Origin of the sequence: Bacillus sp. LBA3-1-1.1, assembly GCF_040676495.1 — a bacterium.
Taxonomy (GTDB): Bacteria; Bacillota; Bacilli; order Bacillales; family Bacillaceae_G; genus Bacillus_A; species Bacillus_A nitratireducens.
Genome location: NZ_JBEGIB010000024.1, coordinates 115,343 through 230,685, shown reverse-complemented (window position 1 = coordinate 230,685; position 115,343 = coordinate 115,343). Strand labels below are relative to the sequence as shown.

Sequence of the window (115,343 nt, the reverse complement as noted above, 5' to 3'; positions counted from 1 at the left end):
TAATTTATTTATATTTTCCACGTAGAATCCCTCACTTTTATAGCTTAGTGGAACTTAATGTTTAGTATATCTTTAAATATGGTATTACGAAACAAATGAAATGTAAATGTTGACCTGTATGAATAATATATATATAATTACAAGTAGTTATTAAAACTACATGTAATTATATGAGGGGTGTTTATATGAATGCTTATGTAAGAGAACCGGTTAATGCATTTACTCACTTAGGAGGAGCTGTATTATCATTTATTGCATTATTAGCTATGATTGTGAAAGTTTCTGTTAAGATGCCATCTTTTGCTGCAATTACAGCTGTTATTTTATTTGGTATCGGGATGATGGTCCTTTATATGGCGTCAGCTGTGTATCATAGTGTCGTAGCCAGTGAACGTGTTATTTATTTCTTTAGGAAGCTAGATCATTCTATGATTTTTATATTAATTGCAGGTACATATGCACCCTTTTGCTTAATTACATTAAATTCGGCAAATGGTTTACTATTATTTTGTTTAGTTTATGCAACGGCAATTTGTGGTATTGTTTTTAAAATGTTTTGGTTTAATTGTCCAAGATGGTTATCGACAGCAATTTATCTTCTGATGGGTTGGTTAATTGTTCTATTCTTTGCACCGCTAGCTGAGAATTTAAGTACAGGAGGTATTATTTTCTTAGTACTTGGAGGCATTTTTTATACAATTGGTGGGTTTATTTACGGTGCGAAGCCAAAATGGTTGGAGTTTAAATATATGGGACACCATGAAATTTTTCATGTTTTTGTATTGTTAGGTAGTCTTGCTCATTTTCTAAGTGTATATTGTTACGTAATTTGATCAAAAAACGCCACGCGATGTCTGTTATGTGGCGTTTTTTTTATTACCTGATTGGAATCGTGTATTGTATAAAATAAGTATGGGATAAAATGTAAGTTTCTGTGTTCGCATAATAAACATTGGATAAGAAATATGTGATATACTTTGAGAAGTTTATAATGAATGAAATATGGAGGACTATAATTATGGCAATACTTGTAACAGGTGGAGCAGGATATATTGGTAGTCATACATGCGTAGAATTACTAAATAACGGTTACGAAATTATAGTAGTAGATAATCTTTCGAATAGCTCAGTAGAGTCTATAAATCGAGTGAAAGAGATAACAGGAAAACAGTTTAAGTTTTATAAAGAAGATATTTTAAATCGCGAAGCATTGGATATGATTTTTGAAGAAAATACAATTGAAGCTGTTATTCACTTTGCAGGCTTTAAGGCCGTAGGAGAATCAGTAGCAATTCCGTTAACGTATTATCATAACAACATTACAAGCACATTAGTGCTATGTGAAGTGATGCAGAAGCATGATGTGAAGAAGATGATCTTCAGTTCGTCTGCAACAGTGTATGGTATCCCAGAAACATCACCAATTACGGAGGAGTTTCCATTAAGTGCAACAAATCCATATGGTCAAACAAAATTAATGATTGAACAAATTATGCGTGATGTAGCATTTGCGGATGCAGGATGGAGCATTGCATTACTTCGTTACTTCAACCCATTTGGCGCGCATGAAAGTGGGCGTATTGGAGAAGATCCAAATGGAATTCCAAATAATTTAATGCCATATGTAACACAAGTAGCGGTAGGGAAGTTAAAGGAATTAAGTGTATTTGGAAATGACTACCCAACAAAAGATGGCACGGGTGTCCGTGATTATATTCATGTTGTAGACTTAGCAAATGGCCATGTGAAGGCGCTTGAAAAGGTACTTGGCACTACTGGGATAGATGCATACAATCTCGGTACAGGTACTGGTTATAGTGTATTAGAAATGGTTGAAGCATTTGAAAAAGTTTCAGGCAAGGAAGTTCCTTATAAAATTACGGAACGTCGTCCAGGTGATGTTGCAGTATGTTTTGCAGATGCATCAAAAGCGAAGCGTGAATTAGGATGGGAAGCACTACGCGGGTTAGAAGAGATGTGTGCAGACTCTTGGAGATGGCAATCAAATAACAAAAATGGCTATCTAGAAGTTTAATAAACAGATAAAAAATGACCTTTTTGCGGGAGCAAAAGGTCATTTTTATTTATTTCCATTAAGTTTATTAGCAAATTTAGTAAAGAAAGTTCGTCGTTTTATAGGAGCGTTTGACTGACAAAATGTATTATCCTATTAATTTTTTATAGAAATAAAAAACGTAATATTGAAAAGAATTCCAATACTTGTATCATGGTCAGAGTACGTTTATAATCAAGGAATCCTATTTAATGTTCTGATAGGGTTATTTATTATTGAAAGCGTTTTAAATTCCGACCCTTTTTAAGGTAGGAAGTCTGACTTATTTAGATTAAAAATTATGTATGTAGTTTTAAATAGGAAGAAAAATAATAAAGGATCACTTTATATTGTGGGGAGGTTAAAAGTGTGAAAGGGAAAGACTTTCACACGAATATATATGGGTTACGTAGGATTATTACTTTCAGGTGCAGCTTTATTTTTAAATAGTCTTGTTATATTGGGCAAAGTAGAGATGAAAAGCGCAGGTGTCTTTAATTTATTTGTAGGGGCATTACAAATTATTATACCGTTTTATTTAATTATGATTTCTGATCAAAGTAATTGGACGGTATATTCATATGCAGCTACCTTTTTATTTGGTTTAACTTATTTATATGTAGGCGTTACTTTTATTAAAGGAATGGATAGTAGTGGACTAGGCTGGTTCTGTATTTGGGTAGCAATTATTGCCCTATTCTATATGGTCGTTTCATTTGTTCAATTCCACGATGTTGTTAATGCGTTAACATGGTTTATGTGGGCATTACTTTGGTATTTATTCTTTGTGTTAAATGCGCAAAAAAAGAATATCAATCAATATCTTGGCAGAATTGCATTTGTACAATCATGGGTAACATTGACGTTGCCTTCACTCTTTTATTTTATGGGAGTATGGGGAGAAGGCTTCGTATATGAACTATGGGTTTATGTATCAGTAATTTCTATTTTATATTGCTGCTATTGTATTTTTAAATATCGAGTACGTTAAAGTATCGTATGTAAGAAAGCATGGAATCTTGATAATGATTCCATGCTTTTTGTTTATATGTAGGTTTATAATTAAGGTAGTATTTTACAAAATAGGGGATGATGAAAGTGAAAAAAGTGTTGGTTCTAGGGGGAACAAGGTTTTTTGGTAAGCAGTTAGTAGAAGCGCTTTTACAAGAGGGGCACGATATAACAATTGCAACACGAGGATTTACGGAGGATCCTTTTGGGGATACGGTAAAAAGAATTGTAGTAGATAGAGAAGACGAAAAGTTATTGGAAGAGCGCTTGGAAGGTAAATGCTATGATGTTGTATACGATAATTTATGCTATAGCTCGAATGCTGCGGAAGTTATATGTAAAGTATTACATGGTAGGGTGAAAAAATATGTTATGACATCCTCAATGGCGGTTTATGAGCCTACATTAAACTTGCAAGAAGAAGACTTTAATCCGTATACATATTCAATTACGTATGGAGATAGAGGGGACTTCACTTATGGTGAGGGGAAGAGATTGGCGGAAGCAGTGTTGTTTCAAAGAGCAACATTCCCTGTCGTTGCGGTACGATTTCCCGTCGTTATTGGAGAAAATGATTATACGAAGAGATTACAGTTTTACGTTGAAAATGTTGTGAAACAAGAACCTATTGTCGTGGATCGTTTAGAAGGGAAATTGTTGTTCATACATGAAAAAGAAGCTGGAGAGTTTTTAGCATGGTGCGGAATGGGAAACATAGAAGGACCAATTAATGCTTGTAGCAACGGGGTAGTTTCTACTGGAGAAGTTATTCATTTCATAGAAGAAAACACGGGAATAAAAGCACTTATTCAAGAAGTAGGAGATAATATAGCACCTTATAATGAAGTGACTAATTGTACGTTACATAATGGAAAGGCTCGTGAATTGGGATTTTCATTCCGAGAATTAAATGCAGAAATAAAAAATGTTTTACAGCATTACATAGATAGATTGAAGTAATTATAAATCCCCCGGTGGCAATCCGGGGGATTTAGGAGGATTTCAACAATACTGGTTTAACATTACCAAATTTACCTTACACGCATGATGAATGGCAGGCATCATCAATATATGGATCTAGTTCACCATAGCCTTATGAAAGATTGGGTAATTGAAAAAACATGCAATTACCGATTTTTCACCCAAAAAGTTGGTTGAGGTAAAAATAATTTCCTTAAGTCAAAAATACACTTGTTTTTTTCGGAAGTCAACAATAATTCTAGAAATCTTCTGACAAATATTACGATAAAAGTAACACTTCCACTTTCGTTTGTGACTCTTATCCTTTTTGCTTATACTGTAAAGTAGTAGCGTCTTGTTGAGATAGAGGGAGATTGTTTATGAGTAAAACGAAACAATTAATAGAGGAAGCAAGTAACTTTATTACTATTTGCTATAAGGAACTTAATAAAGAGCAATTAATAAAAGAGCGTATGGAAGAAATTTTAATAGAGATAGAAAAGACGGGCACGTATGAGCATACATTTGAAGAGCTTGTTCATGGATCACGGATGGCATGGCGTAATAGTAATAGATGCATTGGGAGATTGTTTTGGAGTAAGATGCACATATTAGATGCGCGTGAAGTAAATGATGAAGAAGGTGTATATAATGCATTAATTCATCATATTAAATACGCGACGAATGATGGGAAAGTTAAACCGACAATTACGATTTTTAAGCAATATCAAGGTGAAGAGAATAATATAAGACTTTATAATCATCAATTGATTCGATATGCAGGATACAAAACGGAAATGGGAGTAATCGGTGACTCTCACTCTGTCGCATTTACTGATTTATGCCAAGGTCTTGGGTGGCAAGGAGAAGGCACAAACTTTGACGTATTACCGCTTGTATTTTCTGTTGATGGAAAAGAGCCTGTATATAAAGAAATTCCTAAAAAAGAAGTGAAAGAGGTACCAATTGAACATCCAGAATACCCAATTTCATCACTAGAAGTAAAATGGTATGGGGTACCAATGATTTCAGATATGCGTTTAGAGATTGGCGGTATTTCTTATACAGCAGCCCCATTTAATGGGTGGTATATGGGGACTGAAATTGGCGCTCGTAATTTAGCGGATCATGACCGTTATAATTTGCTTCCAGCGGTTGCAGAGATGATGAATTTAGATACTTCTAGAAATAGTACGTTATGGAAAGACAAAGCGTTGATTGAGTTGAATATAGCTGTTTTACATTCTTTCAAAAAGCAAGGAATTAGCATTGTAGATCACCATACAGCAGCCCAGCAATTTCAGCAGTTTGAGAAGCAAGAAGTTGCTTGTGGACGGGTTGTAACTGGCAACTGGGTATGGTTAATTCCTCCATTATCACCTGCTACAACACATATTTATCATAAACCGTATCCGAATGAAATTTTGAAGCCGAATTTCTTTCATAAATAATATTTAGTATAGGGGTTTTTTCTGCAAAATATAATTTTTTTAATTACTGTTACGTAGCAAATGGAAGCCTTTACTATCGGTTATTTTTGGAAGGGGATTTTTGAACCAAGGAGTTCCTTATGTTATAATCAAATTTCTGTTTCGAAGACCTTATAGAAATATAAGGTCTTTTGTTTTGCTTTTTTATGTAATAGGAATAGAAATTTTCTTTTAAATAAGGGATTTAGCATATTTTTAGGGACAACATAAGTGTGTAGAAAATCGATTAATTATTATGCTTATATAATCATTGTGTTTTGGGTGTAAACGATAAAACATAATAAAGTTGTTTTTTTAGATTGCTGAGGAAGGAGGAAGTGTAAATGAGGATGAAGAGTCGAAAAACGGATTGGCCTGTATTTCTTATTAGTGGTGGCTCACTTTTATTATTTGTAATAGCAGTTTTTTTTAATAAAAGTTACGTAGAGAGAGTCATTAATAGCAGTTTTGCAGCTTCAATTAAATATTTTGGTGCCTTTTGGCAGGTTTTATTAATTGGTACATTTGTTGTGGCAATGTGTGTGGCGTTCTCGAAATATGGGAGAGTTAAACTTGGGGGGCTAGAAAAACCTGAGATTAGTACGACAAAATGGCTCGCTATTATTATGTCTACATTACTTGCCGGAGGTGGCGTTTTTTGGGCAGCAGCAGAGCCGATGTACCATTTGATGACGGTGCCACCAATACATGAAGGTATAACTGCTGGAACGAAAGAAGCGGTAATGCCTGCTTTAGCACAAAGTTATATGCACTGGGGTTTCCTGGCTTGGACGATTTTAGGTACAATTAGTGCGGTAGTTATGATGTACGGACATTATCATAAAGGTATGCCGTTAAAACCTCGAACGCTTTTATATCCTATTTTTGGAGAGAAATTGCGAAAGAGTTGGCTTGGAACAATGATCGATGTGTTTGCAATTATTGCGGTAGCTGCAGGGACAATTGGTCCAATTGGATTTTTAGGACTACAGGCAAGTTATGGATTACAAGCATTGTTTAACATTCCTGATGTGTTTACTACTCAATTAGCAATTATTGTTTGTGTAGTAGCTGTTTCTACTGTATCTGCGGTAACAGGAATTGATAAAGGGATTCAAATTATAAGTAATTTAAATGTTAGATTAGCAGTTTTATTAATGGTATTCGTATTACTGTTTGGACCAGGTGGATTTATTATCGATTCATTTGTTTCTTCGTTTGGATTTTATATAAATGAATTTATTCCAATGAGCACATATCGTGGGGATACAGGTTGGTTAGGATCGTGGACAATCTTTTTCTGGGGATGGTTTATTGGATATGGACCGATGATGGCAATTTTAGTGAGCCGAATTTCAAGAGGAAGAACAATCCGAGAAATCATCGTTGCAATTGGAATTATTGCACCTATTATTACAACGTTTTGGTTTACTATCCTAGGGGGATCAGGTGTGTTTTATGAGTTAATGAATCCTGGTTCTATCTCGAACGCATTAAGTGAATCTGGTATGCCAGCGGCTATGATTGCAATTACAGAGCAACTGCCACTCTCCAATATTATTGGACCTGCATTTCTTTTATTAACAATTTTATTTGTAGTGACAACAGGAGATTCAATGGCCTATTCGATTTCAATGGCAGTGACTGGAGATGGAGATCCTAGAATTAGCTTGCGAGTTTTTTGGTCTCTTATTATGGGCGCAGTTGCAGCAATTCTTTTATATATGGGTGAGGGAAGTATTAATGCACTACAATCCTTTATTGTAGTGACGGCTGTTCCTGTATCACTTCTATTATTCCCAATGCTATGGTTAGCTCCTAAAGTTGCAGGGGAATTAGCATTGAAACAAGGTATTGTAAAAGAGCAAGATAAAACTGCTTTCTTATTCCAGAAGGCTAGTAAATCAAAATAAATAATAAACAAAATGATTGTATGTTTTACTTTATAATAAAGCAGATTATTTTATATAAAAAGAGGAAGCATTTCATTTGAGATGCTTCCTCTTTACTATTTATCTAACTACTTTTCTTGAAGGGGCTAGTACTTTAACAATCATTTTGTACAGTTTCAATCTAGTCTAATACTTTATCTTTCGTCTCTGGGACACATAATAGCATCGTAACTAAACCGATTGGATAGATAATGAAGATAAGAGATAATGCGCTCATTAAATTACCGCCTGCAGCAAGTAATCCGATAATAACAGGTCCAAATCCAGCTAAACCACGTCCTGTACCGAAAATAAAGTTTTCTGCTGTAGAGCGAGCTTCAGCAGGATAGTTTTCAGCTAAAATTGCTCCGAATCCTCCCATCATTCCATTTGCAAAGAATCCAAGCAATGCACTTCCCCATAACAATAATATTGAGTCTGTGAATAAGAAGAAGTAAATGAGACAGTATATAGTACCACCGACATAATAGATTGTAAAAGTTTTACGGCGACCAATTTTATCGGCTAGAATACCAAAAGTTGCAATTCCGATTAGCATGCCGATCGTAGAGATGAACATCCAACCGCTCGCTTTTGCTAATGTGTAGTTATATTTATTCGCTAAAATAGTTGGCATCCATGTGAAGATTCCATAATATCCGAAGTTCTGGATGAATGACATAATAATAAGACCAATTGTTGTTATCGTTACTTTTTTATTTGCAAATAACTTTCGAAGTGGGAACTTTTTCATTTGCTTTAGCTGTTCTGCCTCAGTAGTTGTTAGATTACCTTCAGCTTCTTTTTGTAACAATTCTTTTTTGTATCGTTGTTTTTGTTCCCATATTTTCGGTTCACTTAAACTTTTGCGGACGTAAACAGCTAGTAGGGCTGGAATGAGTCCAAATAAGAAAACAGCTCTCCATCCGAAATGCGGGACGATAAATGCTGGAAGGAGTGAAGCGACTAGTACGCCAAATTGCCATCCAAGTGCAACAACGGATGTCGCCTTAGCGCGCATTTCTTTAGACCATGTTTCAGTTACGATGGCCATCCCAATACCGAATTCACCACCAACTCCCATTCCAACTAAAAAGCGAAGAATTAATAATTGCCAATAATCTGTTGCGAAATAAATAAGTGCTGTTGCGAGTGAAAATAGTAAGATTGTGAAGGCCATCGTACGGATACGCCCAAATAAATCAGCGATAAATCCAAATAAATAAGACCCGATTAGCATTCCTATTGTGGTGGCTAATGTTAAGTTTCCACCTTCAACAGGGCTTAAATGAAATTCTTTTAAAATGTAGACGAGTACGAAAGATAAGAGCAACATGTCTAAACCTTCTGCTGCATATCCTAGCGCAGAACCAAATAATGTTTTATATCTTTTCTCTTTCGTCTCCTCTGCTGTTGATTGTACATCAGTAGTGACGTTCATCATTACTCCTCCTTATTTTCTTCTACAGTCGCTATGGAAGAATAACAAAAGGCCTTCTCACCTGATATGATGAGAAGGCCAAAAAAGCATACGTATCCCTAAAAAAGACCATACGTATAGTATATCCCGACTTCCTTCTCAACCTCACGGGGTTGGGTTAAAGGACTGTATTATATTACTTTATTTTTAGCACTCTTCTGTTAGATTGTCAAATAAAGAGGGAATTGTTATGTGTAAAATATTTCAAAAGATATTTCATTCTTCTTGACGCACGCTTCATTATTTTCCCATAATAAAACTAACTCATATAAAAAGGAATGAATCACAGATGCTAAATTTAGTACTTATGATGATTGAACGTGTCGGACTTATTGTTATTTTAGGATTTTTACTTTCTCATATTAAAACGTTCAGGCGCCTTCTGCATAGGCAAGATGGGTATGTAGATAAGCTTAAGCTTATTTGTATTTTTTCAGTGTTTACAATTGTAAGCAATTACACGGGAATTGAAATTGCAGGGAATACAATTATGAATGAAAATTGGCTACAAGGTGTTTCGTCATCGAGTACAATTGCGAATACACGTATTATGGGTGTTGGAATTAGTGGATTGCTCGGTGGTCCTATCGTCGGAATTGGGGTAGGATCGATTGCTGGTATTCACCGTTATATGCTTGGCGGGACGACAGCGCTAAGTTGTGCAATCTCATCAATTTTAGCTGGCGTTATAACGGGTTATATTGGATACATTTTTAAAAAATATAATCGTACAATTACACCTAAATTTTCAGCGATTTTAAGTGTTTTTATCGTTTCTTTAGAAATGGTTATGATTCTATTAATTGTAGAGGATGGAATTAGTATTGTGAAAACAATTGCGATACCGATGATCCTTGTGAATAGTTTCGGGAGTTTTATTTTACTTTCTATGATACAAGCCATTTTACGTCAGGAAGAGAATGCAAAAGCTCTGCAAACACATAAAGTATTACGAATTGCCGATAAGACATTACCATATTTCCGCCAAGGCTTAACAGAAGAATCGTGTAAGCATGTGGCACAAATTATTCACCGCTTTACAGGAACAGATGCGGTATCCTTAACAGATACGGAGAAAATATTAGCTCATGTTGGATTAGCATCAGATCACCATATTCCTTCACATAGTTTAATAACTGGTTTATCGAAAGAAGTGTTGAACACAGGAAAAATAATGAAAGCGAAATCGCGTGAGGTTATTAATTGTCAACATGAAGGCTGCCCTTTGCAAGCGGCAGTTGTTATTCCATTAACTTCACATGGGAATACGATAGGAACATTAAAGCTTTATTTTAAAAACTCTAATCAATTAAGTCGTGTTGAAGAAGAGCTAGCGGAAGGGCTGGCGAAAATCTTCTCTACACAGCTTGAGTTAGGTGAAGCTGAGTTACAAAGTAAGTTATTGCAAGATGCTGAGATAAAAGCGCTGCAAGCGCAAATCAATCCGCATTTTTTATTTAATGCAATTAATACAGTATCAGCTCTATGCCGAACGGATGTAGAGAAAGCGAGAAAATTATTATTGCAGCTTAGCGTTTATTTTCGCTGTAATTTGCAAGGGGCACGCCAATTACTTATTCCAGTAGAACAAGAGTTGAATCATGTACATGCATATTTATCGTTAGAACAAGCGAGATTTCCGAACAAGTATGAAGTGAAGATGTACATTGAAGAAGCACTAAAGGTAACTTTAGTTCCACCATTTGTGCTTCAGCTATTAGTTGAAAATGCACTACGCCATGCTTTTCCGAAAAAGCAGCCAGTGTGCCAGGTTGAGGTACATGTGTTTGAAAAGGAGGGGATGGTTCACTTTGAAGTGAAGGATAATGGACAAGGGATTGAGAGTGAACGTCTAGAGCAATTAGGAAAAATGGTAGTTCCATCAAAGAAAGGGACTGGAACAGCTTTATATAATATTAATGAGCGACTTATCGGGTTATTTGGGAAAGAGACAATGCTTCAAATTGAAAGTGAATTAGAGCAAGGGACAAAGATCCTCTTTGTAATCCCGAAAAAAGTAGGGGAGGAACAACGGAGTGTTAAAAGTATTAGTAGTTGATGATGAAATGTTAGCGCGCGATGAATTGAAATATTTATTAGAGCAAACGAAAGAAGTAGAGATAATAGGTGAGGCGGATTGTGTAGAGGATGCATTAGAAGAATTAATGAAAAACAAACCAGATATTGTTTTTCTAGATATTCAATTATCTGATGATAACGGATTTGAAATCGCAAATATATTAAAGAAGATGAAAAATCCCCCTGCAATTGTATTTGCTACTGCATACGATCAATACGCGCTGCAAGCGTTTGAGGTAGATGCGTTAGATTACATTTTAAAGCCATTTGATGAAGAACGCATCGTACAGACATTAAAGAAATATAAAAAACAAAAGCAAATAAAATTAGAAACAAAGCAAGATGTAAAGAGTGTAGATGTAACGACCGAGATGCATAAATTAGCATTACCAATTGAGGAATCAATTGTACTTATTAATATTGAAGATATTGTTTATGTAGGGCTTGTAGATGGGAAAGTAGCTGTAAAAACAATGAAAGAAACATATGTAACACATGATACACTTGTGATTTTGGAAAAGAAATTACCACAAACCATTTTTATGCGTGTTCACCGTAGTTTTATTACTAATATTAATCATATTTCTGAGATACAGCCGTGGTTTAATTCCACTTATAACTTAATTATGAAAGAGGGGTCTAAAGTCCCAGTTAGTCGTACATATGCAAAAGAACTCAAAAAGCTGCTTCGTATTTAAGAAGCAGCTTTTTGTATTTCATCTTCCTATATTTGTAACTAATTTTGTATATTTGACGTTCTGTTATGTAAACGCTTACAGTTTTGTTTGTATCTTATACAATAAAGGTACCAAATCGAAAGAGGTGGCCAAAATGAGTACGAAAAAAGTATATAGTTTCTTATCACAAGCATTCATATTTTCAGCTATTATGTTAGTTTCTAATATTATTGCAACACATTTACCAATTCCGATGCCTTCATCGGTAATCGGGTTAGTTGTTTTATTTAGCCTATTATGTTTAAAAGTTATTAAATTGGAACAAGTTGAATCACTCGGAACAGCTTTAACAGGTATTATCGGATTTCTTTTCGTCCCATCAGGTATTTCAGTTATTAATTCTCTCGGTGTAATGAGCCAATATTTCGTACAAATCTTAACTGTAATCGTTGTTGCAACAATTATTTTACTCGCTGTAACAGGATTATTTGCACAATTTATTTTAGGAAAAGACGACAAAGAAATAGAAGATACGAAAGAGTTGAAAGTAGTAAATAAAGGAAGAAAACACGGAAAAGTTGCGTAACCAATTTAGTATATATTGTTAGGAGGGAATGAACATGGCAAGCACAATGACTCCATATTTCGGAATCGTCGTTTCATTAATAGCATACGGAATCGGAACATTATTATTTAAGCATTCAAAAGGATTCTTCTTATTCACACCATTATTCGTAGCGATGGTATTAGGGATTGTCTTTCTAAAAGTAGGTAACTTTACTTTTGAAGAATATAATACTGGCGGAAAAATGATTAGCTTTTTCTTAGAACCAGCAACAATCGCGTTTGCAATTCCATTATATAAACAAGTTGATAAGTTAAAAAAATATTGGTGGCAAATTTTATCGGCTATCGTGGTTGGATCTATTTGTTCAGTTGTTGTCGTGTTCATTGTCGCAAAAGCAATTGGTTTAGATACAGCTGTTATGAACTCAATGTTGCCGCAGGCAGCAACAACAGCAATTGCATTACCAATATCTGAAAGTATAGGTGGTATTCCAGCAATTACATCATTTGCAGTTATTTTTAACGCAGTTATTGTATATGCATTAGGAGCTTTATTCTTAAAAACGTTTAGAGTTAAACATCCGATTGCTAAAGGTTTAGCGCTTGGAACAGCAGGGCATGCGTTAGGGATTGCAGTAGGTATCGAAATGGGTGAAGTAGAAGCAGCTATGGCAAGTATTGCCGTGACAGTAGTTGGTGTTGTAACAGTAGTTGTCATTCCGATGTTTATGCCATTCATTGGGTAATATAACTTACTTAAAAAATTATAAAAGCAAGCTATTTGTAGGACAGATTTCTACTGATAGCTTGCTTTTTATGTTACAGTAGTGGTAAGACCTATTGAAGAATAAAAGTTTCTTTAAATCTTCATTAATACTGTGCATAATGCGTTTTGAAATAGGTCATTGTATTGTAAAATAAGAAGTAACATAATATATAGCACAATTAACGGGTGGTTAGGCTGGAAGATAAATTGCTCGCAATGGCTTTAATATTAAAGGATAATTATAAGTAGAGAATAGAGAGAGATTTACTTGTTAATGTTTTACTTTATAGGACAGGAGAGAGTACTCGTCGATTATGCAAATAAAAAACCTGTTTCAAAGCAAAGGATTTCAGAGGTTAATCGTATTAGTATTACTTGCTCTCATATTGTATGGGATGCAAAGTATGTTAAATTTAATTTTAATTACGTTTATGTTGACGTATTTAATGGATCGATTCCAAAAGTTTATTTCTCGTAAATTAGATCATTTCATGCCAATTAATCGAAAAATTATTATAGCGCTTTTATATGTAATGTTAGTGGCGGGAATTGCCATTACGCTATTTAAATATTTACCGGTATTAACAATACAAATTTCACAATTGATTTATCAATTTAATGTATTTTTAAGAAATCCACCTGATAGTGAATTAATTAAGTATGCAGTTAATGCTGTTAATCATATGGAGCTTTCTAAATATGTGGGGCAAGGCGTAGACATTTTGTATAAATCTATTACGAATGTTGGGAAATTTGGCCTTCAAGTTTTACTTTCTGTAATTTTAAGCTTATTTTTCTTACTTGAAAAAGCTCGTATCGTTGCTTTTACTTCGAAATTTAAAGAAAGTCGACTTGCAATTTTCTATAACGAAATAGAGTATTTCGGAAAGAAATTTGCACGTTCATTCGGAAAAGTAATCGAAGCACAATTTTTAATCGCAATTGTTAACTGTGTTTTATCTGTTATCGCATTATGGATATTAGGATTCCCGCAATTACTAGGTTTAGCGTTAATGATTTTCTTGCTTGGTTTAATTCCAGTCGCAGGCGTTATCATTTCGTTATTCCCACTTTGTATGATTGCTTACAATATCGGCGGTATTATGTACGTTGTTTATATCTTAGTTATCGTAACAGTGATTCACGCGCTTGAAAGTTACGTATTAAATCCGAAGTTTATGTCGCAAAAAACAAACTTACCGATTTTCTATACATTTATGGTATTAATCTTCTCAGAACACTTCTTAGGTGTATGGGGATTAATTATCGGTATTCCAATCTTCATTTTCTTATTAGATGTCTTAGATGTGACAAGTGATGAAAGTGAGAAAGATATTTCTAAAAAATAAAGTAAAGAAAAAGCATCGATATTCGATGCTTTTTCTTTTATAACATCATGTTCCTTATGCCATACTGTAAGAAGAACATAGAATAGGGGTGAAAGAATGGCTGTAAATGAAAAGGTAGAGTTAGCTACATTTGCTGGAGGATGCTTCTGGTGTATGGTTTCGCCATTTGAAGAAATGGAAGGGATTATAAAGGTTGTTTCTGGTTATACAGGTGGTCATAAAGAGGATCCAACGTATAAAGAAGTATGTTCGGAAACGACAGGACATTATGAGGCAGTACAAATTACATTTGATGCAAATAAAATGCCGTATGAAGAGTTATTAAATATATATTGGAGACAAATTGATCCGACTGATATCGGTGGACAATTCCACGATCGTGGACAGTCTTACGAAACGGTGATTTTTTATCATAATGAAGAACAACATAAAAAAGCAGAGATTTCAAAAGAAGAGCTTGCAAAGAGCGGACGCTTTTCAAAGCCGATTGCGACAAAAATATTACCAGCTATTACGTTTTATCCTGCTGAAGAATATCACCAAGGATATCATAAGAAAAACACATTCCGTTATGAGTTATATCGTAAGGGTTCAGGGCGAGATGCTTTTATTAAACAACATTGGCCAAAAAATAATGCTCATTTAAAAGAAAAACTAAATGAGATGCAATTTTATGTAACACAGGAAAATGGAACTGAGCCACCCTTTCAAAATGAATATTGGAATCATAAAGAAGAAGGACTTTATGTAGATATCGTCTCAGGTGAACCGCTATTTACTTCTTTAGATAAATTTGATAGTGGATGTGGATGGCCTAGTTTTACAAAGCCAGTTATGTCAGCTAGTGTGAAAGAAAAAATGGATGTTAGTCATAATATGACGCGTACGGAAGTGAGAAGTAAAGAAGGAGATTCACATCTTGGGCATGTATTTCCAGACGGTCCAGGACCAAATGGTCTTCGTTACTGTATTAATTCAGCGGCGCTACGCTTTATTCAAAAAGAAGAGTTAGAAAAAGAAGGATATGGTGATTTTCTAATCCTTTTCGGAAATAAAAAATAACCTCGCAGTTAGCGAGGTTATTTTTTTATTTTACTTTTTTCTTTTTAAATTTGCTTAGTGCTTCATAAACGATTGGAACAATAAGAAGTGTTAATAACGTTGAACTTGTTAATCCACCAATTACTGTTACACCAAGTCCTTTAGAAATTAAGCCGCTACCTTCAAATCCTAATGCAAGCGGGATAAGAGCCCCGATTGTTGCAATTGCAGTCATTAAAATAGGGCGAAGGCGTGTAGCACCCGCTTCTAATAAAGCTTCACGCGTTGATAGACCTTCATTTTCCTTATGAATAACGCGGTCGATAAGTACGATAGCGTTTGTTACAACGATACCGATTAACATAAGCGCACCAATCATTGCAGAGACACTTAACGTTTCACCAGAGATTAATAAGGCAACAAGAGCTCCGATAATTGTAAATGGTAGCGAGAATAAAATTGCGAATGGCGCAAGAGCACCGCCAAATGTAACGACAAGAACGAAGTATACAATGGCAATCGCAGCTAACATCGCTAAGCCAAGTTGCTTGAATGATTCTTCAATATCTTTTGAAACGCCGCCCATAGAAACATCTACGCCAGAAGGAAGATCCATTTTATCTACTTCTTTTTGAACAGAGGCAGATGCTTTTGAAACGTCATCAGATGTTAATTTCGCACTTACTTCTGCATAAACACGACCGTCGCGGTGTTTCACTGTATTCGAAGTTTCCCCTTCTTTTACAGTCATCACATCTTTCACAGCCACTTCATTACCAAGTGGTGTTGTAAGTTTTCGGTTTGTTAAGTCATCGATTGTTTCATAATTTTGTTTTTCAGCTTCTACATATACATTGACATCTTTACCGTCTTTTTTAATTGTTGTCAGAACAGGGCGATCATGTTGATTAGAAAGTCCCATTCCAATTTGCGCAGCCGTTAGACCCATTTTACTTAGTTTTTCCTGGTCTGCGACTAAAGTGTATTCTGCATATGTTTTTGCAATACTAGAGTCTACATCTTTTAAGTCTTTATTTTTCTTCATGATATTTTGAATATCTTTTACGACAGGTTTAATGTCTTCCGAGTTATCTCCGTAAACGTATAGTTTAATTTCATTACTACCGCCACTCGCTCCGAAATCTTGGTTTTTCCATTCACCTTTTCCAGACATCTTTTGTAAATCTTTTACGACTTGTTCTTTCTCTTTTTCGAAGTTTTTCGTGTCGTTATCATATTGTACGAAGAACATTGCTTGATTTGATTGACCAGGACTCATTGGGTTTTCGCCACCTAATGAGAACTGAATTGTTTTCACGTCTTTATTATCTTGGAAGTGCTTCTCAGCTTTCGTTGCAATTTTTTCAACGTCTTCTAACGTTTGCCCTGGTTCAGGATTGTACGTTGTAATGATCATTTTTTCTTCTTCAGATGGTAAGAAACTTACACCGATAATCGGCACAAGTGCAAGGCTACCTACTAATAGAAGGACAGCAATACTTGATGTGATGATTTTATGATTTAAAGCCCATTCAAGTATACGTTTATAACCGTTTGCTAATTTACTTGGTTTTTCTTCGTGATGTACTTCTTTTTCCCTCATGCTCTCTTTTTTAAATAAAGAGTGAGCTAGCATCGGTACGATTGTAACTGCTACTAGTAACGATGCTAATAATGCGAAGACGATAGTTAAGGCGAATGGTAAGAACATTTCACCAATCATACCTTTTACTAGTCCAAGCGGTAAGAATACAGCAATTGTTACAATGGTAGAAGACATAATTGGGATAAACATTTCTTTCGTAGCTTCACGAATTAAATCTTTCCCGCGCAGTTTCTCTTCTGATAACGACATACGTCGGTAAATATTTTCAATAACAACAATGGAATCATCGACGACGCGTCCGATAGCGACTGTCATTGCTCCGAGTGTCATAATGTTAAGCGTAATATCCATTTGTTTTATGACTAATACAGCAATCAATAAAGAAAGTGGGATGGAAACGACAGAGATTAATGTTGTTCGGATATTTCGTAAGAACAGCATAATAATAACAATCGCAAAGATAGCACCAAAAATGGCTTTGCTCAGCATTGTTTCTACTGATTTCTCAATCGGTGCACCTTGGTCGAATGTTGAAATAATCTCTAAGTCTTTATATTTTTTCTCAAGGTCTGTTACTTTATCTTTCACTGCATTTACAACATCAACTGTATTCGCGTCAGCAGCTTTCACAATTTGAATTCCAATGGCTTCTTTTCCATTTGTTCGAGAAATAGATTCTGCTTTTCCGACTTCTTTAATGTCAGCAATTTCGTCTAATGTAACTGTCGGAATTCCGTTCATAGCGGCTGGATTCATTTGCGGCGTTTGTGCACCGGCTCCAGCATTTTGATTACCTTGAGCGCTAGGTGCTGAAGGTACAGCTGGGATTTTTAGCTCTTTTAATGCTTTAATTGTTGTAATATTTCCATCTACAATAACTGATTTTTCCGTGTCTTTAAATGTATATAAGCCAAGTGGTAAAGATACATCCGATCCTTTAATCACATTTTTTACAGTATCTTCACTTAAACCTAATTCTTTCATCTTATCTTTCTTGAAAACAAGTTGTACTTCATCTACTTGTTGACCTGAAATTTGAACAGATGCAACACCATCAAGTCCTTTTAATCCTGGAACAACATTTTTTTCTACATTTTCTGTTAACGTAGCTAAAGATTCATTTTTACTTGCTACACTTAACGAAATAACAGGAAAAGCATTAAAGTTTACTCGTGAAACTTTCGGATCTTTTACGCCTTCAGGAAGTTTCACATTCGCGAGAGATTCTTTAATTTCTGTTTCGGCCTTTTCCATATTTTTATCAAAATCATACTCTACTTGAATAGAAGATGCGTTTTGAAAAGATGATGAACTAACAACGTTTACACCGCTTAAATTTTGCAGTTGCTCTTCCATCGGTTTTGAAACTTTGTCAGCTACTTCTTCTGGTGTAGCACCAGGATAAACCGTAGTTACTGTTACAACAGGTGTTGTAATATCAGGAATTGTTTCCAGCTTCATATTGAGTCCAGAATAAATCCCAGCAATCGTAACAATAATGGTTAGTAGCCAAACCGCGAACTTGTTTTTTAACGAAAAATTGATGATTTTGTTCATGTTTGCGCTCCCTTTTTATTTTATTGACCAACTGGTCAGTCTAATACATAATATAACTGACTGATTGGTCAGTCGTCAATGAAAAGAGATGGTATAATAAAGTGAAACTATAACCAGAGGGCTTTTACGGTCACCTAAAATTCTTTGCTTCCACAGAATTTTGAAGTGGTTGTCTCACCGTCCATAAATAGCGGGATAAAATTGAATTTATAATATGATGCGAGATTAAATTTAGGAGAGAAGATATGAAAGAAAAAGAGCGTTTAATTATAGAATCGGCTATGAAGTTATTTGCGACTAAGGGTGTGAATGCAACGCCAGTACAGGAAATTGTCACAGCTTGTGGTATATCAAAAGGGGCTTTTTATTTATATTTTAAATCGAAAGATGAGTTGTTATTAGCGACACTTCGATATTATTATGACAAAATCCAAAAGAAAATGCTGGATATTGATAGAGAATCTTTATTGCCACGTGAAAAATTTGAAAAACAATTGTGTTGCCAGTTTACTGATGTACGGAAGCATAAGGAATTTATTATTATGCACGCGAGAGAAAATGCTATTCCATTTAATAAAGAAGTAGAAGAATTTATGATGCGGATGAAATTAGAGTCTCATGCATTTTATCAAAATAGCTTACTGTCCATTTATGGTGAGAAGGTTATTCCATATTTGCTAGATTTAGTAATTATGGTAGAAGGGATATGCCGTGGGTATTTAGAATTAATTATTTTAAATGCGCCAGAAGTTGATTTGTCCTATGTCTCAGCTTTTATTTTAAATAGGATAGACAATTTAGTAGAAGGGCTTCTAGAATCTTCGGAGGAACCTGTTTTAAATGAAGAAAAGATTGGGGAGCTTTTTTGTAGCTCAGAGCTTATTAAAGAACAGGTGAAAGAGCACTTTTTAAATGAAATTATTATATTAAAACGAGCATTAGCAGACCAACTGGAAAATGATGAGGTTTTAGTCACTTTAGATGTTTTAGAATCAGAAATGAGAGTTCAAAATCCTAGGATTCCAGTGATTCGAGGGATGTTAGCGAATTTGGAAGCATATAATGATTTGAAGGATTTTAGAGTAAGGTTAGCTCGATATTATAATATCGAGTTGAAATAATGAAATGTTAGTTGAATCTTTTCCTCGTACTGGCCTGAAGCTAGTGAAAGTTCCATTATTATAAAAAAATCCGTTCCTAAGTACTTTCTAGGAACGGATTTTATTTTACAATTATAATGAAATAATTTAAGGCTTAATTATTTTGTTCTGCCCACTCTTCAACATTCCAAGTTTTTGTGATCCAGCCTTCATAAAATTCTGGTTCGTGACATACAAGAAGGATTGTCCCTTTATATGCTTTCAGAGCTTTTTGAAGTTCTTCCTTTGCTGTAACATCAAGATGGTTTGTTGGCTCATCGAATAGGATCCAGTTACTTTCTTCACCCATTAGCTTACATAAACGAACTTTTGCTTGTTCGCCACCACTTAATTGATTTAGCGGGCGAGAGATATGCTCATTTTTTAATCCGCATTTCGCTAACATTGCACGAATTTGATGTTGGTCCATGCTAGGGAATGTGTTCCAAACATCATCAATTGGTGTTATATTATCTGCTTTTACTTCTTGCTCAAAGTATGCAGGCTCTAAGAAGTCACCAAGACTCGTTTTACCGCTTAAAGGTTTAATTTTTCCTAAAATTGTTTTTAGTAATGTTGATTTACCGACACCATTACATCCAACAATGGCAATTTTTTCACCGCGTTCAATTGTCATTGTTAGTTTTGGTAGTAATGGGTGTGTATATCCGATTTCTACATTTTCACCTTCAAAGACGAAACGGCTACTTGCACGACATTCTTTAAATGAGAATTCGGGCTTAATTGCTGTTTCAGGACGATCAATACGCTCCATGCGATCAAGTTGTTTTTGACGACTCTTTGCACGACCTGTCGTTGAATAACGAGCCTTGTTCTTCGCAATAAAGTCTTCTTGCTTTTTAATAAACTCTTTCTGTTTTTCATAAGCATTTATATGTTGATTTTTATTAATTTCTGCTAGTTCTAGGAATTTTTCATATGTCGCTGTATAACGCGTCATTTTTGTAAATTCTAGATGGAAAATAACATCGACACATTTATTCATAAATTCCGTATCATGGGAAATTAATAGGAATGCATGTGGGTATTCCTTTAAATAAGTTGTTAACCAATGAATATGTTCAACATCTAAATAGTTAGTAGGCTCATCTAATAGTAATACTTCTGGTTGTTCAAGTAATAATTTTGCTAGTAATACCTTTGTACGTTGCCCACCACTTAATGCAGCAACATCACGGTCTAAACCGATTGCATCAATTCCAAGACCACGTGCCGCTTCTTCAATTTTAATATCTAATAAATAGAAACCACCTGCTTCGAGGGCATCTTGTATTTCCGCCATCTCTTCAAGAAGTTCCTCTAATTCTTCTGGTGTTGCAGTTCCCATTTTTTCTGCAACTTCATTTAAAGCTTTTTCTTTTTCAAATAAAGGTAAAAATGCGTCAGCTAATACATCACGAATTGTGCGACCAGGTGTTAAAATTGTATGCTGGTCTAAGTAACTGTAATTTGTACCAGGTGTCCATTCTACACGGCCCTCATCATGGATAAGTTGCCCAGTAATAATATTCATAAATGTTGATTTACCTACACCGTTTGCACCGACTAATCCAACATGTTCTCCTGCTAGTAAACGCATGGATACATCTTTAAATAATGTTCGATCACCAAATGTGTGTCCTAATTTTTCGACTGTTAATAAGCTCATAGTGTCCCCCGTCCATTTCAAAATAGTGTCTTGAATCATGATACTAAATTCTTGAGTATAATGCTATCCTTTCAAAATGTATATTTTTTCAAGATTAACATTGCATTGTTTCTGGGAAAATATAGAGTGTAATTGAAAGGTGTTTAATTATATTGTGAGATATGAAAAATATCGTCGAGAAGAGCTGGTGCTATGAAGGATCAAAAGAAACTATTTTATATGTCGAGGGTAATAAAAAAGCCAAGTTCTTTTTCATAAAGATGAAAAAGAACTTGGCCTTTATGCTATTTTCTTACCTAGCTTTTTATTTATAAATCCTAAAATCAACCCGCGTATTTGAGGGTCAATGGCAAGACCGATAATACCGTACAATATACCAGTAAGTGTTAAAGCTATTAGTGGCGGTAAGTTAATTAATGCTGTGCGGTATATTGCGTAACTGATTATAAACGCTAGTGCATTGAATATTATTCCTTTGAATAGTAATGAAAAACCTTTACGAACGAATAAAGTAAATCCGATTAATAATGTAATCTCGGTAATGATCGCAGCTGCCGCAGCTCCCATCATTCCAAATTGGCTGCCTAATGCGATGTAACTTATGATAGCGACAGCTAATCCAATTCCCATCGTTGTCGCACGCTTCCACTGTTGACCAATAGTTGTTAAATTATCAGCAAGTGGATAGTTGATAGATTGTAAAATAACCATAAAGGCTAAGATTGCAAGAGCATCACCAGCTGGTGCATATTCTTCGCCTAATAAAGTAACAATCCAAAAACTTGGATCGGCGATAAATGGAATCGAGATTCCCATCCCTAAGAAAGACATAAGTTTTAATTCGAACTGAGATAGTTTTCTATGTTCATCAATATTATTTTCATTTCCAAATGCAAATAACTTTGGATAAAAGGCCGCTGCAATTACACCAGGTATTTGATAAAGTACAGCAGGTATTTTCGATGCAGCTCCAAAGAATCCAACTTGCTCATTCACTGAAACTTTTTCTAATATAATGGGACCTAACTGCGGTAAAAGCATAATGATAACGCCATTGATTGTGAAAATAAGTAATTGATCTAAGATGCCCTTATCCCAGCCCTTATGAATTGTTGTATAGCGGATTGTCATTATAAAGGCAATGACCCCTGTTACAAGGCTAGATATTCCGTACATGGCAGCGACCATCATAAGTGACCATTTAAATGACATCCCTAGCAGAAGAGCGGCTGCGGCTGTCACACCTTGTAGTACAGAAATAATCGCTGTAAATTGCATACGCTCTGTTACTTGGAAATAAGCCATCCCAACACCTTGTAAAGTGGCTCCAAACATGGTTGGTAGTACGACCCAATATACCATGGCACGTAAGTAAGCATCAGTGTAGAAGAACTGAGCGAAAATAGCGAAGAGCACAGAAATTACGATAGCTAATACTAAACGAATACGTAAATAACTACTTATTAATACGCTAATGTTAGCGTCGCTTCTCGTTCCTTCACGCATAAACGTATGTGTCAAACCTGCATCTGTAAAATAACAAATGACAGCGGAAACTGCTAATGCAACTGTAAACATCCCATACTCATTTGGTGAAACATATCTTGCAAAGAGAATGGTAGCAATAGCTAGTACAAATCGAACGGTGATATTTCCTACAAAGAGGTAGGAGGCGTTTTTAAGGATTTTATTTGTTTTCATGGAAAAAGACCTTTCTATTCTTCAGGACGCGCTTCGTCCTATTTGTAAATTTGATTTGTTTACGGAAAGAATGTTTAGAAGCGTATTTTTTATTTAAGAAAACATAAACTTGATTCGCACAAACCAAAGCATCGCGTATAACTTCTTGCTTCGTTTTCCATTTTTTGAATAAATCTTGCGGCAATATTTATTTATATCGCTTTTGATTAGTTGGACTTGTGATTTATCTAATTTAGAGCTGCCCTTAATGTATATACAAGCGTTATTAATGACTGTATATGGGAATAGGTAGGTTTCAAGAATTTCAAGAAGATCTGTAGAATCATTCACGATTAAGTCTTTTGATTTATTGTGAACCCAATCCTTCATTCGATTAAATACTTCTAATTCTTTTGCTGTTTTTAATTCATAATCTTTATACTTTGAAGAAAGATTTCCTTCTGATAAGATTCGATAATACGTTAAATATTCATCTACATAGCATACGTTTGCTACACTCATTAATTTAAATAGAAATTCTAAATCTTCTCCCCAGCTACATCCTGGTGTGAAACGAATATTATGATCCATCACGATAGATCTTTTGAAAATCCAAGTACTCGTTTGCGCAACAACTTGATGCGTTAAGAAAGCTTTCGTCATATCACCTTTAATAAAGTTTGTCGTGTGCTCAACTTTTTCACCAGTTTCTTCATAAAAGTTCATATAGCCACAATAACAAGCATTCATGTTGTTTTTATGCATGCTTTCAACTTGTTTTTCGATTTTTGTTGGATGCCATAAATCATCGCTATCAAGAAAAGCAACATATTCTCCGCTAGCATTTTCAATTCCAGTATTACGAGCAACAGAAACACCTTGATTTTCTTGAGGGATGTATTTTATTTGTCCTGGATATTTTTTCTCAAGATTTTTTACGATAGAAGCTGATTGGTCTTTACTTCCATCATCTACAATGACAATTTCAATATTTTTATATGTTTGATCTAGTATCGATTGCATCGTCTCTTCAATATATTTCTCTGCATTGTATAAAGGAATAACAACTGAGACGAGTTGGTTTTGTTCCATCATAGAATTTTAACTCCTCAAATTTTTATTATATAAATCTTTTTGTAAAAAGAAGGTTATAAGAACATCTGTATAAGTTTACCGCATATAAAGTTTGTAAATCAACTTTATGTATATAATAATTATTATTAAAAATATAGAAGTCCTACATGGAATTTGGTTATAATGAAAAGATGTATGCGTATATTTTCGTTTAAAACGCAAATGTTTTGTAATAAAAGGGAGGAAACTTTAGAATATTACAAAAGTATATTCGAAGACCTGAGTTAATAATATTGGGCATAATTCTGGTTATTGGCTTGATATTTCGGTTAATGACTTTAAAAACATACGGTAGTGATTTAACACTTGGTAGTGATGATTTAATGTATCAAAAAAATGCTGTCAATTTTTTAGAAACGGGTATGTTGACGTATCATGATCCGACAAAACCAACTGTTCATATTATGCCTGGACAAGTATTTTTATTAGCAGGCATATTCGCCATATTTGGACACGGAAGCCTTGGTGTTTTATGTGCAAAATTAGTTATGATAACTTTTGGTGTCTTAAGTATTTATATGACTTATAAGATTGGTACATATATTTTAAATCCAGCAGTAGGATTAATTGCTGCATTGTTATTAGCATTATACCCTCCTGAAGTGGTAGTAGAGAACTTGACGTTGACAGAAAGTCCGTATCTATTCCTATCATTAGGGCTATTGTATTGGAGTTTGAAATTAGCAGATACGCATTCAATGAAAGATTTTTATATTATTTTATTATTCTACTTTGTTGCACTATATTTCAGGGTACAAATCGCTTTATATCCAATTCTATTATTTGTATATCTTGTAGCAAAACGATATCCATTCCGCCTAATGATAAAGCAAGCTTGTATTAGTGTATTAGTGTATTAGTGTTACTTGTTGTGCTTGGTCCTTGGTGGGCACGTAATTATGTTCAATTTCACAAGTTTATCCCGCTTACAGCAGGTTCAGGTAATCCGTTGCTACTGGGCACATATCAAGGTGAAGGTTATCCACCTGGAAAAAGCATGGAAGAAATTGATGCGGAAATTCTCGCGAAATATCCGGGTATAGAAGCGCATGAATTAATGGCGAAGCAACAAGAAGTAGCGATGGACCGTATTAAGGAATGGTGGCATACAGATAAAAAATCAATGCTGAAAAGTTATTTGATTTTAAAGCCACAAATTTTCTGGGAAAAAGCATATTATTATCCAGCCACTCCAATTAGTATTTTTGATATATCTGCGGAAGACATGAAGAAAATTTATGACCCAATTAAAACAGGCTTCATAATTTGCTCTATCCTAGCATTTGCATTCTGTTGGAGAAGATGGAGAGAGTATTCATTCTTATGGATAAATATTTTATTCCAGACTTTTTTCAATAGTTTATACTTTGCGTATGATCGCTATGCGCTCCCATTGATGCCAATGCTATTTATAATGATAGGTGTAGGTATTGTCGCAACTGTTATGAGGGTTAGCAGACCATTTCTAAAGTAGGTAAATAATTTCATTAAAACTATCAAAAAATTATATTTAAATGGTATATAAAAATGACCTACTTTCTAAAATAGAAAGTAGGTCATTTTTAATTATGCATCATGTAAAGAATCATTTTGTTCTTTATTATTTAATTTTTGTTTTAGCAGCGCATAATCTTGTGTCAATGTTACAAGTTGGTGATGCTGTTTAGAAACCTTACGAGTTAAATCAAAAATTAAAATAAAGCAGAATAAAAGTCCGAACAGGAATAAAACAGATGGTGGGTATTCTACGTGTAATAGTTTCCCAATCCAATTTATAATCTTATCTGTAGAGCTTAAAATCGCCATTGCGATACAAACAAAAATCCAAAGGATGGAATATTTTGTTTCTAAAGTTCCTTTACGTATCGAGTTAATAATCAGGAAAAATAATAATAGGATAAAGATAAATGAAAAGGTAATTATAGGCATGGATTATCAACCTTTCACAATTTTTTGCATCAATATAGCTAAACTTACTTTAATCATGTAATATGCAGATTTCAATGGTGTAATAGACGATTGTCCACCTTGTCTTTCTTGCATATTAACTGATATTTCATTAATGCGAAGATTTTTCTTTTTTAAGTGGATAAGTACTTCTGGTTCTGGATAATCTTTTGGATAATTGTGTGCGAAAATCTGAATTACTTCGCGATTAATAGCACGGTATCCAGATGTTGGATCCATAAATGTTTGTTTCGTTAGTAATTTTAATAAGGCAGTAAAGTAAAATATTCCAATTCGTCTTGAAAGACTTCCCTTGTATGCAGTTTTTTCCGTAAATCGAGACCCTAGCACCATATCGCATTGATTTTCAGCAATAGGTTGGATGATTTTGTATAAATCATCTGGGTTATGTTGTCCATCGGCATCAAATTGAATAGCGATATCATAGTTATTCTCATAAGCATACTTGTATCCAGTCTGTACAGCTGACCCAATTCCTAAATTATAAGGTAGATTTACAAGATGGACCGGGAATGTCGTAACAATTTCAGATGTTTTATCCATTGAACCATCGTTAATCACACAAATATCTAACCCTACAAAGTGTTCTTTTAGTTCTAAAAGTCTTGTTAATGTATCTGCAATCGCTTCTTCTTCGTTATAAGCGGGAATAATAATTAAGGTTTTAGGTATTACAATGGGTACCTCAACAGACATATTGCACCATCCTTTATATATTAATAGGCAGTATCATTTTTAGTAAGCCTTATATACTATAACACTAATAGTCTTGCAAAATAAAGGACAAGTTAGTGGCTCATTGTCAATAAGGATTATGTGTATCTTAACTCAAGGTAAATTTAAAAAAACAGGCAAACATATGGGTATGTTTACCTGTGCTAAGTGCAATTACATATTCCAAGGCTTACTTAAAGTTAACACTTCAGCCATTTCCTTACTTTTCAAACGCCCTTGTTTTCGATTTTCTGCGCGTTCTGATCCAGTTTTGTGCAACCAGTGCTCTTCCTCTGTTTCAGGAATTACTTGTGGTACAGATGAAGGTTTTCCGTCTTTTAATGCGACAAATGTAATGAAACAAGTTGCGGCCATTCTACGCTCGCCTGCTAGTAGATCCTCTGCAATTACTTTTACGAAAACTTCCATTGAAGACTTTCCTGTATAACATACGAATGCTTCATAACAAACAGAGTCTGCTTGGTGAATTGGAGTTAAAAAATCAACGGAATCGATAGATGCTGTTACGCAATGTTTGCGGCTATGTCTCGCAGCTGCAATTGAAGCGATACTATCAATTTCTGCTAATAATTTCCCCCCGAAAAGTGTTTGGTGATTATTTAAATCGTTAGGAAAAACACGTGTTGTTTTAATTGCTTTTGATTCTCGCATGAATTTCTTTTCCATATATTCATCCCCTATTTTCTGTTTTCAATCAGAGTGACATGTGTAAGTGGAGTACCCATATTAGATATTTAATGAAGTAAAGTGTTCCAAGAGGATTATCCCGCAAATAGCAGGCTAATAGTCAGTAGAAGATGAACAAAACCCCCGCGGATTAAAGTTTCACTTTATTGAAATTTCTGTATTTGTATTCATGTAACTGAAAGAAAATTTATCGTATATAAAATGTAGTGTAAAAGAGGATTCGCTTACATTGCAAGTGAAAAAATAATGACTGTGTATTTGTCATAGAAATGCCCTATTAACCTTGTGCCTATTCATGATAGAATCGTTTTGTTATAAATGGAAGTAGAGGTGCAATGGACATATGAATCATATACAAACAAATTTTTCGTCTTTCTTCAGTAAAATAACGATCGGTGCGATGCTCGCATTTTTTGTTTATAGTTGTTGGTCGGCATTTGAAACAAGTAAGCAATTTTTTGGGAGAAGTACAACAAGTATAACGATCGTATTAGTGATTTTTGTTATTCTTATTTTGTTAGTGGCATCGATTTTGCAATATCGTTTTACAGATAAACAATTCCTTATTTTTCTTATAAGCATATCTATAGTTGTAAGACTTATCACAGTTCTATTTGTAGATGGTCCAATAATAGGTGATATGAAAGCTATGTATGAGTCTGCAAAGCAGATTGCAATTGGCAATAATATCGAGAATGTAGCACAGTTACCTTTTATTATTTATGAATCGATCATCATTCGTATATTTGGTGATACGGTATTCGCTTTACAACTATTTAATATTTTATTTTGCACAGGAACTGCATTTTTCATTTATCGCATTGCGTCAATGGTCTTTGGAGAAGAGTGTGGTCGTATTGCGTCTATGTTTTATGCTTTATATATTCCAAATATATTTATGGGCTCTCTATTAACCTCGGAATCGCTCGCAATTTTTTTATTTTATTGTGCTTGCTACATACTTTTATATAGAGGATTAGACCATCCTTATATGTGGGTAATTTCAGCTGTTTTATTTGCATTTAGCAATATGGTTTTTCCGATGGGGTTATTTTTACCTATTTTCATAGCCGCATATGTGCTGTTAATTGAAGTGTTTCAATCAGGGGCGAAACAAAAATTACTATTAAAAATGATAGGACTCCTGATTGTATTTTATAGTACTCATTTTGGTGTGAGTTATGGTATCAAGATGATGGGAATGTCACAGTATACAATTTCTAATGAGACTTATGTTCAAACTGTTTTAATTGGAAAAAGTCAAAGTGAAGAAAAAATATTCAAAAATCAAAGTGTAAAAGAGCATATTGATCAAGAGTTGAAAGAAATTGAAGAAGAAAGATTTAAACCCTTAAAACCGGTTATTAACAAATTTTCAGATGAGGGAACAAACTCTATTCTATTTAAAAGTGAAAAGCTTATATATATAGTGGTGACATTGTTTATGGCCATAGCTTTATTACATTTTCTAATCAAGAAACAACAAAATGAAGGATATATGTTGTTTGTATTATTAATTACTGGCTACATATTGTTAAGGCTCTTTCAAGTAGAGGTGGCATATTATAATGTTATTATGCCAGCTTTGTTTATTGTACAAAGCTTTGGTGTTTATATGAGTTATTTTTATTGCCAAAAAATCTTTTTCAGAAAATAAAAGAATCCATTTCGGATTCTTTTTTTGTATCGATTCGCCTTATCGGTTTAGTTTTAGTTGTAAATTATCCGCTGTTAAGGCCATATTCGAGGAAGCATCTTGAATACTCTTCATTACTTGTGGGATAGTTTCTAATTCATTTTTAATTTTATATATATAATTACTCTATAGTATGTAGAATTGTATATAAATTAAGAGAATTCTATGTGGAATTCTCTTAATGGCCCTTATTAATTTTTGCATGTGTTTTAAAGAAAACTGGGAAATGTACATTATATATTACGGTGACTACACGAATAACGAATGTTATTAATAAACAAACATAGAAAGCTAAGACGTGTGCCCCCATTGCATGTGTAATTAGGAAACTAACTGCTCCTAAAATAGAAGCAATTGCATATATCTCTTTTCGGAATACATACGGGATATCTTGAGCGCAAATGTCGCGTAAAATGCCGCCCCCAATACCTGTAATAACTCCCATTGAAACGACTAAAAATGAGGCGTCAACGTGATGTGACATTGCTGCATTTGCACCAATAGCTGTAAATACACCTAAACCAACAGCATCAGAAAGCATAATAACAACTTGAAGTTTATTGATGCGCTCAAAAAACATACATGTGAATAATGCTGATAGTACACTTACAAAAAAGTAAATGGGTTTTACAAATGCGACAGGAGGCAGGTTACCAATCATAATATCACGAATAATACCGCCGCCGAGCGCAGTAGCTACAGCTAAACAAAGGACACCAAATAAATCTAGATCTTTTTTCAAACCAACTAATGTACCAGAAATGGCAGCGGCGATAATGCCAAGAAACGTAAATATATCGATTAATAACATGGCTTTAATTCCTTCCTCTTAAAGATGTTCCAGAGAAAAAATATACACTAAAGTTTTGGAAATAACAATTACTTTTCGCTACATGTAGAAAAATGGATGAAATAGCTAAAGAAAGCGTTTGAAAATGCTTGATAAGTAGCGATAAAGTAAAGTGAAAAAGTGTGGGAAGATTCATTGCATAGTTTTTTGGTGCGGCTTAGTTAGAGGGATGGTACAATAGGAGAAGTCCACTTTGTACATTTATATAAAATGATAAAAAAATATTTCTGTGCGATCGAAAATAAGTGCATATGTGTTAGATAGTTTTTGTAGGGATAGGGAAGGATAGCTAAAGGACAATGTTTTCGGTTACTAATAATGCTGGATTTGACTAGTTTCGGCATGAAAAATAGTTCTCAATTTAAATATGAGTTATGTTATAATTGCTAGGTATGTTTAAACAGTAGAAAACTATGATTAAAAGATAATGTGAAGATTTTGTATGGAGGTCTTGGAATGTTAGCAAATCAAGCTAGGGTTAGATTTGAGCATTTTTTGCTCTTTTTTATTATTTTACAGCCTGTTTTAGATTTATTAACGTCTCTTAGCATCGTCTTATTAAAGTCAAATGCCACTGTTGGAATTTTGGTCAGATTTCTTATTATGGCTGTTGGTGGTATTTACATTTTAATTCAGGCAAAAGAGAAGGAAAATAGGAAGTTTTTGATTTACTTAATATTATTAGCAGTAGTTTTAGGGATAGGGTTTATTAATAATAAACTAGTTAAGAATCCTATTGTACTTAGTGAAGAAGTTAAGTTTGTTGCGAAGGCATTATATATATATATCATGCTAGGATCATACATTTTAGCTTTAAAATCATTGAAAAAGAAAGTAAATATTAGCGACAAAGTCAGAAATAGTATTGTGTATTCAACATTAATCATTAACGCTATTATGGTTATTTCTATTTCGACATCTACAGACTTTGGTAGTTATCAATGGATGAAGGTTGGTTCCCGAGGCTGGTTCTATGCAGGTAATGAACTAGGGTCAATCTTAGCTATTATTTTCCCTATTGTTGTACTATATTCTATTCAAAAAACAAAGAGCATGAAGCACGTTTTATATTGGATTCCATCGCTTCTAATGATTTACTCTTTAATTCAAGTTGGTACGAAAGTAGGAATGGGCTCAATTGGTGCTACATTAGCGGCAGTAATCGGGATTATTGTACTACAATTATTATTTGATAGAAAAAATCCGAACAAAAGGTCTCTTGTACTTAATGGATTAATTGCTATTGTCCTATTAGCTGGTGTTGTCGGAACGTTTAAAATGACGCCATTAGCACAAAATATGGGTATTCATAACAACTATTTATCAGAACAAAATGTAGCGCAGCAAGATCAAAAAGAAAAAGAAATTAAAGAGAAAATTAAAAAAGAAGAAAAACAACATAAAGTTGAGAAGCCAGAAGAAAAGGCGAAGGTAGAAGCGGAAGTTAAGAAAGAGCTTGAGAAAGAGCAAAAGAAAGAAAATCAAGAAAATCTTATTTTTAGCGGACGTCAAGTATATGAAGAAAGACATAAGCAGTTCTTTAAAGAAGCGCCAACGTCACAAAAACTATTCGGAATGGGTTACGCAGGTAACTTTAAGTATAATGAACAAAAGCAGCCAGATCCGAAGTTAATTGAAATGGACTTCCATGATTGGTTTTATGATTTCGGAATTATTGGTTTTGCGTTAATGATGATTCCATTTATTTATTACGGCTTAAGAATCTTGATAGCATTTGTTACAAGATTTAAGGAAATATTCAATGTGAAATATGGAATGATTTCAGCAAGCTTAGTATTAGCACTAGGTATTGCATACATTGCAGGACATATTTTGACAGCACCAGGAGTAGGGATTTACTTTGTAGTGGTGTTAGCTTATCTAATCGTAGATCTAGAAATTGAATGATAAAAATAAAAGCTAACTTTTGTTAGCTTTTATTTTTTAGTACAGTAAAATAAAGATAGATGGAAATGTAGCGAGGATTTAAAGGAGGAAAAAATATGAGGATATTGCATATGAATGCAGGAGCAGAAGATGGTGGAGGAAAAACACATATTATTTCACTGCTCGATCAGTTTCCGGATGGTGAAGTAGAATTAGCAGTATTTGAAGATGGAATTGTTGCGAAAGAAGCAAGAGAGCTAGGGATAAAAGTTCATGTGTTTTCACAAAAATCTCGCTATGATTTATCCATTTTAAAAAACATAAGTGAATTCATTAATAAAGAAAAATTTGATGTAGTCCATACACACGGTCCTAGGGCAAATTTCTTTGTTTCTTTAATGAAAAAGAAATTCGCGGCAAAATGGGTAACGACAATTCATAGTGATCCATTTCAAGACTTTACTAAACAAGGCATAAAAGGTTGGATTTTTACTAAGTTAAATTTAAAAGCTTTAAAAAATATAGATTTATTTTTTGTTGTAACGAATAGGTTGAAAAAAAGCCTAGCGGCATTAGGGATTTCAAATGAAAAGATGCATGTTATTTATAACGGTATTGAATATGATCAGGAAAAAGCAGCTGGCTATAATAAAAAGGAAATGTTTAATATTGATGAAGATGTGTTTACGGCAATCCAAGTAGCACGTCTGCATCCTGTTAAAGGACATGAAGTTTTATTCGATGCGTTACAACAAACAAAATTGGAGAAGATTAAAGTATTATTAGTTGGTGACGGGCCGTTAGAAAGAGAGTTAAAGGCGTTAGCTACTGAAAAAGGAATTAATGATAAGGTTGAATTTTTAGGGCACCGTCAAGATGTGAAACAATTATTTGCTTCATCACATGTAAATTTATTAACTTCCCATAGCGAAGGATTTCCATTAGTTTTATTAGAAGCAGCAAATCAACGTGTACCATCAATTGTGACTAGAGCGGGAGAAATCGAGCCGTTAATCGCAGATGAAACTTACGGGTGGATTGTGCCAACTGGTGATGGAAAAGCGTTAGCATCGGCATTAGAAGAAGCGTATGATAAGTGGAAAACTGGAGAGTTAGCAGCGATGGGCAAACATATTTATGAGCATGCTACTATGAACTTCTCACTTCAAAAATTATATGAAGATACGAAAGAAACATATAAGCAATTAATAGCGAAAAACCTTTAATGATAGAGAGGATAGTTAAATATGGCAGTACAAACGGTTGATATTCTAGGTGTTCCTTTTTCTACAATGACAATGGATGAAACAATCCAATATTTAAAGAAACAACTAGAATTGGAGCAAACTCATACTTTTCAGGTAGTAACAGCGAATCCTGAAATTGTTATGTGCGCGAAAAAGGATGAAAAATTCCATAAAACATTATTAAATACAGATTTAATTACACCTGATGGTATCGGGGTTGTTAAAGCGAGTGGTATGCTTGGGACACCGTTAAAAGAGCGTGTGGCAGGTTTTGACTTAATGTGTAATTTACTTGAAAAGTTATCGGAAGATAATAGACCAGTATCTGTTTTCTTATTAGGTGCAAAACCACATGTTGTACAAGCTGCAGCTAATCATTTAACGAAGACATATTCGGCTGTATCTATTGTGGGTACACAAGATGGGTATTTTAAACAAGAAGAAGAAGAGAATATTGTTTCTCGTATTCAAGAAGCAAAACCAGATCTATTACTTGTTGCGCTGGGCTTCCCAAGACAAGAAAACTTTATCCAAAACAATAAGCATCGTTTAGAAACGAAAATGGCTGTTGGAGTAGGCGGTAGTTTAGATGTGTGGGCTGGAGAGGTAAAACGTGCGCCAAAATGGATCCAAGCTATTCACTTAGAGTGGTTTTACAGATTATGTAGTAATCCAACACGCTGGCGTCGTCAGTTAGTACTAGCTGAGTTTTTAAAAGAAGTAATGCGTTCAAAAAAGTAGCGGAACATCGCTACTTTTTTTATTTGTTTATTTTTGATAAACATTTTACTTTGGGGGAATGATGAAGGAGAATTTTTTACACGAAAGTATTTTACTTATACAATACACACATGTAAAATGATGTGTAAAGACAGCTGTGTAAGGAGGACTTCTTGTGAGCAAGGTAAAAGAAATTTCGAAGCGAAAGCTACTTGGTATAGCGGGGCTTGGATGGCTATTTGACGCAATGGATGTTGGAATGCTTTCATTTGTAATAGTGGCGTTGCAAAAAGATTGGGGATTAAGTACTCAAGAGATGGGTTGGATAGGTAGTATTAACTCAATTGGTATGGCTGTAGGAGCGCTTGTCTTTGGGGTACTATCAGATAAAATAGGACGGAAATCGGTCTTCATTATTACATTATTACTATTTTCTATTGGTAGTGGCTTAACAGCCTTAACGACGACACTTACAATGTTCCTCGTGTTACGCTTTTTAATTGGTATGGGACTCGGCGGAGAACTCCCAGTTGCATCTACCCTCGTATCAGAGAGTGTTGAAGCGCACGAACGTGGGAAAATAGTTGTACTATTAGAAAGCTTTTGGGCTGGTGGCTGGTTAATTGCAGCTCTTATCTCGTACTTTGTGATTCCTAAATACGGTTGGGAAGTTGCGATGGTATTAAGTGCCGTTCCGGCTTTATATGCTTTATATTTAAGATGGAATTTACCCGATTCCCCAAGGTTTCAAAAGGTTGAAAAAAGGCCATCTGTTATTGAGAATATAAAATCGGTTTGGTCTGGGAAGTATCGTAAAGCAACCATTATGTTATGGATTTTATGGTTTTGTGTGGTCTTTTCCTATTATGGAATGTTCCTTTGGTTACCTAGTGTAATGGTACTGAAAGGTTTTAGTTTAATAAAAAGTTTCCAGTACGTACTTATTATGACATTAGCTCAATTACCAGGATATTTTACAGCAGCATGGTTTATTGAACGTCTTGGTCGTAAATTTGTATTGGTTACGTATTTAATTGGTACAGCATGTAGTGCTTATGTGTTCGGAATCGCGGATTCATTAACAGCATTAATAGTTGCGGGTATGTTATTATCCTTCTTTAACTTAGGTGCTTGGGGTGCATTATACGCTTACACACCTGAACAGTATCCAACAGTTATTCGCGGTACAGGTGCAGGAATGGCAGCGGCATTTGGACGTATTGGTGGTATTCTTGGACCACTATTAGTAGGATATTTAGTTGCTTCACAAGCTTCGCTATCGCTAATATTTACGGTTTTCTGTGTATCAATTTTAATTGGGGCACTTGCTGTGATTATACTTGGGAAAGAAACAAAGCAGCAGGAATTGGTATAAAGTGAAACTTTAATTAGTGGAGGTTTTGTCCATTCCCTGTTGATTATTAGCACGCACCAATCGAGGTAAAAGAAAAGGGGAGACCAAAGTGGTTTCCTTTTTTCTGTTTTTTTAGATAAATAATGGTATAGTAAGAAAAAGGGATTGTTTCTTACTAAAGCGAATGTATACAACAAGACATATGGACAAAGGAATTAGGTGGTTGGATAAATGAAAATTTTACTTATCATGGAAGAGACAGAAGAGCGAAGAAAATTAGTTGAGTACTTTACTGAGAACATTCGGAATGTAGAATGTTTTGAAGCGAGAACCGGAACAGAATCTTTGCTAATAATGAAAAAACATACACCTGATTTTGTTTTTTTAAATTCGCAATTAGTAGACGGCACTGGTTTTGAATATTCGAGCTTGTTACGAGAAGTGAATTGTTATACAAAATTTATTTTTATTGGTGAGGATATAGAAGAGACAATTACAGCTTTTCGTTTCCAAGCATTTTATTATTTATTGCAACCATTTCGTGAAGAAGATTTACAATTCATTTTATATAAAATGGGGAAAGAAAAAAGTGAGAAAGCAAAGAGTCATTTGCGTAAACTGCCGATAGAAGGCCATGAGGGAATTAGATATATTTTTCCAGAGGATATTATATATGTAAGTAAAAATAAGGAAAATAAAACAGTTTCAATTTATACAACGAATAATCATCATATTTCAACATACACACTTCAGGAATTAGAAAATAAGCTTAATGCATATGATTTTTTACGTGTACATAAAAGTTATTTAATTAATATGTTATATGTACAAGAACTTAAACCTTATTATAATGGCACGTATAATTTGTATTTAGACGGGTACGATGAGCAACCGATTCCAGTAAGTCGTAATTATGTAAAACGACTTCGAAATAAAATTGAACTATGACAAGTAATGAGAGAATTTTAACATGATAAACTAGAAATCCTTCATGATAAGGAGGATTTAACTTAAATATTCAGAAAATTTAGTACAATCTCCACTAAGAAGTAGTAATGGGGGGATTGTATGTGAAAACGTTGAAGTCAATTTTACTTTGGGGAGTTATTGCAGCACTAGGAGCATCTGCTTTTGGTGTAATAGCCTTATCCCAAGGCGAAACAATTAATGCTGTATGGCTATTAGTTGCTGCTGTATCAGTGTATGCGATTGCTTATCGCTTTTATAGTAGATTTATAGCGAGGAAAGTTTTCGGACTAGATAATAATAGGCAAACACCTGCTCATACATTAAATGATGGGAAGGATTATGTTCCGACAAATAAATGGGTTTTATTCGGCCATCACTTTGCAGCGATTGCAGGGGCAGGTCCTTTAGTAGGTCCAATTTTGGCGGCGCAGATGGGCTATTTACCCGGGACAATTTGGATTATTGTTGGAGTAGTTATTGCTGGAGCTGTACAAGATTTTGTAATTTTATTTGCTTCAATGAGACGTAACGGTAAATCATTAGGAGAAATGATTAAAGATGAGATTGGTCCTGTTACAGGATTAATTGCGATGATTGGTATTTTAGGTATTATGATAATTTTATTAGCGGTATTAGCTTTAGTAGTCGTGAAAGCGCTCGTTGGAAGTCCGTGGGGAATGTTTACAATCGCAGCAACGATTCCAATTGCTATTTTAATGGGAGTTTATATGCGTTACATTAGGCCAGGACGTGTAGGAGAAGGATCAGCAATTGGTATTATTCTACTAGTTTTATCTCTTGTTGGAGGACAATATGTAGCAGAAAATCCGACGCTTGCAAGTATGTTTACTTTTAGTGGTGAGACAATTGCTATTATGCTTATCGTATATGGATTTATTGCATCAGCATTACCAGTTTGGATGCTTCTTGCCCCACGCGATTATTTAAGTACATTTTTAAAAATAGGAACGATACTTGGATTAGCAATTGGTATTTTAGTTGTAGCTCCAGATTTAAAGATGCCGGCAGTATCTCAATTTATTGATGGAACAGGACCTGTTTTCTCTGGAAATTTATTCCCGTTCTTATTTATTACAATAGCTTGCGGTGCTGTGTCTGGATTCCACGCTCTCGTTTCATCAGGTACGACACCGAAAATGATTGAGCAAGAAGGCCATGCAAGGCCAATCGGTTATGGAGCGATGTTGATGGAGTCGTTTGTAGCGGCGATGGCTATGATTGCAGCTTGTGTATTAACACCAGGAACTTATTTTGCAATTAATAGCCCAGCGGCACTAATTGGAACTGATGTATCACAAGCAGCTCAAGTTATTTCCTCATGGGGATTTGCTATTACACCGAATGAATTAAAAGAACTTGCTGTTAATGTCGGAGAACAGACCATTTTATCACGTACAGGTGGCGCACCAACATTAGCAATCGGTATGGCGTATATATTTTCACAAGTAATGGGCGGAACGGCGATGATGGCATTTTGGTACCATTTTGCAATTCTTTTTGAAGCACTATTTATTTTAACGACGATTGATGCTGGAACACGTGTAGGGCGATTTATGATTCAAGACATTTTAGGGCATGTATATAAGCCGTTTGCGAAAACAGATTCTACATTAGCAAATGTGATAGCTACAACACTATGTGTACTAGGATGGGGGTACTTTTTATATCAAGGGGTGGTAGATCCTCTTGGCGGAATTAATACGCTATGGCCACTTTTTGGTATTGCAAACCAAATGTTAGCGGGAATTGCATTATTACTTGGAACGACAATTTTGTTCAAAATGGGGAAAAAAGCATATGTTTGGGTGACACTTATCCCAACTGTCGGATTGCTTATTGTAACAATGACAGCTGGTTATCAAAAGCTATTTCATGAAAATCCTAAAATAGGATTTCTATCCCACGCAAAGGTGTTTCAGGGAGCATTGGATGAGGGGAAAGTGTTAGCGCCAGCTAAAAATGTCGTTCAGATGAAGCAAATTATTTTCAATGATTATATTGATGCAGCACTTTGTGGGATTTTTATGATAGTTGTAATCGCTGTATTAATTTCTGCACTTCGAATTTGGATTCAAGTATTAAGAAATAAGCCGATGCCGCTAAAAGAGGCGCCATATATTCCTAGAGATGAAAGTGAGTCGAGGAACTATGCTTAAAAGTTTACGGGACTTATGGGGAAAGAGAAAGCAATTTATTAGTTTACTTGTCGGAGTTCCAAGTTATGAAACGTATGTAAATCATATGAAAGCGCATCATCCAGAAGAAAAAATTCTATGTCAAAAGCAATTTTTTGCTGAGGCACAAGAAGCTAGATTTAATGCAAAAGGTGGAAAGATATCACGATGTTGCTAGTGGAGGAGACGAAATTTCGTCTCCTTTTTTATTTTGCTGTTCCACGTGGAACAGTAAAATAATATTGGGAATTATAGGGATTCCGTAATGCAATAGCATATAGAAAGGGATAGATGGAAAAGAAAAAGTAGGGAGATCATTTTATGTTCAGAGATTTATTTGTAAATATGACAATCATTCTTTCCTTTATCTTTGTGGGTGCTCAGCTTTTAAGAGATAAGCCATTAAAAGAAGGATTCTCTTTTTGGCAGAAATGTTTGGTCGGTATTTTAACGGGAATATTGAGTATATTGTTGATGCATTTTGGTGTACATATTGAAGATATTATGTTGGATTTGCGTTATTTAGCTGTTGTTTTGGCAATTATAATTGGTGGCCCAATAGCTAGTAGTATAACAGTTATAATCATTTTAATAACGCGGTTATTTTTTACTGAGTATTCTTTAGCCTCCGAATTGGCTTGCTATACTATCGTGGCAATAGGGATGGGCATTACCCTTATTTGGCGAATGAAAATTTCCATATTTACAAAATGGATATGGTTCAATGTGTGCAGTTTGTCTATTTTAATACTGCCACTTTATATTTTATTTAAGGATATGTATGTAGTTTCATTATATTTAGTTTGTTGTATTGTAGCGGCATACATCACATTTGTAAGTGCAAGTTACGTATTGCAATCAAATGAATTATTTCAAACGATGAAGCATTATGCAACGATAGATGCATTAACGAATCTAGGGAATGTAAGGCAATTGGATTTAGAGATGAATCGTCATATTGATAACAAGTATATGAAAAATGATTCACTCTGTTTATTACTTATCGATATTGATCACTTTAAGTATGTAAATGATACATACGGTCATCCCGCTGGGGATGAAGTGTTAAAACAAGTAGGGCGTATTTTGTTAGAGAATGGACCATTCTCTAATTTGGTTTTTCGAAAGGGTGGCGAAGAATTTGCCTTGTTGATACCGAAAAAGGGATTAGCATTTGGAACTCGTATAGGGGAACAAATTCGACTAGCTGTTGAAAAGCATTCATTCCAACTGAAAAACGGAACAAAAATTAAAATTACAGTTTCTGTTGGGATTTCAGAGTATAAAAAATCACCTGAGCAATTTATTCAAGCAGCGGATGATGCATTATATTATTCAAAAAGAAATGGTAGAAACCAAGTTAGTTCAGCATCATAGGAATTAGGGGAGTGCTTTAAAACATTTTTGCAAAACATACTAAAACCGACAGAACAATGAATGCTCTGTCGGTTTTAGTATGTTTTTTAGTTTATTATTAGACAAGCTCTTTCTGTGCAACGAATTTGCGGTATGCACCGTGATGTGTTGGTCCTACATATTCATTAATTTTGAATGAATGACGAATTGCAGCTGTGATGAATTCTTTTGCAGTTTTTACCGCTTCTTTTACAGTCTTTCCTTTTGCAAGTTCTGCTGTAATTGCAGCAGAATATGTACAACCTGCACCGTGTGTATTTGTCGTATCAATCTTTTCTGATTCTAGAAGATCGAATGTTTCACCGTCATATAATACATCAATAGCAGTTTCTGTACCTAGTTTGCTACCACCTTTAATTAGTACGTATTTAGCACCTAAAGCATGGATTTTCTTTGCAGCTTCTTTCATGTCCTCAAGAGAATTAATTTTCACACCACTTAATTGATACGCTTCAAATAAGTTTGGCGTTACAACTAATGCCTTTGGAACAAGAACGTCACGTAAGCAGTCATTTGTTTCAGGGTGTAACGCTTCATCCGCCCCTTTACATACCATAACAGGGTCAACTACTACATTTTTGAAATTATGTTTTTCAATTGTTTCTGCAACCATTTCAATAATTTCCACTGATCCAAGCATACCTGTTTTTAAAGCATCTACTCCAACACCTTCAATTGTCGTTTCTAATTGTGGTTTTAATGTAGAAGCCGCGATTGGGAATACGTTATGTGCCCAACCGTTATGTGGATCCATCGTTACGATTGTCGTAAGAGATGTCATTCCGTATACACCAAGTTCTTGGAAAGTTTTTAAATCTGCTTGTATACCAGCACCGCCACTTGTGTCAGAACCAGCGATAGTAAGTGCCTTATTTAATGTCATTATGAAAGCCCCCTCAAGTGATATAATGAAAACTATGTTTTCACCATTATATCAATGTTACGAATAAGTACAAAGTGAAAAGTAGATGATTTACTTTAGGGGCGATTTAAAATTTTGTATGTAGGAGATTAGGTATGTTTCGAGATAATCGTACAAATGAATTAGTTATATTAAAAGAAATTGCAGAAACGCTAAATACATCAAATGATACATATCATGTATTACAAGCAGTGCTAGAAAAATTGCTTAGTGTAACAGGTTTAACAACAGGATGGATTTTTCTTGCGGATGAAAATGGGAGATATACGAAATTAATCGATTACCAGTTGCCAGAAGCACTTACATATGAAAACAAACGCCCGATGTGTGAAGGTGAATGTTGGTGTTTACGTGGCTTTGTGGATGGGAAATTAGAGCGAGCTGTTAATATTATTGAATGTAAAAGAATTAATAATGCAATTGAATATAATTGGGGAGATACAGAAGGAATTCTTCATCATGCTACGGTTCCTTTAAAGGCTGGAGGAGAAAAATTTGGTTTGTTAAATGTGGCAAGCCCAGGTAAAACACATTTTTCAGAAGAAGAATTAGTATTGCTTCAATCAGTTGCTTTCCAAATTGGAACGGCTTTAAAACGAGCAAAGTTATATGAAAATGAAAAGCGAAGAGCGCATTATTATGTGAAATTAGAACGGTTCATTCAAGTTTTAAGAACGATTCATCAATTTAATATATTGCCTGAAAAAGTTGTAAATCGATTAGGTGAAGTGTTTCAGTGGAATCAAGTCGCATTCTTTATTAGGGAAGAGAAAGAATTAGCCTTGCGGGCATCTTATTGCCAGGAAGAATTACAAGAGGATATAAAAGAAGCAGCGAAAGAAGCACTAGAAAAAGGTGAACCTATTTTATTAAACCATCAAATCAGTCATAAGGTAGCCTCTAATAGGACGGTTATTGCCACACCAATACAGATTCAAAGTCACATATTTGGTGTTTTATGTGTTAGTTCAAATAATGGTGAATTTGATGTGAATACGATAGATGTACTTCAAGCAATAACAAATCATATTTCTTTCGTGATAGAAAATTTAAGATTAAATGAGCAACGACGCGAACTTGTACGAATGGAAGAAAGAAACCGGTTAGCAAGAGATTTACATGATTCTGTTTCACAAAAGCTATTTTCGTTAACCTTTATGACAAAAGGGGCTGAGGCAGTTTTAAAAGGTCAAAATGAAAAGGTGGATCGATCTTTGCATGAGATGCGTGAACTAGCGCAAGGTGCCTTAAAAGAAATGAGGACGTTAATTTGGCAACTACGTCCAGCGGGATTAGAGAAAGGACTATTACCAGCTTTAAAACAATATGGTGAAAGTTTGGGATTGAAAATTCGGGAACAAGTTACAGGTGTTCGTGATTTGCCGCGCGTAGTAGAAGAAGCGCTCTGGAGAATTGGACAAGAAGCTTTAAATAACGTAAGTAAGCATGCAAATGTCAGAGAAGCGACGATTTATTTCAAAGTGACGGAGAAGAATGTATCATTAGAAATAGTCGATCAAGGAAACGGCTTTGTAGAAAAGGATATAAAAGAGAAGAAATCACTCGGTATGACTACGATGCGCGAAAGAGTAGAATTAGTTGGTGGGACGATTAAAATTACAAGCAGCGAGAAACGAACGAGTGTAAAAGTAAATGTACCATTATGATGTGAAAAATGAGGGAAGTTTGTGAAAATAAAAGTATTGTTAGTTGATGATCATACAGTCGTTTTAAAAGGATTAGCGTTTTTTCTAAGTACACAGGAAGATTTTGAATTAGTTGGGGAAGCCAATAATGGAAAAGAGGCGTTAGTGAAAGTAGGCGAAACGAGTCCAGATGTCGTATTAATGGATTTATATATGCCTGAGATGGATGGAATTGAGGCAACAGCCTGCATTAAAAAAGAATACCCAAATGTGAAAGTAATTGTCTTAACTAGTTTTTCTGATCAGGCTCATGTATTGCCAGCATTGAAAGCTGGAGCAAGTGGTTATATTTTAAAAGATGTAGAACCAGATCAGCTTGTTGAAGCTATTCGAAGTGCATATAAAGGTAATATTCAGTTACATCCCGATATAGCAAACGCCCTTCTTTCTCAAACATTACCGGAGGAAGAGAAAGAAGAGGAATCTATCGTTCATGTAGATGTGCTAACAGCAAGGGAAAATGAAGTATTGCAGCTATTGGCAAAAGGAATGAGTAATAAAGAAATTGCTTCTGTTTTAGTTATTACAGAAAAAACGGTTAAAGCGCATGTAAGTAGTATTTTGAGTAAGTTACATTTATCCGATCGCACACAAGCAGCATTATATGCAGTGAAAAACGGAATTGTATAAGACCAAAGTCGTAAGACCTAGTTCGCCTTTAGAAGGTGGACTTTTTTTATGAAAAAATACGTCTATGTGAGGACGAAATTGTCTTGATATAAAGATAAAATGTATTTGTAAGCAACAATAATTACAAGGGAGTAACCCTTTTTCGTAAGTAATATATAACAACATAAGAGTGAGTAGTAGGAGGAAAAGAATCATGGCAACAGTTTTATTTGTAAAAGCAAACAACCGTCCAGCGGAACAAGCAGTAAGTGTCAAATTATACGAGGCATTTTTAGCAAACTATAAAGAAGCACATCCAAATGATACAGTAGTAGAACTTGATTTATATAAAGAAGAATTACCATATGTAGGTGTAGACATGATTAATGGTACATTCAAAGCAAGCAAAGGATTTGATTTAACAGAAGAAGAAGCAAAAGCAGTAGCAGTTGCTGATAAGTATTTAAATCAATTCTTAGAAGCTGATAAAGTTGTTTTCGGTTTCCCATTATGGAACTTAACGATTCCAGCCGTATTACACACGTATATTGATTATTTAAACCGTGCTGGTAAAACGTTTAAATATACACCAGAAGGTCCAGTTGGACTTATTGGAGATAAGAAAATTGCGTTATTAAATGCACGCGGCGGCGTATATTCTGAAGGACCAGCAGCTGAAGTAGAAATGGCTGTTAAATATGTAGCAAGCATGATGGGCTTCTTCGGTGCAACAAACATGGAAACGGTAGTTATCGAGGGACATAACCAATTCCCAGATAAAGCAGAAGAAATTATTACTGCAGGTCTTGAAGAAGCAGCTAAAGTAGCAAGCAAATTTTAATTAAAATTATAATCGCCACTCAAAAAACAGCATTAACTTTTATGTTAATGCTGTTTTTTATACTTTCAGCTCGTCAGCAAGTTTTTCTAATTGATTTCGATCTTGTATATAATATGTTCGGCCTTCTTTCTTTAAATAGTTTTGCTGGCAAAACTGGTTTAATACATATAAAAGATGGCGGTAACTGACGTTTAAGTATTCTGAGGCCTCAGTATGCTTTTCGGTATAGCAATTATTTTGTTCCGTTAATAGAATAAACGCAGCTAATCGGTTTTCAAACGAATAACTATAGTTTTTGGCGTAATTTTCTGTTCGGGTAATTGTTTTTTCTCCAATAAATTTGCATAGTTTCTGTAGAAAGGTAGCATCTTGCAATAAAAGATGCTGACAATCTTTAAGAGGAAGCGCTAAGCAAATACAATCTTCAATCACCTCAACCGCTTTTGTAACAGATTCTACGCCAATTAATCCTAATTCCCCAATGAATGAAGGTGCTTGAATAAAATTAATTAAAGAAACTTTCCCATTTTTATGGCTCATATATATTTTTGCTTTCCCGGAAATTAAGTAATAGAGATAGGGGAGGTCGATTCCCTCCTTACATATCATCTCTTTCTTTTGAAAAGAATGTAGTTCTACATATGGTAAGACATGAAAGGAAAAAAGAGTATGGAATTGATGAATTTGCATGTATTGATAAATTTCTTTCTCATTTTTACTAATTTTCATATTTTCACCCCTGTTTGTAGTATGAGATATCTCTTATTATTTTTACAAGGAAGAATGATACGATTTATGTAAATTTATTTTTGTAGAAAAGAGAGTGTGAGGGGTTTATGAAAAAATATAAAACATTGCTATTTGATGTAGATGATAAATGATAAATTGTTAGATTTTCAGAAGGCGGAGAAAGTGGCGTTACGTATGCTCTTTGAAGAGAAAGGGATTCTTTTAACTAGCGAGGTTGAATCTCAGTATAAAAAAATTAATAAAAGCCTTTGGGATGCTTTTGAAGAAGGTGAAATAAACCGTGATGAAGTCGTAAATACACGATTTTCGATTTTGTTTAAAGAGTACGGGGAAGAGGTAGATGGGATATTATTCGAAAATAATTATCGTAGCTACTTAGAAGAAGGAAACCAACTCATGCAAGGTGCATTTGAATTTATAAATCAAATTCAAAGTGAGTATGATTTATATGTAGTGACAAACGGTATTTCTAAGACGCAAGATAAACGTTTACGTAATGCAGGATTACATTCATTGTTTAAAGATATTTTTGTTTCTGAAGATACGGGATTCCAAAAGCCGATGAAAGAGTATTTTGATTATGTCTTTGAAAGGATTCCTAATTTTGCTTTTGAAGAAGGGCTCATTATTGGGGATTCGTTAAGTGCTGATATTAAAGGTGGATATGTAGCGGGAATTGATACTTGTTGGTTTAATCCAGAAAAGAAACCAAATAATAGCGAGATTGTGCCAACATATGAAGTGCATAGTTTTGAAGAGTTATACGCGCTATTAAAACAGCATGTGTAATAAAAATAGGCAGTGGAACTTTTGTCCCTACTGCCTATTTTTATTCGTTTGTAGCTTCGTTGTTTTTAGGAAGTGGAAATGCATTACCAATCGCTGCCGCCCCGAGCATTGGTAATAGTAAATTGAGCGGGAAAAACATAAGTAATAGCAAGGTTATAGCTATTGGCTTTCGTAACGCATAGCTTGAAATTGCTGTTGTTACGATGGCCACAGATGCGATTGGGTCTATAGGAAGAATAGAAGCTATAGCGTATCCGATACTTGATCCAGCAAATATAATTGGGAAAATATGTCCGCCGCGCCAACCCGTATTTAAACAAACGGCAGTAATACATAATTTTAAAACCCCGGAAAGAAGTAGTACCCAGAAGGATAAATGGCTCCATTCAACAACTAAATCTTTTAATTGATGTTCCCCTGAAAATAACGTGTACGGGAGAAAAGTTCCTGTAACCCCCAATAAAATACCGCCTATAATTCCAAGTGATACCTTGTATTCCTTGAAGGGATGGATTAATTTCTCTAATGTGAATTCTAATTTGAAATAAAAGAAACCAACTATAGCACCGATGCTAGCAAGTGGTAGAAAGGCGATCCATTCATTAAGAGAAAGGGAACCTTCCCCGAAATCAACAATAAAGGATCCACGATTATCGAGTTTACTAAGCAATAAATAAACGGAAAAACCAGCAAAAGTGGTAGCTAAATATACAATTGCTTTTTTTCCTTTAGAAAATTCGTTAATTTGTTCACCCTCATTTTCATTCGGGGCTAAGTAACCGAATAATGGTGCATTAAAAATTACACTTAAAGTAGCACCAATTCCAACCTCTGTTAGTTCATTCATTCCCTTTAAAGCAAATTTAAAGCGATCTCCTACCCATGTACAAAGTCCACCGATAATTCCAACAAGTGCTGCTTCTGGGCCTAAACTAGCTCCAAATATTAAAACGATAATCGCAGTTAAAGTAGCTTTATGTACAAAACTGTATTCAATTCTACCTGTTTTTTTATATTCAGCCATCACTTCGGGCATAAGACGTGGATATGTACCAAAGTATTTTTGTGTTAAACCAACGAGGATACCACCGATAATTGTTACACAAATGGTGTAATAAGGGGGAGAGGAGAAAATAGTAGGTAAGTATCCCCAAATAAAGTGAATTCCGATATTTATTGTAACTAAAAATAACCAGACTGTAGCTCCTACTATAGAGCCTAAAAGAATGCCATATAGGACGAGTATATAGTGCATGTCCTTTTTATTTGTCATGTTATACCTCCGTTATGTAAGTTTTGATCTAGAAAAGATTAGATATGCTAGTATGAAATGAATTGAATATATATAGTATCTTTTTGAGAGGTTGGTTTATTCAATATATTGAATAAGCGTGAGAATCTTGAACCTATACGTTTAAACTACTTATTTAATTCTATATATTGATCGAGGTTTTTAAAAGGTCTTTTTTAAATGAATATGGAATATATTTCTTTTGTTGTTTATATTAAAGTTTTCGCATTTAATTTAGAACATTCAGAAAAACTGATTGACATCAGGAAATTATTGCTATAAAATCAACGGTAATTGCATAGTCTTATCAAGAAAAGGTGGAGGGACAGGCCCGATGAAACCTTGGCAACAGCCGTATAACGGAATTGTGCCAAATCCTGCAGGTAATAATCCTGAGAGATAAGAAAGAGCCTTTAGAGCGTGTTTTCAAACTGCTCCTTTCTTGTTTTCAGGAAAGGGGCAGTTTTTTATTTTGTATAAAAGAAAGGAGAATGAGAGATGGGAGAATCATGGGGAAAAGGAACAATTTGTGTGCAAGGTGGCTATACGCCAAAGAATGGTGAACCGCGTGTTTTGCCACTTTATCAAAGTACAACGTATAAATACGATACTTCGGATGATTTAGCGGCACTATTTAATTTAGAGGCAGAAGGATATATATATACGCGTATTGGAAATCCTACCTTAGCTGCATTTGAGCAAAAGTTATCAGATTTAGAAGGCGGTGTAGGGGCTGTTGCGACAGCTTCTGGGCAGGCGGCCATTATGCTAGCAGTTTTAAATATTTGTAGTAGTGGAGATCATCTTCTTTGTTCTTCAACAGTTTACGGGGGAACATTTAATTTATTTGGAGTAAGTTTACGTAAGCTTGGCATTGATGTTACGTTCTTTAATCCCAATTTAACAGCAGATGAAATTGCGGCACTTGCTAACGATAAGACAAAACTCGTTTATGCAGAATCGCTAGGAAATCCAGCAATGAACGTTTTGAATTTCAAAGAACTTTCAGCGGCAGCAAAAGAATTAGAAGTACCTTTTATCGTTGACAATACATTAGCGACGCCTTATTTATGCCAGGCGTTTGAACATGGGGCAAACATTATCGTTCATTCAACGACGAAATATATCGATGGTCATGCAAGCTCTTTAGGCGGCATTGTTATTGACGGAGGGAACTTTGATTGGACAAATGGAAAATATCCTGAGCTTGTTGAACCTGATCCGAGTTATCACGGTGTAAGTTATGTTCAAAATTTTGGAGCAGCAGCTTATATTGTGAAAGCACGCGTTCAGTTATTAAGAGACTATGGAAACTGTATGAGCCCATTCAATGCATATATTAGCAATATTGGCCTGGAAACATTGCATTTACGAATGGAGCGTCATAGTGAAAATGCTCTCGCAGTTGCCAAGTGGCTTGCTAATCATGATCGTATTGAGTGGGTGAATTATCCGGGATTAGATAGTAATGAAAATTACTCGTTAGCACAAAAGTATTTGAAAAAAGGTGCTAGTGGAGTTTTAACTTTCGGTATTAAAGGCGGATTAGAAGCAGCAAAAGAATTTATCGCAAATGTAAAACTTGCAACTCTTGTAACGCATGTAGCTGATGCAAGAACTTGTGTCATACATCCTGCTAGTACGACGCACAGACAGTTAAGCGCAGAAAATCAGCGTTTAGCTGGCGTTATATCTGATTTAATCCGTTTATCGGTAGGTATAGAAGATGTTTCTGATATTATTGCAGATTTAGAAGTGGCGCTAGTCGGAGGCAAACAACATGCCGATCATAATTGATAAAGATTTACCAGCTCGCAAAGTATTGCAGAAGGAAAATATTTTTGTAATGACGAAGGAGCGAGCAGTAACACAAGATATACGTGCTTTGAAAATTGCTATATTAAATTTAATGCCTACAAAGCAAGAAACAGAGGCGCAATTACTTCGTTTAATTGGAAATACACCGTTGCAATTAGATGTTCATTTACTTCATATGGAATCGCATCTGTCTCGTAATGTAGCGCAGGACCATTTAACGAGCTTCTATAAAACATTCCGTGATATTGAGAATGAAAAATTTGATGGACTCATTATTACAGGAGCCCCAGTTGAAACTCTTTCTTTTGAAGAAGTAGATTATTGGGAAGAGCTTGGACGTATTATGGAGTACTCAAAAACGAATGTAACATCTACGCTTCATATTTGCTGGGGGGCACAAGCGGGTTTGTATTATCACTATGGTGTGCCGAAGTATCCTCTTGCGGAAAAAATGTTTGGTGTATTTGAACATGAGGTTCGTGAGCAACATGTGAAATTGTTACAAGGGTTTGATGAAGTATTTTTTGCTCCGCATTCTCGTCATACAGAAGTACGAGAAAGCGATATTGAAACCGTAAAAGAATTAACGTTATTAGCCAATTCTGAAGAAGCGGGTGTTCATCTTGTTATTGGGCAAGAGGGAAGGCAAGTTTTCGCACTCGGACATAGTGAATATAGTTGTGATACGTTAAAGCAAGAATACGAACGTGACCGTCAAAAAGGATTAAATATTGATGTGCCAAGAAATTACTTTAAACATAATAATCCAGATGAGAAGCCGCTTGTTAGGTGGAGAAGTCATGGGAATTTATTATTCTCTAATTGGTTGAATTATTACGTGTATCAAGAAACCCCTTATGTATTGTAAAGAAAGATTGTGTAACACGTGGTAGCGTTTTCCTTGTAAAGAATAACCTTTATTTTTCCGAATGTTCTAAATTCATTGTTTTTCAGATTTTTCGTCTATATAATTCATCTAAACACAATTTTGAGGGGTGGACAGCATTATGAAAGAAATTCAAGTGGGGTTATTAGGTCTTGGGACAGTTGGTAGCGGTGTAGTTCGTATTATTACAGATCATCAAGAACGACTTATACACCAAGTAGGTTGTTCAGTGAAAGTAACGAAAGTGTTAGTGCAAAACATTGAGAAGGAGAGGGAGGTCGAGGTATCTTCTACTCTATTAACACAAGATGTGAATGAAATTTTAGATAATCCTAATATTGATGTTGTCATTGAAGTAATGGGCGGCATTGATGATGCAAAAACATATATTTTACAAGCTTTACAAAGTGGGAAGCACGTTGTGACTGCAAATAAGGATTTAATGGCGTTACACGGAGCGGAATTATTAGCGGTAGCAAAGGATAATAAGGCGGATCTGTTTTATGAAGCAAGTGTAGCCGGAGGAATTCCGATTTTACGAAGCATCGTAGAAGGACTTTCTTCAGATCTTATTACGAAAGTAATGGGAATTGTAAATGGAACGACAAATTTTATTTTGACGAAAATGTCAGACGAAGGGAGAGCATATAACGACGTGTTAAAAGAAGCTCAGCAGCTTGGATTTGCAGAAGCAGATCCAACATCAGACGTAGAAGGTTTAGATGCAGCAAGGAAAATGACGATTTTGGCTACTCTCGGTTTCTCTACAAATGTAGAGCTTGGAGATGTGAAGGTAAAAGGAATTACTTCTATTACAGCAGAAGATATTGAATATAGTAAGAGCTTAGGCTATACAATTAAATTAATTGGTCTTGCAAAGCGAGATGGTGAAAAATTAGAGGTTACAGTTGAACCAACTTTACTTCCAAATGCACATCCTCTTGCGGCAGTACAAAATGAATATAACGCTGTGTATGTGTATGGTGAAGCGGTAGGAGAAACGATGTTTTATGGACCGGGAGCAGGAAGCTTACCGACAGCGACAGCTGTTGTTTCAGATCTAGTTGCTGTAATGCAAAATATTAGGTTAGGTGTAAACGGAAATAGTGCGGTATCTCCTCAGTATAAAAAAGTATTAAAAGAGCCAGATGAAATTGTTGTGAAAAAGTTTTTAAGACTGCATGTGAAAGATGAAATTGGTGTGTTCGCAAAAATCACGTCATTGTTCTCAGAGCGCGGTGTTAGCTTTGAAAAGATTATTCAAATGCCGCTTGAAGAGAAAGGGAAAGCAGAAATCGTAATTGTAACGCATCGTGCTTCTCTTGCAGATTACGATTACATTCTACATACATTGCAATCGTATGAAGAAATAGATTGTTTGAAAGCAAACTATCGGATTGAAGGAGATGCTAAGTAGTATCTCTTCTAATAAAATGAAAAAACCTATTAAGCGGCTTGCTTAATAGGTTTTTTTCTATTTAAAATTTGCGTACCAACTTGAATAAATGCTTGAATAATCCAACCTGTTGTAAAGGATAAGATAATTGTTCCAAAATAGATTGGCCCATCTAATAAGAAGCTTAATGTTAAAAATAAAAAAGCTAATGAAATTTCTGTTCTTCTAAATGTCCACTTCTTTTTCTCAGCAACAGTTAAAACGAAAGCCTCTTGAGGTGCTGCGCAAAGGTTTGTAGAGACATAAAGGCCGATTCCGGCTCCGATGAATAGATTTCCGCAAATAAGTGTTATATATTTTGGAAGAGAGCGGATAATGTCCATAATGGTCGTAATAGAACCAATCCAATCAACAAAAAGAGAAATAAGAATCATTGTGACAATTGTGCCGATTGTAATTTGTTTTTTGTCCCAAAAGAGTACGATAAGGGTAAAAATAAAGTTAATCATGAAAATCCAAAAACCAATACTTATGCCGAAATTTTGATATAGTGCAATAAAGAAGGAATCATAAGGGCTAAGTCCAAAGGAAGTAATTGTCGTCATCATATTAATACCGATGGCGAGAATGAGTAAACCGCCAATGAAAAATATATATTCTAATTTGAATCGAAGCATAATTGTATATCCTTTCAAAATGTATTTGCTAGGAAAGGATATATTGTGAAAAGCTTACCAGGTCAAGGGAGAATTTTTGTGAGAAGAGGAAAATGAGATGACGAATATAAGAAAAATTGCTGAACTCGCTGGGGTATCTGTTTCAACAGTTTCACGTGTACTTAATAATCATCCGTACGTAAATGAACAGAAACGAAAAGAAATTTTAGCAATTATAGAAGAATTAAATTATACGCAAAATGTAAATGCAATTCATTTAGTGAAAGGAAAAACAAATGTAATCGGTGTTTTATTGCCGCATGTAAATGATCAATATTATAGCGCTATTATTGAGGGAATATCAAAGGAAACGGCACAGGAAAATTATAATATGATGCTTTGTCAGACGAATTATAGTGAGGAAAGAGAATTAGAAATTCTGAATATGTTAAAAATGAAAAAGCTTGATGGGGTTATTATATGTTCCAGGGCAAATAGTAAGGAGAAGCTTGAAGAATATACGAAATTTGGTCCAATTGTTATGTGTGAAGAAATTGATTCAAAATACATTTCAAGTGTACATATTGATTACTATAAAGTTTTTTCGCGCGGTATGAAAAGCTTAATAGATACCGGCCATACACGCATTGGATATTGCATTGGAAGAAGTAATAGCATTAATAGTCAAAGAAGAAAACAGGCGTATGAGGATTCGCTTCAACAGATTGCCGTAAAACCGTTAGAAGCCTGGAAGTTTAAAGGCTGTTTTACAGTGGAAGATGGACGTAATGTAGTCAGGGAATGGGCTCGTATGTCTGTAAAACCGACGGCGTTTCTTGTATCCTGTAACCATATTGCTGCGGGAATGGTAACAGAAGCGAAAAAACAAGGAATTCGAATGCCAGAAGATATTACGATTATCGGATGTGATGATCAAGAAGTGGCAGATATATTAGGTATAACAACGATTTCGCATCCTAGTAAAAATGTTGGGATAAAAGCGTTTGAATTATTATATAAAAAGATTAATGAAGAGAAATTAGATGTGAAGCATATAGAGTTATTACCAGAGTTAGTGGATAGAGAAACAACTTAATGGAGAAGGTGTGAAAATCGCTTTTCAAAATTGCGTTTGGTATAATTATGGACAATCTATGAGGGCTAAAAGGGGTTTTGATATGAGATCAAAAGTAGTAAAAGTAATTCTACTCATTACAATTGCATCTTTCTGTTTATTTGCATATGGCTTTGTTTCAGGTGTAAATGATGTATTAAATCCGAAAGCTTCAAATTTAATAAAAAAGACTGATGTAGTGGCAAAAGAGAAAAAGAAAACGGGAACATTACAAATAGTTAGTTTAGGTGATTCATTAACACGTGGTGTTGGTGATAAAGAAGGAATTGGCTATATTGGGCGTATGAAAGAGGATTTACAAAAAGATTATAAGCAAAAGATTGCATTAACAAACTTAGCTGTTAGTGGTGCAAAAATGCCTGACTTATTAAAACAAATTGAGAGTAGTGGCGCTCAATATTCAATTAAGCAAGCAGATGTAATCGTTTTAACAATTGGAGGAAATGATTTATTTCCTGGCTGGGAATCGCTTGGAAAGATAGATTTAGAAACATACCGTCCTGATACAGCGACGTTCCAAAATGAAGCGAAGAAAATAATAGAAGAAATTCGTAAGTTAAATACAGATAGCCCTATTTTTTGGCTTGGTTTATACAATCCTTTTGAAGATGTAGAAGATTTAAAAGGTTCTTCAAACATCGTTGTAGATTGGAATGCATCTTTAGAGAAATTAGCGCTAAATGCTAAAAATGTATATATTACACCGACATTTGATCTATTCCAAAATCGTGGGAAAGAATTATTATACTCCGATCATTTTCATCCGAATGAAGTAGGGTATACATATATGGCAGACCGATTAGTTCAAAATGTTGCGAGTAAATTAAAACTAGAACAAGGAGGGATAAAATGACGACGATACTTTCCGTACGAGACGTGAAGAAGGTAATTGGAAAGAAGACAATTGTAGAGAATATTTCCTTCGATGTAAAACAAGGGGAAGTGTTTGGCTTCCTAGGGCCGAATGGTGCCGGAAAAACGACTACAATTCGAATGTTAGTTGGATTGATTAAAGAAACAGAAGGTACGATTTCTATCGGTGGTTATTCGATTAAGGAAAATTTCAGAGAAGCGATGCGTCAAATAGGGAGTATCGTTGAAAACCCAGAACTGTATACATATTTAACTGGATGGGAAAATTTAAAACAATTTGCCCGTATGCTAGGTGATATATCAGATGAACGTATTCTTGAAATTGCTCAGATGGTTCATTTGGACGAAAGAATTCACGACAAGGTAAAGACATACTCACTCGGTATGAAGCAGCGCCTTGGAATTGCCCAGGCACTTCTTGGAAATCCCAAATTGCTCATATTAGATGAGCCAACAAATGGTTTAGACCCAGCTGGAATTAGAGAACTTAGGGAATTTATACATAAGCTTGTGAAAGAAGAAAATATGAGTGTGTTTATTTCAAGTCACTTGCTAAGTGAAGTACAAATGATATGCGATCGTGTTGCTATTATTCATAAAGGAAAAATGATAACAGTTGCACCGATTGAAGAGTTAATTAAAACAGCAAGTGATCGTGTAGAATGGATTGTTACACCGATCTCTAAGGCGAAAAATATGCTTGAAGATGCTGAGGAAGTAAGGGAAGTAAGTATAGAAGGTGATCGATTACTATGCCGCATGGATATTGCATCTATAAGTAGTTGGAATAAACTCTTTGTAGAAAATGGGATAGATGTACATAGCGTTAAGGAACTGGTATTTACGCTAGAAGATTTATTTATTGAACTCACAAGGGGTGAGCAGCATGCGTGAATTTGCGAATCTAGTTTTAAATGAATCGGAGAAAATTTATCGTAAGAAACGTATTTTTGTTGTCATGCTTATTTTAGCAATTTTGATCCCACTTTTCGTGTATGCTCAGTATCGTGAAATAGAAACGACGCAAAAAAGACTCGGTACAACGGATTGGAAAGTTTCATTACAACAACAAATTGTTGATTCACAGAACCGTTTGAATAACTCTAGGTTGCCAGAAGAATGGCGTGATTGGCTAAAGGTAAGAGTGGAGCAACAACAATATTATTTAGATCATGATATTAACCCGATGGCGCCGGGCGCACCGACTTTTGTAAGAGCATTTATTGAGCAAGGAATTACATTATTTATTCCGCTTCTTGTAATGATTGTCGCTATTGATATTGTTTCAGGAGAACGAAGTGATGGGACGATGAAGATGTTACTTACACGGCCGATTCGGCGCTGGAAAATACTTCTTAGCAAGTACGTGACGATGTTATTTTTCATTTCACTCATACTGCTTCTTGTAGGTTTGTTTGCTTACGTATTATCTGGGCTTGTATTTGGATACTCTGGATGGAACTTGCCTGTTTTAACAGGATTCGTCATTGATAAGGAGACATTAAATACGAATTTTGTACATCTTATTCCGCAGTGGCAATACATCTTAATGGCGTATGGATTAGCTTGGTTTGTTGCTATCGTTGTCGGAACTATATCATTTATGGTCTCTGTTTTAATTCGTAATACACCAGCCGGTATGGGCGTTATGCTAGCCGCATTAATTGCAGGAGGCATTTTAAGCTCATTCGCAACATCTTGGGAAGGTGCGAAATATATTTTTAGTGTGAACTTAACGTTAACGGATTATTTATCAGGAAAATTACCTGCATTACAAGGTTTATCGATGGGATTTTCTTTAATGAATTTAACTGTTTGGGCAGTTGTTTCCCTTATTATTTCGTTTGTAGTATTTACAAGGCAGGATATGGTGAATTAATTGGACAGGAAGTGAAAGTATGGAAAACATTTTGCAGAATGATTGGGGACCATTACTGGGGCCAGAATTTGAGAAAGAATACTATCAAAATTTAGCTAACTTTTTAAAAGAAGAGTATGAGGAGCATGTGATTTATCCAAAGGTAGAAGCTATTTTTAACGCTCTTCAGTATACAAGCTATGAAAATACAAAGGTGGTCATTTTAGGACAGGATCCATATCATGGGCCGAATCAAGCGCATGGTTTAAGCTTTTCTGTACAACCTGGTATTAAAACACCACCGTCATTGTTAAATATGTATAAAGAACTTCGAGATGAATATGGTTATGAAATTCCGAATAACGGTTATTTAGTAAAGTGGGCGGAGCAAGGAGTTTTATTATTAAATACTGTGTTAACGGTTCGTCAAGGTGAGGCGAATTCTCATAAGGGAAAAGGATGGGAGCATTTCACAGATCGCGTAATCGAGTTATTAAATGATCGTGAAAAACCAGTTATCTTCATATTGTGGGGACGTCATGCACAGGCGAAGAAGAAGTTAATCACGAATACAAATCATCATATTATTGAGTCTGTACACCCAAGTCCATTATCGGCAAGACGAGGTTTCTTTGGTAGTAAACCGTACTCTAAAGTAAATACGATTTTAGCTAGTATGGGCGAAAGAGAAATTGATTGGGAAATTCCAAATTTATAAATAGAAAAGGTAGTTAACAGTCGTTAACTACCTTTTTATTATTGTTGTTCGTTCTTTAGTTTTGCATCTAGTACAAAAGTACCGAATGGGATAACTGATGAAACGAATGCCCCAAGTGCCCATAAAATTGATTTACGGTGTACGATTGTTACTTGAATTACTGCAAAGATGAATAGAATAAATAAAACGCCATGAGCCATGCCTGTAATTTTAACAGCTGTTGCAAATCCTGCGAAATATTTCAATGGCATTGCTACAAATAATAGTAGTAGGAAAGAAATCCCCTCAACGAGTCCAATTGCTCTTAATCGTCCGATTGGTGTAGATAACATGTAAAGTAGCCTCCTTTAACGTATGCTTGTTTATAGTAAATTTGTATTCTTTTTCAAAATAAAATAGTCTATTTTGTTTCATTATATACAAAAAGAAAGTTTACACTACGAGAATAGTGCAAAGTTCAAAATATAGTCACAAAAGCATGAGAATTTAAATAAAAACCTATTTGAAGTGTTTGACTTCAAATAGGTTTTATGAGTGAAAATATTAAACAAGTGCTTCCGTTTTTAAAACGAATTTCTCTACAACTTTTGCAACGCCATCATTCATATTTGTATCTGTTACATAGTTTGCAATTTTTTTAATATCATCTGGTGCGTTGCCCATTGCAACACCAAGACCGGCAAATTCAATCATTGCCTGATCGTTATAGCTATCGCCCATTGCGATAACTTCTTCGCGTTTAATACCAAGTTTTTGGATTAGTTGGTTTAGGCTTGTTCCTTTTGTAACACCATATTCAGTAAATTCTAAGAAGAATGGTTTTGAACGCATAACGCTTAATTGGCCTTCTAGTTGTTTTTGTAGTTTCTTTTCTACTTCAACAAGGCGTTCAGCTTCTTTGTTCATTAATACTTTTACTACAGGCTCTTTAACAGCAGCTTTAAAGTCATCTACTACAACAATTGGCATACCAGTAATATCGCCCTCAATTTCAGTATAAGGATTATTTTCTTCTGTTACGATATCATCGCCAATATAAGTATGAATCCATACGTCTTCAGTTTTACTAATTTCAAATAGGTTGTGAACGATTTCAGGAGATAGCGTACTACTAAAGATTTCTTCGTTTGTTTTACAGTTAATAATTTTTGCGCCATTAAAAGATAGAATGAAACTACCGTATTCTTCTAAACGAAGTTCTTTAGCTACATTGCGCATACCAAACGTTGGACGTCCAGAAGCCAGTACAACTTTAACCCCTTGCTCTTGTGCTGTCATTAAAGCCTCTTTCGTGCGAGGTGAAATAGTATGGTCATCACGTAATAAAGTATCATCTAAATCTAAAACAATCATTTTATAAGTCATATAGGAAATTCCTCTCTTTGTTGGAATAGAAATAAATTTTTATGAAGATATTGGGGAATATATATAGTAAGACATCGAACCTCTTTTCATGAAAATCAGAAAGGTTCTGCATTGTTAGTATAAATTATCATGAGCGTGTTGCCCATGATAATTTATCATTATCGTAACAACTCTAAAGGTAGAGTGCAATAATGGAAGTTTTCCAATTTACGATAGTTGCTTTTCGTTCGAACGAGAAAATAGTATTTCCAGCAAAATAGCCATTACGGATCCGAGAACGAGACCGTTACTTAAGAATGATGCTAAAAATGGTGGCAGCGTAGAAAATGCTTCTGCCGGAATGAACATAACTCCAACACCTGTAAAGATTGAAAGACCTGCTACTTTAAATAAACGTTCTTTATTTTGTACAGTGTCATATTCGCGAAAAGCGAGACCAATCATGCTTGCAAATACAGGGTAAATCGCAGCATACCCAACTGCAACGGGGATTGCTGCAAAGAATGAAGTAATCTTTGGGAATATACTAACAAGAATGATAAAGCTTGACCCTAACATAAATGGGAGGCATTTATAAATATTTGTCGTTGCGATAAATCCTGCTGATCCAGAAATGGCAACAGGACCAATGGCTGAAAATAGGCCGCCTAGTAATTGATTTATTCCTGTTATAATGCCAGCTTGTTTGAAGCGATCTGGAGCGGCATCTTCTTCATACTTAGAAACAACCTTTTGTACAACGCGAATACTTGCTAACATGTTTGTTAGAAGTAGTAGTGTGACGAAAACTACTGTAATTGCCATGTTCCATTCAATGCGAGGCATTCCGAAAACAAATAGAGATGGAAGACGAATTATATCTGTCACAGGTGTTACTGGATTAGATAATCCGAAGCATGCGAATAATATCCAGCCGAAGACGATACTGAAAAGAACGGAATATTGTCCAATAATAGGTAGCTTCATAATGAAAAAAGATAGTAAAATAACAACGAGTGAAAGAATAAATACGTTGGTCTGTACTTCTGTGTGTTGTCCATCAAGACCAAACATGCCTTTTAAGAAGGAGCCACTAAGTTGTGCGACGAGAAGGAATAAATATGTTCCAATTACTGTCGGTGTAAAGTAACGAACTAGTTTATCAATAAGTCCAAAAACACTAAGAATAATACAAATGATTCCACTTAATAGGAAAGCGTACTGGAGGACCTTAAGCGTTTCATTGCTTGATCCAAATAATACGACGCCTAAACTTGCATAAAGGGAGAAAATTCCCCACCAAAGGCCTGCAGGACCTTCTTGAATAGGAAGTTTATGCCCAAATATAGCTTGCAAGAGACCAGCAAATCCGAGAACAAATAATGTTCTTTGTACAAACGCGATGGCTTCAGCGCCATCAAGACCGTAACTAGTCGCGACACTAATTGGTACAATAAGACTTCCAGCTAAAATAAATAGTGCCCATTGCAAGGCAGAAAGAAATATCTTCATTATATCGACCTCTTTCATAGATTCCGTTTCTAGTATATACGTATTTCATTTCCTCTGGCAAAGATTGTAGATAGAGAAAAGAGTTGAAACATAATATGAGTGCACGTAAGCAATTATGGATAGCAGTTGTATGTATGACTTTTGTTGTAATTCTAGGAACGCTAGGATTTATGACAATTGAAGAGATTAGTTTATTTCAAGCATTTTGGATGACGATGATTACTGTGTTAACTGTTGGATATGGAGATGCGGTTCCTGTAACGCAGGCGGGAAAAGTTTTTGCTCTTCTTATTATACCTATTGGCGTCGGTATCGTTACGTATGCAATTGGGGTAGTAGCAGCTATGATTATTGAAGGGAATTTATTTCATGCAGTGCGGAGGAAGAAGATGGATAAACAAATAGCACAGTTAGAAAATCATATTATAGTGTGTGGATGTGGTAGAGTAGGGCTTCAAGTTGTATATGAATTGCAGGAAAAGAAAATTCGATTTGTAGTTGTGGATAAAGATGAAAGTATATTGGAGCAGGAAAAACTTTTATATGTACACGGGGATGCAACGGAAGATCAAGTATTACATAACGCTGGAATTTCGAAGGCAGCGGGTCTAGTTGCTATCGTAGCAAACGATGCTGAAAATGTATTTATTACATTAACAGCAAGAGGACTGAACGATGCAATTAAAATTGTAGCGAGAGCTGAAAAGCCAGAAACAGAAGAGAAATTACGACGCGCTGGTGCGAATAAGGTTATTAATCCATCTAGTATGGCAGGAATTCATATCGCAAAAGGTATTGCGAATCCGCTAACAGTTCATTATATTGATACAGTGTTATATGGAGTAGAACAGTCATTTGTCATTGAAGAAATTTTAGTTGGCAAAGATTCTATATTAATTGGTAAATCGTTATTAGAGAGCGATGTGAGAAATCAGTTTGATGTAACATTGGCTATTTTAAGGGATGGGAATATTATCCACAATCCAACAGGGCAGGAAAACTTGCAAGAACATGATATGATAATAGTATTTGGTTCAGTGGAGAAACTGGGGCAATTTGAGAAAGAACTACAAAGTAAGAGGTGACAAGGAATGCAAGTATCTAGCGATAAGGTTTTAAATAAAATGGCGAGTGAAATTGCAAAGGCAAAAAGTAGTGAAGGACAAAAATCAAAAGAGCATTTATTAGTTGTGCGTGCATTATGTGATTTATTATTAGATGAACAAGTTGAGCCTTCTACGTATAGAGAACCACAAGTTCAATCACAAATAATCGGATCTCAGCCTATAACAACAGTTCAACCGGTTATGCCAGTTTCTGGAGAGCCTGTGTATATAAAAGAAGAAGGTGCAAATGGTAATTCTTTATTTGATTTTTAAGGATTAAATCGTTTGGATTATATGTGAAAATTGCTTATGATAAAAATAAAAAGGGGAATTAAGATGAAAATTTTCTTTTTACTAGGTTGTATTGCAGCGGGATTATCTGTTGCATTAGGGGCTTTTGGAGCACATGGTTTAGAAAATAAAATTTCTGCAAAAATGTTAGAAGTGTGGAAGACGGGCGTTACATATCAAATGTTTCATGCAGGTGGCTTATTTGTAGTCGCTCTATTAATGGACAAAATGCAATCATCACTTTTAAGCGCTGCGGGTTGGCTTATGGTAGCTGGGATTATTATGTTCTCAGGCAGTCTTTATGCATTAAGTACAACAGGTATTAAATTCTTTGGCCCAATTACACCTCTCGGTGGTGTAGCGTTTATTGTGGCGTGGATTTTAGTCGGAACTGCAGTTGTAAAAGGGTTATAAAAAACAAAAGCTGGCATTTGCCAGCTTTTTTTTATGGTCTTGGAGCATAAGTTGCTTGTTGGCCAGGTAAATACGTAATTTCTCCTGGGAATTCTACATAATCTAAGTAGATCATTAGTAGCAAATAGCGCTTTCCAGATTTCGGTTCACTAATTACGATATGATCACGGCCAGCTGCCTCGATGATCCCTGTATAAGATTGTGTACCAAGCGAACTACCACGTTCATAGGTCATTACAACTGTAGCCTGCTTACCTTTGTTTAAACGAAGGATGTTTTCAATATACGATTGCTCTAGTGGTAACATACCTTGAGAAACTGCCAATTGAGCCTGAGCAGCTTGTTGTTGCATCGCTTGCTGTTGTTGCTGTTGCTGCGCGGTCATTTGTTGCGGTTGTACATAAGTTCCAGATGGTTGATAAAAACCCGTTCCATAGTATGGATTTTGTTGCTGTGCCATTCAAAAATCCCTCCTCATTTTCATTCCTTAATATACGCTTGGACAATCCTCACCGGATGGTTGGAAGAAGCAGTGCTTTTTAAACCGTCCAGAGTTTTGCTGGTCATACCAAGTTGGTGGGCAAGGACCTTCAGGTCTGAAAAACCATAAAGCGAAATTTGCAGGCCAAAAACGTTGTCCTTGAATGGTCCGTCTTGCTAAGGCAATGTCTTGTTCGCGTGCTCGTTGATAAAAATACCCTTTTTGAGTAGCTTCAAAACCACCAGGATTTTGATAAACCATCTGACGTAAGTTCCGTACTTTTTTAAAATCTAAACAATTTCCTCGGACACGATTTACACCGACATTTCCAACCATTAGCATGCCTTGTTGGCCTTCTCCTTCAGCTTCAGCACGCATGAGTCTAGCTAATAACTTTACATCTTCTTCTGTATGTGCGATAACACCCATTATGTGTCACCTCTCTTTTTGGAATACCCTTTGGAAAGAGGTTTTTTCTAGATGAAGTGTGGAACAATTACTAGTTCATACGTATGAGAAAAAGGACTCGGATATGACAACCAAACGAAGTTTTACATTGAGAGAGGAAAATAAAAAAGCTAGCGTGTGCTAGCTTTTTATCATTAAAATATTTTGGATCATAAGTTTGAGAAGAAATCACCAACGGAACGCATTGTTAATACGAACCAATTTGCTTTTTCTACTTCTTCTGTCGTTTTTGCAGCAACTTTCATACTTTTATTTCCATCTAAAAATCCGTATTTATCAGTTGGTTCTAAAACGATGGAACCGACCTTTGCATCTTTCTTAATAGGAGCAACTAAATGTCCATCTTCAGCGAGTGACTTATCCGCTTCAGTAGAAATTTTGTAAGGTGCTTTGCTACCTTTTGCAGTAACTACTGTCACTTCTTTTTCTGGTACAGCTGTTACGTAGTCTTCTTTTCCTTTTACTACAGAAATTTTGTTATTTTTATCTACTTTTAATTTCTGTTTTTCGAAGTTATTAAATCCGTATTCAATTAATGCGCGAGATTCTGTGAAACGTTCGTCCATTGATTTCGTTTTAATAATAACTGAAATAAGGCGTAAATCACCGCGTTTTGCTGTAATAGTGAATCCATATCCAGCGGTATCAGAACTTCCTGTTTTTAAACCATCTGCTCCTTCATAGGAGAAAGCAGCACCTGGTAACATCCAGTTCCAATTTTCCATACGAATTGGTTTCGGATGATTATCTGGGAAGTTTCTAAATCTTTGTTTTGTATCCTCTAGCATTTCTGGATACTTTGTAATAATTGTTTTTGAAAGAATACCCATATCGCGAGCTGACATAGAGTTTTCTCCATTCGGATCAGTTCCTTCAGGATGTTTCCCTTTTAAATCAGCGTTATTCAACCCAGTAGCGTTTACAAATTTATATTTCTTTAACCCTAGTTTTTTCGCATGTTCATTTGCAATATTTAAGAAGTTCTTTTCACTGCCTGCAAGTAATTCTGCTAAAGCAATACTAGATCCATTCGCAGAGAAGATAACGATAGAATGATATAATTCTCTTACAGTATATTGGCGTCCCTTTTCGAACGGTACGTTAGAGAATTCATTATTACGTGAAACTTCATAAGCGTAATCTGAAATGTTTACTTTCGTATCCCAAGTGATTTTTCCTTCTTTAATTGCTTCTAATACGGCATAAACAACAATTAATTTTGACATACTAGCGATAGCTAGTAATTCATCTGGATTTTGTTCATGCAGTATTTTTCCTGTATCTGCATCAAATAGAAGTGCAGCAGCTGCCTCTATATGTATTTTTTCTCCCGCATGGGATGTTGTTACTCCTAAGGAAGAAATTAACAATAGAAACAATAGTAAAATAGACAAGATTTTCTTCATATACATTATCACCTTCGCATCGTTATTAGCATATAGCTCGTACCAGCTTAGCATAAATTTGGATGTGAAAAGGTTACAATATTACAAGAAATTTGAAAAGAATTTGTCGATTTTTGTTCAAATTTGCAGAGAAAAGAAGTTTTTTGAGAAGAAATATAGAGGATAATAAAAAAAGGAACGAAATTCGTTCCTTTTTCATTATTATATGTGTAAAAATTTCTCTACTTTTTCGTCTGGTAAAATGTTCCCAACGAAGAATGTACCGAATTCACCGTAACGAGCACTTACTTCATCGAAGCGCATTTCATATATAAGCTTCTTAAATTGAAGAACATCGTCAGCGAATAATGTTACGCCCCACTCGAAATCGTCGAATCCGACTGATCCTGAAATTACTTGGCGTACTTTCCCTGCGTATTGGCGACCGATTTTACTGTGACTATACATCATTTTTTTACGTTCTTCCATAGGAAGCATGTACCAGTTGTCATCACCTTGGCGACGCTTGTCCATTGGGTAGAAGCAAATATGATTTGCTTTTGGTAACTCAGGATATAAGCGAGCTAAGATTTGTGGGTTTTGGTATGGATCTTCATCAGCTGGAAGGTAGTTGCTTAGTTCAACAACAGATACGTAAGAATATGCAGGAACTAAATATTCAGCTAATGTTGTTTTATTTAATTCTGTTTCGATTTCATTTAACTCTTCCATTGTTGGACGTAAGATCATAAGCATAATATCTGCTTTTTGACCAACAACTGTATACATTGCATGACTGCCTTTTTTCGCAGTAGCTACTTCGTTCCATTTTTCAACGACATTTAAAAATTCAGACACTGCTTGTCCGCGTTCGTCACTAGATAATGTTTTCCATGCTGCCCAATCAATAGAACGTAAATCATGTAAACAATACCAGCCATCTAACGTTGTTGTTGCTTCACTCATTCTATTCACCTCAGTTAATGATATTTTACACGTTAACTATAGCATATATAGGGTTAAAAACATCTACATAAAGTTTCGGCGCATAAAATTGTCACATTTATATTTATTGGAAAACGGGAGAAAATAAGGCTTAAGTAGGCTTTATTTCTATGCTGAATTTTATGAAAATATAATCATTTTCATTTTATCTATTTTTTGGGAGCTATAAGTTTAAAATATAGAGGAAAAGCAGTATTCTTAAAGATAGAGTTTTTTAACATATGTAGGAGGGTTTATTCGTGAGCAACTTATTTACAACAGTAAAAGAAAAAGTTCAAGGAAAAGGCATTTCTATCGTACTTCCTGAAGGAACTGATGAAAGAATTTTAGGCGCTGCAGAGCGTTTAGCAAAAGAAGAGTTAGTAAAACCAATTTTAGTTGGTAATAAAGAAGAAATTAGCGCAAAAGCTGCTAGCATGAACTTAACATTAGCAGGCGTTGATATTTATGACCCAGCTACATACGAAGAAATGGATGCAATGGTAGCATCTTTCGTTGAACGCCGTAAAGGTAAAGCAACAGAAGAAGATGCTCGCAAAATCCTTAAAGACGAAAACTACTTCGGTACAATGCTTGTATACATGGGCAAAGCACAAGGTTTAGTAAGTGGTGCAGCTCACTCTACAGCTGATACAGTTCGTCCAGCACTTCAAATTATTAAAACAAAACCAGGCGTTACAAAAACTTCAGGCGTATTCATCATGGTACGTGAAGAAGAGAAGTATGTATTCGCTGATTGCGCAATTAACATTGCACCAAACAGCCAAGATTTAGCTGAAATTGGTATCGAAAGTGCGAAAACTGCTGAACTATTCGGCATTGACCCACGCGTTGCTATGTTAAGCTTCTCTACAAAAGGTTCTGCGAAATCTCCAGAAACAGAAAAAGTTGTAGAAGCAACTCGCATTGCGAAAGAAATGGCTCCTGAATTAACTTTAGATGGAGAATTCCAATTCGATGCTGCATTCGTACCATCTGTAGCTGAGAAGAAAGCTCCAGGTTCTACAATTAAAGGTGATGCTAACGTATTCGTATTCCCAAGCCTAGAAGCTGGTAATATCGGCTACAAAATCGCTCAACGCTTAGGTAACTTCGAAGCAGTAGGACCAATCTTACAAGGTTTAAACATGCCTGTAAATGACCTATCTCGTGGATGTAACGAAGAAGAAGTGTACAAGTTAGCTTTAATTACAGCAGCTCAAGCACTTTAATTCTATAACGAATTGAAATAAAGACCGTCGCTATAATAGCGACGGTCTTTATTTTTCTAAGCCAAGTGCTTTATTGTTACGATCAATAATACGTTGTAAATTTGTCTCATATAAAGGTATTTCATCTATTGTTAATTGAGATGGTGTTAGCTTTGGAGCGAATTGTTGCAATGTTTTTAAAAGGCGCATCATTAAATCTTGTACTGTAATTGTTTCGCCAAGTAATTCAGAGAGTGAAGCCATCGTACTCGGTACAATTTCAGGGTACGTAAATCGCGTTTCTTCTCCTTGAATTGCTACGTTGTAGAAATCACGAACGAGTGCGGCACGCTCAGAACCGCTTCCTGTCGCACATAAGTAAATTTGTACAGCAACGCCTCCGCGAATACGACGCTGAGAAATACCAGCAAATTTTTGATCGCGAATGCTCAAATCATAGCTACCAGGACAATAAGAACCAACAATCTCTTTTGCCTCGATAGTAACGTCGTAATCTTTTAACATTTCCTTAATTAAATGCCACATCGTATCGTATCCAAGATCAATATCGATACCTTTTTCTGTTTCTTGGAATAAAAGTGATACGTTTAAAACACCTTCATCAAGTACGACCGCAAGTCCACCGGAATTACGAACGATAACATTGAAGTTGTTTTCTTTTAAAAAGGAAATACCTTCTTCTAAATGTGGTAGGCGCGAATCTTGAATGCCAAGAACAATTGTATTGTGATGAACCCAAGAACGCATTGTTGCAGCTGATTTACCATTTCCGATACTTGTGCATAATGTGTCATCCATTGCGAATGACTGAAGTGCATGGAATGTTGGTCCTAAACTAGACTGATCTACAATACGCCACTCTGGCTGAGATAAAATTGAACGGGAACTGCTCATATAACTAACCCCTTATTTATAAAATGACAACCTCTATTATAGCAAAAAATGAAGAAAGGGGTTTTCTCGGATATAAAGTGAAAGAATAAAAAGGATGCATGCAATGCATCCTTTTTATTCTGCAATTTTTTCTAAGTTACCGTTTCGATCCATGCGGAAAGATGTTTGTGAGCGTTCCTCATCATCCATTACTGCTAATTTACGAGCACGGTTCATAATATTCATAAGTGTTTCGTAATCCTCTTGTACAGTATGAGATTGTTGTTCTAATTTTTCTAGTTTCTTTTCTAGTTCTTCATTTCGGAGTATTTGCGCTTTAATTTCTTGTTTCAATCTCGTATTCTCGTTTTCAAGAGCTGTTACCTTTATATTTGAAGATCCAACTGTTTGTAAAAAGTAAATAACATCTTGCATTGTTATTGAACTTTTTGAAGCGGGAACAGTCGGTTCTTGATATGGACTAGCTTCTTTATATTGGACAGCTGTTTCGTGTGGCACTAGTTCCTCGTAATCAGTTATTGATCCTGAGGCTGTTGGTGTATAAAGTAAACGTTTTTTCGCTTGTTCACCGCTCGCAGCACGCATTTTATCTTTACGATGTTTTTTTGCTAGTTGAAGAGCCTGCTCATAACTATAACGAACGACAGCGTTCCAGCGGAAACCACAAGCAGCGGATGTGCGGTTTAACTGATCTCCTACTTCTTCAAATGCATTTAATTGAGTACTTCCTTCTCGAACATGGCGAAGCACCGTTTCAGCAAGTAATAAATCGTCCTCGTCTGTCCAAGCATCTTGTCTTACTTTCATAGATTCAACTCCCTTTCTTTTTATGAACTTCCTATTTTTATAATGGGCAAAAAAATGAGCTTTTATACAAAGCTTTTAAAAATATAGTAGATTTCAATGAAGAGAAAAAATGTGGCTATGAATGATGAAAGCTTTTGAAGGAGAAAATATACAAAATAGGTAGCCTTATATAGGAATAGAGCTATGCCCGGAGACTTGCAACAAGCTTCAAAGAGCGGTAAAATACCATTTAGTGTTTATTTTTAAATGTACTTGTGAAAAGTTTAAAATAGAGGAAGTGTTATATAATGGGAAACGAATTTCGTGTGTGTGATGATTGTCAGGCAACGAACGTTAAAACGTTGATTCCGAAGTTAAAAAAAGTAGATTCATGTGCAACGATTGAGGTTGCATGTCAGTCTTACTGTGGCCCTGGTCGTAAAAAATCATTCGCGTTTGTAAATAATCGTCCAGTTGCGGCTCCAACAGAAGACGAATTAATTGTAAAAATTGAAGCAAAGTTAAATAAGTAAGAAAAAGAAGAGTGAACAGATTACTCTTCTTTTTTTATGTCCATAAGATAGCGTTTTGTATGAATTCGTATTTCAAAATAATGGTTGACAGTCTTTTGACGTGGTAGGTAGAATAGAAAGTGTCTGATTCTGAGAATCATTATCAGGAAAATATCAATTCATCTAATTTTTTTATTACTATTTGAGAATAAATTTCATTTTATTAAATATATGTTGTTGGTTAGGATGGTTGAGGGATGGAAGCGAGCGCAAGGAGTATAGAACAGCAAGATGTGAATGTTAAAGAGATTAAGAGCAGACCGCTCGTTGCCTCTATTATTTTAATAGCAGGCACAATTTTGTTAGCTTTAAGCATGGCAGTTTCTATTTCGTTTGGTGCTGCAGATATTAGTTTAAAGACTGTTTGGCAAGCTGTATTTCAGTTTGATGGGTCTATAACGCATCATAACGTAATTCAAGAACTTCGCATGCCTAGAGCAATAGGGGGCGTAGTTGCAGGTGCCTTTTTAGCAGTATCAGGAGCAATTATGCAAGGGATGACACGGAATCCGCTTGCATCACCATCGTTAATGGGGATTACAGATGGTGCTGTATTCGGGATTGCAATTATGTATGCATTCTTCCCTAATTCACCTTATTTAATGTTTGTTATTGCATCTTTTATTGGAGCTGCGTTTGGAGCGAGCATTGTATATGGTATTGGGTCTTCTTCACCAGGTGGATTAACGCCTGTGAAATTAGCTTTAGCTGGAGCTGCAATTAGTGCTTTATTAGGGGCAATTTCATCCGGAATTGCATTGTATTTCAATCTTGCCCAAGAGGTGAGTATGTGGAATGCAGGCGGCGTTGCTGGAGTGAAATGGCAAAGTATTAATATGTTAGTACCGATTGGTCTTGTTTGTCTCATTATAGCAATTATGATGTCGAGATATATTACCATTTTAAGCTTTGGTGAAGAAATTGCGATTGGGCTAGGTCAAAATACTACATTAATTAAATTCATTGGAACAGTACTTGTTCTTGTATTAACGGGTTCTGCGGTTTCTATGGCAGGATCAGTTGGATTTGTTGGTCTTGTAATTCCACATATGACTCGTTTCCTTGTAGGCTCAGATTATAGATGGGTTATTCCATGTTCTGCTGTCTTAGGTGGATTGTTAATTGAATGTGCAGATATGTTATCTCGCGTTATTAATCCACCATTTGAAACACCAATTGGAGCAATTACAGCGCTAATTGGTGTTCCATTCTTCCTCTACTTAGCACGTAACGAAGGGAGAGGAAAAATGTGAGGACGAGCGTCTTAACAAAAAAGAACGTTTCTATTTTAACGATTTTAGTAGGATTAATCGTTGCTGTATTTTTAGTAAGCTTAAATACAGGAACATTTAAAATACCTCCAATGGATGTATTAAAGTCATTGGTTGGATTAGGTGCAGAAGATCAATCTGTTATTTTATTTGAATTTCGTATGCCACGTATGGTTATTGCTATATTAGTTGGTTCTGCATTAGCTATGTCAGGAGCAATTTTGCAAGGGTTATCACGAAACCCACTGGCTGATCCAGGTATTATCGGCATTAACGCTGGAGCGGGATTAACAGTTGTTGTATTCGTCTACTTTTTCTTTGGAAAAGTTGGAACAGGTACACTTTTATCTGTATTTATCCTTCCATTCTTCGCGCTAGTTGGTGCGATATTGGCAGCGGTTATAATTTATTTACTAGCATGGAAAGACGGCGTTTCATCAACTCGATTAATTCTTGTTGGTATCGCTGTTGCAGCCGGATTTGGTGCTGTTAGTTTAATTTTTTCTATGAAGATGACATCTAACGACTTCCGTTTTGCAACGATTTGGTTGGCAGGAAGTTTATGGGGAACAGATTGGAAGTTTGTACTAAGTGTACTCCCATGGATGGTTATTTTCTTACCACTTGCCATTAGTAAAGCACACATATTAAATGTAATGAATTTAGGCGACTCTACAGCAGTTGGCCTTGGTGTAAACGTAGAAAAGGAAAGACGTAAATTATTATTTATTGCAGTTTGTTTAGCTGGTGCATCTGTTGCTGTTGCGGGCGGCATTGGTTTTATCGGTTTAATGGCTCCTCATTTAGCGAGACGCCTCGTTGGTGGTAAACATCAAATTATGTTACCAACGGCTGCATTAATAGGAACGTTCTTACTTTTATTTGCAGATGTAATTTCAAGAAGAGTGTTACCAACTTCAGAAATACCGGTCGGTCTTGTTATTTCTGTAATTGGCGCACCATATTTCATATATTTACTTATGAGGACAAAATAAAGGGAGGCTTTTTGTATGGCAACTTTAGCAGTTGATGCGGTATCTGTTGGCTATAATGAAGGGTTAATTATAGATGGATTAACAGTTGAAATTCCGGAAGGGCAAATTACAACGATTATTGGACCAAATGGTTGTGGGAAATCCACATTATTAAAAACGGCTTCTCGTATTTTGAAAGCAAAACGAGGTACTGTTTATCTTGATGGAAAAGCAATTGAGAAACAGCCAACGAAAGAAATCGCAAAGAAAATGGCGATTTTACCACAAACTGCAGAAGTGCCAACAGGCCTTACTGTATTTGAACTTGTTTCATATGGACGTTTTCCTCACCAAAAAGGATTTGGAACATTGAAAGAAGAGGATTATCGCTATATTCATTGGGCACTTGAAGTGACGGGGATGACAGAATTCGCAAATCGTCCAGCAGAAGCTTTATCAGGTGGGCAGCGTCAACGTGTATGGATTGCGATGGCTCTTGCACAAGGAACAGATTTACTTGTGTTAGATGAACCAACAACATACTTAGATATGGCTCATCAACTTGAGGTATTAAACTTACTGAAGAAGTTAAACAAAGAAGAAGGCAGAACGATTGTTATGGTTATTCACGATTTAAATCATGCTTCTCGTTTTTCTGATCATATGATTGCATTAAAAGCAGGTAAGTTAATGAAACAAGGAACGCCAGATGAAGTTATGACGAGTGAAACACTTCGTAACGTATTTGAGATTGAAGCACAAATCGTTCCATGTCCAGTAAACTGTAAACCGATTTGTTTAACATACGATTTAGCGATGATTAATAATCAATTGCGTAAAAAAGCATAAGTAGAACCCCCCTCGTAAAGAGGGGGACTTCTAATGGACGTTGAGCTTCTTACTTACAAATGGGAAGTTGAACGCCCGTTAGAATGGGTCATTAACAACGGTTAATAAATATATATTAATTAGTTGTTATTTCCGTTTCTTATAGTTCATTGTAACTTATAAGATAAATACAGCCAGAAGGAGTGGGAACATGAAGAATTTTAAAATGGCACTATTAGCAATGGTACTAGTTGTTACTTCTGTACTATTTGCAGCTTGCTCTAACAAAGAAGAAGAAAAGAAAGCAGATGCGAAGACTGAAGAGCGCACTGTACAACACGCAAAAGGGGAAATTAAAATCCCTGCAAATCCAAAGAAAATTGCTGACCTTAGTGGTTCAACAGAAGAATTATTAATTTTCGGTATGAAACCGATTATTACTGCAAATACAACACAAGAAAAAATTGATGGACATATTGCAAAGAAATTAGAAGGTGTGAAGCCAGTAGGTTCTGCTTGGGGTGATAAAATTAACATTGAAGCAGTAGCTGCCGCAAAACCAGATTTAATTATTGTAAACAATCGTCAAGAAAAGATTTATGATCAATTATCTAAAATTGCACCAACAGTTATGTTAAAAACTCCATTAGACCAATGGCGTCCAAAATTCGAAGAAGTAGGTCAAATCTTCGGTAAAGAGAAAGAAACAAAAGAATGGTTCAAAAAGTACGATGAAAAAGCAAGCAAATTACATGATAAAATCGTTGCTAAAACTGGTGATGCAACATTCATGAAAATGGCTGCATATCCAAATGCTTTCCGCGTATATGGTGACTACGGTTACGGTAGCGTAATCTTTAATGACTTAAAGTTACCAGCAGTTAAAGGTACACCAACTGATAAACCGCTAGTACAAGTACAAAAAGAAGCTTTAATCGATTACAATCCAGATTACTTATTCGTATTTACAACTGGTGACGGTTCTCAGCGTCTAAAAGAATTCCAAGAAGAATCAATTTGGAAAAACATGAACGCTGTTAAAAACAATCACGTATTCACAATTAGCAATGAAGACCTAAACAAAGGATACTTCCCACTAGGTAAAGAAATGATCTTAGACGAAGTTGCTGAGTTTGTTTTAGGAAAATAATATATAAAGAAAAATCACTTTTACGTCGGTAAAAGTGATTTTTCTTTATATAACAGGAATTAATATAGTCTTTCATTTCTTTCTGTTTCTTATTTCGTTTATAATATAAAGTAAGAATGTAGTAAAGGAAGGAGGATGTCGGAAGGTGGTATATTTAAACGACAAACTCAGCGAAACAAAAGTGTTTAAAGACCCAGTACATAAATATGTGCACGTGCGTGATCGCGTTATTTGGGATTTAATCGGAACGAAAGAATTTCAACGCTTGCGCCGTATTAAGCAGCTTGGAACGACATTTTTTACATTTCACGGTGCAGAGCATAGTCGCTTTACTCATTCGTTAGGTGTATATGAAATTATTCGTCGTATGATTGATGATGTGTTTGATGGCAGACCGAACTGGAATGCTGAAGATAGATTATTATGTTTATGTGCGGCATTACTTCATGATGTCGGTCACGGTCCATTTTCTCACTCGTTTGAAAAAGTATTTTCGTTAGATCATGAGAAATTTACGCAAAAGATTATTGTTGGTGATACGGAAATTAATCGTGTGTTAAGCCGTGTTGATAAGGATTTCCCGCAAAAGGTAGCAGATGTCATTGCGAAAACATCTACTAATAAATTAGCGATTAGTATGATTTCAAGCCAAATTGATGCTGATCGTATGGATTATTTATTAAGAGATGCATATTTTACTGGTGTAAAGTATGGGAATTTTGACATGGAGCGCATACTGCGTGTCATGCGCCCATACGGTAATCAAGTTGTCATTAAAAATAGTGGTATGCATGCTGTAGAGCATTATATTATGAGCCGTTATCAAATGTATTGGCAAGTATATTTCCATCCGGTAACACGTAGTGCAGAAGTTATTTTAACGAAGATTTTACACCGAGCTAAATCACTGCATGAGAAGTATTATGCGTTTAAAAATCATCCTGTTCATTTCTATTCTTTATTTGAAGAAGAAGTAACAGTAGAGGATTATTTAAAGCTAGACGAGAACGTAATGTATTATTACTTCCAAGTGTGGCAAGAAGAAGAAGATCAAATTTTAAGTGATTTATGCCGCCGCTTTATGAACAGAAATCTATTTAAATATGTAGAGTTTACTGATAAGCACGGTTTAGATAATTGGATGGAATTAAGTAGCTTATTTAAAAAGATTGGACTCGATCCAGAGTATTATTTAGTTGTTGATTCAACATCAGACTTACCGTATGACTTTTATCGTGCAGGAGAAGAAGAAGAACGTCTACCAATCTTACTTCTTATGCCGAATGGGGAACTTAGAGAGCTTTCGCGTGAATCGGATATTGTTGAGGCGATTACAGGTAAGAAGCGAACGGATCAAAAACTATTCTATCCGCATGATTTAATCTATGAAGATGGAAGAAGAGGAAAATATAAAGAGAGAATTATCGAGTTGTTAGAGGGAAAGAAATAAGAAGCAGCTAAGAGCTGCTTCTTATGAAAAAATTTGAGATTATTTGTCGCTTAAGCGTTTTCCGCCAACTGCATAATGGTTTTTAGACATTTCTTCGATGAAAACAACGATGTTTTCTTCAGGAGCACCAGTTGTTTCGCTTACTGCTGCTGTTACTTTCTCAGCAAGAGCTTTCTTTTGTTCTTCTGTGCGTCCTTCTAGCATTTTCACTGTTACGTATGGCATGTACAATCGCTCCTTTTATGTAAGTTACACTCTTATTATAGCGGATTATGGGGAAGAACAATCGAAAAAACAAATAATTTCTTTTTTGGACATATTGAAGAGGAGATGAATCATGGATCAGTTATTTAGATATCCGTTGCAACAAATTCCATTGGTAGCAATGGCGATTATTATTGCGCTATCTGTGCATGAATTTGCACATGCGTATGTTGCATATAAATTTGGGGACGATACAGCGAAAAAGCAAGGACGGTTAACGTTATCACCGATGGCTCATTTAGATCCTATCGGGATGATTGCTGTATTAATTCTTGGATTCGGTTGGGCAAGACCGGTGCCTGTTAACCCGTATAACTTTAAAAAACCGCGTCTTGCGGGAATATTAGTTTCTATTGCGGGACCGATAAGTAATCTTATCTTAAGTGCAATTGGTTTAATTATTTGGTATAGCTTAATAACGTTTGGTGTGTTAGATGCGATTCCACCTGCAGTAGCAGATACGCTGGGTCAATTCTTCCAGATTTTTATTATGCTTAATATTGTTTTACTTGTATTTAACTTATTACCAATCCCACCACTTGATGGTTATCGCGTTGTGGAAGATTTAGCACCAGCAAATATTCGTGCGAAAATGACACAGTATGAAAAGTATGGAGCAATTGCGTTATTAATTCTTGTTATTACACCGCTTAGCAATTACACAATTCAGCCTATTTTCAATGTTGTTATCCCATATGTATTAGTATTTTTACAAAGTATCATTGCACCTATTTTCGGGCTTTTATAATTAGTAAGCGAGGAGGAATTTACATATGACAGAGAAAAAGAAAAAAATTGGTTTTAATATCGTGAAGAATGACTCAACAGATGGCCATGGTGGTTTTGGTGTTGGGGCATTAAGCTTAGAAAATATTTCTCCTGTATTTGTTGATGTATTAGAGAAAACTGCGTTCGTTGATATCGGTGCAATGCATGCGCGTAGTACAGTAGAAAAAGGTATTAAATTTTTAACAAATAAAGATGAAGTTCCAAACGGAAAACCATTTTGGCTTGTTTGGGTAACAATTGAAAGAACACCAAATGGTGCTTATTACGCAGGTGTAACTGCTTGTGAAATGACAGTTGACCGTGAAATTCGCCGCGGATATAAATCACTTCCGGAGCATGTAAACAAAATGGATAAATCATTAAAGCGCCACATCATGATTGATCATATGGATGAATCATCTAAGAAAGTACTTGGTACATTCTTAAAAGAGCATAATGAAGCAATTTGGAACGAGTCTAGTGAAGAATTGCGTCATGCATTATTAGGTGAATAAAAATAGCTGACGGATTTCCGTCAGCTATTTTTTTTACCACGGGAGATATTTTTTCCACCAACCCGTCTTTTTCTTCTCTTCACTAACCTTTTCGAACTCTTCTTTATCATCAACGTGATCCATACAATACTCTGTTGGCTCTGTGCCCTTTGCGAAATACATTTTCACAGAAATGGGACAATTTTTTGTAGCGATCTTACCGTTTTCAGGGTTAACATCGACTGCAACAACATCTGTTGGTTGTTTGAACTCTTTTTTAGGCTGTCCATCCAATCCTTTTTCCATTGTATCGGTCCATATTTTTTTCGCGTATCCTTGTTCTGCTACATTTGAAATGGATTTAGGTTGATCGTATCCAATCCAAACCCCTGTTACAAGTTGCGGAGTAAATCCAATCATCCAACTATCAGTTTCTGTTGAACCAGACTTTCCGGCATATGTTCTTGATAGTTTTGATAACATCGATTGACCGGTCACAGCGGCATAACTACTTAGTTTTTTATTAAACATACCTGTCATCATTTCTTCCATCACAAATGCTTTGCTCTTATCGAGAACTTGTTTGCTCTCCAAATGAGCGTCGTATAACATGTTTCCTTCATGATCCATAATACGGCGAATAAAGATAGGTTTTACTTCTTTCCCGCCGTTTGCAAACATGCTATAAGCGTTCACCATTTCAATCGGTTTTACAGGAGACGTACCGAGAGCTAGAGAAGGCACATCTTTTAATGCACTCTTAATTCCGAATTGCTTTGCTGTTTTTGCGAGCGTGTCATCTCCTAAAAACAAATTTGTTTTCACAGCATATATGTTATCAGAGACTGCGAGAGCTTGTGCCATCGTTACGAAATCATCTGCATAATAATCTTTATAGTTTTTCGGTTTATACTTTGAAATGCCGTCACCTAAAGTGAATACAGTGTATTCGCTTTTTAAGCGCGTAGTAGGGGTGAATCCCCGTTCCAAGGCTGCGTAATATAGAAATGGTTTAAATGTAGAGCCAGGCTGACGAACGGCTTGTGTAGCCCTGTTAAATTGACTCGTATTATAATCAGTTCCTCCAACAAGAGCAGCCACTTCACCTGTTTTTGGATTCATAGAGACGAGGGCAGTTTGTATATTTGCTGTTTCAGGTATATGATCTTTGACAGCTTGTTCTGCTACAGATTGTAACTTAGGATCTAACGTTGTATAAATACGTAAGCCACCTCGTTGTAAGGCTTGCTCATCTAATCCGATATCCCGAAGAAGAGAAGCTTGTACAGCATCTTGGAAATAAGGCGCGACCTCTGCCACTTGTTTCGTATCTAATGAGGCGAAAGTTAGCGGTTCTTTTTTTGCTGAAGCTGCTTGCTGTTTCGTAATATACCCTTGTTCTACCATTTCATCTAATATGAGAGATTGGCGTCCCTTAGCACGTTCTTCTTTTAAAAAGGGAGAGTAGACACTAGGTCCTTTCGGGATCCCTGCAAGCATACTAGCTTCTGCTAATGTTAATTTTTTTGCAGTTTTATCAAAATACAGGCGAGAAGCAGCTTCGATTCCGTAAGCACCATGCCCGTAATAAATTGTATTTAAATAGCCTTCTAAAATATGATTTTTATTGTAGTTTACTTCAAGACGAACGGTATACATTGCTTCTAATAGTTTACGTTTCCACGTTTTATCATGATCTAAGTATAGGTTACGAGCATACTGTTGTGTAATCGTACTAGCACCCTGTACTTTTGCCATTGCTTTTAAATCGGCAACAATGGCACCAACAATGCGCTTTATATCAAAGCCATGATGTTTGTAAAATCGTTGATCTTCAATAGATAGTGTCGCCTCTTTTACATAAGGAGAAATTTCATCAAGAGATACATTATAGCGTTTTTGTATTTCATTACTTTGTCCTATAACGGTGTCATCATTAGCGTAAAAGACACTCGTTTGCGGAACTGCAACAGGGGGAGGTCCCATAATTTTTGCAGCTATAATGATAATGAAAAAGGAAAAAACGAACAAAAGAACACAAGAAAACATTACGGTGAAGAAAAGACGTTTATATTTTTTAAGTTTTGGATTCATAGTTTGATCCATCTTTTTCAGCCCCTCATTAATACAAGCATTATTGTATTAGTATTGAGGGTTTTGGTTTATTTTAAACAATGAAATTTTGAAAACAAAAAAGCCCCTTCAATTAAGAAAGGAGCTCAAAGGCACGTGCTGGCCAATCGGTAATGATGACATCTACGCCATAGTCAATCATAGTTTGTAAATCTTTATATTCGTTAATTGTATAAGGGCGGAAAACGTACCCTTGTTTTTGCGCAAATTGAACAAATTCTTTTGTTAATAGCTGAAAGTTTGGATGTAAACCAGTTGCTTCTCTGATTTTAGCTTCAGCAATAGGATCAGCAAGTGGCGTATCATATAAAATCGCCCTTGGGATTTCAGGGGCTATCTCTGCTAATAATGAAACAGAGTCATGGTTGAATGATGAGAATACAATTTGATTAGATAGATGGTATTCTCGAACAAGAGCAACAACTTTCTCTTCAATATTAGGATAGTGAATCACATCCGTTTTTAACTCAATGTTAAGTTGTAAATTTGTTGTAGATAGCCAAATGAATACTTCGCGTAACGTAGGGATTTTGGCTTCATGGAAAGAAGGGTCTTTATGGCTACCAGCATCTAAAGCTTGTAATTCCGCTACTGTTTTTTCAGAAACAAGTCCGATGCCATTTGTTGTACGATCCACTGTTTCATCATGGATTACGACAAGTTCACCATCTTTTGATAAATGAACATCAAGTTCAATCCCATGAGCACCAATGCGTTCAGCTTCTTGGAAGGCAATCATCGTATTTTCAGGATGTGTTCCTTTTACCCCGCGGTGGGCGAAAATAAGTGGTTTATTCATACGGAAATCTCCTTATCGTTTCTTTTCTTTCATTATGAAACTGCTTTTGGAAAAATACAATTGAATAGGATAAACATTTACAAAAGTCTAACAGTTGCACAAAAGTTAACGTTAACGTAAAATGTAATAATTGAGTGAAGGGAGGAATAACATGTATAAAATTGATGAAGTCACAAAGCAAGTTGGTTTAACAAAACGTACACTTCGTTATTATGAGGAAATTGGTTTAATTCATCCCCCAGAACGTAGTGAAGGGAACATTCGCCTGTATACAGACGAGGACATCGCCAGAATTAAACGGATTGTGGAAGCAAAAGAAGTGTTAGGAATTACGCTTCAAGAAATGCAACATTTCTTATCGTTAAAAGAAAGAATGGAACAAAGAAGAAATAGCGAGAATCCTCGTGATCGCGAAGTGATTCAAGAGATTAAAGAGATGCTTGAAAAACAAGTGCAAACGCTAGACGAGAAAATGGAGCAAATGCAGCGTGTAAAGGCTGAACTCGAAGATAGCTTACATCGTGCAGTGACATTTTTAGAGAGTACAAAAGGAGAATGATCAAAATGGAGAGCAAACAAAAATTAGGGAGATTGATTACAGTGGTGGCTACCTTCCTTGCCTTTTCGGGTATAGGGGTAGTCGACCCAATCTTACCAAGTATTGCTGAACAAATTGGTGCATCGCATTGGCAAGTAGAGATGCTATTTACAGCATATATTTTAACGATGGCAATTATGATGTTACCAGCTGGAATATTTGCATCAAGATTTGGTGATAAACGAATGATGACGATTGGTCTTGCGATTGTGACTGTATTTGCGTTTATATGCGGTATATCGCAAACGATTGCTCAATTATCTCTTTTCCGCGCTGGGTGGGGATTAGGAAATGCGATGTTCTTTGCAACGGCGATGACATTATTAATTGCATTAAGTAAAGAAGTTCATGAAGCAGTAGGATTATATGAAGCAGCTATCGGTTTAGGGATGGCAGGTGGACCTTTATTAGGCGGGATATTAGGTGGACATTCTTGGCGTTACCCATTTTTTGCGACGAGTATTTTAATTTTCTTAGCATTTATTTTAGTTTTCTTTTTTGTAAAAGAACCGGAGCGAAAAGTGAAGCGTAAAGCGGCAGGCGTAGGAGAATTACTTAACCTGGTGAAGTATAAACCGTTTATGCAAGGTGCTATTTCGGGAATGTTATACTACTACGGATTTTTCGTCGTGTTAGCATATTCACCACTGATTATGCATTTATCTGCTATTCAATTGGGATTTGTATTTTGTGGATGGGGATTAGCATTAGCTTACGGATCAGCAATTTTAGCGCATAAGTTAGAAGGTAAATATGAACCAAAAACATTGTTAAAAGGTAGTTTACTCGTATTTGCGATTTTCTTAATTGCACTATTCTTCGTTAAAATCATGTGGTTACAAATCGTGTTAATCGTTCTATCAGGATTAGCATCAGGATTAAATAACGCGTTATTTACAAGTTATGTAATGGATATTTCACCTTATGAAAGATCTGTTACATCAGGTGTTTATAACTTCGTTCGTTGGTTAGGTGGCGCAATTGCTCCAATTTTATCAGGAATCATCGGCCATACAGTTTCACCACAAAGTCCGTTTTTAGTCGGTGGAATTGTTGTGTTAGTTGGTTGCGTAATGATCTTAATTCCGATTCGTAAACCGGTAGAAATAGAGACAAAACCCCTTTCTTAAGAAAGGGGTTTCTTTCCTATTACAGAGCAAACCCTTTTCGTATATATGTTAGAACCCTCTGACTAAAATATATTTTCGGTATTTTTGTACTTTTAACTATACTTTTTGGATGTTTTGTTTTATTTTTGTTAGGGGACATTAATGATGTCCCTATTATAAATTTGCATTGAAAGGCGTGATTGTACGATGGAACTATGGTTCACTGAAAAACAAACAAAGCATTTTGGAATTACGGCGCGTATTAACCGCACATTACATACGGAGCAAACAGAATTCCAAAAACTTGATATGGTTGAAACGGAAGAGTTCGGAAACATGCTTATTTTAGATGGCATGGTTATGACAACAGAAAAGGACGAGTTCGTTTATCATGAAATGGTAGCGCACGTACCTTTATTTACACATCCAAACCCTGAAAACGTATTAGTTGTAGGTGGTGGCGATGGTGGTGTTATTCGTGAAGTGTTAAAACACCCAAGCGTAAAGAAAGCAACTCTTGTTGAAATCGATGGAAAAGTAATTGAGTACTCTAAACAATACTTACCATCAATTGCAGGCGCATTAGATAATGAGCGTGTAGAAGTAAAAGTAGGAGACGGTTTCCTACACATCGCAGAAAGCGAAAATGAATATGACGTAATTATGGTAGATTCTACTGAGCCAGTAGGCCCAGCAGTAAACCTATTTACAAAAGGCTTCTACGCTGGAATTTCTAAAGCGTTAAAAGAAGATGGTATTTTCGTTGCACAAACGGACAACCCTTGGTTCACACCAGAACTAATTACAACTGTGTTTAAAGACGTAAAAGAGATCTTCCCAATTACTCGTTTATACACAGCGAACATTCCAACTTACCCAAGTGGACTTTGGACATTCACAATCGGATCTAAAAAACATGATCCACTAGAAGTAAGTGAAGAGCGTTTCCACGAAATCGAAACGAAATACTACACAAAAGAATTACACAATGCAGCATTCGCATTACCGAAATTTGTTGGCGATTTAATTAAGTAAGAGCGTTAAATTGAAATAAATAAAGTGTAAGTAACTCATTTAAGGTGTTTGTCTAGAAGGCTTGAACATGCTAGTTACTTACACTGCTACAAATGAAGTAGTCTTCTTGTGATAACAAGAAGGCCCAGGTAAATCGAGAAAGAGGAGCAATGCGCTCCAAATTTGAGAAATAGTGAAAGGTTGGGATACCTTAAGTTCCACATAAGGAGGAAAAGAATATGCGTTTTGATGAAGCTTATTCAGGTAAAGTATTTATTAAAAGTCATCCAAGTTTTGAAGAGTCAGAGGCAGTTATTTACGGGATGCCTATGGATTGGACAGTAAGTTTCCGTCCAGGATCTCGCTTTGGCCCTGCACGTATTCGTGAAGTATCAATCGGTCTTGAAGAATATAGTCCGTATTTAGATCGTGAACTAGAAGAGGTAAAATATTTTGATGCGGGTGATATCCCATTACCATTCGGAAATGCACAACGCAGCTTAGACATGATTGAAGAGTATGTATCAAAACTTTTAGATGCCGGTAAGTTTCCACTAGGTCTCGGCGGTGAGCACTTAGTGTCTTGGCCAATTTTTAAGGCAATGGCAAAAAAATATCCGGATTTAGCAATCATCCATATGGATGCCCATACTGACTTACGTGAGTCATATGAGGGAGAGCCTTTATCCCACTCTACACCAATTCGTAAAGTGTGCGATTTAATTGGTCCGGAAAACGTATATTCTTTCGGTATTCGTTCTGGAATGAAGGAAGAATTCGAATGGGCAAAAGAAGTAGGTATGAACTTATACAAATTTGACGTATTAGAACCGTTAAAAGAAGTATTACCGAAACTTGCAGGACGCCCAGTCTATGTCACAATTGACATTGACGTATTAGACCCAGCTCACGCTCCTGGAACAGGAACGTTAGAGGCTGGAGGTATCACATCTAAAGAGCTATTAGATTCCATCGTAGCAATTGCAAATTCAAATATAAATGTAGTTGGAGCAGATTTAGTAGAAGTAGCTCCAGTCTACGACCATAGTGATCAAACACCAGTTGCAGCAAGCAAATTCGTGCGGGAAATGCTGCTCGGCTGGGTGAAGTAAAAGCGGAGGCAGCTTGTTCAGAATCGCAGGTCATTGGAACGCTCGACCGAGAAGCGCTTTTGGCTTCGAATGAGAGTGTGAAATGGCCGGAGATTCTAGCTGCTGTAGCTGGATAAAATAAAAGCGGAAACGGCTCGCTCAGAATGTGAGGGGGATGGAGCTTCAGACGTAGAGGCGCTTTTTGCCTCGAAGGAAGAAGCGAAGCCACCGATCATTCTAGCCGTTGTAGCTGGATAAAGTAAAAGTAAAGGCCTCCTAAGTCTAGGAGGCCTTTACTTTTTTCTTATGCAACTTTCTCTCCCGAAGCAATTCCGCGAATTTCATCAGCAGAACGGATTGGATATTTGCGGAATACAATTGATCCAATGTATCCAACAATAGTGGTAACGATTCCACATAATACGGCAGCGAGCGTTACTTTTATTACATCATTGAATCCGAACAAGACGAGAAGTCCTGGAATTGGTGATGCTGTCCCTGGTGCATTATTAACGAGCTGGAATAGCGACGTAATAATACCGGCAAGCGCACCGCCAACAAAGTTGGTCATATAGATAGGGATTGGGTTTGCTGAGACAACATCGGCTTGTGTTAACGGCTCGATTGCTACAGCGATTGTATCTTTCTTTGAACAAATTTTTAGTCGTTTAAAGAAAATAAAGTTCATTGGTGCAGAAGCTGCTACGGCAAGACTACCAATTGCCATTGGTAAACCTGTTAATCCAAGCATTGCAGTTAGTGCCATAGAACTTAATGGAGATGTAGAAATAACTGTTATTAATCCACCAAGCATAATACCCATAATGATAGGACTTTCTGTAGTTGCAACTGAAATCATAGAACCGATTTTACCGAGTGTTGCGTTAACGAGTGGATCCATAAGCATGGCCATTCCACGTGAGATTGGTGCAGCGATAAATAGAATTGCTAAAAACTCTACACCAGCTGGTAATTTCTTTTCGAGAAATTTCACGACGAAGGCACAAACGTATCCGGCGAAAAATCCTGGTAAAATGCCGAATCCACTAGTAGCGATACCGATTAAAACAGCGTATACGGGTGAAACGCCAATTGCTAATGCTACTAAAATTGCTGCTGCAACACCGCTCATACTACCAGAAGCTTCTCCTACTGATTGTAAAAAGTCATTATGAAACATTTCTCCACCGATATAACGGTGAAATGCTTCAATAAGAAAACTTGCGATTGCTGCATTAGCTAAAGCACCCATCGCTTTCATTCCGTAAGGCGCACGGTAACTGAAAAGTGTAAATAGACAAAGTACAACAAGTAATAGTGCTAAACCTTGCAAGATAGCCATTTGAAAACTGTCTCCTTTGATTTTTGTAATAAAAATTTGTATCATTCAATAATAATATAAAAGTTTGTTAAACGGAAAAATTTTTTATTGGGAAATTGCTGTAAGGTGAAAAACTCTTACAATAATGTAAGGAAAGTGTAAGGCATTTCGATAGAGTATAGAATGCTTTTTTTCGTATAATACAGGTATAGACATACGGTTAGTGAGAAAGAAGTGCAAACAGGAGGCGCATTTATGAAATTGGTAATTAAAGTTTTAGCTGTGTTCGCCATTATTTTAGGTGGAACAGCGTACTATTTAAACACAAAAACAGAAGGTGTGCATGCCTTTGTAGACAACTTCTTTTCAAATAAAGAAATCCAAGATTATTATGCTGTTATAGATAAAAGTGAGAAAAAAGACGATGAATATTTGTATACATTTAAAGGGTATACAGAAGACGGAAAGCTACAAGTTATTAAAAGAATGGTGAACCGTGAATTACATACGGGTGCTTTTATAAAAATTTATGCAAAAGGTATGCAGGGAAAAGGATGGGCTGAAATTCCAAAAGAATCAATCCCACAAAAAGCGTTGCAAAAAATAGAAAAACCATAAAAGGAGCGAATCGTTCGCTCCTTTTTTACTGCGTTACAATTGTAATGGATGTGTTCTTTTTATTAGAAGTGATTTTTGCTCTTCCGCCAATTGGGAAAGTAAAAATAGGAGTTGTATGTCCGAAACTTGCGTTTGCGATGATAGGTATATGTGTAAGTTCAGGCTTTGAAGCAATCATTTCTTGAATGTCTTCTATCGTACATTCTGCTCCTTTTTGCATTCTTCCTATAACAATGCCTTTTACATGTTCAAAGTCAGGTTGCTGCATAAGAGAATGTAAATATCGATCAAAAGTTTTAAGGGTAGCTTTTCCGGTTAAACTATCCTCTTCAAGAAATAAAATTTTGCCCTGTAAGCTTGGCATATATGGTGTACCTTGCAGTAAATTAAATGTGCTCATATTACCACCAATAATATCTCCCGTCGCTTCCCCTTCTTGAATTGAAACATACCCTTCATTTTTAATAAATTCTCGATTTTTTTGATCTATATACCAAGAATCATCGCTCCACGTTTCAGATGGCAGGACTTCAATAGGCTCCTTAGAAGTTAAGCATTTTAAAAAGTAATCAGTCGTATACTCGAGGCCTTTCTCCATTCCAAATGAAGAGAAATGGGGCCTGAATATGTAACGAGTCCTGTTTTTGCGTAAATGGCATTATTTAAAGCGGTAATATCAGAATAGCCACAGAAAAACTTCGGATTTTCTCGAATTAAATCATAATCGAGATGTTTTAATAAACCGTTAGAGTTGTATCCTCCAAGTGTCGTCAAAATTGCTTTTACATTAGGGTCTTTAAATGCTTCATGAAAATCTTGAACGCGTGAAGAAATAGAAGAGGAAGCAAATTGATCTATCTCATCAGCATATTTTGAGAATGTAACTTGAAAGCCCATGTCGGTTAATCTTTTTACAGCAAGCTTTCTGTTTTCTGTGGAGACAATACTTAAACTACAAGATGGTGAAATAACTCTAATTTCATCATCTTTTTTCAATTTTGTTGGTAGCACCAAATTCACCCCTTAAAAAGAAAGAATATTTAGATTTAAAAAACATTTTATCATATGAAATAAAGTGAAGGTGAATTATTTTTTGAAAAGGAGTTTTCCTGATTTTTCAGCAGACAGACAGCGTCTTTTTTTGATATGATAGGAAAAGTGATTTATTATAAGTAGTATTTAATATCTATAACATTTGAAGGGTGTGCAAGACGTGAAGAAACAACTTGCAGGCTTGCCGGTACACGTTCATTTCGTAACAGAAATCCGTGAAGGGGCGAGGAAGGAAACCGTTGCTTTTGAAGCAAATGGTCAATACTATGTAAAAGGTCAAGGTACATATATAACATTCCAGGAGCCGAACGAACAAGGCGAAGTGAAAACAATTATTAAAATTCAAGATGAACAAGTTCTCATTATGCGTTCAGGTGCTATTTCTATGCGTCAGACGCATGTGAAAGGTGAATGGACAACTGGTACGTATACGAGTGAACTTGGTACGTTTGCGTTGCAAACGAAAACTGATAACGTTCTTTTTAAATGGTCGGATGAAAAGAAAAAAGGACAACTCTTCTTAACGTACGCATTGCTTCTAAGTGAACAAGAAGCTGGCAGATATACAATTACAATTAATTTGAAGGAGGCAAAATAATGAATTCTTTAGAACAAGTAAAAGGATTGATTAAAGAAGAAATTCAAGCTGCTGTATTAAAGGCAGAATTAGCAACAGAAGAACAGATTCCAAACGTTATATTAGAATCTCCAAAAGATAAAACAAATGGTGATTTCTCTACAAATATGGCAATGCAACTTGCACGCGTTGCGAAAAAAGCACCTCGTATGATTGCAGAAGAATTAGTTGCAAACTTCGATAAAGCAAAAGCTTCTATTGAAAAAATTGAAATCGCAGGTCCTGGTTTCATTAACTTCTACATGGATAATAGCTACTTAACAGACTTAATCCCAACAATCGTTAACGCTGGCGAAGCTTACGGTGAAACGAATACTGGTAAAGGTGAAAAAGTACAAATTGAGTTCGTATCTGCGAACCCAACAGGTGACCTTCACTTAGGACATGCACGTGGTGCGGCAGTAGGTGACACTTTATGTAACGTATTAGCAAAAGCAGGATACGATGTATCTCGTGAGTACTACATTAATGACGCTGGTAACCAAATTCATAACTTAGCTCTTTCTGTTGAAGCTCGTTACATGCAAGCTTTAGGTCTAGAGAAAGAAATGCCAGAAGACGGATACCATGGTGCGGACATCATTGGAATCGGTAAGCTTTTAGCTGAAGAATTTGGTGATCGTTATGCAAAAGCTGATGCAGAAGAAAGCTATGAGTTCTATCGTTCATACGGTTTAAAATATGAGTTAGCAAAACTTCAAAAAGACTTAGAAAGCTTCCGTGTTAAGTTCGATGTATGGTTCTCAGAAACATCATTATACAAAAACGGAAAAATTCATGCTGCACTTGCAGTATTAAAAGAGCGTGATGAGATCTTTGAAGAAGGCGGAGCAACTTGGTTCCGTTCAATGACTTACGGTGACGACAAAAACCGTGTGTTAATTAAAAATGACGGTTCTTACACATACTTAACGCCAGATATCGCTTACCACCGTGATAAATTAGAGCGTGGTTTTGATAAGCTAATCAACATTTGGGGTGCTGACCACCACGGTTACATTCCTCGTATGAAAGCTGCTATTCAAGCGCTAGGTTACGATAAAGAAACACTTGAAGTAGAAATCATCCAAATGGTACAACTGTACCAAAATGGTGAAAAAATGAAGATGAGTAAGCGTACAGGTAAAGCAGTTACACTTCGTGAGCTTATGGAAGAAGTAGGCGTGGACGCAATGCGTTACTTCTTCGCAATGCGTAGTGGTGATTCTCATTTAGACTTCGATATGGACTTAGCTGTATCAAAATCTAATGAAAACCCAGTATACTATGCACAATATGCTCATGCTCGCGTATGCAGTATCCTTCGTCAAGGTGAAGAGTTAGGATTAGCTACAGGCGGAGACGTGAATTACAAACTTGTTACTTCTGAGAAAGAAGTAGAGTTACTGAAAAAACTTGGTGAATTCCCAGCTGTAGTTGCGGATGCAGCGCAAAAACGTCTGCCACACCGCATTACAAGCTATGCATTTGAATTAGCAGCAGCATTACACAGCTTCTATAATGCAGAAAAAGTATTAAACCAAGATAACTTAGAATTAAGTAAAGCTCGTTACGAATTAATGAAAGCAGTACGCACTACACTTCAAAATGCATTAGCAATCGTAGGAGTATCTGCACCAGAAAAAATGTAATAAAGAAAAGCAGAAGCGGATCGTTTAGAAAAGTAGAAGCTTATAAAAAGGCAATCACAATAACGTGTGGTTGCCTTTTTTCATTGAATGTATTAGAAAATGAAAGGATATCGCTTTGCAGTATGATAAAGATACGACAGTAACGTTTTCGTATGAAACAGATGCGAAACGTGGCAACTTATGTTTTAGCTTGTATGAGGAACAAGGTGAAAAAATAAAGGAATTAAAAGAAGTATGTGAGTCTAAAAAAGGTGTTTTTACAGCCACTTTAAAAGAAAATAAAAAATATACATTTAATATAAGTGGTTTGAAAGTGAAAGATGGTTTTGTAAAAGTAGATTGGAAAGAAGAATAAAATGTAAAGAAGCCACCAAGTAATTGGTGGCTTTGATTTGTATTAAGCAGCTTTTTGACCTGTTTGAGTAACAGGTTTTTGAAGGGTGTTATAAACACCAGTTCCGATAACTTCTAATGCCATTTTCATACGTTCGGGTGAAATGTTCTCAAATACATTATCTTGAGGCGTGTGATATACCTTTTCGATATGATAGATTAATGGATTCCAACTATCGACACCCATCCAAATAAATAGTGCAGAAGGAATACCCACTTCAGCAAATGGTACGTGATCACTAGAGCCGAATTTTCCTTGAAGAACGAGATCATTATTTAATTGTTTACCTGCTTGTAAGGCAGCATCTGTTACAAGGTTCGTTGATCCATCAGGAGTCATTGCATATAAATTCTTTGCTTTATCATAATTTGTTGCAACCATGTCTGCGTTAAAGACACCTAAAATTCGATCGCGTTCTTTTTGGGACAGACTATTAACATAATAATCAGAGCCAAGTAAGCCAGTTTCTTCAGAACCAAAAGCAATAAAACGAATTTCTTTATCAGTTTCTACATTTTGAAAAGCACGAGCTAATTCTAATACTAATCCTGTACCAGAAGCATTATCATTTGCCCCAGGTGCTCCAACGACACTATCATAGTGTGAACTTACAACAACAGCTTTTTCGTTACCTGTGCTATTTTTTGGTTTCTTTTTAGCGATGACATTTAGGGATGTTAAATTAGATTCATGTCTCGCTTTTAGGGAAAGCATTGTTGTCTCTTTTTTAGCAATTTCTTCTTTAAACGCATTTCCTTGAGCATAAGCAAGACCAAAGACGGGGATAGACTGCTTTTTAGTTAAGCGAGGATTGAAGGTTTGTCCGTAGTTTCCACGACCTCCAATTAAGCTGTATAAAAGCACACCTTTTGCCCCTTTACTAACAGCATTTTCAACTTGTTTATTATAATCTGCTACTGTTGCGCCTCTTTCGAATAAAACAATTTTTCCGTTTACCTCATTTGGAATATCGTCCAACTTTGTACCACCTTGAACAAAGATAAGCGGAGCTGTAACAGCTTCTGTAGAAATCAGTGCATTTGGAGCAGCGCCAGCTTGCCAATTACGCTTTGTGGATAATGGTGATTCGATAAATCCAACGTATTGATCCGGTACTTGAAAGGGCTGATATTCTACTTCATATCCCATTGATTTAAGCTTCATACCAACATAGCGAGAAGCCCATTCTTCTGATTTTGTACCACCTGGGCGGGGACCGATTGTTTCGGATAAGAAACGGATATGCTCGATGGCGCGGCTTGCATCAACTTGTTTTGTAATAGATGGAGTTTGTGTAATTTCTGACGTGGAATCAGCTTTTGCTTGTCCGATTGGAGCTAAGCTAACGGCGAGTGATACAGCAAGCAAGGAACTTACTATTTTTTGTTTCAGCGATTTTTTCATTTTTTCCTCTCCCATTCTTCTATTCTCTCTGACTGACAAAAGAAGACGGATAACGACTTAATTTTAACTTTATATATCTGAATTTTCAATAATTTAATGTTGAGAAATAAAAAACGCTATATGCACATTTGCATATTTTTAGCAGATATATGTATGCTATCATTTTAAATGAAGGATCGCTTTCAGTTCTGAAGGCTCCTACATTGCATGAATCTAGTGTACCCAAACTTTAGATTATGTGGGGAAAAGAGCTCTGTCATAGGGTTTCTTTTCTTTTGTTTGAATCATGTGATGATAACTATGTTTCCGCATTTCATAATTATCATCAGTGATATATGTAAGGCATCCATATGAAAATACGAGGCTGTTCAAGAGTTTTCCGTACTTTTGGGCAGCCTCACCCCGTTAAAAAGGTGATACTTTGATGTATCACCTTTTTATTTTTATAAGCTTTCTGTTTATGGGGATATTACATAATTAAAATAATAAAAAAACAGCCGCTTTAGTAGAAGGAATCTACAAAACGGCTATTTTTTTATTATAGTTGAGTTAAAATAATTGGCTCGCCACGAGTGACGACAACTGTATGTTCACATTGTGCAACAAGGCTTTTATCTGGTGTAACGAATGTCCAACCATCATCACCGCGCTCAATAATATGATCAGCTTTCATAGAGATAAATGGTTCTACAGCGATAACAAGACCATCTTTTAGAAGCGCATTATCCATTGGATCATAGTAGCTTAGAATGTGGTTTGGAGCTTCGTGTAAGCTAAGACCAATACCGTGACCAGTTAAGTTTTGGATTACGTTATATCCACTTTTATGTGCAAAGTTAGAAACAGCACGACCAATTTGATTTTGTTTTGATCCAGCTTTTACTTTTTTCATTGCTTCCCAAAATGCATCTACTGCAGCTTGGCATAGCTTTTCTTTTTCTTCATCTTCTCCAAGAACAAATGAGATACCTGTATCTGCATAATAGCCGTCAAGTGCTGCCGATACGTCTACGTTTACTAAATCGCCTTCTTTTAATACACGATCGCCTGGAATACCGTGAGCAACTTCTTCGTTTACACTAATGCAAGTTACACCTGGGAATTTATATTCTTTTTCAGGCGCTGAAATAGCACCGTTCTCGTCTAATACTTTTTTACCAATTAAATCAAGCTCTTTCGTTGTCATACCTGGCTTCGCTTGTTTTTTCATTTCTTCGCGTGCAAGTGCAACGATGCGGCCGATTTTTCGTAAACCTTCTAAATCTTGTTCATTACGAATAATCATGAAAACCACTGTCCTTCCTCGAATATATGTCTTATCCGATTGTATCATGTTTGTTTTTGTACTGCTACTCGCGTGCGGTATGCGGGTTGATTCCTCTCATAGAGAATACATGACAATTGTCATATGGATGTCATGACGCATCATACTGTTTCCTAACTTTTCCAGAGCATACAATGTAAATATAAGAAACGGCGGGGGTGGAGAGATGGAAAAGATTATTGAAGTAAATGGTGTTTCTAAAACATTTAAACATAAAAAAGCAGTAAATAACGTTTCATTTCATGTGAATAAAGGGCAAATAGTAGCATTACTTGGCCCGAATGGTGCGGGGAAAACAACGACAATTTCAATGATGCTCGGGTTAAAAGATCCAACAGAAGGGAATATCTCTATATTTGGAAAGAGTCCGAAGCATAGAGATGTTCGCAATAGCCTCGGTGCGATGCTGCAAGAAGTAAGTGTGATTGATAGCATCACGGTAGAAGAGGCAATCGAGTTATTCCGTAGTTATTATACGAATCCTGTGGAGAAAGAAACATTACTGCAGTTGTCAAACTTAGAATCAGAACGAAAGCAAAGATGTGAGAAATTATCGGGCGGTCAAAAAAGAAGGTTAAATTTTGCACTGGCACTTGCAGGGAATCCAGACTTGTTATTTTTAGATGAACCAACTGTAGGGATGGACATTACATCTCGAAAAACGTTTTGGGAAACGATTCGAAAATTAGCAAGTGAAGGGAAAACGATTATTTTAACAACACATTATTTAGAAGAAGCGGATGCGTTAGCAGATCGAATTTTATTATTTGCGAACGGAAAGATTATCGCAGATGGCACACCGGATGAGATGAAAGCGACGATTTCTCGAAAAACAATCTCGTTTTATTCGAAAGAGAAAATTCCTAAGAGTTTACTAAAGGAATTACCGCATGTAACAGAAGTACAGTCAAATGAAGGGCGCTTCACTTTAACGACGGAAGATACAGATGCCACTTTACAAGCAATTTATCAGAGGAATCTACCTGTAACAGACGTTTCAGTTGAACGTGGAAGCCTCGATGAAGCATTTGAACAGTTTGTTGCAAATCAGAAGGAGGGAATCGCATGAGAGCATTATGGATGCAATGTAAAATAGAGGTTTTACGTACGTTCCGCAATAAATTATTCATCTTTTTCTCATTATTAATGCCAGTTATGTTTTATTACATCTTTACAAATGTTATTCAAGTCCCGCAAAACGGAGATGCATGGAAAGCACATTATTTAATTTCAATGGCGACTTTCAGTATTGTAGGGACTGCTCTTTTTAGTTTCGGTGTGAGACTTTCTCAGGAAAAAGGGCAAGGATGGACACATTTGTTAAAAATTACACCGCTTCCAGAGGGCGCATATTTAGCAGCTAAAATTATTGCTCAAACAGTAGTGAATGCTTTTTCAATTTTAGTTATTTTTATGGCAGGAATATTAATTAATAATGTTGAGTTAACGATAGGCCAATGGATTGGTGCAGGATTATGGTTATTACTAGGCGTGACACCATTTTTAGCCCTTGGAACAGTAATAGGTTCAATTAAGAAGGCGGATGCAGCTGCTGGCTTAGCGAATATTTTAAATATGAGTTTAGCTGTAATCGGTGGATTATGGATGCCAATTGAAGTATTCCCGAAAATTTTAAGATCTATCGGTGAATGGACACCAACATATCATTTCGGAAGTGGTGCATGGGATATTGTAGCTGGAAAGTCGATTGGTTGGGAAAATATCGCGGTACTAGGAGGTTATTTCCTTATATTTGTTGTAGTATCAATATATATAAGAAAAAGACAGGAAGCGGTATAAATGATAGAGAATAAAAGGTTTGAAGTTTTTCCGAAACAGATGGGTTTCTTCCCGTATATGTGGCTCGTGTATTTATTATTTCCAATCTATAATTTAACGCAAGTATCAGGATGGAAGCTTGTAATAGGGATCGGTATGTTGATAGTCTTCACTGTCACATACCGGCAGCTTTATTTTGTTAAGAAAACGTTCATTTTGTGGGCGTGTATTCAAATGATGCTCACATTCTCATTTGCTCTATTTTATAACCCCTTCATGATATTGTTTGGATATTTCACGGCGAGTGCGATGGGATTTGCGCCAAGTAAGAAAGCGTTTCGTGTGCTGTTAGGTTTATTAGTTGTAATGCTTGGAGCTTTTATATTTGTAAATGTTAATCAACTAACAATCCCGAGTTTAGTGAATATCGTTCCGATGTTTATTTTAATGCTTCTTACGCCATTTGGAATGCGTAATTTTAATCAGAAAAAGATGTTGAAAAATCAACTAAACGAAGCAAACGAACAAATTAAAGACTTAGTAAAACGCGAGGAACGGCAGCGAATCGCAAGAGATCTTCATGATACGTTAGGGCATACGTTATCTCTTATTACTTTAAAAAGTCAGCTTGTGGAGAAATTGATTGTGAAGAATCCAGAACGCGCAAGTATAGAGGCGAAGGAGATTACACAAACATCTCGTACTGCTTTAAAACAACTGCGCGAATTAATTTCTGATATGCGTATGATTACAGTGGAAGAAGAACTTGAGCAAATAAAAGCAATTTTACAAGCGGCTAATATTGAATTAGAAGTAAAACAAGCAGCTAATTCTAGTGCGTTATCACCAATTGAACAAAATATTTTAGGAATGTGTTTACGTGAGGCAGTTACGAATATTGTAAAGCATAGTAAGGCGACGGAGTGCATTGTATCTGTATTAGAATCGCAAGGTGAACTGATTTTGAAAGTAGAGGATAATGGCGTAGGTTTGGAAAATCAAAATCATGATGGAAACGGTATTCGCGGCATGAAGGAGCGGATTGCTCTTATTGATGGAGTAGTTGAACTGGATACGATTAACCCAGGAACATTGTTAACGGTGAAAGTTCCGATTGTAATTAGAACAGGAAAAGATGAGGTGAGGGCATGATTCGAATTATTATTGCAGAAGATCAACGAATGCTTCGTGGTGCATTAGGAGCCCTACTTGATCTAGAAGATGATATTGAAGTAGTTGGGCAGGCTGCGAATGGGGAAGAGGCGTTAAAATTAATCGAATCGCTAAAGCCTGATATAAGTATTATGGATATTGAAATGCCGATTCAAAGTGGTTTAGATGTTGCTGAAGCGCTGAAGAAGGAAAAGTCACCTTGTAAAGTAATGATTTTAACAACATTTGCACGACCAGGTTATTTTGAACGGGCAATGAAAACTGGTGTTCACGGGTATTTATTAAAGGATAGCCCAAGCGAGGACTTGGCTTCAGCAATTCGAAATGTCATGAAAGGGAAGCGAGAAATTTCGCAGGAGCTAATGTTTGGCTTATGGCAGGAACAAAATCCGTTATCAGATCGTGAAAAAGAAGTGCTGGTACTTGCGAAAGAAGGAAAGACTACAAATGAAATTGCTAAGATGCTCTATCTTTCGCCTGGTACAGTGCGTAATTATATTTCTGAAGTATTAGCAAAACTGGAAGCGAAAAATAGAATTGAGGCAATTACAATTGCGGAAGAAAAGGGATGGATATAAAAAGAAGTTTACCTATGAGTGGTAAGCTTCTTTTTTCTTATAAACAACGGTTTCACTAGAGAATTCCGTCTCAGCTGAGTTGCTTGGAATTTGAAGTGTAGTACGTAATGTAGATTTTGCTTCATTTTTCGACAAAAAATTTGTTATAGTAAGATTAGGTTGTTGGTCTAAATTTTGGACAACTTTGCCACTAACAGTTGTAATTACTCCATTTTTATCTACTTTTACAATGAGATCTTGAACATATACTGTATAGTTTTTGTAAGTTTGTGCAAGGCGAACTTCGGTTTTATTTTCTTTTGTATCTTTATTTGTAGGTTGGGAATCTACATTCATTTCAGTTGTCACTCACTCTTGTTGAGCTTTAGCCTCGTTTATCTCATCTTTTAAATACTTTTTCGCCATATTTTTTTCGTATTATTTTGAGGTTGTGTTAATTTTTTTATCTTTAAACTAGGCTGAGCAATTTCAACTTTTACTTCATTTTTGTCTAATTCTTGGGTGTGAACAGCTTCTGCTGATAAAGGATAAAGAAGACCGAATGTAACGAAAAGCACGAGCAAGTTTTCTATAATTTATCTATAAAACTTCTAATCTATTATTGTATGTGAGATGAATTGTATGGAAAATTTGCCGAATTTTATATATATTATGCATTATTTCATATCAAAAATTGTCGAATTCACATTATTGTAGTGGTATGACAACTTAACAAATTAGATTGTTATAATGGGATGGTGAGTAAGTATGCACGCAGAAAAATTAGGAAGTGAAATTAAGAAAATTAGGGTAATGAGGGGATTAACACAAAAACAGTTATCCGAGAACATATGTCATCAATCGGAAGTGAGCCGAATTGAATCGGGCGCGGTATACCCAAGTATGGATATATTGCAAGGTATTGCAGCGAAATTACAAGTTCCTATTATTCACTTTTATGAGGTACTTATTTATTCTGATATTGAAAGAAAAAAGTTATTTAAAGATAGAATTCAAATGTTGAGTAAGAAGAAACAATATGCTGAAATTTATAGCATTGTTTCAAATGAATTAAAAAAAGAAAAGTTTCATCCAGAATTTAATCAGTTTCTTCTTTGGTACTATTACTTATCTGCATATGTTTTACAGAAAATTAATTTTGAATATTGCATTTTAGAGTTAAAAAAAATTGTACATCAATCATACGGAGGGATAGATGTATTTCAAAATTTATATATTGAAAATTCTATTGCAAGTATTTGTGCAGAAAATAATCAATTAGATAGGGCAATAACTTCATTTCAAGCTATTTTAGAACGGTTAGAATCGCTACATAATAATGAGGCATTCACAGTTAAAGTTCGATACAATTATGCAAAAGCTTTATATTTGAGTGATCAGTTTGAAGAGGCATTGTATCAAGTAAATGAAGCAATTGAAGCTTCTCGGTATATGGGAAGTATGGAATTAATCGGTCAATTGTATTATCAAAAGGGCGAGTGTCTTGAGAAATTAGAATATTCATCAGATGATATTAAAGAAGTGTATAAAAAAGCGTCTTTCTTCTTTGATTTATTAGATTTACATTCTTACAAAGAGACGTTATTAAAAAAAAAGAAGTATTTAAATTAAAATGATTTGGAATATGTATAATGGTATATTTCGTAAGTTATATCCACAAAAAGTAATGAAATATCCAAAAAATGGGTATGCATAATTGCATAAGTTGTGGATAAATTTTCATGATATATTAAAAGAAAACGATGTGGGTGATGGAATATGAAAAAACTACTTATTGGTAGTCTATTAACGTTAGCAATGGCATGGGGTATTTCATTAACAGATACAGCTTTAGAGAAAAGCCAAGTAATTTCTCATAATGATCAAGAGGTACAATTAGCTTCAGATTTACCATTTGAACATTAAAAAAACAACCGTCTTACTTAGACGGTTGTTTTTTTGTGGAGTAACATCCAAACATCTTTACTAGAAACAGGCTTGCTAAAGAGGAATCCTTGAATGTGGTCATAGTTTTGTTCGTGTAAAAACTTCCATTGTCCTTCTGTTTCTACACCTTCCGCAATAACCTCTAAATTTAATTCTTTTGATAGCTTAATAATGGAAGCGATAATCGCTTCTTCTAAAGGGCTATTTGTAATTCCACAAATAAACTCTCGAGCAATTTTTAATGTATTGATTGGATATTTCGTTAAATAAGCTAAAGAACTGTAACCAGTTCCAAAGTCATCGATTGAAATTTGAATACCGAGATTTTGAAGTTGCTCTAGTTTTGCAACTACAGATTGATTTTGATTAATGGCAATACTTTCTGTAATTTCAATATCCAGTGCTTCCGGTTTTAGTTCTGTTTCTTCTAAAACCTTTGAAATAGTTGGGATTAAATCTGCATGGTTAAATTGAACAACAGATAAATTCACACCTACTTTCAAGTGAGAAAACCCTTGATTATGCCATCTTTTTGCCTCTAAGCAAGCGGTACGTAAAATCCAATTACCAAGTTCAATAATAAATCCTGTTTCCTCTGCTAGAGGAATAAATTGGGCAGGTGATACAATTCCGAGTTTTGGATGTTTCCAGCGAATTAATGCCTCAAAACCGATAATTTGTTTTGTTTTTGTATTTACTTGCGGTTGATACTCAAGGAAAAATTCATTTTGTTGCAGAGCCTTTGAAAGTTCACCTTCTAGGAAGTGTAGTTCATTTTGCGCAACACTCATTTCTTTTGAGAAGAAAATGAATCTATTTTTCCCATTAGCTTTTGCCCGGTACATAGCCATATCTGCATTTTTCATTAATTCGGTTACATCGGTTCCGTATTCCGGAAACATTGCAATTCCGATACTCGGTGTAACAGAAAGTTCTTCATCTTTAATGAAGTAAGGCTTATTTAAGATGGTTAAAATTTGTTCGGCTATAAAAGCAGCACTTTTTTCAGAGTACATATCGGGTAATAGGATCGTAAATTCATCTCCGCCTTGGCGGGCAACGATATCTTTTGAACGCAAACATCCACGTAATCTTTTTGCTACTTCAATTAATAATAAATCTCCGACATCATGACCGAGTCGATCGTTAATTTTTTTAAATCGATCTAAGTCGAGGAACATGACGGCAACGTCATTAGTGTTGTTTTGCGCTGTATTTAAAATCGTTTTTAAATCTTTTTCGAATTTTCGTCGATTCGGTAGTCCTGTAAGTGCATCATGGAAAGCCAAATGCTCTACTTGTTTTTGTTTTTCATATAAAGTTGTAATATCACGTGCTATACCAAACATCCCAACAACTTCTTTATTTATAAAAATAGGGATGAATGTAATGTGAAGATAATAATAGCCTTCTTTTTCTTTTGTTCGAATTTCTAGAGTTTGTGGTCTACCTTCTTTTGTACTTTGTAAAGATTTCTTCAATAATTCATGATCTTGTGGATCGATGAAGTGTAGAAGAGAATAGCTTGTTACTTCACAGTAATAGGCTGTAAATAAACTTTCACAAGCCTTATTAGATTGTTGAAAAATCCCGTTCATATTTAAAGAAAAAACAGCATCAGGATGATCTTCGAATAAAGACTTATAACGCTGTTCACTTTTTGATAGGGCAGATGCACCTTCTTCGACCTTTCCTTCTAGTTGTGTAGTCAACTGTTCGTACGTATCGATTAATACTTGATTATCTTTCCACATGTAAAGTTGTCGTAGGAATAATAAGATTAGTGATAATACTAGACCGATTAGCATGAACTTATCGTCCCAAGGCTGAATGACAATAAAGGAAAAAGTAATGATTATACTAAAATAAGGTAATATAAAGCGTACATAATCGAATCGATAATACTTCATTTTCGTTTCATGTTGCATTGGTTTATCCAAAATGTACAGTATGGACGATAAACCGATTAGTAAAATCGAAGCAGTATGTATTAAATAAGAGACTTCAGAAGAAGTTTCCATTCCTTTGTTTAATTGGAACAGATGTATATATCCGTACACAAGTATGATAGTAAAGCCGATAATTAATGAGATTCTACTAGAAGAATATTGTTCTCTCCTATATAGGCTAATAACGGCGTAAATTACTAATGATTGTGCGATAAAATACCCAATCAAAAGCCACGTGTCCGTCGTCAACATACGAAAGCTAGAAATATCTAAAATAAAGGTTAGGGTAAAATAAATATTCATAATAACAATGAAGATGCTATCGAATGAAAATTGAGCAAGACCTCTAATGGAGTAATGTTTTATAAACTTTATAGCAAATCCAGAAAAAAGCAAAATATATTGTATGATGAAAAAAGGTAGTGCTTTATATGAGAATATGACTTGATCATAAATAGAAAGTGACTGAAGAAATAAAGTTATTTCCATAATTAGTCCACATATGCAAGTACATAGTAGTAAAACCCAAAATAGTTTGTCACTGCTTTTCATCTTCTTAATTGCTTTATATAAGCAATAGCAAGAAAAGAGTGCCGCAAAGCAAAATAAGAAAAGAATTCCAATTTCTTTTATATTTAAATTCCTAGGGATAAGAAATATCCAAAGAGAAAATATAATTATATACATCATGACAAAGTGTACATATTTTTTTGATTAATCATATTATGACTCCGTTTCAATAAAGTTGAATCACAGGTGGAAAATGCTAATTCCAATCATAGCATATAAAATAGGGTGTTTTTTACTATAAAAATTACTTTTTTTGAAAAAAATAGCGCAACATTACAATTTACCATTGCAATGTTGCGCTATTTATTCTTTTTATTCCTCTTATAGAGGATAGTTCACATATTAATTGTAGCATTGCTAAATCTTTCTGTTTACTTTCAATCATAATATCGAAATTATGATCAATTTTTTTTGTAATGTGTAAAAAAGGTTTAATAAAGTCTAAATCAATATAACCTGCGTGGGCCCTAAATTCTTTTTCTGATTTAGGAGAAGAAATATGAATCTTAGGAGGGACATTTGTATGTGACCAAGTTTTAAATATCATAGGAAGTAATTCTTCTAGCGGTTCATTACAAAGGTTCGCTATATGATGATGATAATCGAACACGAAAGGGATTTTTTCTTTTTGGCAAATAGCCAAAGTTTCAGAAGTTGTATATGTTTTATCATCATTTTCAAGAGTCATTTGTTTTTTTATATGGTAAGGAAGTTTCTGTATGTTTTCATGAAAACGTTCGATTGCCTTCTCCTTATTTCCATACGCGCCACCTACATGGATATTAATGTAGGAAGAATCTGCAATTCCCATAGCATGTAACACGTTATAATGATAGGTCATATCTGTAATTGCATTAGTTGTAATATGTGGTTTGTCGCTTGTAAATAGTGTGAATTGATTTGGGTGAAAACTTACGCGTATATTGTGTTCTTGAATTAATGCTCCTATTTTACGCCATAGTGGAGCGAATAGTTGAATGTAATCAAATTCAACTTCAGGGTGTGTTGCAAGCGGAACGATAGAAGACGATAAACGATATAATGGAATTTCGTGTGCAATATTGTAATGAAGGATGCGTATTGTGTGTTCTAGATTTTGTAGTGTGACATTATATAATTTATCTTCACGCTCTTGTTTTTTTAGTTTTTTCCAGCTTGTAAATGTCATTGTTTTGGCAGGCGAACAGTCCCAGAGTGCCATTGCATGTGAGACATATCCAAACCGTATAATCATAAAGGATACACCTCTTTTATTCATCGACTTTCCTATAAGAAGAACGCAAGTATCGTTCCTATCCATTCTTTGCCCCTATCAATAAGGGAAAGCGGGCTGACATCGTCAAAGGAAAGTAATGACGCATTTTTTAGATCTTCATGGAATTTATTTTTAACTTCTTGTATGAAATGTTTATCGTACAAAAGGCAGTTGATTTCATGATTAATATATAAACTTCTCATATCAAAATTAGCAGTTCCGATATCACAAATATGATCGTCTACTATAATGATTTTTGCGTGAAAAAACCCTTGCTGAAAAGCGTAAATATTACAACCAGCTTGTATTAACTTTCGGCAATATGGGAATTTTGCTTCTCGAACGAGGGCGTGATCAGCCTTTTGTGGAACGAGAATAGTTATTTGAACCCCACGTTTTTGTGCGTTTAATAATGCGTTCATAATTTTTTTTCCAGGAATGAAATAGGGTGTACCGATAAAGATTTCTTTTTTCGCGCTTTCGATTAATTGTAAAAATGTATTTTGTAAATAGGCACCATCAGTAGGGATAAAACGATGTAGAACGGTCCCTGGTTGTCGCTTAGGAAAATAAAGAGATGAATCTAATAAATTTTGGCCTGTATCGTCGAGCCAATCATGTAAAAATTGTTTTTGTAAATCTTGTATCCCTTCTCCTGTAAGACGTAAATGATAATCTCGCCATAATCCTAACTTTTGATTATGTCCTAAATATTCCTCGCCAATATTAAATCCACCAATATAGCCAATTTCCCCGTCAATAACTGTAATTTTTCTATGATTTCTTTGATTTGCAGAAAAGAAAGGAAAAGGAAATTTTACTTTGTGACAAAATGAAAAAGAGACACCATGCTTTTGTAGCGAGTAAATCGCTTCTTTTGATAAATAATGACTGCCAAACCGGTCGAGTAAAAGTCTTACTTCAATCCCTTCTTGTGCTTTATCGATAAGTAACTTTAAAAACTTACGACTTATCTCATCGCTTTTTACAATGAAAAATAAAACGTGTACATGGTGTTTCGCCTGTTTTATATCAGTAAAAAGGGCGTCATACAAATCTTTTCCGTATGTATAAAGGTGAAAATCACTTTGACGTAAAGGGAAAGAACGAGAACGCACACGCTTTAAATGAACAATTCTCCCATAAGAAAGATCGATTACAATCCAGAGAGCGCTGCCTATTAACACGAGAGATAAGAAGAACATGAGTAAATTCCCTCCTTCACGGTCTTTTCACCATCAGTTTTTTACAAATCAAAATTTCACTTTACCCCGATTGGTGTGGGCTAATAGTCAGTAGGGAATAAACAGCTCCCTACTGATTAAAGTTTCACTTTATAGTTTCACCCAAATAAACAGCTTTATTAAAAAAATGTGTTGTTGTATAACAAAAAACTGTTGACTGAATGCTCACTCATTATATAATGGAAATAGGGGATACAATTCAGAAAATTATATATTTTCGAAGATTCTAAAAAAGAAAGAGGGCTTACAAAGAGAGGGGTAGCATAAAAATGAATAGCTTACTAATCATTAATTGGCTGGCTGCCATTGCTGTTATTGCTTATGCGGGATATTTGTTTGTATATCTTATACGAACGAGGATGGCCTACATACAATTAGGAAAAAAGATTGAATTTGACCGTCGTTTTAAAGAGCGTTGGGATCTTCTTAAGGTCAATGTTTTCGGTCAGAAAAAGCTGCTGAAAGATAAAAAGAGCGGCATCATTCACGTTATGTTCTTTTACGGATTTATTCTTGTCCAATTTGGAGCAATTGACTTCGTTTGGAAAGGGCTTGCACCAGGATCACATCTTCCACTTGGACCACTATACCCTGCATTTACATTCTTCCAGGAAATTGTCACACTTGTTATTTTAATCGCAGTCTTTTGGGCTTTTCATAGACGCTATGTTGAAAAGCTTGTTCGTTTAAAACGTAATTTCAAATCAGGTCTTGTTCTTATCTTTATTGGTGGCTTAATGATTTCTGTGCTACTCGGTAACGGGATGGGAATTATATGGCACGGTGAAGAGCTTTCATGGAGTGAACCAATTGCTTCTGCAATCGCTTACGTTTTCTCAGGGATAAATGAAACCGTAGCCATTTCTGTGTTCTATTTCTCTTGGTGGGTGCATCTACTAATTTTGTTAACGTTTTTAGTTTATGTTCCACAATCAAAACACGCGCATTTAATTGCGGGACCAGCTAATGTATTCTTCGGTCGTCTTTCGAATCCTGGGAAACTTGAAAAGATTGACTTTGAAGATGAAACGCAAGAAACATTCGGTGTTGGTAAAATTGAAGACTTTAGACAAAATCAGCTTATTGATTTATACGCTTGCGTAGAGTGTGGTCGCTGTACAAATATGTGTCCGGCAACAGGAACAGGAAAAATGTTATCACCGATGGATTTAATTTTAAAACTTCGCGACCATTTAACGGATAAAGGAGCAGCGGTAACATCAAAAGCACCGTGGGTTCCAGTTGTTGCTTTTAATAATACACAAGGAAATCAGTTAGCGATGATGGCAGCTGGAAAAGGACAACAAGAATCAGCAGCTACAGCGCTGGCTTACGATCCGAGCTTAATCGGAGATGTTATTACAGAAGAAGAGATTTGGGCATGTACAACGTGCCGTAACTGTGAAGATCAGTGTCCAGTTATGAATGAACATGTTGATAAAATTATTGATTTACGCCGCTATCTCGTTTTAACAGAAGGGAAAATGGATGCAGAGGCGCAGCGTGCAATGACAAATATCGAGCGTCAAGGTAATCCGTGGGGACTGAACCGTAAAGAGCGTGAAACATGGCGTCAAGGTGATGATGAAGTAACAGTTCCAACTGTAAAAGAGAAATCAAAAGCTGGCGAAGAGTTTGAATACTTATTCTGGGTTGGATCAATGGGTTCGTATGACAACCGCAGTCAGAAGATTGCGATATCATTTGCGAAGCTAATGAACGAAGCAGGCATTTCATTCGCAATTCTTGGTAATAAGGAAAAGAACTCTGGTGATACACCGCGCCGCCTCGGAAACGAATTCGTATTCCAAGAGATGGCAACGAAAAACATTGAAGAATTTGAAAAAGCAGGAGTGAAGAAAATCGTTACGATTGACCCTCATGCTTATAACACTTTTAAAAATGAGTACCCGGACTTTGGCTTACAAGCAGAAGTCTATCATCATACAGAATTACTAGCCCAGTGGGTGAAGGAAGGACGTTTAAAACCTGTCCATTCTATTGAAGAAACAGTTACGTACCATGATTCCTGTTACTTAGGAAGATACAACGAAGTATATGAGGCACCGCGCGATATTCTAAAAGCAATTCCAGGTGTAAACCTTGTAGAAATGGCGCGTAACCGTGAAACGGGAATGTGCTGTGGTGCAGGTGGCGGCTTAATGTGGATGGAAGAAAAGGCTGGTTCTCGTATTAACGTTGCTCGTACAGAACAAGCGTTGGCTGTACAACCGTCAATTATCGGTACAGGATGCCCATATTGCTTAACGATGATTAGTGACGGTACGAAAGCGAAAGAAGTTGAAGAAACAGTTCAAACTCTGGACGTAACAGAGATTTTAGAACGCTCAGTTATTGGGCAGAAGAAAGAAGCAATCTAGTTTGTGGGAATGCATACAACTTTAGAAAGAGGTGCAATTATTGCACCTCTTCTCAACGTAGGAATACCGAGCGAGCGCTCGGCGTTAAAAAAAGAAATGGGGGAAAGAAACATGAGTAAAACAGTTATTTTAAGTGCTGCAAGAACACCGGTTGGAAAATTTGGAGGGACTTTAAAAGACGTGAAAGCAACAGAACTTGGAGGAATCGCAATTAAGGCAGCGCTTGAAAGGGCGAATGTTTCCGCGAGTGATGTTGAAGAAGTTATATTTGGAACGGTTATCCAAGGAGGACAAGGACAAATTCCATCACGCCAAGCAGCAAGAGCGGCTGGTATTCCTTGGGAAGTGCAGACGGAAACAGTAAATAAAGTTTGTGCATCAGGGCTTCGCGCAGTTACTTTAGCGGATCAAATTATTCGTACTGGTGACCAATCACTGATTGTAGCTGGTGGAATGGAATCGATGAGTAACAGTCCTTACATTTTACGAGGAGCAAGATGGGGATACAGAATGGGTAACAACGAAGTTATCGATTTAAACGTTGCAGACGGTTTAACATGCGCATTTTCAGGTATACACATGGGTGTTTATGGTGGAGAAGTTGCAAAAGAAGACGGGATCTCTCGCGAAGCACAAGATGAATGGGCATATCGTAGCCATCAACGTGCGGTTTCAGCACATAAGGAAGGGCGTTTTGAAGAGGAGATTGTACCAGTAACAATTCAGCAAAGAAAAGGCGATCCTATCGTCGTGGCTAAGGATGAGGCGCCGCGTGAAGATACAACGATTGAAAAATTAGCGAAATTAAAGCCTGTATTTGATAAGACGTCAGCGGTGACAGCTGGTAATGCTCCTGGACTAAATGATGGCGGTGCGGCGCTTGTATTAATGAGCGAGGACAGAGCGAAGCAAGAGGGAAGAAAGCCATTAGCGACAATTTTGGCGCATACAGCAATTGCGGTAGAATCGAAGGATTTCCCAAGAACGCCAGGTTATGCAATTAATGAATTGCTGAAAAAGACAGGTAAGACAATTGAAGAAATCGATCTATTTGAAATCAATGAGGCATTTGCGGCGGTAGCAATTGCAAGTACTGAAATTGCAGGGATTGATCCGGAAAAATTGAATGTAAATGGCGGTGCTGTAGCAATGGGGCATCCAATTGGAGCGAGCGGAGCACGTATTATTGTTACGCTTATCCACGCACTGAAGCAGCGCGGCGGCGGAATTGGCATTGCTTCAATTTGTAGCGGTGGCGGCCAAGGCGATGCAGTGATGATTGAGGTTCACTAATTAAGATTAGAAGGTATATAGTTTATTAAAAATTAAGGGGGAAGAAAAAATGGGTGTACAAAAGATTGTTGTAATTGGTGCGGGGCAAATGGGATCTGGAATTGCACAAGTATGTGCAATGGCAGGATATGATGTGAAGATTCAAGATTTAAAACAAGAGCAATTAGATAGAGGGTTAGCTATCATTACGAAAAACTTAGTGCGTCAAGTAGAAAAAGGACGCATGAAGGAAGAAGAGAAAGAGGGAACGTTAAATCGTCTTACAGTAACTCTTGATTTAGATTGTGTGAAAGAAGCGGATCTTGTTATTGAGGCTGCGGTTGAGAAAATGGATATTAAAAAGAAAATTTTTGCGAATCTAGATGAAATCGCTCCAGAACACGCAATTTTAGCAACGAATACGTCATCGTTACCAATTACGGAAATTGCAGCGGTAACGAAACGTCCTGAGAAAGTAATCGGCATGCACTTTATGAATCCAGTTCCAGTTATGAAACTCGTTGAAATTATTCGTGGTTTAGCTACAGATGATGCAGTGTACGAAACGATTGAGGATATTACGAAAAAAATCGGGAAAGTGCCAGTTGAAGTAAATGATTTCCCAGGGTTTGTATCGAACCGTATTTTATTACCTATGATTAACGAAGCAATCTATACGTTATATGAAGGTGTAGCAACGAAAGAAGCGATTGATGAGGTAATGAAGCTCGGTATGAACCATCCGATGGGGCCACTTACATTAGCTGATTTTATCGGTTTAGATACGTGTTTATACATTATGGAAGTGTTGCATGAAGGATTAGGAGATAGTAAATATCGCCCATGTCCATTATTACGCAAGTATGTGAATGCAGGATGGTTAGGACGTAAAACGGGTCGTGGTTTCTACGTTTACGAATAAAGTCCTCCCTTTATTAAAATAGTGGTCTTACCAGATTGTTAAAAAGATATATAGCAAACGGAGGCGAAGTACATGAATTTTCACTTTACTGAAGAGCAACAAATGATGAGGAAAATGGTTCGAGATTTTGCGCAGAAGGAAATAGCTCCCTTTGTTCCTAGTATGGAACAAGGGGTGTTCCCGAAAGAGATTTTGCAAAAGATGGGTGAGCTTGGACTAATGGGTATTCCAGCGCCTGCAAAATATGGCGGGGCAGAAATGGATTTTATTTCTTACATTCTAGCAATTGAGGAAATTTCAAAGGTAAGTGCAACGGTTGGTGTAATTTTAGCTGTACATACGTCAGTTGGAATGAATCCGATTTTATACTTCGGAACAGAAGAACAGAAGCAGAAATATGTTTCTAAATTGGCAACTGGTGAGTATTTAGGCGCATTTGCTCTAACAGAACCAAATGCAGGATCAGATGCAGGTAGTTTGAAATCAAGAGCTGTAAAGAAAGACGATTATTACATTATTAATGGATCGAAAGTGTTTATTACGAATGGCGGCGAAGCAAGTACATACATTGTATTCGCTTCTACAAATCCAGAGGTGGGGAAAAGTGGTATTTCTGCATTTATTGTAGAGAAAGATACACCAGGCTTAATCATCGGAAAAGATGAGCATAAGATGGGGCTTCTTGGTTCTCGTACAGTACAACTTACGTTTGAAGATATGAAAGTGCCGGTCGAGAATTTACTTGGTGAAGAAGGACAAGGATTTAAGGTGGCGATGGCGAATTTAGATGTTGGACGAATTGGGATCGGAGCGCAGGCATTAGGAATCGCGGAAGCGGCACTTGCATGTGCGATTGATTATGCGAAAGAGCGCGAGCAATTCGGCAAGCCAATTGCGGCGCAGCAAGGAATCGGATTCAAACTTGCAGATATGGCGACTAGCGTAGAAGCAGCGCGATTACTTGTATACAGAGCGGCATCGCTAAGAGCGCAAGGATTACCATGCGGTAAAGAAGCTTCCATTGCGAAATTATTTGCTTCTAAGACGGCTGTTGAAGTTGCGATTGAAGCGGTGCAAGTATTTGGCGGTTACGGTTATACGAAAGATTATCCAGTAGAAAGATTTTTCCGTGATGCGAAGATCACGCAAATATATGAAGGAACGAGCGAAATACAAAAGCTTGTAATTAGTCGAGCTTTATAAAAAGATGAGGGGGAGACGGGAATGCATTTTAAATTATCAGAAGAACATGAAATGATAAGAAAAATGGTTCGGGATTTTGCAAGAAATGAAGTAGCACCGACGGCGGCAGAGCGTGATGAGGAAGAGCGATTTGATCGCGCCTTATTTGATCAAATGGCAGAGCTTGGTTTAACCGGCATTCCGTGGCCTGAAGAGTATGGTGGAATTGGAAGCGATTACTTAGCGTATGTAATTGCCATTGAAGAATTATCCCGCGTATGTGCTTCTACAGGTGTAACATTGTCTGCACATACTTCACTTGCTGGTTGGCCAATTTTTAAATTTGGAACGGAAGAACAAAAACAAAAGTTTTTACGACCGATGGCAGAAGGAACGAAAATTGGCGCATACGGTTTAACGGAGCCAAGTTCTGGTTCAGATGCTGGCGGAATGAGGACAACTGCGAAACGAGATGGAGACCATTACATTTTAAATGGATCGAAAATCTTTATTACAAATGGTGGCATTGCTGATATTTATGTTGTTTTTGCATTAACAGACCCTGAATCGAAGCAGCGCGGCACGAGTGCATTTATTGTGGAGAGCGATACGCCAGGATTTTCAGTTGGGAAGAAAGAGAGCAAGCTAGGGATTCGCTCTTCGCCGACTACTGAAATTATGTTTGAAGACTGCCGTATTCCTGTAGAGAACCTACTCGGGGAAGAGGGCCAAGGATTTAAAGTTGCGATGCAAACGTTAGATGGCGGACGTAATGGTATTGCCGCGCAAGCAGTCGGTATCGCGCAAGGGGCTTTAGATGCTTCTGTAGAATATGCAAGAGAGCGTCATCAGTTTGGGAAGCCGATTGCGGCGCAACAAGGAATTGGCTTTAAACTTGCGGATATGGCAACGGATGTAGAGGCGGCGCGTCTTTTAACATATCAAGCGGCTTGGCTTGAATCTGAAGGGCTTCCGTACGGGAAAGAGTCAGCGATGTCAAAAGTATTTGCAGGTGATACAGCGATGAAGGTAACGACTGAAGCAGTACAAGTATTCGGTGGTTATGGTTATACGAAAGATTATCCAGTAGAGCGTTACATGCGCGATGCAAAGATTACACAGATATATGAGGGAACGCAAGAGATCCAAAGGCTTGTAATTTCTCGTATGTTAACGAAATAGGAACGAAAGCGTAGGTATTTCCCTACGCTTTTTCCTTCCAAAAATAATAGAGAGAGGTGAAGGGGATGGTTAAACATAATGTACATGCATCAGTGAAAGATGAAAAATTAGTTGCGTTAAGGCGTGAACAAATGATTAAAGGTGCGGTGCAACTGTTTAAGCAAAAAGGGTTCCCACGTACAACAACGAGAGAAATTGCGAAGGCGGCTGGGTTTAGTATTGGAACACTTTATGAGTACATTCGTACAAAAGATGATGTTTTATATTTAGTTTGTGATAGTATATATGAACATGTAAAAGAGCGGTTAGAGGAAGTAGTGTGTACAGAAAAGGGAAGTATAGAAAGCTTAAAGATAGCAATAATGAATTATTTTAAAGTGATGGATGAATTGCAAGAAGAAGTATTAATTATGTATCAAGAGGTACGTTTTTTACCGAAAGAATCACTCCCATATGTATTAGAAAAAGAGTTTCAAATGGTCGGGATGTTTGAGAATATTTTAGAGCAGTGTACGGAAAATGGAACATTTACATTAAATAAAAAAGAAATACAGCTTCTTGCACATAATATTTTCATACAAGGACAAATGTGGGGATTTAGACGTTGGGCCCTGCAAAAACTGTATACGCTTGAAGAATATACAGAAATGCAAATTAGGTATGTATTGCAAGGGGCGCATATGCTTCCGAAATAAGGAATGGACAAATTATAATTTTATTACCATATTAAAGTTTCCCGTTTTTTTTGTAGCATATTTGTGCGACTTTTGTTTATAATGAATAGTATGGATTTTTTTAAGCAGACCGTTATATATAAGGTTATATTTGAAGAAAGGAAGTGCCGCATAAGTGAATTTTAAGCAATATTCACCAGAAGAGCTAAAAGAATGTTCAATGATTGAAGTTGTACATAGCGTTTTAGGGGATAAAAGACAAGCAACGACATTCAACGAGTTGGTTCGAGAAATCGCTCAAGTGCTGGGACTATCTCAAGAGCAAGTTAATGCGAAACTCGCACAATTTTATACAGACTTAAACATCGATGGACGTTTCATTAATTTAGGAGAAAATCGTTGGGGGCTACGCAGCTGGTACCCATATGAGCAAATTGATGAAGAAATCTTACCTCAGCCAAAACCGAAGAAGAAACGTAAAGTTGAAGAGGACGGTTTTGACGACTACATCGAAGAAGATGAAGACGAATTCGGCGATGCAGAAGGAAATGCAGACGAAGAAGAAGATGTAGAAGATTTGGACAAGGTTCTTGAAGACGAAGACGCAGATGATGAAGATGATGATCTTGATGATTTAGAAGAAGATGATGAAGAATTCGCAGAAGAAGAACTTGAGTACGATGAAACTGAAGAAGAAGAAGAGGAAGAGCGGTAGTTCTTGACTTTTCATTATCGTCCATGTAGAATCATTTTTGGGCTCTTTAAAAAAGGACGATAATACTTTTAAAGTGTAAATATAAAAGAAAATTGCTCCCTACTTATTACTTTATGTGATGAGGGGAGCAATTTTCTTTTTTGTTTTTTGTTTAGAAAATAAAAAGAGTCTAACAATAAGATAGGTACAGTGTTATCTACATACGTTGCGCTTTGCAACGGTGATTATATAACAACAAGGTAGAAGGGAGTATTTTCATGACTAAGTATATTTTTGTAACAGGCGGTGTAGTATCGTCTTTAGGTAAAGGTATTACAGCAGCATCTCTTGGAAGACTTTTAAAAAATCGTGGTTTAAACGTAACTATTCAAAAGTTTGATCCATACATTAACGTAGACCCAGGGACTATGAGCCCATACCAACACGGTGAGGTATTCGTAACAGATGATGGTGCAGAAACTGACTTAGACCTTGGTCACTATGAGCGTTTCATCGACATCAACTTAAACAAATACAGCAACGTAACAACAGGTAAAATTTACTCTTCAGTTCTTCAAAAAGAGCGTCGTGGTGAATACCTAGGAGGAACAGTTCAAGTTATTCCTCACATTACTAACGAAATTAAAGAGCGTGTATACCGTTCTGGTCGCGAAACAAACGCGGACGTTGTTATTACAGAAATTGGTGGAACTGTTGGTGATATCGAGTCTCTACCATTCTTAGAAGCAATTCGTCAAATTAAGAGCGACATCGGTCGTGACAATGTAATGTACATTCACTGTACGTTAATCCCGTACTTAAAAGCTGCGGGTGAAATGAAAACAAAACCAACGCAACATAGCGTTAAAGAGCTTCGTAGCTTAGGTATTCAACCAAATATTATCGTTGTTCGTACAGAACTACCTGTTTCTCAGGACATGAAAGATAAGCTTGCATTATTCTGTGACATCGATACAAAAGCAGTTATCGAAGCACGCGATGCAGATACTTTATATGCGGTTCCATTATCTCTTCAAGAGCAAAACATGGATCAAATCGTTTGCGATCACTTGAAATTAGACAATCCAGCTGCAGATATGACAGAGTGGACTGCGCTAGTTAATAAAGTACGTAACCTTTCTAAGAAAACAAAAATCGCTCTTGTTGGTAAATACGTAGAACTTCAAGATGCATACATTTCTGTTGTAGAAGCACTTCGTCATGCAGGTTATTCATTCGACACAGATGTAGAAGTAAAATGGGTAAATGCTGAGCACGTAACAGCAGAGAACGTGAAAGAATTAGTTGGCGACACAGATGGTATCCTTGTACCAGGTGGCTTTGGCGATCGTGGTGTAGAAGGTAAAATCGTTGCAATTCAATATGCTCGTGAAAACAAAGTTCCATTCTTAGGAATTTGCCTAGGTATGCAACTTGCATCAATCGAATTCGCACGTAACGTATTAGGATTAGAAGGAGCTAACTCTTCTGAAATTAATCCTGACACACCTTATGCAATCATCGACTTATTACCAGAACAAAAAGATGTAGAAGACTTAGGTGGTACACTTCGTCTTGGTCTATACCCATGTAAGCTTGCTGAAGAAACAAATGCTTACAATGCTTACAACGAGCCGGTTGTATATGAGCGTCATCGTCATCGTTATGAGTTCAACAATCAATTCCGTCCGGATATGGAAAAAGCAGGATTTGTATTCTCTGGTACAAGCCCAGACGGTCGTCTAGTTGAAATCATTGAATTAAAAGACCACCCTTGGTTCGTGGCAGCACAGTTCCATCCAGAACTTGTATCTCGTCCAAACCGTCCACAACCATTGTTCCATGACTTCGTAAGTGCTTCTATTACGAATAAAGAGAGCAAGTAATAAAAAAAAGCGCCTGAAATAGGGCGCTTTTTTTAATATTCGTTTAACATTTCATCAATTGTAAATTTAATTCCGTGATAAGCAAATAAAGCTACAATTAAACTTGGGAAACCGTAGCGATTACCTTCATCATCTGGAATAAGACCTTTTAACAGCTTTGTATCAATATGTACATCTGTATATTGCTCAAGTGATTCAGGACCTTCTTGAATAGCGGAAATTCCAACAATGGATTGGCCTTCTTCATGAAGTTTTTTCGCGGTTTTTATAATTTCTTCATCTGTCGAAAAACGACTAATAAGAAGTACGCGGTCCGCAGAAGTCACTGCTGCCAGTTCACTGTTTTCTAGTAAACGTTTTGCTTGCTTCATTGGTTCAGCACCAAACAATGCTTCAGCAACAACGCCCTCCATTTCATTTGTACCATGTAAATAAATGAAACCATCGCCAACTAGTGCTTGAGCAAGTAGACGAGCGCTATCTTCTATATTCATTTCCTCTTTTTGAGAAACTCTGGAGAAATAACCACTTAATTGAGTTGAAAAAATTTTTAACATAATGTTACTCCCTTCGTACATGTTTACCGGCTTTCATTATAATTTATTTTTTTAGAAAGGTGAAATCGTAGGTAGCATAACAAAATAGGAAACGGTAAAATAAGAAAGAATAGGAAGGAATTTGCCAAAGAATAGCGAAAATAAATCGATAAGATATAAGAAGCTGTAAATCTTGTATTTACACAGAAAGGTTGGGAGTTATGGAAGGGAAAATTTTAATCGTTGATGATCAATATGGCATTCGTGTGTTATTACATGAAGTGTTCCAAAAAGAAGGTTATCAGACGTTCCAAGCAGCGAATGGATTTCAAGCTTTAGATATCGTGAAAAAAGATAATCCAGATTTAGTAGTGTTAGATATGAAAATCCCAGGTATGGATGGTATAGAGATTTTAAAACATGTAAAAGAAATTGATGAGAGTATTAAAGTGATTTTAATGACTGCTTATGGAGAATTGGATATGATTCAAGAAGCGAAAGATTTAGGAGCTTTAATGCACTTTGCTAAACCGTTTGATATTGATGAGATTCGTCAAGCAGTGAGAGATCAGCTTGCTGTAGAGGCGTAAAAAATGAATTTTTTATAAAAAATATGGAAAAAAGCGTTTACATGGACTATTGAGCAGGTGAATACAGTTGAGTTTTTGAGTACAAGTTGTTATCCTATTGAGTGTAGAAAAAAGTCCGGTATGTAAATATACATAATTTACCTTATCCTGGTCATACTACCAGCGATAAGAATTTATCGGATACAAAAAACGTTTTTTAGGAGGATTCACCATGCCTTTAGTTTCTATGAAAGAAATGCTAAACACAGCACTAGAAGGAAAATACGCAGTTGGTCAATTCAACATGAACAACTTAGAGTGGACTCAAGCTATCTTAGCTGCTGCGGAAGAAGAAAAATCTCCTGTAATCCTAGGTGTATCTGAGGGTGCAGCTCGTCATATGACTGGTTTCAAAACAGTTGTAGCTATGGTTAAAGCTTTAATCGAAGAAATGAACATCACTGTTCCTGTAGCGATTCACCTTGACCATGGTTCAAGCTTCGAAAAATGTAAAGAAGCAATCGATGCAGGTTTCACATCTGTAATGATCGACGCTTCTCACCACCCATTCGAAGAAAACGTTGAAACTACTAAAAAAGTGGTAGAATACGCACACGCTCGTAACGTATCTGTTGAGGCTGAGCTTGGAACAGTTGGCGGACAAGAAGACGATATCATCGCTGAAGGCGTAATTTACGCTGATCCAGCAGAGTGTAAGCACCTTGTTGAAGCAACAGGTATCGATTGCCTAGCTCCAGCTTTAGGTTCTGTACACGGTCCTTACAAAGGTGAGCCTAACTTAGGATTCGCTGAGATGGAACAAGTTCGTGACTTCACTGGCGTACCTTTAGTATTACACGGTGGTACTGGTATCCCAACTGCTGATATCGTAAAAGCTATTTCTTTAGGTACTTCAAAAATTAACGTAAACACTGAGAACCAAATTGAGTTTACAAAAGCTGTTCGTGAAGCATTAAGCAAAGACCAAGAAGTTTACGATCCTCGTAAATATATTGGACCTGGCCGCGACGCTATCAAAGCAACTGTTGCTGGTAAAATGCGTGAGTTCGGTTCTAACGGTAAAGCGTAAGAATAAAATTCCGTTTTGGAAACCGTCTAGTCTTTTAGACGGTTTCCTTTCGTTGTATAATGAAAGCGTGAACAAGTCTAAAGATTTTATAAAGTGAATTTTTAGTTTGCTAATATAGAAAATAATGTGCATAGTCCTATTAATAAATGTGATAAGTATCTGAATTGAGAAATTTGATTCGATGAATAGTTAATCTTCATCTATTTGTATAGCGGGGGAGCTACAGGTGATGGTTTTCCACTTATTGAGTTTTAGGGTGGAAAGAGTGATTGAGATTCTTAAGGGGAACCTTCTACTTCTTTTTATAAAGCAGTAGAAGATAAATACATTCACGAGAAGGGAGCTCAATATGGAAAAGTTGCTAATTGAAGGCGGAAGAGCTTTAAATGGAACAATTCGTGTGAGTGGTGCAAAGAATAGTGCTGTTGCATTAATTCCAGCGACAATTTTAGCAGATACTCCAGTAACTATCGGTGGCGTTCCTAATATTTCGGACGTGAAAATGTTAGGAGACTTACTAGAGGAAATTGGAGGAAAAGTAACTTATGGGCAGGAAGAAGAGATGGTAGTCGATCCTTCTAACATGGTTGCGATGCCTTTACCAAATGGAAAAGTGAAAAAATTGCGCGCCTCTTATTATTTAATGGGTGCAATGCTTGGCCGTTTTAAAAAAGCTGTTATTGGGCTTCCAGGTGGATGTCATTTAGGGCCACGACCGATTGATCAGCATATTAAAGGGTTTGAAGCACTAGGTGCACATGTTACAAATGAACAAGGTGCCATTTATTTAAGAGCAGATGAGCTACGTGGAGCACGTATTTATTTAGATGTTGTTAGTGTAGGAGCTACAATCAATATTATGCTAGCGGCTGTACGAGCGAAAGGTAGAACTGTTATTGAAAATGCAGCGAAAGAACCAGAGATTATTGATGTAGCCACATTATTAACAAGTATGGGAGCGCGCATTAAAGGTGCTGGTACAGATGTAATCCGAATTGATGGTGTGGACTCCCTGCATGGTTGTCACCATACTATCATTCCAGATCGTATTGAAGCTGGTACGTATATGATTTTAGGAGCTGCATCAGGAGGAGAAGTAACAGTTGATAATGTTATTCCTCAGCATTTAGAGTCAGTAACTGCGAAGCTAAGAGAAGCTGGTGTCCAAGTTGAAACGAACGATGACCAAATTACAGTGAACGGTAATAGAAGGTTAAAAGTAGTTGATATAAAAACGCTTGTATATCCGGGTTTCCCAACAGATTTACAACAGCCGTTTACGACGCTTTTAACAAAGGCGCACGGGACGGGAGTTGTCACGGATACAATTTACGGCGCACGTTTCAAACATATTGATGAATTGCGTCGTATGAATGCGCAAATTAAAGTAGAAGGTCGTTCGGCAATTGTAACTGGTCCTGTTTTATTGCAAGGTGCAAAAGTGAAGGCGAGTGACTTACGAGCTGGGGCTGCCCTTGTTATTGCAGGGTTAATGGCGGATGGAATTACAGAAGTAACCGGACTTGAGCATATTGATCGAGGCTATGAAAATATAGTAGACAAGCTTAGAGGGCTTGGTGCAAACATTTGGCGAGAACAAATGACAAAGCAAGAGATTGAAGAAATGAAGAACGCTTAAAGTGATGATACTTCCGCAAGTGGGGGAGCGAAGAATCACCACTTGCGGAAGTACACTTTATGGAAAAACACGGTTCACAAAATACGGCAGAAATATAAAGACTTAAAGGAGAGGGATTATCGTGGAAAGAAGTTTATCTATGGAGTTAGTACGTGTAACAGAGGCTGCAGCATTATCATCAGCGCGTTGGATGGGGCGCGGGAAAAAAGATGAGGCAGACGGTGCAGCAACATCAGCTATGCGTGATGTATTTGATACAGTTCCGATGAAAGGTACAGTTGTAATTGGCGAAGGTGAAATGGATGAAGCACCAATGCTGTATATCGGAGAGAAATTAGGTACAGGATATGGCCCACGCGTAGACGTTGCAGTTGATCCTTTAGAGGGGACGAACATCGTAGCAGCTGGCGGATGGAATGCACTTGCTGTTATTGCAATTGCAGATCATGGTAATTTGTTACATGCTCCTGACATGTACATGGATAAAATTGCGGTTGGCCCAGAAGCAGTTGGGGCAGTTGATATTAACGCACCTATTATCGATAACCTACGTGCCGTTGCGAAAGCGAAGAATAAAGATATTGAAGATGTTGTAGCGACAGTTTTAAATCGTCCACGTCATCAAGCGATTATCGAAGAAATTCGTAAGGCCGGTGCTCGTATTAAGTTAATTAACGATGGAGATGTAGCTGGAGCAATCAATACAGCATTTGACCGTACAGGTGTAGATATTTTATTCGGTTCTGGTGGGGCTCCTGAAGGTGTACTAGCTGCGGTTGCGCTAAAATGCTTAGGTGGAGAAATTCAAGGAAAGCTCTTACCACAAGACGAAGCTGAATTAGCACGTTGTAAAAAAATGGGCATTGAAGATATAAATCGCATCCTTCGTATGGAAGACTTAGTAAAAG

104 protein-coding genes, 4 pseudogenes and 1 riboswitch (2 of these 109 running past the window's edge) are annotated in these 115,343 nt (G+C 36.1%); of the genes and pseudogenes, 73 read left to right on the top strand and 35 right to left on the bottom strand.

Annotated elements, in window-relative coordinates:
- Nucleotides 1–21: the 5' portion of a DUF1836 domain-containing protein gene (locus MRBLBA3_RS19860; RefSeq protein WP_363383143.1), read on the bottom strand. The gene continues 540 nt to the left of window position 1, outside the view; 21 of the gene's 561 nt are visible here — the first part of the coding sequence; its start codon is at nt 19–21; its stop codon lies beyond the left edge, outside the window.
- 164 nt (nt 22–185) lie between these two features.
- On the opposite strand from MRBLBA3_RS19860, the gene trhA reads away from it, so the two are divergent.
- From trhA to MRBLBA3_RS19830, 6 genes are all read left to right on the top strand, one after another.
- On the top strand, nt 186–833 hold the full coding sequence (trhA, locus tag MRBLBA3_RS19855; RefSeq protein ID WP_000995373.1) for a PAQR family membrane homeostasis protein TrhA: 648 nt from the start codon (nt 186–188) through the stop codon (nt 831–833).
- 185 nt (nt 834–1,018) lie between these two features.
- Nucleotides 1,019–2,035, top strand: coding sequence for a UDP-glucose 4-epimerase GalE (gene galE, locus MRBLBA3_RS19850; protein WP_363383140.1), 1,017 nt, complete (start codon nt 1,019–1,021; stop codon nt 2,033–2,035).
- Nucleotides 2,036–2,453: 418 nt separating this feature from the next.
- Nucleotides 2,454–3,044: an AmiS/UreI family transporter gene (locus MRBLBA3_RS19845; protein ID WP_000542579.1), complete on the top strand. Its 591-nt coding sequence runs from the start codon at nt 2,454–2,456 to the stop codon at nt 3,042–3,044.
- A 101-nt stretch (nt 3,045–3,145) separates the two neighbouring features.
- Entirely contained in the window at nt 3,146–4,024 is an 879-nt protein-coding gene (locus MRBLBA3_RS19840; RefSeq protein ID WP_363383199.1) for an NAD-dependent epimerase/dehydratase family protein, read from the top strand.
- A gap of 380 nt (nt 4,025–4,404) precedes the next feature.
- Nucleotides 4,405–5,475: a nitric oxide synthase oxygenase gene (locus tag MRBLBA3_RS19835; protein WP_363383138.1), complete on the top strand. Its 1,071-nt coding sequence runs from the start codon at nt 4,405–4,407 to the stop codon at nt 5,473–5,475.
- Nucleotides 5,476–5,837: 362 nt separating this feature from the next.
- Nucleotides 5,838–7,406, top strand: a complete 1,569-nt coding sequence (locus tag MRBLBA3_RS19830; protein ID WP_363383136.1) for a BCCT family transporter — start codon at nt 5,838–5,840, stop codon at nt 7,404–7,406.
- 160 nt (nt 7,407–7,566) lie between these two features.
- Here MRBLBA3_RS19830 and MRBLBA3_RS19825 read toward each other — a convergent pair whose 3' ends face one another.
- Nucleotides 7,567–8,865: an MFS transporter gene (locus MRBLBA3_RS19825; RefSeq protein WP_363383196.1), complete on the bottom strand. Its 1,299-nt coding sequence runs from the start codon at nt 8,863–8,865 to the stop codon at nt 7,567–7,569.
- Between the two features lie 328 nt (nt 8,866–9,193).
- On the opposite strand from MRBLBA3_RS19825, the gene lytS reads away from it, so the two are divergent.
- The 6 genes from lytS to msrB all read left to right on the top strand — a co-directional run bounded on the left by lytS (nt 9,194) and on the right by msrB (nt 15,404).
- On the top strand, nt 9,194–10,963 hold the full coding sequence (gene lytS, locus MRBLBA3_RS19820) for a two-component system sensor histidine kinase LytS (RefSeq protein WP_000933599.1): 1,770 nt from the start codon (nt 9,194–9,196) through the stop codon (nt 10,961–10,963).
- Nucleotides 10,941–11,681, top strand: coding sequence for a LytR/AlgR family response regulator transcription factor (locus MRBLBA3_RS19815; RefSeq protein ID WP_000921822.1), 741 nt, complete (start codon nt 10,941–10,943; stop codon nt 11,679–11,681). Before lytS ends, MRBLBA3_RS19815 begins: the two co-directional genes overlap by 23 nt.
- 133 nt (nt 11,682–11,814) lie before the next feature.
- Nucleotides 11,815–12,246 carry an antiholin-like murein hydrolase modulator LrgA gene (lrgA, locus tag MRBLBA3_RS19810; RefSeq protein ID WP_098478260.1) on the top strand — a complete coding sequence of 144 codons (432 nt, stop codon included), beginning with the start codon at nt 11,815–11,817 and terminating at the stop codon, nt 12,244–12,246.
- 34 nt (nt 12,247–12,280) lie between these two features.
- Nucleotides 12,281–12,973: an antiholin-like protein LrgB gene (gene lrgB / locus MRBLBA3_RS19805; protein WP_363383131.1), complete on the top strand. Its 693-nt coding sequence runs from the start codon at nt 12,281–12,283 to the stop codon at nt 12,971–12,973.
- Nucleotides 12,974–13,307: 334 nt separating this feature from the next.
- Complete coding sequence (locus tag MRBLBA3_RS19800) at nt 13,308–14,342, top strand: AI-2E family transporter (protein ID WP_016131025.1); 1,035 nt, start codon at nt 13,308–13,310, stop codon at nt 14,340–14,342.
- A 96-nt stretch (nt 14,343–14,438) separates the two neighbouring features.
- Nucleotides 14,439–15,404: a peptide-methionine (R)-S-oxide reductase MsrB gene (gene msrB, locus MRBLBA3_RS19795; protein ID WP_363383127.1), complete on the top strand. Its 966-nt coding sequence runs from the start codon at nt 14,439–14,441 to the stop codon at nt 15,402–15,404.
- Nucleotides 15,405–15,429: 25 nt separating this feature from the next.
- On the opposite strand, the gene MRBLBA3_RS19790 is transcribed toward msrB, so the two are convergent.
- On the bottom strand, nt 15,430–18,546 hold the full coding sequence (locus MRBLBA3_RS19790; RefSeq protein ID WP_363383124.1) for an efflux RND transporter permease subunit: 3,117 nt from the start codon (nt 18,544–18,546) through the stop codon (nt 15,430–15,432).
- Nucleotides 18,547–18,791: 245 nt separating this feature from the next.
- Between MRBLBA3_RS19790 and MRBLBA3_RS19785 the strand changes: the two genes are divergently transcribed.
- On the top strand, nt 18,792–19,667 hold the full coding sequence (locus MRBLBA3_RS19785; protein WP_363383121.1) for a TetR/AcrR family transcriptional regulator: 876 nt from the start codon (nt 18,792–18,794) through the stop codon (nt 19,665–19,667).
- A 133-nt stretch (nt 19,668–19,800) separates the two neighbouring features.
- On the opposite strand, the gene MRBLBA3_RS19780 is transcribed toward MRBLBA3_RS19785, so the two are convergent.
- From MRBLBA3_RS19780 to MRBLBA3_RS19770, 3 genes are all read right to left on the bottom strand, one after another.
- A complete protein-coding gene (locus MRBLBA3_RS19780) occupies nt 19,801–21,354 on the bottom strand; it encodes an ABC-F family ATP-binding cassette domain-containing protein (RefSeq protein ID WP_363383118.1) in 1,554 nt (517 codons plus the stop codon).
- Between the two features lie 279 nt (nt 21,355–21,633).
- Complete coding sequence (locus tag MRBLBA3_RS19775) at nt 21,634–23,055, bottom strand: oligosaccharide flippase family protein (protein ID WP_363383115.1); 1,422 nt, start codon at nt 23,053–23,055, stop codon at nt 21,634–21,636.
- 93 nt (nt 23,056–23,148) lie between these two features.
- Nucleotides 23,149–24,129: a glycosyltransferase family 2 protein gene (locus tag MRBLBA3_RS19770; RefSeq protein ID WP_363383112.1), complete on the bottom strand. Its 981-nt coding sequence runs from the start codon at nt 24,127–24,129 to the stop codon at nt 23,149–23,151.
- A gap of 233 nt (nt 24,130–24,362) precedes the next feature.
- Here MRBLBA3_RS19770 and MRBLBA3_RS19765 point away from each other — a divergent pair.
- A pseudogene (locus MRBLBA3_RS19765) lies at nt 24,363–25,642 on the top strand (glycosyltransferase family 39 protein).
- A 92-nt stretch (nt 25,643–25,734) separates the two neighbouring features.
- Here MRBLBA3_RS19765 and MRBLBA3_RS19760 read toward each other — a convergent pair.
- From MRBLBA3_RS19760 to MRBLBA3_RS19750, 3 genes are all read right to left on the bottom strand, one after another.
- Nucleotides 25,735–26,097 (bottom strand): DUF2304 domain-containing protein, encoded by a 363-nt coding sequence (locus MRBLBA3_RS19760; RefSeq protein WP_002089883.1) that lies wholly within the window; start codon nt 26,095–26,097, stop codon nt 25,735–25,737.
- A 6-nt stretch (nt 26,098–26,103) separates the two neighbouring features.
- Entirely contained in the window at nt 26,104–26,832 is a 729-nt protein-coding gene (locus MRBLBA3_RS19755; RefSeq protein ID WP_363383109.1) for a glycosyltransferase family 2 protein, read from the bottom strand.
- A 192-nt stretch (nt 26,833–27,024) separates the two neighbouring features.
- Nucleotides 27,025–27,537: an acyl-CoA thioesterase gene (locus tag MRBLBA3_RS19750; protein ID WP_363383107.1), complete on the bottom strand. Its 513-nt coding sequence runs from the start codon at nt 27,535–27,537 to the stop codon at nt 27,025–27,027.
- 364 nt (nt 27,538–27,901) lie between these two features.
- Here MRBLBA3_RS19750 and MRBLBA3_RS19745 point away from each other — a divergent pair, with 364 nt between their 5' ends.
- The gene (locus MRBLBA3_RS19745) at nt 27,902–29,215 is read left to right on the top strand and encodes an ArnT family glycosyltransferase (RefSeq protein ID WP_016131018.1); all 1,314 of its coding nucleotides are present in this window, start codon (nt 27,902–27,904) and stop codon (nt 29,213–29,215) included.
- Nucleotides 29,216–29,432: 217 nt separating this feature from the next.
- On the opposite strand, the gene MRBLBA3_RS19740 is transcribed toward MRBLBA3_RS19745, so the two are convergent.
- Nucleotides 29,433–30,065: a trimeric intracellular cation channel family protein gene (locus MRBLBA3_RS19740; RefSeq protein WP_000924380.1), complete on the bottom strand. Its 633-nt coding sequence runs from the start codon at nt 30,063–30,065 to the stop codon at nt 29,433–29,435.
- A 495-nt stretch (nt 30,066–30,560) separates the two neighbouring features.
- Between MRBLBA3_RS19740 and MRBLBA3_RS19735 the strand changes: the two genes are divergently transcribed.
- The 8 genes from MRBLBA3_RS19735 (at nt 30,561) to MRBLBA3_RS19700 (ending at nt 39,853) form a co-directional block, all read left to right on the top strand.
- The gene (locus tag MRBLBA3_RS19735; protein WP_097808745.1) at nt 30,561–32,012 is read left to right on the top strand and encodes an O-antigen ligase family protein; all 1,452 of its coding nucleotides are present in this window, start codon (nt 30,561–30,563) and stop codon (nt 32,010–32,012) included.
- 95 nt (nt 32,013–32,107) lie between these two features.
- Nucleotides 32,108–33,217: a glycosyltransferase family 4 protein gene (locus MRBLBA3_RS19730; RefSeq protein WP_071734760.1), complete on the top strand. Its 1,110-nt coding sequence runs from the start codon at nt 32,108–32,110 to the stop codon at nt 33,215–33,217.
- Nucleotides 33,218–33,238: 21 nt separating this feature from the next.
- Nucleotides 33,239–33,979: a WecB/TagA/CpsF family glycosyltransferase gene (locus MRBLBA3_RS19725; RefSeq protein ID WP_097808744.1), complete on the top strand. Its 741-nt coding sequence runs from the start codon at nt 33,239–33,241 to the stop codon at nt 33,977–33,979.
- A 154-nt stretch (nt 33,980–34,133) separates the two neighbouring features.
- Complete coding sequence (locus tag MRBLBA3_RS19720; protein WP_363383102.1) at nt 34,134–35,333, top strand: MFS transporter; 1,200 nt, start codon at nt 34,134–34,136, stop codon at nt 35,331–35,333.
- A gap of 210 nt (nt 35,334–35,543) precedes the next feature.
- Nucleotides 35,544–36,260 carry a LytR/AlgR family response regulator transcription factor gene (locus MRBLBA3_RS19715; RefSeq protein WP_071744002.1) on the top strand — a complete coding sequence of 239 codons (717 nt, stop codon included), beginning with the start codon at nt 35,544–35,546 and terminating at the stop codon, nt 36,258–36,260.
- Nucleotides 36,261–36,382: 122 nt separating this feature from the next.
- The gene (gene cstA / locus MRBLBA3_RS19710) at nt 36,383–38,458 is read left to right on the top strand and encodes a carbon starvation protein CstA (RefSeq protein WP_363383099.1); all 2,076 of its coding nucleotides are present in this window, start codon (nt 36,383–36,385) and stop codon (nt 38,456–38,458) included.
- Nucleotides 38,451–38,654: a YbdD/YjiX family protein gene (locus MRBLBA3_RS19705; protein ID WP_016131012.1), complete on the top strand. Its 204-nt coding sequence runs from the start codon at nt 38,451–38,453 to the stop codon at nt 38,652–38,654. The genes cstA and MRBLBA3_RS19705 overlap by 8 nt, the downstream gene beginning before the upstream one ends.
- 143 nt (nt 38,655–38,797) lie before the next feature.
- Nucleotides 38,798–39,853: a diguanylate cyclase gene (locus MRBLBA3_RS19700; protein ID WP_363383096.1), complete on the top strand. Its 1,056-nt coding sequence runs from the start codon at nt 38,798–38,800 to the stop codon at nt 39,851–39,853.
- Nucleotides 39,854–39,950: 97 nt separating this feature from the next.
- Here the strand turns inward: MRBLBA3_RS19700 and pdxK are convergent, their stop codons facing one another.
- Complete coding sequence (pdxK, locus tag MRBLBA3_RS19695) at nt 39,951–40,775, bottom strand: pyridoxine/pyridoxal/pyridoxamine kinase (RefSeq protein WP_000174236.1); 825 nt, start codon at nt 40,773–40,775, stop codon at nt 39,951–39,953.
- Nucleotides 40,776–40,909: 134 nt separating this feature from the next.
- Here pdxK and MRBLBA3_RS19690 point away from each other — a divergent pair, with 134 nt between their 5' ends.
- The 3 genes from MRBLBA3_RS19690 to MRBLBA3_RS19680 all read left to right on the top strand — a co-directional run bounded on the left by MRBLBA3_RS19690 (nt 40,910) and on the right by MRBLBA3_RS19680 (nt 43,970).
- The gene (locus MRBLBA3_RS19690; RefSeq protein ID WP_363383093.1) at nt 40,910–42,481 is read left to right on the top strand and encodes a GAF domain-containing sensor histidine kinase; all 1,572 of its coding nucleotides are present in this window, start codon (nt 40,910–40,912) and stop codon (nt 42,479–42,481) included.
- A gap of 21 nt (nt 42,482–42,502) precedes the next feature.
- A complete protein-coding gene (locus MRBLBA3_RS19685) occupies nt 42,503–43,150 on the top strand; it encodes a response regulator (protein ID WP_000695779.1) in 648 nt (215 codons plus the stop codon).
- 193 nt (nt 43,151–43,343) lie between these two features.
- The gene (locus MRBLBA3_RS19680; RefSeq protein ID WP_000246730.1) at nt 43,344–43,970 is read left to right on the top strand and encodes an FMN-dependent NADH-azoreductase; all 627 of its coding nucleotides are present in this window, start codon (nt 43,344–43,346) and stop codon (nt 43,968–43,970) included.
- Between the two features lie 57 nt (nt 43,971–44,027).
- On the opposite strand, the gene MRBLBA3_RS19675 is transcribed toward MRBLBA3_RS19680, so the two are convergent.
- Nucleotides 44,028–44,699, bottom strand: coding sequence for a transcriptional regulator YeiL (locus MRBLBA3_RS19675; RefSeq protein WP_000703330.1), 672 nt, complete (start codon nt 44,697–44,699; stop codon nt 44,028–44,030).
- A 107-nt stretch (nt 44,700–44,806) separates the two neighbouring features.
- Here MRBLBA3_RS19675 and MRBLBA3_RS19670 point away from each other — a divergent pair.
- Nucleotides 44,807–45,509, top strand: a pseudogene (locus tag MRBLBA3_RS19670) (YjjG family noncanonical pyrimidine nucleotidase).
- Between the two features lie 40 nt (nt 45,510–45,549).
- On the opposite strand, the gene MRBLBA3_RS19665 reads toward MRBLBA3_RS19670, so the two are convergent.
- The gene (locus MRBLBA3_RS19665) at nt 45,550–46,782 is read right to left on the bottom strand and encodes a chloride channel protein (protein WP_016131005.1); all 1,233 of its coding nucleotides are present in this window, start codon (nt 46,780–46,782) and stop codon (nt 45,550–45,552) included.
- Nucleotides 46,783–47,101: 319 nt separating this feature from the next.
- Nucleotides 47,102–47,206: riboswitch (SAM riboswitch) on the top strand.
- A 92-nt stretch (nt 47,207–47,298) separates the two neighbouring features.
- On the opposite strand from MRBLBA3_RS19665, the gene MRBLBA3_RS19660 reads away from it, so the two are divergent.
- The 3 genes from MRBLBA3_RS19660 (at nt 47,299) to MRBLBA3_RS19650 (ending at nt 50,921) form a co-directional block, all read left to right on the top strand.
- Entirely contained in the window at nt 47,299–48,597 is a 1,299-nt protein-coding gene (locus MRBLBA3_RS19660) for a bifunctional O-acetylhomoserine aminocarboxypropyltransferase/cysteine synthase (protein ID WP_363383087.1), read from the top strand.
- Nucleotides 48,581–49,486, top strand: a complete 906-nt coding sequence (metA, locus tag MRBLBA3_RS19655) for a homoserine O-acetyltransferase MetA (protein WP_001121550.1) — start codon at nt 48,581–48,583, stop codon at nt 49,484–49,486. Before MRBLBA3_RS19660 ends, metA begins: the two co-directional genes overlap by 17 nt.
- 139 nt (nt 49,487–49,625) lie before the next feature.
- A complete protein-coding gene (locus tag MRBLBA3_RS19650) occupies nt 49,626–50,921 on the top strand; it encodes a homoserine dehydrogenase (RefSeq protein WP_016131004.1) in 1,296 nt (431 codons plus the stop codon).
- A gap of 29 nt (nt 50,922–50,950) precedes the next feature.
- On the opposite strand, the gene MRBLBA3_RS19645 is transcribed toward MRBLBA3_RS19650, so the two are convergent.
- The gene (locus MRBLBA3_RS19645) at nt 50,951–51,577 is read right to left on the bottom strand and encodes a YczE/YyaS/YitT family protein (RefSeq protein ID WP_363383083.1); all 627 of its coding nucleotides are present in this window, start codon (nt 51,575–51,577) and stop codon (nt 50,951–50,953) included.
- Between the two features lie 97 nt (nt 51,578–51,674).
- On the opposite strand from MRBLBA3_RS19645, the gene MRBLBA3_RS19640 reads away from it, so the two are divergent.
- Genes MRBLBA3_RS19640 through MRBLBA3_RS19620 form a run of 5 tightly spaced genes read left to right on the top strand, consistent with a single transcriptional unit; the run spans nt 51,675 to nt 56,140 of the window.
- Nucleotides 51,675–52,652, top strand: coding sequence for a LacI family DNA-binding transcriptional regulator (locus tag MRBLBA3_RS19640; RefSeq protein ID WP_097881752.1), 978 nt, complete (start codon nt 51,675–51,677; stop codon nt 52,650–52,652).
- A gap of 10 nt (nt 52,653–52,662) precedes the next feature.
- Nucleotides 52,663–53,544 carry an SGNH/GDSL hydrolase family protein gene (locus MRBLBA3_RS19635; RefSeq protein ID WP_016131001.1) on the top strand — a complete coding sequence of 294 codons (882 nt, stop codon included), beginning with the start codon at nt 52,663–52,665 and terminating at the stop codon, nt 53,542–53,544.
- Nucleotides 53,541–54,458 carry an ABC transporter ATP-binding protein gene (locus MRBLBA3_RS19630; RefSeq protein WP_097881754.1) on the top strand — a complete coding sequence of 306 codons (918 nt, stop codon included), beginning with the start codon at nt 53,541–53,543 and terminating at the stop codon, nt 54,456–54,458. Before MRBLBA3_RS19635 ends, MRBLBA3_RS19630 begins: the two co-directional genes overlap by 4 nt.
- Entirely contained in the window at nt 54,451–55,443 is a 993-nt protein-coding gene (locus MRBLBA3_RS19625) for an ABC transporter permease subunit (RefSeq protein WP_001206485.1), read from the top strand. The genes MRBLBA3_RS19630 and MRBLBA3_RS19625 overlap by 8 nt, the downstream gene beginning before the upstream one ends.
- A 19-nt stretch (nt 55,444–55,462) precedes the next feature.
- On the top strand, nt 55,463–56,140 hold the full coding sequence (locus MRBLBA3_RS19620; protein ID WP_016130999.1) for a uracil-DNA glycosylase: 678 nt from the start codon (nt 55,463–55,465) through the stop codon (nt 56,138–56,140).
- Between the two features lie 38 nt (nt 56,141–56,178).
- Here MRBLBA3_RS19620 and MRBLBA3_RS19615 read toward each other — a convergent pair whose 3' ends face one another.
- The 3 genes from MRBLBA3_RS19615 to MRBLBA3_RS19605 all read right to left on the bottom strand — a co-directional run bounded on the left by MRBLBA3_RS19615 (nt 56,179) and on the right by MRBLBA3_RS19605 (nt 58,996).
- Nucleotides 56,179–56,472, bottom strand: coding sequence for a DUF3817 domain-containing protein (locus tag MRBLBA3_RS19615; protein ID WP_000953396.1), 294 nt, complete (start codon nt 56,470–56,472; stop codon nt 56,179–56,181).
- Nucleotides 56,473–56,683: 211 nt separating this feature from the next.
- Entirely contained in the window at nt 56,684–57,505 is an 822-nt protein-coding gene (locus tag MRBLBA3_RS19610; protein ID WP_016130998.1) for a Cof-type HAD-IIB family hydrolase, read from the bottom strand.
- Between the two features lie 207 nt (nt 57,506–57,712).
- Nucleotides 57,713–58,996, bottom strand: a complete 1,284-nt coding sequence (locus MRBLBA3_RS19605; protein ID WP_363383076.1) for a purine/pyrimidine permease — start codon at nt 58,994–58,996, stop codon at nt 57,713–57,715.
- Nucleotides 58,997–59,091: 95 nt separating this feature from the next.
- Here MRBLBA3_RS19605 and MRBLBA3_RS19600 point away from each other — a divergent pair, with 95 nt between their 5' ends.
- The 3 genes from MRBLBA3_RS19600 (at nt 59,092) to MRBLBA3_RS19590 (ending at nt 60,807) form a co-directional block, all read left to right on the top strand.
- On the top strand, nt 59,092–60,081 hold the full coding sequence (locus MRBLBA3_RS19600; protein WP_016130996.1) for a potassium channel family protein: 990 nt from the start codon (nt 59,092–59,094) through the stop codon (nt 60,079–60,081).
- 6 nt (nt 60,082–60,087) lie between these two features.
- Nucleotides 60,088–60,375, top strand: coding sequence for a YwdI family protein (locus MRBLBA3_RS19595; protein ID WP_001198367.1), 288 nt, complete (start codon nt 60,088–60,090; stop codon nt 60,373–60,375).
- Nucleotides 60,376–60,438: 63 nt separating this feature from the next.
- Complete coding sequence (locus tag MRBLBA3_RS19590) at nt 60,439–60,807, top strand: DUF423 domain-containing protein (RefSeq protein WP_000688314.1); 369 nt, start codon at nt 60,439–60,441, stop codon at nt 60,805–60,807.
- 31 nt (nt 60,808–60,838) lie between these two features.
- On the opposite strand, the gene gerQ is transcribed toward MRBLBA3_RS19590, so the two are convergent.
- The 4 genes from gerQ to hemQ form a co-directional block, all read right to left on the bottom strand.
- Nucleotides 60,839–61,267, bottom strand: coding sequence for a spore coat protein GerQ (gerQ, locus tag MRBLBA3_RS19585; RefSeq protein WP_000068640.1), 429 nt, complete (start codon nt 61,265–61,267; stop codon nt 60,839–60,841).
- A 27-nt stretch (nt 61,268–61,294) separates the two neighbouring features.
- Nucleotides 61,295–61,717 (bottom strand): cell wall hydrolase CwlJ, encoded by a 423-nt coding sequence (gene cwlJ, locus MRBLBA3_RS19580; RefSeq protein WP_000538152.1) that lies wholly within the window; start codon nt 61,715–61,717, stop codon nt 61,295–61,297.
- A gap of 188 nt (nt 61,718–61,905) precedes the next feature.
- Nucleotides 61,906–63,168 carry a serine hydrolase gene (locus tag MRBLBA3_RS19575; protein WP_363383071.1) on the bottom strand — a complete coding sequence of 421 codons (1,263 nt, stop codon included), beginning with the start codon at nt 63,166–63,168 and terminating at the stop codon, nt 61,906–61,908.
- A 195-nt stretch (nt 63,169–63,363) separates the two neighbouring features.
- Complete coding sequence (gene hemQ / locus MRBLBA3_RS19570) at nt 63,364–64,107, bottom strand: hydrogen peroxide-dependent heme synthase (protein ID WP_001287592.1); 744 nt, start codon at nt 64,105–64,107, stop codon at nt 63,364–63,366.
- Nucleotides 64,108–64,385: 278 nt separating this feature from the next.
- Between hemQ and pta the strand changes: the two genes are divergently transcribed.
- Entirely contained in the window at nt 64,386–65,357 is a 972-nt protein-coding gene (gene pta / locus MRBLBA3_RS19565; protein WP_000067219.1) for a phosphate acetyltransferase, read from the top strand.
- Between the two features lie 48 nt (nt 65,358–65,405).
- Here the strand turns inward: pta and MRBLBA3_RS19560 are convergent, their stop codons facing one another.
- Both MRBLBA3_RS19560 and MRBLBA3_RS19555 read right to left on the bottom strand, forming a co-directional pair.
- Complete coding sequence (locus MRBLBA3_RS19560) at nt 65,406–66,251, bottom strand: lipoate--protein ligase family protein (protein ID WP_000099309.1); 846 nt, start codon at nt 66,249–66,251, stop codon at nt 65,406–65,408.
- Between the two features lie 114 nt (nt 66,252–66,365).
- Nucleotides 66,366–67,058: an RsfA family transcriptional regulator gene (locus tag MRBLBA3_RS19555; protein ID WP_090813692.1), complete on the bottom strand. Its 693-nt coding sequence runs from the start codon at nt 67,056–67,058 to the stop codon at nt 66,366–66,368.
- A 287-nt stretch (nt 67,059–67,345) separates the two neighbouring features.
- On the opposite strand from MRBLBA3_RS19555, the gene MRBLBA3_RS19550 reads away from it, so the two are divergent.
- The 6 genes from MRBLBA3_RS19550 to MRBLBA3_RS19525 all read left to right on the top strand — a co-directional run bounded on the left by MRBLBA3_RS19550 (nt 67,346) and on the right by MRBLBA3_RS19525 (nt 73,282).
- The gene (locus MRBLBA3_RS19550; protein WP_000526075.1) at nt 67,346–67,570 is read left to right on the top strand and encodes a DUF1450 domain-containing protein; all 225 of its coding nucleotides are present in this window, start codon (nt 67,346–67,348) and stop codon (nt 67,568–67,570) included.
- 236 nt (nt 67,571–67,806) lie between these two features.
- Entirely contained in the window at nt 67,807–68,862 is a 1,056-nt protein-coding gene (locus tag MRBLBA3_RS19545) for a FecCD family ABC transporter permease (protein WP_000388282.1), read from the top strand.
- On the top strand, nt 68,859–69,875 hold the full coding sequence (locus MRBLBA3_RS19540) for a FecCD family ABC transporter permease (protein ID WP_363383066.1): 1,017 nt from the start codon (nt 68,859–68,861) through the stop codon (nt 69,873–69,875). The genes MRBLBA3_RS19545 and MRBLBA3_RS19540 overlap by 4 nt, the downstream gene beginning before the upstream one ends.
- A gap of 15 nt (nt 69,876–69,890) precedes the next feature.
- Nucleotides 69,891–70,703 carry an ABC transporter ATP-binding protein gene (locus MRBLBA3_RS19535; RefSeq protein ID WP_000212073.1) on the top strand — a complete coding sequence of 271 codons (813 nt, stop codon included), beginning with the start codon at nt 69,891–69,893 and terminating at the stop codon, nt 70,701–70,703.
- Between the two features lie 190 nt (nt 70,704–70,893).
- Nucleotides 70,894–71,832, top strand: a complete 939-nt coding sequence (locus MRBLBA3_RS19530) for an ABC transporter substrate-binding protein (protein ID WP_000787729.1) — start codon at nt 70,894–70,896, stop codon at nt 71,830–71,832.
- Nucleotides 71,833–71,977: 145 nt separating this feature from the next.
- Nucleotides 71,978–73,282 (top strand): HD domain-containing protein, encoded by a 1,305-nt coding sequence (locus tag MRBLBA3_RS19525; protein WP_363383063.1) that lies wholly within the window; start codon nt 71,978–71,980, stop codon nt 73,280–73,282.
- Between the two features lie 39 nt (nt 73,283–73,321).
- Here the strand turns inward: MRBLBA3_RS19525 and MRBLBA3_RS19520 are convergent, their stop codons facing one another.
- Entirely contained in the window at nt 73,322–73,507 is a 186-nt protein-coding gene (locus MRBLBA3_RS19520) for a 2-hydroxymuconate tautomerase (protein WP_001147171.1), read from the bottom strand.
- Nucleotides 73,508–73,619: 112 nt separating this feature from the next.
- Between MRBLBA3_RS19520 and MRBLBA3_RS19515 the strand changes: the two genes are divergently transcribed.
- Nucleotides 73,620–74,294 (top strand): site-2 protease family protein, encoded by a 675-nt coding sequence (locus MRBLBA3_RS19515; protein ID WP_000372467.1) that lies wholly within the window; start codon nt 73,620–73,622, stop codon nt 74,292–74,294.
- A gap of 25 nt (nt 74,295–74,319) precedes the next feature.
- A complete protein-coding gene (locus tag MRBLBA3_RS19510) occupies nt 74,320–74,829 on the top strand; it encodes a YwhD family protein (protein ID WP_000136685.1) in 510 nt (169 codons plus the stop codon).
- A 33-nt stretch (nt 74,830–74,862) separates the two neighbouring features.
- Here MRBLBA3_RS19510 and MRBLBA3_RS19505 read toward each other — a convergent pair whose 3' ends face one another.
- Both MRBLBA3_RS19505 and MRBLBA3_RS19500 read right to left on the bottom strand, forming a co-directional pair.
- On the bottom strand, nt 74,863–76,914 hold the full coding sequence (locus tag MRBLBA3_RS19505) for a transglycosylase domain-containing protein (RefSeq protein WP_363383058.1): 2,052 nt from the start codon (nt 76,912–76,914) through the stop codon (nt 74,863–74,865).
- A gap of 100 nt (nt 76,915–77,014) precedes the next feature.
- Nucleotides 77,015–77,740 carry a glycerophosphodiester phosphodiesterase gene (locus MRBLBA3_RS19500; protein ID WP_363383055.1) on the bottom strand — a complete coding sequence of 242 codons (726 nt, stop codon included), beginning with the start codon at nt 77,738–77,740 and terminating at the stop codon, nt 77,015–77,017.
- Between the two features lie 151 nt (nt 77,741–77,891).
- On the opposite strand from MRBLBA3_RS19500, the gene MRBLBA3_RS19495 reads away from it, so the two are divergent.
- The 4 genes from MRBLBA3_RS19495 to speB all read left to right on the top strand — a co-directional run bounded on the left by MRBLBA3_RS19495 (nt 77,892) and on the right by speB (nt 81,573).
- The gene (locus tag MRBLBA3_RS19495; protein WP_000276567.1) at nt 77,892–78,299 is read left to right on the top strand and encodes a MerR family transcriptional regulator; all 408 of its coding nucleotides are present in this window, start codon (nt 77,892–77,894) and stop codon (nt 78,297–78,299) included.
- 5 nt (nt 78,300–78,304) lie between these two features.
- A complete protein-coding gene (locus tag MRBLBA3_RS19490) occupies nt 78,305–79,468 on the top strand; it encodes an MFS transporter (protein WP_363383052.1) in 1,164 nt (387 codons plus the stop codon).
- 186 nt (nt 79,469–79,654) lie between these two features.
- A complete protein-coding gene (gene speE / locus MRBLBA3_RS19485) occupies nt 79,655–80,482 on the top strand; it encodes a polyamine aminopropyltransferase (protein WP_000424696.1) in 828 nt (275 codons plus the stop codon).
- Between the two features lie 218 nt (nt 80,483–80,700).
- Entirely contained in the window at nt 80,701–81,573 is an 873-nt protein-coding gene (gene speB / locus MRBLBA3_RS19480) for an agmatinase (protein ID WP_001209821.1), read from the top strand.
- Between the two features lie 283 nt (nt 81,574–81,856).
- On the opposite strand, the gene MRBLBA3_RS19475 is transcribed toward speB, so the two are convergent.
- On the bottom strand, nt 81,857–82,894 hold the full coding sequence (locus tag MRBLBA3_RS19475) for a PTS sugar transporter subunit IIC (protein WP_363383049.1): 1,038 nt from the start codon (nt 82,892–82,894) through the stop codon (nt 81,857–81,859).
- Between the two features lie 234 nt (nt 82,895–83,128).
- Here MRBLBA3_RS19475 and MRBLBA3_RS19470 point away from each other — a divergent pair, with 234 nt between their 5' ends.
- Nucleotides 83,129–83,491, top strand: a complete 363-nt coding sequence (locus MRBLBA3_RS19470; RefSeq protein WP_000779925.1) for a YxeA family protein — start codon at nt 83,129–83,131, stop codon at nt 83,489–83,491.
- A gap of 25 nt (nt 83,492–83,516) precedes the next feature.
- On the opposite strand, the pseudogene MRBLBA3_RS19465 reads toward MRBLBA3_RS19470, so the two are convergent.
- Nucleotides 83,517–84,502, bottom strand: a pseudogene (locus MRBLBA3_RS19465) (S66 family peptidase).
- A 202-nt stretch (nt 84,503–84,704) separates the two neighbouring features.
- On the opposite strand from MRBLBA3_RS19465, the gene MRBLBA3_RS19460 reads away from it, so the two are divergent.
- The 3 genes and pseudogenes from MRBLBA3_RS19460 to MRBLBA3_RS19450 form a co-directional block, all read left to right on the top strand.
- Nucleotides 84,705–85,142, top strand: coding sequence for a DUF1934 domain-containing protein (locus MRBLBA3_RS19460; protein ID WP_000744340.1), 438 nt, complete (start codon nt 84,705–84,707; stop codon nt 85,140–85,142).
- Entirely contained in the window at nt 85,142–86,812 is a 1,671-nt protein-coding gene (gene argS, locus MRBLBA3_RS19455) for an arginine--tRNA ligase (protein WP_363383045.1), read from the top strand. Before MRBLBA3_RS19460 ends, argS begins: the two co-directional genes overlap by 1 nt.
- A 103-nt stretch (nt 86,813–86,915) precedes the next feature.
- Nucleotides 86,916–87,167, top strand: a pseudogene (locus MRBLBA3_RS19450) (anti-sigma factor); the annotation flags it as partial.
- Nucleotides 87,168–87,209: 42 nt separating this feature from the next.
- Here the strand turns inward: MRBLBA3_RS19450 and MRBLBA3_RS19445 are convergent.
- Entirely contained in the window at nt 87,210–88,610 is a 1,401-nt protein-coding gene (locus MRBLBA3_RS19445) for a M28 family metallopeptidase (RefSeq protein ID WP_098319422.1), read from the bottom strand.
- A gap of 538 nt (nt 88,611–89,148) precedes the next feature.
- Nucleotides 89,149–89,943: a type I methionyl aminopeptidase gene (map, locus tag MRBLBA3_RS19440; RefSeq protein ID WP_116733419.1), complete on the bottom strand. Its 795-nt coding sequence runs from the start codon at nt 89,941–89,943 to the stop codon at nt 89,149–89,151.
- 157 nt (nt 89,944–90,100) lie between these two features.
- Between map and MRBLBA3_RS19435 the strand changes: the two genes are divergently transcribed.
- Genes MRBLBA3_RS19435 through MRBLBA3_RS19420 form a run of 4 tightly spaced genes read left to right on the top strand, consistent with a single transcriptional unit; the run spans nt 90,101 to nt 93,464 of the window.
- The gene (locus MRBLBA3_RS19435) at nt 90,101–91,003 is read left to right on the top strand and encodes an ABC transporter ATP-binding protein (RefSeq protein WP_000411119.1); all 903 of its coding nucleotides are present in this window, start codon (nt 90,101–90,103) and stop codon (nt 91,001–91,003) included.
- Nucleotides 91,000–91,734 (top strand): ABC transporter permease, encoded by a 735-nt coding sequence (locus MRBLBA3_RS19430; RefSeq protein WP_001202437.1) that lies wholly within the window; start codon nt 91,000–91,002, stop codon nt 91,732–91,734. The genes MRBLBA3_RS19435 and MRBLBA3_RS19430 overlap by 4 nt, the downstream gene beginning before the upstream one ends.
- A complete protein-coding gene (locus MRBLBA3_RS19425) occupies nt 91,735–92,865 on the top strand; it encodes a sensor histidine kinase (RefSeq protein WP_000572046.1) in 1,131 nt (376 codons plus the stop codon).
- Nucleotides 92,862–93,464, top strand: coding sequence for a response regulator transcription factor (locus MRBLBA3_RS19420; protein ID WP_000619272.1), 603 nt, complete (start codon nt 92,862–92,864; stop codon nt 93,462–93,464). Before MRBLBA3_RS19425 ends, MRBLBA3_RS19420 begins: the two co-directional genes overlap by 4 nt.
- Before the next feature lie 12 nt (nt 93,465–93,476).
- Here MRBLBA3_RS19420 and MRBLBA3_RS19415 read toward each other — a convergent pair whose 3' ends face one another.
- Nucleotides 93,477–93,800, bottom strand: coding sequence for a bacillolysin (locus MRBLBA3_RS19415; protein WP_090813699.1), 324 nt, complete (start codon nt 93,798–93,800; stop codon nt 93,477–93,479).
- A 411-nt stretch (nt 93,801–94,211) separates the two neighbouring features.
- Here MRBLBA3_RS19415 and MRBLBA3_RS19410 point away from each other — a divergent pair, with 411 nt between their 5' ends.
- Both MRBLBA3_RS19410 and papR read left to right on the top strand, forming a co-directional pair.
- Nucleotides 94,212–95,075, top strand: coding sequence for a helix-turn-helix domain-containing protein (locus tag MRBLBA3_RS19410; protein WP_000542918.1), 864 nt, complete (start codon nt 94,212–94,214; stop codon nt 95,073–95,075).
- 147 nt (nt 95,076–95,222) lie between these two features.
- Nucleotides 95,223–95,369: a quorum-sensing peptide PapR gene (gene papR / locus MRBLBA3_RS19405; RefSeq protein WP_000734740.1), complete on the top strand. Its 147-nt coding sequence runs from the start codon at nt 95,223–95,225 to the stop codon at nt 95,367–95,369.
- A gap of 17 nt (nt 95,370–95,386) precedes the next feature.
- On the opposite strand, the gene MRBLBA3_RS19400 is transcribed toward papR, so the two are convergent.
- The 3 genes from MRBLBA3_RS19400 to cls all read right to left on the bottom strand — a co-directional run bounded on the left by MRBLBA3_RS19400 (nt 95,387) and on the right by cls (nt 100,369).
- A complete protein-coding gene (locus MRBLBA3_RS19400) occupies nt 95,387–98,029 on the bottom strand; it encodes a DUF4084 domain-containing protein (protein WP_363383037.1) in 2,643 nt (880 codons plus the stop codon).
- A gap of 160 nt (nt 98,030–98,189) precedes the next feature.
- Nucleotides 98,190–99,143: a UV DNA damage repair endonuclease UvsE gene (uvsE, locus tag MRBLBA3_RS19395; RefSeq protein WP_212088670.1), complete on the bottom strand. Its 954-nt coding sequence runs from the start codon at nt 99,141–99,143 to the stop codon at nt 98,190–98,192.
- Between the two features lie 32 nt (nt 99,144–99,175).
- Nucleotides 99,176–100,369, bottom strand: coding sequence for a cardiolipin synthase (cls, locus tag MRBLBA3_RS19390; protein ID WP_363383033.1), 1,194 nt, complete (start codon nt 100,367–100,369; stop codon nt 99,176–99,178).
- Between the two features lie 308 nt (nt 100,370–100,677).
- On the opposite strand from cls, the gene MRBLBA3_RS19385 reads away from it, so the two are divergent.
- The 8 genes from MRBLBA3_RS19385 to pyrG all read left to right on the top strand — a co-directional run bounded on the left by MRBLBA3_RS19385 (nt 100,678) and on the right by pyrG (nt 110,601).
- Complete coding sequence (locus tag MRBLBA3_RS19385) at nt 100,678–102,789, top strand: (Fe-S)-binding protein (RefSeq protein ID WP_363383031.1); 2,112 nt, start codon at nt 100,678–100,680, stop codon at nt 102,787–102,789.
- A gap of 9 nt (nt 102,790–102,798) precedes the next feature.
- The gene (locus MRBLBA3_RS19380) at nt 102,799–104,082 is read left to right on the top strand and encodes an acetyl-CoA C-acetyltransferase (protein ID WP_139265962.1); all 1,284 of its coding nucleotides are present in this window, start codon (nt 102,799–102,801) and stop codon (nt 104,080–104,082) included.
- A 49-nt stretch (nt 104,083–104,131) separates the two neighbouring features.
- A complete protein-coding gene (locus MRBLBA3_RS19375; RefSeq protein ID WP_097872065.1) occupies nt 104,132–104,983 on the top strand; it encodes a 3-hydroxybutyryl-CoA dehydrogenase in 852 nt (283 codons plus the stop codon).
- A gap of 72 nt (nt 104,984–105,055) precedes the next feature.
- The gene (locus MRBLBA3_RS19370) at nt 105,056–106,186 is read left to right on the top strand and encodes an acyl-CoA dehydrogenase (protein WP_363383027.1); all 1,131 of its coding nucleotides are present in this window, start codon (nt 105,056–105,058) and stop codon (nt 106,184–106,186) included.
- Nucleotides 106,187–106,207: 21 nt separating this feature from the next.
- Nucleotides 106,208–107,347, top strand: coding sequence for an acyl-CoA dehydrogenase AcdA (gene acdA, locus MRBLBA3_RS19365; protein WP_044738147.1), 1,140 nt, complete (start codon nt 106,208–106,210; stop codon nt 107,345–107,347).
- A gap of 65 nt (nt 107,348–107,412) precedes the next feature.
- Nucleotides 107,413–108,042, top strand: a complete 630-nt coding sequence (locus MRBLBA3_RS19360; RefSeq protein WP_090813706.1) for a TetR/AcrR family transcriptional regulator — start codon at nt 107,413–107,415, stop codon at nt 108,040–108,042.
- Nucleotides 108,043–108,196: 154 nt separating this feature from the next.
- Nucleotides 108,197–108,736 carry a DNA-directed RNA polymerase subunit delta gene (rpoE, locus tag MRBLBA3_RS19355; protein ID WP_363383023.1) on the top strand — a complete coding sequence of 180 codons (540 nt, stop codon included), beginning with the start codon at nt 108,197–108,199 and terminating at the stop codon, nt 108,734–108,736.
- A gap of 257 nt (nt 108,737–108,993) precedes the next feature.
- On the top strand, nt 108,994–110,601 hold the full coding sequence (pyrG, locus tag MRBLBA3_RS19350) for a CTP synthase (protein ID WP_000170445.1): 1,608 nt from the start codon (nt 108,994–108,996) through the stop codon (nt 110,599–110,601).
- 32 nt (nt 110,602–110,633) lie between these two features.
- Here the strand turns inward: pyrG and MRBLBA3_RS19345 are convergent, their stop codons facing one another.
- A complete protein-coding gene (locus MRBLBA3_RS19345; protein ID WP_212088665.1) occupies nt 110,634–111,158 on the bottom strand; it encodes a DUF2529 domain-containing protein in 525 nt (174 codons plus the stop codon).
- A 200-nt stretch (nt 111,159–111,358) separates the two neighbouring features.
- Between MRBLBA3_RS19345 and spo0F the strand changes: the two genes are divergently transcribed.
- The 4 genes from spo0F to glpX all read left to right on the top strand — a co-directional run.
- Nucleotides 111,359–111,727 carry a sporulation initiation phosphotransferase Spo0F gene (spo0F, locus tag MRBLBA3_RS19340; protein ID WP_000398592.1) on the top strand — a complete coding sequence of 123 codons (369 nt, stop codon included), beginning with the start codon at nt 111,359–111,361 and terminating at the stop codon, nt 111,725–111,727.
- Between the two features lie 211 nt (nt 111,728–111,938).
- Nucleotides 111,939–112,796: a class II fructose-bisphosphate aldolase gene (locus MRBLBA3_RS19335; RefSeq protein WP_001131858.1), complete on the top strand. Its 858-nt coding sequence runs from the start codon at nt 111,939–111,941 to the stop codon at nt 112,794–112,796.
- A gap of 349 nt (nt 112,797–113,145) precedes the next feature.
- A complete protein-coding gene (murA, locus tag MRBLBA3_RS19330) occupies nt 113,146–114,435 on the top strand; it encodes a UDP-N-acetylglucosamine 1-carboxyvinyltransferase (protein ID WP_363383018.1) in 1,290 nt (429 codons plus the stop codon).
- Nucleotides 114,436–114,556: 121 nt separating this feature from the next.
- A protein-coding gene (gene glpX, locus MRBLBA3_RS19325) for a class II fructose-bisphosphatase (protein ID WP_000442343.1) crosses the window boundary here: on the top strand, nt 114,557–115,343 show its 5' portion. Its footprint extends 179 nt past the window's final position; the window shows 787 of its 966 coding nt (coding positions 1–787); its start codon is at nt 114,557–114,559; its stop codon lies off the right edge, out of view.

What these genes read in the sequence shown, in the direction of transcription:
- trhA (WP_000995373.1), top strand. Translation starts at nt 186, where the DNA reads ATGAATGCTTATGTAAGAGAACCGGTTAATGCATTTACTCACTTAGGA.
- galE (WP_363383140.1), top strand. Translation starts at nt 1,019, where the DNA reads ATGGCAATACTTGTAACAGGTGGAGCAGGATATATTGGTAGTCATACA.
- MRBLBA3_RS19845 (WP_000542579.1), top strand. Translation starts at nt 2,454, where the DNA reads ATGGGTTACGTAGGATTATTACTTTCAGGTGCAGCTTTATTTTTAAAT.
- MRBLBA3_RS19840 (WP_363383199.1), top strand. Translation starts at nt 3,146, where the DNA reads ATGAAAGTGAAAAAAGTGTTGGTTCTAGGGGGAACAAGGTTTTTTGGT.
- MRBLBA3_RS19835 (WP_363383138.1), top strand. Translation starts at nt 4,405, where the DNA reads ATGAGTAAAACGAAACAATTAATAGAGGAAGCAAGTAACTTTATTACT.
- MRBLBA3_RS19830 (WP_363383136.1), top strand. Translation starts at nt 5,838, where the DNA reads ATGAGGATGAAGAGTCGAAAAACGGATTGGCCTGTATTTCTTATTAGT.
- MRBLBA3_RS19825 (WP_363383196.1), bottom strand. Translation starts at nt 8,865, where the DNA reads ATGAACGTCACTACTGATGTACAATCAACAGCAGAGGAGACGAAAGAG.
- lytS (WP_000933599.1), top strand. Translation starts at nt 9,194, where the DNA reads ATGCTAAATTTAGTACTTATGATGATTGAACGTGTCGGACTTATTGTT.
- lrgA (WP_098478260.1), top strand. Translation starts at nt 11,815, where the DNA reads ATGAGTACGAAAAAAGTATATAGTTTCTTATCACAAGCATTCATATTT.
- lrgB (WP_363383131.1), top strand. Translation starts at nt 12,281, where the DNA reads ATGGCAAGCACAATGACTCCATATTTCGGAATCGTCGTTTCATTAATA.
- MRBLBA3_RS19800 (WP_016131025.1), top strand. Translation starts at nt 13,308, where the DNA reads ATGCAAATAAAAAACCTGTTTCAAAGCAAAGGATTTCAGAGGTTAATC.
- msrB (WP_363383127.1), top strand. Translation starts at nt 14,439, where the DNA reads ATGGCTGTAAATGAAAAGGTAGAGTTAGCTACATTTGCTGGAGGATGC.
- MRBLBA3_RS19790 (WP_363383124.1), bottom strand. Translation starts at nt 18,546, where the DNA reads ATGAACAAAATCATCAATTTTTCGTTAAAAAACAAGTTCGCGGTTTGG.
- MRBLBA3_RS19785 (WP_363383121.1), top strand. Translation starts at nt 18,792, where the DNA reads ATGAAAGAAAAAGAGCGTTTAATTATAGAATCGGCTATGAAGTTATTT.
- MRBLBA3_RS19780 (WP_363383118.1), bottom strand. Translation starts at nt 21,354, where the DNA reads ATGAGCTTATTAACAGTCGAAAAATTAGGACACACATTTGGTGATCGA.
- MRBLBA3_RS19775 (WP_363383115.1), bottom strand. Translation starts at nt 23,055, where the DNA reads ATGAAAACAAATAAAATCCTTAAAAACGCCTCCTACCTCTTTGTAGGA.
- MRBLBA3_RS19770 (WP_363383112.1), bottom strand. Translation starts at nt 24,129, where the DNA reads ATGATGGAACAAAACCAACTCGTCTCAGTTGTTATTCCTTTATACAAT.
- MRBLBA3_RS19760 (WP_002089883.1), bottom strand. Translation starts at nt 26,097, where the DNA reads ATGCCTATAATTACCTTTTCATTTATCTTTATCCTATTATTATTTTTC.
- MRBLBA3_RS19755 (WP_363383109.1), bottom strand. Translation starts at nt 26,832, where the DNA reads ATGTCTGTTGAGGTACCCATTGTAATACCTAAAACCTTAATTATTATT.
- MRBLBA3_RS19750 (WP_363383107.1), bottom strand. Translation starts at nt 27,537, where the DNA reads ATGGAAAAGAAATTCATGCGAGAATCAAAAGCAATTAAAACAACACGT.
- MRBLBA3_RS19745 (WP_016131018.1), top strand. Translation starts at nt 27,902, where the DNA reads ATGAATCATATACAAACAAATTTTTCGTCTTTCTTCAGTAAAATAACG.
- MRBLBA3_RS19740 (WP_000924380.1), bottom strand. Translation starts at nt 30,065, where the DNA reads ATGTTATTAATCGATATATTTACGTTTCTTGGCATTATCGCCGCTGCC.
- MRBLBA3_RS19735 (WP_097808745.1), top strand. Translation starts at nt 30,561, where the DNA reads ATGTTAGCAAATCAAGCTAGGGTTAGATTTGAGCATTTTTTGCTCTTT.
- MRBLBA3_RS19730 (WP_071734760.1), top strand. Translation starts at nt 32,108, where the DNA reads ATGAGGATATTGCATATGAATGCAGGAGCAGAAGATGGTGGAGGAAAA.
- MRBLBA3_RS19725 (WP_097808744.1), top strand. Translation starts at nt 33,239, where the DNA reads ATGGCAGTACAAACGGTTGATATTCTAGGTGTTCCTTTTTCTACAATG.
- MRBLBA3_RS19715 (WP_071744002.1), top strand. Translation starts at nt 35,544, where the DNA reads ATGAAAATTTTACTTATCATGGAAGAGACAGAAGAGCGAAGAAAATTA.
- MRBLBA3_RS19705 (WP_016131012.1), top strand. Translation starts at nt 38,451, where the DNA reads ATGCTTAAAAGTTTACGGGACTTATGGGGAAAGAGAAAGCAATTTATT.
- MRBLBA3_RS19700 (WP_363383096.1), top strand. Translation starts at nt 38,798, where the DNA reads ATGTTCAGAGATTTATTTGTAAATATGACAATCATTCTTTCCTTTATC.
- pdxK (WP_000174236.1), bottom strand. Translation starts at nt 40,775, where the DNA reads ATGACATTAAATAAGGCACTTACTATCGCTGGTTCTGACACAAGTGGC.
- MRBLBA3_RS19690 (WP_363383093.1), top strand. Translation starts at nt 40,910, where the DNA reads ATGTTTCGAGATAATCGTACAAATGAATTAGTTATATTAAAAGAAATT.
- MRBLBA3_RS19680 (WP_000246730.1), top strand. Translation starts at nt 43,344, where the DNA reads ATGGCAACAGTTTTATTTGTAAAAGCAAACAACCGTCCAGCGGAACAA.
- MRBLBA3_RS19675 (WP_000703330.1), bottom strand. Translation starts at nt 44,699, where the DNA reads ATGAAAATTAGTAAAAATGAGAAAGAAATTTATCAATACATGCAAATT.
- MRBLBA3_RS19665 (WP_016131005.1), bottom strand. Translation starts at nt 46,782, where the DNA reads ATGACAAATAAAAAGGACATGCACTATATACTCGTCCTATATGGCATT.
- MRBLBA3_RS19660 (WP_363383087.1), top strand. Translation starts at nt 47,299, where the DNA reads ATGGGAGAATCATGGGGAAAAGGAACAATTTGTGTGCAAGGTGGCTAT.
- metA (WP_001121550.1), top strand. Translation starts at nt 48,581, where the DNA reads ATGCCGATCATAATTGATAAAGATTTACCAGCTCGCAAAGTATTGCAG.
- MRBLBA3_RS19650 (WP_016131004.1), top strand. Translation starts at nt 49,626, where the DNA reads ATGAAAGAAATTCAAGTGGGGTTATTAGGTCTTGGGACAGTTGGTAGC.
- MRBLBA3_RS19645 (WP_363383083.1), bottom strand. Translation starts at nt 51,577, where the DNA reads ATGCTTCGATTCAAATTAGAATATATATTTTTCATTGGCGGTTTACTC.
- MRBLBA3_RS19640 (WP_097881752.1), top strand. Translation starts at nt 51,675, where the DNA reads ATGACGAATATAAGAAAAATTGCTGAACTCGCTGGGGTATCTGTTTCA.
- MRBLBA3_RS19630 (WP_097881754.1), top strand. Translation starts at nt 53,541, where the DNA reads ATGACGACGATACTTTCCGTACGAGACGTGAAGAAGGTAATTGGAAAG.
- MRBLBA3_RS19625 (WP_001206485.1), top strand. Translation starts at nt 54,451, where the DNA reads ATGCGTGAATTTGCGAATCTAGTTTTAAATGAATCGGAGAAAATTTAT.
- MRBLBA3_RS19620 (WP_016130999.1), top strand. Translation starts at nt 55,463, where the DNA reads ATGGAAAACATTTTGCAGAATGATTGGGGACCATTACTGGGGCCAGAA.
- MRBLBA3_RS19615 (WP_000953396.1), bottom strand. Translation starts at nt 56,472, where the DNA reads ATGTTATCTACACCAATCGGACGATTAAGAGCAATTGGACTCGTTGAG.
- MRBLBA3_RS19610 (WP_016130998.1), bottom strand. Translation starts at nt 57,505, where the DNA reads ATGACTTATAAAATGATTGTTTTAGATTTAGATGATACTTTATTACGT.
- MRBLBA3_RS19605 (WP_363383076.1), bottom strand. Translation starts at nt 58,996, where the DNA reads ATGAAGATATTTCTTTCTGCCTTGCAATGGGCACTATTTATTTTAGCT.
- MRBLBA3_RS19600 (WP_016130996.1), top strand. Translation starts at nt 59,092, where the DNA reads ATGAGTGCACGTAAGCAATTATGGATAGCAGTTGTATGTATGACTTTT.
- MRBLBA3_RS19595 (WP_001198367.1), top strand. Translation starts at nt 60,088, where the DNA reads ATGCAAGTATCTAGCGATAAGGTTTTAAATAAAATGGCGAGTGAAATT.
- MRBLBA3_RS19590 (WP_000688314.1), top strand. Translation starts at nt 60,439, where the DNA reads ATGAAAATTTTCTTTTTACTAGGTTGTATTGCAGCGGGATTATCTGTT.
- gerQ (WP_000068640.1), bottom strand. Translation starts at nt 61,267, where the DNA reads ATGGCACAGCAACAAAATCCATACTATGGAACGGGTTTTTATCAACCA.
- cwlJ (WP_000538152.1), bottom strand. Translation starts at nt 61,717, where the DNA reads ATGGGTGTTATCGCACATACAGAAGAAGATGTAAAGTTATTAGCTAGA.
- MRBLBA3_RS19575 (WP_363383071.1), bottom strand. Translation starts at nt 63,168, where the DNA reads ATGTATATGAAGAAAATCTTGTCTATTTTACTATTGTTTCTATTGTTA.
- hemQ (WP_001287592.1), bottom strand. Translation starts at nt 64,107, where the DNA reads ATGAGTGAAGCAACAACAACGTTAGATGGCTGGTATTGTTTACATGAT.
- MRBLBA3_RS19560 (WP_000099309.1), bottom strand. Translation starts at nt 66,251, where the DNA reads ATGAGCAGTTCCCGTTCAATTTTATCTCAGCCAGAGTGGCGTATTGTA.
- MRBLBA3_RS19555 (WP_090813692.1), bottom strand. Translation starts at nt 67,058, where the DNA reads ATGAAAGTAAGACAAGATGCTTGGACAGACGAGGACGATTTATTACTT.
- MRBLBA3_RS19550 (WP_000526075.1), top strand. Translation starts at nt 67,346, where the DNA reads ATGGGAAACGAATTTCGTGTGTGTGATGATTGTCAGGCAACGAACGTT.
- MRBLBA3_RS19545 (WP_000388282.1), top strand. Translation starts at nt 67,807, where the DNA reads ATGGAAGCGAGCGCAAGGAGTATAGAACAGCAAGATGTGAATGTTAAA.
- MRBLBA3_RS19535 (WP_000212073.1), top strand. Translation starts at nt 69,891, where the DNA reads ATGGCAACTTTAGCAGTTGATGCGGTATCTGTTGGCTATAATGAAGGG.
- MRBLBA3_RS19530 (WP_000787729.1), top strand. Translation starts at nt 70,894, where the DNA reads ATGAAGAATTTTAAAATGGCACTATTAGCAATGGTACTAGTTGTTACT.
- MRBLBA3_RS19520 (WP_001147171.1), bottom strand. Translation starts at nt 73,507, where the DNA reads ATGCCATACGTAACAGTGAAAATGCTAGAAGGACGCACAGAAGAACAA.
- MRBLBA3_RS19515 (WP_000372467.1), top strand. Translation starts at nt 73,620, where the DNA reads ATGGATCAGTTATTTAGATATCCGTTGCAACAAATTCCATTGGTAGCA.
- MRBLBA3_RS19510 (WP_000136685.1), top strand. Translation starts at nt 74,320, where the DNA reads ATGACAGAGAAAAAGAAAAAAATTGGTTTTAATATCGTGAAGAATGAC.
- MRBLBA3_RS19505 (WP_363383058.1), bottom strand. Translation starts at nt 76,914, where the DNA reads ATGGATCAAACTATGAATCCAAAACTTAAAAAATATAAACGTCTTTTC.
- MRBLBA3_RS19500 (WP_363383055.1), bottom strand. Translation starts at nt 77,740, where the DNA reads ATGAATAAACCACTTATTTTCGCCCACCGCGGGGTAAAAGGAACACAT.
- MRBLBA3_RS19495 (WP_000276567.1), top strand. Translation starts at nt 77,892, where the DNA reads ATGTATAAAATTGATGAAGTCACAAAGCAAGTTGGTTTAACAAAACGT.
- MRBLBA3_RS19490 (WP_363383052.1), top strand. Translation starts at nt 78,305, where the DNA reads ATGGAGAGCAAACAAAAATTAGGGAGATTGATTACAGTGGTGGCTACC.
- speE (WP_000424696.1), top strand. Translation starts at nt 79,655, where the DNA reads ATGGAACTATGGTTCACTGAAAAACAAACAAAGCATTTTGGAATTACG.
- speB (WP_001209821.1), top strand. Translation starts at nt 80,701, where the DNA reads ATGCGTTTTGATGAAGCTTATTCAGGTAAAGTATTTATTAAAAGTCAT.
- MRBLBA3_RS19475 (WP_363383049.1), bottom strand. Translation starts at nt 82,894, where the DNA reads ATGGCTATCTTGCAAGGTTTAGCACTATTACTTGTTGTACTTTGTCTA.
- MRBLBA3_RS19470 (WP_000779925.1), top strand. Translation starts at nt 83,129, where the DNA reads ATGAAATTGGTAATTAAAGTTTTAGCTGTGTTCGCCATTATTTTAGGT.
- argS (WP_363383045.1), top strand. Translation starts at nt 85,142, where the DNA reads ATGAATTCTTTAGAACAAGTAAAAGGATTGATTAAAGAAGAAATTCAA.
- MRBLBA3_RS19445 (WP_098319422.1), bottom strand. Translation starts at nt 88,610, where the DNA reads ATGAAAAAATCGCTGAAACAAAAAATAGTAAGTTCCTTGCTTGCTGTA.
- map (WP_116733419.1), bottom strand. Translation starts at nt 89,943, where the DNA reads ATGATACAATCGGATAAGACATATATTCGAGGAAGGACAGTGGTTTTC.
- MRBLBA3_RS19435 (WP_000411119.1), top strand. Translation starts at nt 90,101, where the DNA reads ATGGAAAAGATTATTGAAGTAAATGGTGTTTCTAAAACATTTAAACAT.
- MRBLBA3_RS19430 (WP_001202437.1), top strand. Translation starts at nt 91,000, where the DNA reads ATGAGAGCATTATGGATGCAATGTAAAATAGAGGTTTTACGTACGTTC.
- MRBLBA3_RS19425 (WP_000572046.1), top strand. Translation starts at nt 91,735, where the DNA reads ATGATAGAGAATAAAAGGTTTGAAGTTTTTCCGAAACAGATGGGTTTC.
- MRBLBA3_RS19420 (WP_000619272.1), top strand. Translation starts at nt 92,862, where the DNA reads ATGATTCGAATTATTATTGCAGAAGATCAACGAATGCTTCGTGGTGCA.
- MRBLBA3_RS19415 (WP_090813699.1), bottom strand. Translation starts at nt 93,800, where the DNA reads ATGAATGTAGATTCCCAACCTACAAATAAAGATACAAAAGAAAATAAA.
- MRBLBA3_RS19410 (WP_000542918.1), top strand. Translation starts at nt 94,212, where the DNA reads ATGCACGCAGAAAAATTAGGAAGTGAAATTAAGAAAATTAGGGTAATG.
- papR (WP_000734740.1), top strand. Translation starts at nt 95,223, where the DNA reads ATGAAAAAACTACTTATTGGTAGTCTATTAACGTTAGCAATGGCATGG.
- MRBLBA3_RS19400 (WP_363383037.1), bottom strand. Translation starts at nt 98,029, where the DNA reads ATGATGTATATAATTATATTTTCTCTTTGGATATTTCTTATCCCTAGG.
- uvsE (WP_212088670.1), bottom strand. Translation starts at nt 99,143, where the DNA reads ATGATTATACGGTTTGGATATGTCTCACATGCAATGGCACTCTGGGAC.
- cls (WP_363383033.1), bottom strand. Translation starts at nt 100,369, where the DNA reads ATGTTCTTCTTATCTCTCGTGTTAATAGGCAGCGCTCTCTGGATTGTA.
- MRBLBA3_RS19385 (WP_363383031.1), top strand. Translation starts at nt 100,678, where the DNA reads ATGAATAGCTTACTAATCATTAATTGGCTGGCTGCCATTGCTGTTATT.
- MRBLBA3_RS19380 (WP_139265962.1), top strand. Translation starts at nt 102,799, where the DNA reads ATGCATACAACTTTAGAAAGAGGTGCAATTATTGCACCTCTTCTCAAC.
- MRBLBA3_RS19375 (WP_097872065.1), top strand. Translation starts at nt 104,132, where the DNA reads ATGGGTGTACAAAAGATTGTTGTAATTGGTGCGGGGCAAATGGGATCT.
- MRBLBA3_RS19370 (WP_363383027.1), top strand. Translation starts at nt 105,056, where the DNA reads ATGAATTTTCACTTTACTGAAGAGCAACAAATGATGAGGAAAATGGTT.
- acdA (WP_044738147.1), top strand. Translation starts at nt 106,208, where the DNA reads ATGCATTTTAAATTATCAGAAGAACATGAAATGATAAGAAAAATGGTT.
- MRBLBA3_RS19360 (WP_090813706.1), top strand. Translation starts at nt 107,413, where the DNA reads ATGGTTAAACATAATGTACATGCATCAGTGAAAGATGAAAAATTAGTT.
- pyrG (WP_000170445.1), top strand. Translation starts at nt 108,994, where the DNA reads ATGACTAAGTATATTTTTGTAACAGGCGGTGTAGTATCGTCTTTAGGT.
- MRBLBA3_RS19345 (WP_212088665.1), bottom strand. Translation starts at nt 111,158, where the DNA reads ATGTTAAAAATTTTTTCAACTCAATTAAGTGGTTATTTCTCCAGAGTT.
- spo0F (WP_000398592.1), top strand. Translation starts at nt 111,359, where the DNA reads ATGGAAGGGAAAATTTTAATCGTTGATGATCAATATGGCATTCGTGTG.
- MRBLBA3_RS19335 (WP_001131858.1), top strand. Translation starts at nt 111,939, where the DNA reads ATGCCTTTAGTTTCTATGAAAGAAATGCTAAACACAGCACTAGAAGGA.
- murA (WP_363383018.1), top strand. Translation starts at nt 113,146, where the DNA reads ATGGAAAAGTTGCTAATTGAAGGCGGAAGAGCTTTAAATGGAACAATT.